116 protein-coding genes and 8 pseudogenes (2 of these 124 running past the window's edge) are annotated in these 113145 nt (G+C 56.9%); 66 read left to right on the top strand and 58 right to left on the bottom strand.

The window, feature by feature from the left end; translation table 11 throughout:
- The 4 genes and pseudogenes from ACQY4M_RS04280 to ACQY4M_RS04295 form a co-directional block, all read left to right on the top strand.
- Positions 1-982 carry the 3' portion of a site-specific DNA-methyltransferase gene (locus ACQY4M_RS04280; protein WP_428541263.1) on the top strand. The gene continues 266 nt to the left of window position 1, outside the view, so only the last 982 of its 1248 coding nucleotides appear in the window; its start codon lies beyond the left edge, outside the window; the stop codon is at positions 980-982.
- Positions 983-985: 3 nt separating this feature from the next.
- Positions 986-1567 (top strand): annotated as a pseudogene (locus ACQY4M_RS04285) (DNA cytosine methyltransferase); the annotation flags it as partial.
- Positions 1568-1718: 151 nt separating this feature from the next.
- Complete coding sequence (locus tag ACQY4M_RS04290; RefSeq protein WP_428542111.1) at positions 1719-2177, top strand: hypothetical protein; 459 nt, start codon at positions 1719-1721, stop codon at positions 2175-2177.
- Positions 2174-2434, top strand: a complete 261-nt coding sequence (locus tag ACQY4M_RS04295) for a DUF7220 family protein (protein WP_428541266.1) — start codon at positions 2174-2176, stop codon at positions 2432-2434. Before ACQY4M_RS04290 ends, ACQY4M_RS04295 begins: the two co-directional genes overlap by 4 nt.
- Before the next feature lie 10 nt (positions 2435-2444).
- Here ACQY4M_RS04295 and ACQY4M_RS04300 read toward each other — a convergent pair whose 3' ends face one another.
- The 6 genes and pseudogenes from ACQY4M_RS04300 to ACQY4M_RS04325 form a co-directional block, all read right to left on the bottom strand.
- Entirely contained in the window at positions 2445-2951 is a 507-nt protein-coding gene (locus ACQY4M_RS04300; protein ID WP_428541269.1) for a DUF3489 domain-containing protein, read from the bottom strand.
- Positions 2948-3178, bottom strand: a complete 231-nt coding sequence (locus tag ACQY4M_RS04305; RefSeq protein ID WP_428541272.1) for a hypothetical protein — start codon at positions 3176-3178, stop codon at positions 2948-2950. Before ACQY4M_RS04305 ends, ACQY4M_RS04300 begins: the two co-directional genes overlap by 4 nt.
- 444 nt (positions 3179-3622) lie before the next feature.
- Entirely contained in the window at positions 3623-4429 is an 807-nt protein-coding gene (locus tag ACQY4M_RS04310) for an IS110 family transposase (RefSeq protein ID WP_428541275.1), read from the bottom strand.
- Positions 4430-4493: 64 nt separating this feature from the next.
- The gene (locus ACQY4M_RS04315; RefSeq protein ID WP_428539221.1) at positions 4494-5537 is read right to left on the bottom strand and encodes an IS5 family transposase; all 1044 of its coding nucleotides are present in this window, start codon (positions 5535-5537) and stop codon (positions 4494-4496) included.
- 80 nt (positions 5538-5617) lie between these two features.
- Positions 5618-5869 (bottom strand): annotated as a pseudogene (locus tag ACQY4M_RS04320) (IS110 family transposase); the annotation flags it as partial.
- A gap of 78 nt (positions 5870-5947) precedes the next feature.
- Complete coding sequence (locus tag ACQY4M_RS04325; protein ID WP_428541278.1) at positions 5948-6097, bottom strand: hypothetical protein; 150 nt, start codon at positions 6095-6097, stop codon at positions 5948-5950.
- A 114-nt stretch (positions 6098-6211) separates the two neighbouring features.
- Here ACQY4M_RS04325 and ACQY4M_RS04330 point away from each other — a divergent pair, with 114 nt between their 5' ends.
- Genes ACQY4M_RS04330 through ACQY4M_RS04345 form a run of 4 tightly spaced genes read left to right on the top strand, consistent with a single transcriptional unit; the run spans position 6212 to position 9890 of the window.
- The gene (locus ACQY4M_RS04330) at positions 6212-6793 is read left to right on the top strand and encodes a terminase small subunit, Nu1 (protein ID WP_428541281.1); all 582 of its coding nucleotides are present in this window, start codon (positions 6212-6214) and stop codon (positions 6791-6793) included.
- On the top strand, positions 6741-8642 hold the full coding sequence (locus tag ACQY4M_RS04335) for a phage terminase large subunit family protein (protein WP_428542077.1): 1902 nt from the start codon (positions 6741-6743) through the stop codon (positions 8640-8642). The genes ACQY4M_RS04330 and ACQY4M_RS04335 overlap by 53 nt, the downstream gene beginning before the upstream one ends.
- Before the next feature lie 3 nt (positions 8643-8645).
- Entirely contained in the window at positions 8646-8861 is a 216-nt protein-coding gene (locus tag ACQY4M_RS04340) for a phage head-tail joining protein (RefSeq protein ID WP_428541284.1), read from the top strand.
- Between the two features lie 3 nt (positions 8862-8864).
- Positions 8865-9890: a phage portal protein gene (locus ACQY4M_RS04345; RefSeq protein ID WP_428541287.1), complete on the top strand. Its 1026-nt coding sequence runs from the start codon at positions 8865-8867 to the stop codon at positions 9888-9890.
- 118 nt (positions 9891-10008) lie between these two features.
- Here ACQY4M_RS04345 and istB read toward each other — a convergent pair whose 3' ends face one another.
- Positions 10009-10740 carry an IS21-like element helper ATPase IstB gene (istB, locus tag ACQY4M_RS04350; RefSeq protein WP_428539322.1) on the bottom strand — a complete coding sequence of 244 codons (732 nt, stop codon included), beginning with the start codon at positions 10738-10740 and terminating at the stop codon, positions 10009-10011.
- Positions 10737-12236 carry an IS21 family transposase gene (gene istA, locus ACQY4M_RS04355; protein WP_428539289.1) on the bottom strand — a complete coding sequence of 500 codons (1500 nt, stop codon included), beginning with the start codon at positions 12234-12236 and terminating at the stop codon, positions 10737-10739. Before istA ends, istB begins: the two co-directional genes overlap by 4 nt.
- 82 nt (positions 12237-12318) lie before the next feature.
- On the opposite strand from istA, the gene ACQY4M_RS04360 reads away from it, so the two are divergent.
- Positions 12319-13362, top strand: a complete 1044-nt coding sequence (locus ACQY4M_RS04360; RefSeq protein WP_428539221.1) for an IS5 family transposase — start codon at positions 12319-12321, stop codon at positions 13360-13362.
- Positions 13363-13554: 192 nt separating this feature from the next.
- Positions 13555-14172, top strand: a complete 618-nt coding sequence (locus ACQY4M_RS04365; protein WP_428541290.1) for an amino acid ABC transporter permease — start codon at positions 13555-13557, stop codon at positions 14170-14172.
- Between the two features lie 176 nt (positions 14173-14348).
- Here the strand turns inward: ACQY4M_RS04365 and ACQY4M_RS04370 are convergent, their stop codons facing one another.
- On the bottom strand, positions 14349-15575 hold the full coding sequence (locus ACQY4M_RS04370; protein WP_428539582.1) for an IS256 family transposase: 1227 nt from the start codon (positions 15573-15575) through the stop codon (positions 14349-14351).
- A gap of 112 nt (positions 15576-15687) precedes the next feature.
- Between ACQY4M_RS04370 and ACQY4M_RS04375 the strand changes: the two genes are divergently transcribed.
- From ACQY4M_RS04375 to phoB, 9 genes are all read left to right on the top strand, one after another.
- Positions 15688-16245, top strand: coding sequence for an amino acid ABC transporter permease (locus ACQY4M_RS04375; protein WP_428541293.1), 558 nt, complete (start codon positions 15688-15690; stop codon positions 16243-16245).
- A gap of 117 nt (positions 16246-16362) precedes the next feature.
- Complete coding sequence (locus tag ACQY4M_RS04380) at positions 16363-17406, top strand: IS5 family transposase (protein ID WP_428539227.1); 1044 nt, start codon at positions 16363-16365, stop codon at positions 17404-17406.
- Between the two features lie 374 nt (positions 17407-17780).
- Positions 17781-18827: an ATP-binding protein gene (locus tag ACQY4M_RS04385; protein WP_428541296.1), complete on the top strand. Its 1047-nt coding sequence runs from the start codon at positions 17781-17783 to the stop codon at positions 18825-18827.
- Positions 18828-18939: 112 nt separating this feature from the next.
- Positions 18940-19968 carry a substrate-binding domain-containing protein gene (locus ACQY4M_RS04390; RefSeq protein ID WP_428541299.1) on the top strand — a complete coding sequence of 343 codons (1029 nt, stop codon included), beginning with the start codon at positions 18940-18942 and terminating at the stop codon, positions 19966-19968.
- Positions 19969-20016: 48 nt separating this feature from the next.
- Entirely contained in the window at positions 20017-21474 is a 1458-nt protein-coding gene (gene pstC / locus ACQY4M_RS04395) for a phosphate ABC transporter permease subunit PstC (RefSeq protein WP_428541302.1), read from the top strand.
- On the top strand, positions 21471-22790 hold the full coding sequence (pstA, locus tag ACQY4M_RS04400) for a phosphate ABC transporter permease PstA (protein ID WP_428541305.1): 1320 nt from the start codon (positions 21471-21473) through the stop codon (positions 22788-22790). The genes pstC and pstA overlap by 4 nt, the downstream gene beginning before the upstream one ends.
- Before the next feature lie 11 nt (positions 22791-22801).
- Positions 22802-23563 carry a phosphate ABC transporter ATP-binding protein PstB gene (pstB, locus tag ACQY4M_RS04405; RefSeq protein WP_428541308.1) on the top strand — a complete coding sequence of 254 codons (762 nt, stop codon included), beginning with the start codon at positions 22802-22804 and terminating at the stop codon, positions 23561-23563.
- A 13-nt stretch (positions 23564-23576) separates the two neighbouring features.
- A complete protein-coding gene (gene phoU, locus ACQY4M_RS04410) occupies positions 23577-24290 on the top strand; it encodes a phosphate signaling complex protein PhoU (protein WP_428541311.1) in 714 nt (237 codons plus the stop codon).
- A gap of 3 nt (positions 24291-24293) precedes the next feature.
- Positions 24294-24983, top strand: a complete 690-nt coding sequence (phoB, locus tag ACQY4M_RS04415; protein WP_428541314.1) for a phosphate regulon transcriptional regulator PhoB — start codon at positions 24294-24296, stop codon at positions 24981-24983.
- On the opposite strand, the gene ACQY4M_RS04420 is transcribed toward phoB, so the two are convergent.
- The 3 genes from ACQY4M_RS04420 to ACQY4M_RS04430 form a co-directional block, all read right to left on the bottom strand.
- A complete protein-coding gene (locus ACQY4M_RS04420) occupies positions 24968-25615 on the bottom strand; it encodes a CDP-alcohol phosphatidyltransferase family protein (RefSeq protein WP_428541317.1) in 648 nt (215 codons plus the stop codon). The two genes, phoB and ACQY4M_RS04420, sit on opposite strands and share 16 nt — an antisense overlap.
- On the bottom strand, positions 25605-25781 hold the full coding sequence (locus ACQY4M_RS04425) for a hypothetical protein (RefSeq protein WP_428541320.1): 177 nt from the start codon (positions 25779-25781) through the stop codon (positions 25605-25607). The genes ACQY4M_RS04420 and ACQY4M_RS04425 overlap by 11 nt, the downstream gene beginning before the upstream one ends.
- 85 nt (positions 25782-25866) lie before the next feature.
- Positions 25867-26523, bottom strand: coding sequence for an IS1595 family transposase (locus ACQY4M_RS04430; RefSeq protein ID WP_428539609.1), 657 nt, complete (start codon positions 26521-26523; stop codon positions 25867-25869).
- 94 nt (positions 26524-26617) lie between these two features.
- On the opposite strand from ACQY4M_RS04430, the gene ACQY4M_RS04435 reads away from it, so the two are divergent.
- The 3 genes from ACQY4M_RS04435 (at position 26618) to ACQY4M_RS04445 (ending at position 28319) form a co-directional block, all read left to right on the top strand.
- Complete coding sequence (locus tag ACQY4M_RS04435) at positions 26618-27226, top strand: autoinducer binding domain-containing protein (RefSeq protein WP_428541323.1); 609 nt, start codon at positions 26618-26620, stop codon at positions 27224-27226.
- A 96-nt stretch (positions 27227-27322) separates the two neighbouring features.
- Positions 27323-27979, top strand: a complete 657-nt coding sequence (locus ACQY4M_RS04440) for an IS1595 family transposase (RefSeq protein ID WP_428539609.1) — start codon at positions 27323-27325, stop codon at positions 27977-27979.
- A gap of 94 nt (positions 27980-28073) precedes the next feature.
- Positions 28074-28319, top strand: a complete 246-nt coding sequence (locus ACQY4M_RS04445; protein ID WP_428541326.1) for an acyl-homoserine-lactone synthase — start codon at positions 28074-28076, stop codon at positions 28317-28319.
- Positions 28320-28378: 59 nt separating this feature from the next.
- On the opposite strand, the gene ACQY4M_RS04450 is transcribed toward ACQY4M_RS04445, so the two are convergent.
- A protein-coding gene (locus ACQY4M_RS04450) for an IS3 family transposase (RefSeq protein WP_428539245.1) occupies positions 28379-29511 on the bottom strand; the annotation gives its coding sequence in 2 pieces (ribosomal slippage) (positions 28379-29259 and positions 29259-29511; 1134 coding nt in all).
- A 71-nt stretch (positions 29512-29582) separates the two neighbouring features.
- Here ACQY4M_RS04450 and ACQY4M_RS04455 point away from each other — a divergent pair.
- Positions 29583-30002, top strand: coding sequence for a hypothetical protein (locus tag ACQY4M_RS04455; protein ID WP_428541329.1), 420 nt, complete (start codon positions 29583-29585; stop codon positions 30000-30002).
- 2 nt (positions 30003-30004) lie between these two features.
- Here the strand turns inward: ACQY4M_RS04455 and ACQY4M_RS04460 are convergent, their stop codons facing one another.
- The gene (locus ACQY4M_RS04460; protein WP_428541332.1) at positions 30005-30508 is read right to left on the bottom strand and encodes an RNA polymerase sigma factor; all 504 of its coding nucleotides are present in this window, start codon (positions 30506-30508) and stop codon (positions 30005-30007) included.
- 270 nt (positions 30509-30778) lie between these two features.
- Here ACQY4M_RS04460 and ACQY4M_RS04465 point away from each other — a divergent pair, with 270 nt between their 5' ends.
- Positions 30779-31024, top strand: coding sequence for a hypothetical protein (locus ACQY4M_RS04465; protein WP_428541335.1), 246 nt, complete (start codon positions 30779-30781; stop codon positions 31022-31024).
- A 181-nt stretch (positions 31025-31205) separates the two neighbouring features.
- On the opposite strand, the gene ilvN is transcribed toward ACQY4M_RS04465, so the two are convergent.
- Together ilvN and ACQY4M_RS04475 are read right to left on the bottom strand one after the other, a co-directional pair.
- Positions 31206-31766 (bottom strand): acetolactate synthase small subunit, encoded by a 561-nt coding sequence (gene ilvN / locus ACQY4M_RS04470; RefSeq protein WP_428541338.1) that lies wholly within the window; start codon positions 31764-31766, stop codon positions 31206-31208.
- A gap of 13 nt (positions 31767-31779) precedes the next feature.
- Positions 31780-33534: an acetolactate synthase 3 large subunit gene (locus ACQY4M_RS04475; RefSeq protein WP_428541341.1), complete on the bottom strand. Its 1755-nt coding sequence runs from the start codon at positions 33532-33534 to the stop codon at positions 31780-31782.
- Positions 33535-33970: 436 nt separating this feature from the next.
- Here ACQY4M_RS04475 and ACQY4M_RS04480 point away from each other — a divergent pair, with 436 nt between their 5' ends.
- Positions 33971-34183 carry a hypothetical protein gene (locus ACQY4M_RS04480; protein WP_428541344.1) on the top strand — a complete coding sequence of 71 codons (213 nt, stop codon included), beginning with the start codon at positions 33971-33973 and terminating at the stop codon, positions 34181-34183.
- Between the two features lie 3 nt (positions 34184-34186).
- Positions 34187-35155, top strand: a complete 969-nt coding sequence (locus tag ACQY4M_RS04485; protein WP_428541347.1) for a Hint domain-containing protein — start codon at positions 34187-34189, stop codon at positions 35153-35155.
- On the opposite strand, the gene ACQY4M_RS04490 is transcribed toward ACQY4M_RS04485, so the two are convergent.
- A complete protein-coding gene (locus ACQY4M_RS04490; RefSeq protein ID WP_428541350.1) occupies positions 35150-35791 on the bottom strand; it encodes a response regulator transcription factor in 642 nt (213 codons plus the stop codon). The two genes, ACQY4M_RS04485 and ACQY4M_RS04490, sit on opposite strands and share 6 nt — an antisense overlap.
- A gap of 4 nt (positions 35792-35795) precedes the next feature.
- A pseudogene (locus ACQY4M_RS04495) lies at positions 35796-36977 on the bottom strand (cache domain-containing protein); the annotation flags it as partial.
- Positions 36978-37064: 87 nt separating this feature from the next.
- Here ACQY4M_RS04495 and ACQY4M_RS04500 point away from each other — a divergent pair.
- From ACQY4M_RS04500 to ACQY4M_RS04520, 5 genes are all read left to right on the top strand, one after another.
- Entirely contained in the window at positions 37065-38108 is a 1044-nt protein-coding gene (locus tag ACQY4M_RS04500) for an IS5 family transposase (protein ID WP_428539227.1), read from the top strand.
- A gap of 65 nt (positions 38109-38173) precedes the next feature.
- On the top strand, positions 38174-38302 hold the full coding sequence (locus tag ACQY4M_RS04505) for a hypothetical protein (protein ID WP_428541353.1): 129 nt from the start codon (positions 38174-38176) through the stop codon (positions 38300-38302).
- A 439-nt stretch (positions 38303-38741) separates the two neighbouring features.
- Positions 38742-39824: a TRAP transporter substrate-binding protein gene (locus ACQY4M_RS04510; protein WP_428541356.1), complete on the top strand. Its 1083-nt coding sequence runs from the start codon at positions 38742-38744 to the stop codon at positions 39822-39824.
- A gap of 115 nt (positions 39825-39939) precedes the next feature.
- Positions 39940-40929, top strand: a complete 990-nt coding sequence (locus ACQY4M_RS04515) for a TRAP transporter small permease subunit (protein WP_428541359.1) — start codon at positions 39940-39942, stop codon at positions 40927-40929.
- Between the two features lie 18 nt (positions 40930-40947).
- Positions 40948-43302 (top strand): TRAP transporter large permease, encoded by a 2355-nt coding sequence (locus tag ACQY4M_RS04520; protein WP_428541362.1) that lies wholly within the window; start codon positions 40948-40950, stop codon positions 43300-43302.
- Positions 43303-43353: 51 nt separating this feature from the next.
- On the opposite strand, the gene ACQY4M_RS04525 is transcribed toward ACQY4M_RS04520, so the two are convergent.
- The 3 genes from ACQY4M_RS04525 to ACQY4M_RS04535 all read right to left on the bottom strand — a co-directional run bounded on the left by ACQY4M_RS04525 (position 43354) and on the right by ACQY4M_RS04535 (position 45293).
- Positions 43354-44187, bottom strand: coding sequence for an arginyltransferase (locus ACQY4M_RS04525; RefSeq protein ID WP_428541365.1), 834 nt, complete (start codon positions 44185-44187; stop codon positions 43354-43356).
- 121 nt (positions 44188-44308) lie between these two features.
- A complete protein-coding gene (locus tag ACQY4M_RS04530) occupies positions 44309-44704 on the bottom strand; it encodes a DUF2852 domain-containing protein (protein ID WP_428541368.1) in 396 nt (131 codons plus the stop codon).
- Between the two features lie 118 nt (positions 44705-44822).
- Positions 44823-45293 (bottom strand): YbaK/EbsC family protein, encoded by a 471-nt coding sequence (locus ACQY4M_RS04535; RefSeq protein ID WP_428541371.1) that lies wholly within the window; start codon positions 45291-45293, stop codon positions 44823-44825.
- Between the two features lie 96 nt (positions 45294-45389).
- Between ACQY4M_RS04535 and ACQY4M_RS04540 the strand changes: the two genes are divergently transcribed.
- The 5 genes and pseudogenes from ACQY4M_RS04540 to ACQY4M_RS04560 all read left to right on the top strand — a co-directional run bounded on the left by ACQY4M_RS04540 (position 45390) and on the right by ACQY4M_RS04560 (position 51088).
- Positions 45390-48179 (top strand): glutamine-synthetase adenylyltransferase, encoded by a 2790-nt coding sequence (locus tag ACQY4M_RS04540; RefSeq protein ID WP_428541374.1) that lies wholly within the window; start codon positions 45390-45392, stop codon positions 48177-48179.
- 23 nt (positions 48180-48202) lie between these two features.
- Complete coding sequence (locus ACQY4M_RS04545) at positions 48203-48472, top strand: hypothetical protein (RefSeq protein ID WP_428541377.1); 270 nt, start codon at positions 48203-48205, stop codon at positions 48470-48472.
- Between the two features lie 43 nt (positions 48473-48515).
- Positions 48516-49744 (top strand): annotated as a pseudogene (locus ACQY4M_RS04550) (RSP_2647 family RNA methyltransferase).
- Entirely contained in the window at positions 49744-50286 is a 543-nt protein-coding gene (locus ACQY4M_RS04555) for an RSP_2648 family PIN domain-containing protein (RefSeq protein ID WP_428541380.1), read from the top strand. Before ACQY4M_RS04550 ends, ACQY4M_RS04555 begins: the two are co-directional and overlap by 1 nt.
- A gap of 217 nt (positions 50287-50503) precedes the next feature.
- Positions 50504-51088 carry a rhodanese-like domain-containing protein gene (locus tag ACQY4M_RS04560; RefSeq protein ID WP_428541383.1) on the top strand — a complete coding sequence of 195 codons (585 nt, stop codon included), beginning with the start codon at positions 50504-50506 and terminating at the stop codon, positions 51086-51088.
- Positions 51089-51090: 2 nt separating this feature from the next.
- Here ACQY4M_RS04560 and ACQY4M_RS04565 read toward each other — a convergent pair whose 3' ends face one another.
- From ACQY4M_RS04565 to ACQY4M_RS04590, 6 genes are all read right to left on the bottom strand, one after another.
- Positions 51091-51780: a M48 family metallopeptidase gene (locus tag ACQY4M_RS04565; RefSeq protein ID WP_428541386.1), complete on the bottom strand. Its 690-nt coding sequence runs from the start codon at positions 51778-51780 to the stop codon at positions 51091-51093.
- Positions 51781-51862: 82 nt separating this feature from the next.
- Positions 51863-52450, bottom strand: a complete 588-nt coding sequence (locus ACQY4M_RS04570) for a DedA family protein (protein WP_428541389.1) — start codon at positions 52448-52450, stop codon at positions 51863-51865.
- Positions 52447-52791 (bottom strand): hypothetical protein, encoded by a 345-nt coding sequence (locus ACQY4M_RS04575; RefSeq protein WP_428541392.1) that lies wholly within the window; start codon positions 52789-52791, stop codon positions 52447-52449. Before ACQY4M_RS04575 ends, ACQY4M_RS04570 begins: the two co-directional genes overlap by 4 nt.
- Positions 52792-52816: 25 nt before the next feature.
- Positions 52817-53998: a vWA domain-containing protein gene (locus tag ACQY4M_RS04580; protein WP_428541395.1), complete on the bottom strand. Its 1182-nt coding sequence runs from the start codon at positions 53996-53998 to the stop codon at positions 52817-52819.
- Positions 53999-54004: 6 nt separating this feature from the next.
- Positions 54005-54172, bottom strand: a complete 168-nt coding sequence (locus ACQY4M_RS04585) for a hypothetical protein (RefSeq protein WP_428541398.1) — start codon at positions 54170-54172, stop codon at positions 54005-54007.
- 22 nt (positions 54173-54194) lie between these two features.
- Positions 54195-55451: a DUF2927 domain-containing protein gene (locus tag ACQY4M_RS04590; RefSeq protein WP_428541401.1), complete on the bottom strand. Its 1257-nt coding sequence runs from the start codon at positions 55449-55451 to the stop codon at positions 54195-54197.
- 209 nt (positions 55452-55660) lie between these two features.
- Here ACQY4M_RS04590 and ACQY4M_RS04595 point away from each other — a divergent pair, with 209 nt between their 5' ends.
- Complete coding sequence (locus tag ACQY4M_RS04595) at positions 55661-56887, top strand: IS256 family transposase (RefSeq protein WP_428539582.1); 1227 nt, start codon at positions 55661-55663, stop codon at positions 56885-56887.
- Positions 56888-56961: 74 nt separating this feature from the next.
- Here the strand turns inward: ACQY4M_RS04595 and ACQY4M_RS04600 are convergent, their stop codons facing one another.
- Entirely contained in the window at positions 56962-57417 is a 456-nt protein-coding gene (locus ACQY4M_RS04600) for an N-acetyltransferase family protein (RefSeq protein WP_428541404.1), read from the bottom strand.
- Between the two features lie 265 nt (positions 57418-57682).
- On the opposite strand from ACQY4M_RS04600, the gene ACQY4M_RS04605 reads away from it, so the two are divergent.
- A complete protein-coding gene (locus tag ACQY4M_RS04605; protein ID WP_428539227.1) occupies positions 57683-58726 on the top strand; it encodes an IS5 family transposase in 1044 nt (347 codons plus the stop codon).
- 167 nt (positions 58727-58893) lie between these two features.
- Entirely contained in the window at positions 58894-59220 is a 327-nt protein-coding gene (locus ACQY4M_RS04610; RefSeq protein ID WP_428541407.1) for a hypothetical protein, read from the top strand.
- Positions 59221-59285: 65 nt separating this feature from the next.
- On the opposite strand, the gene ACQY4M_RS04615 is transcribed toward ACQY4M_RS04610, so the two are convergent.
- Complete coding sequence (locus ACQY4M_RS04615; RefSeq protein WP_428541410.1) at positions 59286-60125, bottom strand: AAA family ATPase; 840 nt, start codon at positions 60123-60125, stop codon at positions 59286-59288.
- 183 nt (positions 60126-60308) lie between these two features.
- On the opposite strand from ACQY4M_RS04615, the gene dksA reads away from it, so the two are divergent.
- The 3 genes from dksA to ACQY4M_RS04630 all read left to right on the top strand — a co-directional run bounded on the left by dksA (position 60309) and on the right by ACQY4M_RS04630 (position 62372).
- Positions 60309-60731 carry an RNA polymerase-binding protein DksA gene (gene dksA / locus ACQY4M_RS04620; protein WP_428541413.1) on the top strand — a complete coding sequence of 141 codons (423 nt, stop codon included), beginning with the start codon at positions 60309-60311 and terminating at the stop codon, positions 60729-60731.
- 93 nt (positions 60732-60824) lie between these two features.
- Complete coding sequence (locus tag ACQY4M_RS04625; RefSeq protein ID WP_428541416.1) at positions 60825-62000, top strand: FAD-dependent monooxygenase; 1176 nt, start codon at positions 60825-60827, stop codon at positions 61998-62000.
- A gap of 66 nt (positions 62001-62066) precedes the next feature.
- Positions 62067-62372, top strand: coding sequence for a hypothetical protein (locus ACQY4M_RS04630; RefSeq protein WP_428541419.1), 306 nt, complete (start codon positions 62067-62069; stop codon positions 62370-62372).
- On the opposite strand, the gene ACQY4M_RS04635 is transcribed toward ACQY4M_RS04630, so the two are convergent.
- Both ACQY4M_RS04635 and xth read right to left on the bottom strand, forming a co-directional pair.
- Entirely contained in the window at positions 62369-62566 is a 198-nt protein-coding gene (locus ACQY4M_RS04635) for a heavy-metal-associated domain-containing protein (RefSeq protein ID WP_428541422.1), read from the bottom strand. The two genes, ACQY4M_RS04630 and ACQY4M_RS04635, sit on opposite strands and share 4 nt — an antisense overlap.
- 24 nt (positions 62567-62590) lie before the next feature.
- On the bottom strand, positions 62591-63370 hold the full coding sequence (gene xth / locus ACQY4M_RS04640) for an exodeoxyribonuclease III (RefSeq protein WP_428541425.1): 780 nt from the start codon (positions 63368-63370) through the stop codon (positions 62591-62593).
- A 299-nt stretch (positions 63371-63669) separates the two neighbouring features.
- On the opposite strand from xth, the gene ACQY4M_RS04645 reads away from it, so the two are divergent.
- A complete protein-coding gene (locus ACQY4M_RS04645; protein WP_428541428.1) occupies positions 63670-64248 on the top strand; it encodes a Hint domain-containing protein in 579 nt (192 codons plus the stop codon).
- Here the strand turns inward: ACQY4M_RS04645 and ACQY4M_RS04650 are convergent.
- The 3 genes from ACQY4M_RS04650 to aroQ form a co-directional block, all read right to left on the bottom strand.
- Complete coding sequence (locus ACQY4M_RS04650; RefSeq protein WP_428539230.1) at positions 64223-65473, bottom strand: IS256 family transposase; 1251 nt, start codon at positions 65471-65473, stop codon at positions 64223-64225. The two genes, ACQY4M_RS04645 and ACQY4M_RS04650, sit on opposite strands and share 26 nt — an antisense overlap.
- A gap of 219 nt (positions 65474-65692) precedes the next feature.
- Positions 65693-66442, bottom strand: a complete 750-nt coding sequence (locus tag ACQY4M_RS04655) for a helix-turn-helix transcriptional regulator (RefSeq protein ID WP_428541431.1) — start codon at positions 66440-66442, stop codon at positions 65693-65695.
- Complete coding sequence (aroQ, locus tag ACQY4M_RS04660) at positions 66439-66882, bottom strand: type II 3-dehydroquinate dehydratase (protein WP_428541434.1); 444 nt, start codon at positions 66880-66882, stop codon at positions 66439-66441. The genes ACQY4M_RS04655 and aroQ overlap by 4 nt, the downstream gene beginning before the upstream one ends.
- A 159-nt stretch (positions 66883-67041) precedes the next feature.
- Between aroQ and ACQY4M_RS04665 the strand changes: the two genes are divergently transcribed.
- From ACQY4M_RS04665 to ACQY4M_RS04695, 7 genes are all read left to right on the top strand, one after another.
- Entirely contained in the window at positions 67042-68085 is a 1044-nt protein-coding gene (locus ACQY4M_RS04665; protein ID WP_428539221.1) for an IS5 family transposase, read from the top strand.
- Positions 68086-68133: 48 nt separating this feature from the next.
- Positions 68134-69339, top strand: coding sequence for an NAD(P)/FAD-dependent oxidoreductase (locus tag ACQY4M_RS04670; RefSeq protein WP_428541437.1), 1206 nt, complete (start codon positions 68134-68136; stop codon positions 69337-69339).
- Positions 69340-69410: 71 nt separating this feature from the next.
- Entirely contained in the window at positions 69411-70661 is a 1251-nt protein-coding gene (locus tag ACQY4M_RS04675) for an IS256 family transposase (protein ID WP_428539230.1), read from the top strand.
- Positions 70662-71272: 611 nt separating this feature from the next.
- Entirely contained in the window at positions 71273-72316 is a 1044-nt protein-coding gene (locus tag ACQY4M_RS04680) for an IS5 family transposase (RefSeq protein WP_428539221.1), read from the top strand.
- 510 nt (positions 72317-72826) lie between these two features.
- Positions 72827-73357: a Crp/Fnr family transcriptional regulator gene (locus tag ACQY4M_RS04685; RefSeq protein ID WP_428541440.1), complete on the top strand. Its 531-nt coding sequence runs from the start codon at positions 72827-72829 to the stop codon at positions 73355-73357.
- 67 nt (positions 73358-73424) lie between these two features.
- Positions 73425-73886, top strand: coding sequence for a hypothetical protein (locus tag ACQY4M_RS04690; protein WP_428541443.1), 462 nt, complete (start codon positions 73425-73427; stop codon positions 73884-73886).
- 283 nt (positions 73887-74169) lie between these two features.
- Positions 74170-75099, top strand: coding sequence for a sulfurtransferase (locus tag ACQY4M_RS04695; RefSeq protein ID WP_428541446.1), 930 nt, complete (start codon positions 74170-74172; stop codon positions 75097-75099).
- On the opposite strand, the pseudogene arsB reads toward ACQY4M_RS04695, so the two are convergent.
- From arsB to ACQY4M_RS04730, 7 genes and pseudogenes are all read right to left on the bottom strand, one after another.
- A pseudogene (arsB, locus tag ACQY4M_RS04700) lies at positions 75089-76107 on the bottom strand (ACR3 family arsenite efflux transporter). The gene ACQY4M_RS04695 and the pseudogene arsB overlap by 11 nt on opposite strands.
- A complete protein-coding gene (locus ACQY4M_RS04705) occupies positions 76094-76957 on the bottom strand; it encodes a helix-turn-helix domain-containing protein (RefSeq protein ID WP_428541449.1) in 864 nt (287 codons plus the stop codon). The pseudogene arsB and the gene ACQY4M_RS04705 overlap by 14 nt, the downstream one beginning before the upstream one ends.
- A gap of 88 nt (positions 76958-77045) precedes the next feature.
- Positions 77046-79499 carry an arsenate reductase (azurin) large subunit gene (locus ACQY4M_RS04710; RefSeq protein WP_428541452.1) on the bottom strand — a complete coding sequence of 818 codons (2454 nt, stop codon included), beginning with the start codon at positions 79497-79499 and terminating at the stop codon, positions 77046-77048.
- Between the two features lie 15 nt (positions 79500-79514).
- Positions 79515-80033 (bottom strand): arsenate reductase (azurin) small subunit, encoded by a 519-nt coding sequence (locus ACQY4M_RS04715; protein WP_428541455.1) that lies wholly within the window; start codon positions 80031-80033, stop codon positions 79515-79517.
- A 142-nt stretch (positions 80034-80175) separates the two neighbouring features.
- Positions 80176-81417: a sigma-54-dependent transcriptional regulator gene (locus tag ACQY4M_RS04720; protein WP_428541458.1), complete on the bottom strand. Its 1242-nt coding sequence runs from the start codon at positions 81415-81417 to the stop codon at positions 80176-80178.
- Complete coding sequence (locus ACQY4M_RS04725) at positions 81411-82841, bottom strand: sensor histidine kinase (protein ID WP_428541461.1); 1431 nt, start codon at positions 82839-82841, stop codon at positions 81411-81413. Before ACQY4M_RS04725 ends, ACQY4M_RS04720 begins: the two co-directional genes overlap by 7 nt.
- Entirely contained in the window at positions 82841-83692 is an 852-nt protein-coding gene (locus ACQY4M_RS04730; protein ID WP_428541464.1) for a PhnD/SsuA/transferrin family substrate-binding protein, read from the bottom strand. Before ACQY4M_RS04730 ends, ACQY4M_RS04725 begins: the two co-directional genes overlap by 1 nt.
- Positions 83693-83922: 230 nt before the next feature.
- On the opposite strand from ACQY4M_RS04730, the gene ACQY4M_RS04735 reads away from it, so the two are divergent.
- Entirely contained in the window at positions 83923-85149 is a 1227-nt protein-coding gene (locus ACQY4M_RS04735; RefSeq protein ID WP_428539582.1) for an IS256 family transposase, read from the top strand.
- A gap of 83 nt (positions 85150-85232) precedes the next feature.
- Here ACQY4M_RS04735 and ACQY4M_RS04740 read toward each other — a convergent pair whose 3' ends face one another.
- The 3 genes from ACQY4M_RS04740 to ACQY4M_RS04750 form a co-directional block, all read right to left on the bottom strand.
- Positions 85233-85730 (bottom strand): DUF2147 domain-containing protein, encoded by a 498-nt coding sequence (locus ACQY4M_RS04740; protein ID WP_428541467.1) that lies wholly within the window; start codon positions 85728-85730, stop codon positions 85233-85235.
- A 65-nt stretch (positions 85731-85795) separates the two neighbouring features.
- Positions 85796-86839 carry an IS5 family transposase gene (locus ACQY4M_RS04745; protein WP_428539227.1) on the bottom strand — a complete coding sequence of 348 codons (1044 nt, stop codon included), beginning with the start codon at positions 86837-86839 and terminating at the stop codon, positions 85796-85798.
- 75 nt (positions 86840-86914) lie between these two features.
- Positions 86915-87601, bottom strand: a complete 687-nt coding sequence (locus ACQY4M_RS04750) for an amidase (protein ID WP_428542080.1) — start codon at positions 87599-87601, stop codon at positions 86915-86917.
- 39 nt (positions 87602-87640) lie between these two features.
- On the opposite strand from ACQY4M_RS04750, the gene ACQY4M_RS04755 reads away from it, so the two are divergent.
- Positions 87641-88773 (top strand): IS3 family transposase gene (locus ACQY4M_RS04755; protein ID WP_428539245.1). Its coding sequence is split into 2 segments (ribosomal slippage): positions 87641-87893 and positions 87893-88773, totalling 1134 coding nucleotides; the frame shifts between segments, so codons are not numbered across the junction.
- Between the two features lie 148 nt (positions 88774-88921).
- Here ACQY4M_RS04755 and ACQY4M_RS04760 read toward each other — a convergent pair.
- From ACQY4M_RS04760 to ACQY4M_RS04770, 3 genes are all read right to left on the bottom strand, one after another.
- Positions 88922-89272, bottom strand: a complete 351-nt coding sequence (locus ACQY4M_RS04760; protein ID WP_428541470.1) for a malonyl-CoA decarboxylase domain-containing protein — start codon at positions 89270-89272, stop codon at positions 88922-88924.
- A 46-nt stretch (positions 89273-89318) separates the two neighbouring features.
- Positions 89319-90451, bottom strand: a protein-coding gene (locus ACQY4M_RS04765) for an IS3 family transposase (RefSeq protein ID WP_428539245.1) whose coding sequence is annotated in 2 segments (ribosomal slippage) — positions 89319-90199 and positions 90199-90451 — 1134 coding nt in all. Because the reading frame shifts where the segments join, the coding sequence is not laid out codon by codon here.
- A 92-nt stretch (positions 90452-90543) separates the two neighbouring features.
- Complete coding sequence (locus ACQY4M_RS04770; RefSeq protein ID WP_428541473.1) at positions 90544-91659, bottom strand: DUF6456 domain-containing protein; 1116 nt, start codon at positions 91657-91659, stop codon at positions 90544-90546.
- A gap of 223 nt (positions 91660-91882) precedes the next feature.
- Here ACQY4M_RS04770 and ACQY4M_RS04775 point away from each other — a divergent pair, with 223 nt between their 5' ends.
- Entirely contained in the window at positions 91883-92176 is a 294-nt protein-coding gene (locus tag ACQY4M_RS04775; protein ID WP_428541476.1) for a DUF6477 family protein, read from the top strand.
- On the opposite strand, the gene ACQY4M_RS04780 is transcribed toward ACQY4M_RS04775, so the two are convergent.
- Positions 92173-93717, bottom strand: coding sequence for a trimethylamine methyltransferase family protein (locus ACQY4M_RS04780; protein ID WP_428541479.1), 1545 nt, complete (start codon positions 93715-93717; stop codon positions 92173-92175). The genes ACQY4M_RS04775 and ACQY4M_RS04780 overlap by 4 nt on opposite strands.
- Positions 93718-93858: 141 nt before the next feature.
- Here ACQY4M_RS04780 and guaA point away from each other — a divergent pair, with 141 nt between their 5' ends.
- The 7 genes from guaA to ACQY4M_RS04815 all read left to right on the top strand — a co-directional run bounded on the left by guaA (position 93859) and on the right by ACQY4M_RS04815 (position 100503).
- Complete coding sequence (gene guaA, locus ACQY4M_RS04785) at positions 93859-95427, top strand: glutamine-hydrolyzing GMP synthase (RefSeq protein WP_428541482.1); 1569 nt, start codon at positions 93859-93861, stop codon at positions 95425-95427.
- Between the two features lie 542 nt (positions 95428-95969).
- Positions 95970-96248, top strand: a complete 279-nt coding sequence (locus ACQY4M_RS04790) for a putative quinol monooxygenase (RefSeq protein WP_428541485.1) — start codon at positions 95970-95972, stop codon at positions 96246-96248.
- Positions 96248-97105 carry a DMT family transporter gene (locus ACQY4M_RS04795; protein ID WP_428541488.1) on the top strand — a complete coding sequence of 286 codons (858 nt, stop codon included), beginning with the start codon at positions 96248-96250 and terminating at the stop codon, positions 97103-97105. Before ACQY4M_RS04790 ends, ACQY4M_RS04795 begins: the two co-directional genes overlap by 1 nt.
- A 55-nt stretch (positions 97106-97160) precedes the next feature.
- Positions 97161-98027 (top strand): ATPase, encoded by an 867-nt coding sequence (locus ACQY4M_RS04800; RefSeq protein ID WP_428541491.1) that lies wholly within the window; start codon positions 97161-97163, stop codon positions 98025-98027.
- A 9-nt stretch (positions 98028-98036) separates the two neighbouring features.
- Positions 98037-98975 carry a homoserine O-acetyltransferase MetA gene (gene metA / locus ACQY4M_RS04805; protein WP_428541494.1) on the top strand — a complete coding sequence of 313 codons (939 nt, stop codon included), beginning with the start codon at positions 98037-98039 and terminating at the stop codon, positions 98973-98975.
- Positions 98976-99020: 45 nt separating this feature from the next.
- Positions 99021-99890 (top strand): polyphosphate kinase 2, encoded by an 870-nt coding sequence (ppk2, locus tag ACQY4M_RS04810; protein ID WP_428541497.1) that lies wholly within the window; start codon positions 99021-99023, stop codon positions 99888-99890.
- Position 99891: 1 nt separating this feature from the next.
- Positions 99892-100503 carry a TetR/AcrR family transcriptional regulator gene (locus tag ACQY4M_RS04815; protein WP_428541500.1) on the top strand — a complete coding sequence of 204 codons (612 nt, stop codon included), beginning with the start codon at positions 99892-99894 and terminating at the stop codon, positions 100501-100503.
- Positions 100504-100568: 65 nt separating this feature from the next.
- On the opposite strand, the gene rpsI is transcribed toward ACQY4M_RS04815, so the two are convergent.
- The 3 genes from rpsI to ACQY4M_RS04830 form a co-directional block, all read right to left on the bottom strand.
- Positions 100569-101075, bottom strand: coding sequence for a 30S ribosomal protein S9 (gene rpsI, locus ACQY4M_RS04820; protein ID WP_428541503.1), 507 nt, complete (start codon positions 101073-101075; stop codon positions 100569-100571).
- Positions 101072-101539, bottom strand: a complete 468-nt coding sequence (rplM, locus tag ACQY4M_RS04825) for a 50S ribosomal protein L13 (RefSeq protein WP_428541506.1) — start codon at positions 101537-101539, stop codon at positions 101072-101074. Before rplM ends, rpsI begins: the two co-directional genes overlap by 4 nt.
- A 159-nt stretch (positions 101540-101698) precedes the next feature.
- A complete protein-coding gene (locus ACQY4M_RS04830) occupies positions 101699-103096 on the bottom strand; it encodes a PLP-dependent aminotransferase family protein (protein ID WP_428541509.1) in 1398 nt (465 codons plus the stop codon).
- 96 nt (positions 103097-103192) lie between these two features.
- Here ACQY4M_RS04830 and ACQY4M_RS04835 point away from each other — a divergent pair, with 96 nt between their 5' ends.
- Positions 103193-103426 carry a DUF1127 domain-containing protein gene (locus ACQY4M_RS04835; RefSeq protein ID WP_428541512.1) on the top strand — a complete coding sequence of 78 codons (234 nt, stop codon included), beginning with the start codon at positions 103193-103195 and terminating at the stop codon, positions 103424-103426.
- A 38-nt stretch (positions 103427-103464) separates the two neighbouring features.
- Here ACQY4M_RS04835 and ACQY4M_RS04840 read toward each other — a convergent pair.
- From ACQY4M_RS04840 to ACQY4M_RS04855, 4 genes and pseudogenes are all read right to left on the bottom strand, one after another.
- Positions 103465-103635: pseudogene (locus tag ACQY4M_RS04840) on the bottom strand (hypothetical protein); the annotation flags it as partial.
- Between the two features lie 184 nt (positions 103636-103819).
- Positions 103820-103918 (bottom strand): annotated as a pseudogene (locus ACQY4M_RS04845) (ATP-binding protein); the annotation flags it as partial.
- Complete coding sequence (locus ACQY4M_RS04850; protein WP_428542114.1) at positions 103912-104055, bottom strand: hypothetical protein; 144 nt, start codon at positions 104053-104055, stop codon at positions 103912-103914. The pseudogene ACQY4M_RS04845 and the gene ACQY4M_RS04850, both read right to left, overlap by 7 nt.
- Before the next feature lie 396 nt (positions 104056-104451).
- A protein-coding gene (locus tag ACQY4M_RS04855; RefSeq protein WP_428539245.1) for an IS3 family transposase occupies positions 104452-105584 on the bottom strand; the annotation gives its coding sequence in 2 pieces (ribosomal slippage) (positions 104452-105332 and positions 105332-105584; 1134 coding nt in all).
- Positions 105585-105960: 376 nt separating this feature from the next.
- Between ACQY4M_RS04855 and ACQY4M_RS04860 the strand changes: the two genes are divergently transcribed.
- From ACQY4M_RS04860 to ACQY4M_RS04880, 5 genes and pseudogenes are all read left to right on the top strand, one after another.
- Positions 105961-106353 (top strand): transposase, encoded by a 393-nt coding sequence (locus tag ACQY4M_RS04860; protein ID WP_428541515.1) that lies wholly within the window; start codon positions 105961-105963, stop codon positions 106351-106353.
- Positions 106350-106703 carry an IS66 family insertion sequence element accessory protein TnpB gene (gene tnpB, locus ACQY4M_RS04865; protein ID WP_428541518.1) on the top strand — a complete coding sequence of 118 codons (354 nt, stop codon included), beginning with the start codon at positions 106350-106352 and terminating at the stop codon, positions 106701-106703. Before ACQY4M_RS04860 ends, tnpB begins: the two co-directional genes overlap by 4 nt.
- Before the next feature lie 54 nt (positions 106704-106757).
- Positions 106758-108037 (top strand): annotated as a pseudogene (gene tnpC / locus ACQY4M_RS04870) (IS66 family transposase); the annotation flags it as partial.
- 84 nt (positions 108038-108121) lie between these two features.
- Entirely contained in the window at positions 108122-109165 is a 1044-nt protein-coding gene (locus ACQY4M_RS04875) for an IS5 family transposase (RefSeq protein WP_428539221.1), read from the top strand.
- Between the two features lie 605 nt (positions 109166-109770).
- Positions 109771-110997, top strand: a complete 1227-nt coding sequence (locus ACQY4M_RS04880; RefSeq protein ID WP_428542083.1) for an IS256 family transposase — start codon at positions 109771-109773, stop codon at positions 110995-110997.
- Between the two features lie 37 nt (positions 110998-111034).
- Here ACQY4M_RS04880 and ACQY4M_RS04885 read toward each other — a convergent pair whose 3' ends face one another.
- The 3 genes from ACQY4M_RS04885 to ACQY4M_RS04895 form a co-directional block, all read right to left on the bottom strand.
- The gene (locus tag ACQY4M_RS04885) at positions 111035-111286 is read right to left on the bottom strand and encodes a hypothetical protein (RefSeq protein WP_428541521.1); all 252 of its coding nucleotides are present in this window, start codon (positions 111284-111286) and stop codon (positions 111035-111037) included.
- A 46-nt stretch (positions 111287-111332) separates the two neighbouring features.
- The gene (locus tag ACQY4M_RS04890) at positions 111333-111743 is read right to left on the bottom strand and encodes a DUF6326 family protein (protein WP_428541524.1); all 411 of its coding nucleotides are present in this window, start codon (positions 111741-111743) and stop codon (positions 111333-111335) included.
- Positions 111744-111841: 98 nt separating this feature from the next.
- Positions 111842-113145: the 3' portion of an ABCB family ABC transporter ATP-binding protein/permease gene (locus ACQY4M_RS04895; protein ID WP_428541527.1), read on the bottom strand. It continues 535 nt past the right edge of the window; 1304 of the gene's 1839 nt are visible here — the last part of the coding sequence; its start codon lies off the right edge, out of view — the gene reads right to left on this strand; it ends in the stop codon at positions 111842-111844.

Raw genomic sequence — 113145 nt, forward strand, 5'->3', positions numbered from 1 at the left:
CGCCTACCGGATCGCCGACAACAAGCTGACCGAGCTTGGCGAGTGGAACGAGGTGGTCCTGTCCGAGGAGCTGCAATTGCTCGCGTCGGAGGATTTTGACCTGTCGCTGATCGGGTTTGATGATGGCGAACTGGATGCGTTGCTGTCCGGCCTCGATGACGAAACCGACACAGAGGGCGAAGATGACATTCCCGAGCCGCCCGAGGATCCGGTCAGCCGACCGGGGGACCTTTGGGTGCTCGGCAATCACCGTCTGCTTTGCGGTGACGCGACGGTGGCCACCGATGTCGAGCGGGTGCTGGGAAATGTGACACCGCTGTTGATGGTCACCGATCCGCCTTACGGGGTGGAATACGACCCAAGCTGGCGAAACCAGACCGGAGCCTCGGCCACCAAACGCACCGGCAAGGTGCTGAATGATGATCGTGCCGACTGGCGCGAGGCCTGGGATTTGTTCCCGGGTGATGTCGCCTACGTCTGGCACGGCGCATTGCATGCGGCCACTGTGGCCGACAGCCTCGAAGCGGCAGGTTTCAATGTCCGCTCGCAAATCATCTGGGCCAAGGATCGGCTGGTGCTGAGCCGTGGCGATTATCACTGGCAGCATGAACCCTGCTGGTATGCCGTTAAGAAAACCGGCAAGGGCCACTGGGCGGGGGACCGCAAGCAGACCACGCTCTGGCAGATCGCCAACAAAGATCAGGATGCGGACACCGTGCACGGCACGCAGAAGCCGGTGGAATGCATGCGCCGCCCGATCCTGAATAATTCCAGCCCTGGTCAGGCGATTTACGAGCCGTTCATGGGATCCGGCACGACGCTGATTGCGGCCGAGACCACGGGGCGGGTCTGCCATGGGATCGAGTTGAACCCCGCTTACGTCGATGTGGCCGTCGAGCGCTGGCAGCAATTCACCGGCCAAACCGCAACACTGGACGGGACCGACCAAACCTTCGCCGAGCTGGCGGAAAACCCGCGCTGAGGCATGCATGAGCTGGCTTTACATCCCACCGGAGACACTTCCGGAGCCGCAGACCTGTTCTCAGGTCTGTCGCTCTGCACCGGAGCTGGCGGGATCGACCTTGGCCTCACCATCGCATGCCCCGGGTATCGCACTGTCTGTTACGTCGAGCGGGAAAGCTATGCTGCGGCCACCCTCGTGGCGCGGATGGAAGACGCGGCCCTGGATCAGGCACCTCTGTGGGACGACATTACCACCTTCGATGGCCGCCCTTGGCGTGGCACGGTGGATATCCTCACTGGAGGCTATCCATGTCAACCTTTCAGCGTCGCGGGGAAGCGCCAAGGCGCGGAGGATCCCCGCCATTTATGGCCACATTTCGCGCGGATCATCGCGGAATGCCACCCCGAATGGGTGTTTCTGGAAAACGTCGCCAATCATCTCAACCTCGGTTATCGCGAGGTCAGAGGCGAGCTGGAAGGCCTGGGCTACGACGTTACGGAAGGATTGTTTACAGCGGCAGAAGTCGGCGCGCCGCACAAGCGCCAGCGGCTGTTCATCCTCGCTCGGCGAAACCAACTGGCCGACACCACGCGCCAGCGCGAACGAAAACCGGCAGACCAGACCGACGCCGTCGCAACTGGCCGGCAAGCACGGGATGAATCTGGCGACCAAGGCGGCGATGTGGCCCACGCCCCAGACCGACAGTTTCCGCACGCGGAGTGGAGCGCGCAAGAACGAAAAGGGGCTGGACCGCATGGCGCGGGACTGGCCGACCCCGATGGCGAGCGATGGCTGCAAGCCCAGCGGCGGCAACCGCCGCTCCGCCGATCTGACCCATGTGGCGGGTATGTGGTCGCACCACCCGCAGTGGTCGCACCACCCGCTGTGGCCGACACCGCTGGCGCGGGACTGGAAGGGAACGAACAGCCCCGAGCATGTGAAACAGCAGCCCCCGGCGCGCAATCACATGGACCAGCTGGCGAATTTCGCCGTGTATTCCCGCCAGGCCCTGACGATCTCGGGGGATGGCGAGACTACCTCGGATCAGCGCCGCAGCTTGAACCCTCTGTTCGTCGAGGCGCTGATGGGCTGGCCCACAGGGTGGACCGGCTTCGCCTTTGCGGCAACGGCGTGGTCCCCCTGGTTGCAGCACATGCGTTCAGAATTCTTGCGGCTCGGTTCAGTAATGATGGCTGACGAGGCGGCGCAATGAAACAATCACGCACCATGTCGTTGGTGGAAGCCATCGCCAATGTCGTGGTGGGCTACGGGGTGGCCGTGATCACCCAGATGCTGGTGTTTCCGGTGTTTGGTTTGCACACGACGCTGACCCAGAACCTGAAACTTGGTTTGGTCTTCACCGTGGTGAGTATCGCCAGATCGTTCACGCTGCGGCGGGTTTTCGAAGCGCTTCGGGTTCGTATGGGAAAACGGAACACCGCCGCCCCGATGGAGCGGCGGCGACAATGAATGGCATGGGTCAGGATGCGATTTTGTAAGTTCGCCCGCGCCCCTCGACTTTCTCGGAGCTGATGGTCAGCCCAAGGCGTTTTTTCAGCGCACCCGATATGGCTCCGCGAACCGTATGCGGTTGCCATCCGGTGGCTGCGGTAATCTCGGCGATCGTTGCACCGTCGGGGGCTTCGAGCATTTCGATCAGCATGGCCTGTTTGGTGCTGGAGCGGGGTTTCGGCTTGGCCGGTGCCGGATCAGGTTGCGGAGTTTCCGTCTCGACTCCAATGGCCGCCAGCCCCGCATCGGTAATGACCAGCGTGGTGCCGTGGCCATCACCAGTCTTGCGCCATGTCGGTTCGCCCTTGCGAATGTCGGCCTCGACTTCGTCCAAGAGGCCGCGTTTGATCAGCGGTACGATCACCTTGTTGGCGGCCCCGCCCCGCAGCCGGTCCGGCAGCGGCAGGGCAATACGATCAGCCTGTTGCGACGCACGCGACAGGATGAGGGTCTGGGTTTCGGTCAGCTTGCTCATGCCTTGACCTCCCATGCGGTGAATTCATCCGCCATGCCGAAGCTTTCGGCGGTGCGGCGCAGAAATCCGGGCGATTGGCGCTCGCAGTCGGCAGCCAGTTTGGCTTCCTCCGCGAAAACCTCGCGGGGCAGATGGTTGAGGGTGCCGTATTGCAGGCGCATGGAGGCCTCGACTCCGGCGGGGTTCAGGTCGGGCGCAAGTTCATGAAGGAGTTTCTGGTAAAACATCGTTCGTCTCCGTGTTTTGGGCGGCAACCATCGCAGCCCTACTACCGCCTGAAGCCCCGCGCATGGCGGGGCGGGCAGGAAAGGCCGTGAGTTATTCGGCGTATTCGCCCTCCTGAAAGGCGCGGTCAAAATCTCGCGCAGGTTCTTTGACATGTCTGGCCAGATCGCCAACATGGCCCCATGTATGGATGGCCCCTGCTGGGCAAGTACAAAATTGGTACTGCAACTGGCGTTTCGCGGCCATGTATTCGGCGTCTGTTTGCAGATGTATTTCTGCGCGCCTTGATGAAGTCCGCATGTATCAGGTCCAATCAGTGGAACGCGATCGTATCGCTTGGGGCCACACGGGGTGTCCTGATACGTTTATTGCCTTTTGCCATCACCTCACTTTGCGCCTTGCCGTCTCGGAAGCCGGGCGGGCCCGGCTATTGTGTTTTGGTCAATTTATGCGGGCCGGTAGCTTTGGCCGGATTTCAACAACGCCCAGATCGTTCGGGCCATTTTGTTCGCAATGGCAATCGCCACCACCTTCACCGGCTTTCTCTTCAGCAATTGCCAGATCCAATCATCGCCTTCCCCACGCCGGCGTCGTGTGCGGATACGCGCCAGAGCGCCAAGATAAAGTAACCGTCGAATATACCGGTCACCCATTTTCGATATGCCACCCATCCGTTCCCGACCGCCGCTTGAATTCTGTTTGGGGGTAAGGCCGATCCATGCCGCATAGTCGCGTGCTGAGCGGAACTGCGACACATCCGGCGTTGTCGCGGTAATCGCGCTGGAAGTCAGCACCCCGACACCGGGGATCGTGGTCAGGCGACGTGCAGTTGGGTCTTGCCGTTGGGAAATCTCAATTTGGCGGGTGATTTCGGCAACCCGATCACGGGTCTCATGGAACTGCCGGGAAAGGAGATCGAATGCAACGCCAGCTTGTTCTGGAAGCTCTGCGGCTGCCTCAAGCAGACGGTCGACATTTTGTACGCCAACAGGCGCAACAATTCCGAATTCAGCCAGATGCGAGCGGATGGCATTGACGATCTGCGTGACCTGCCGGACCAGAATATCGCGGGTGCGGTGTTGCATCAAGATGGCTTGGTGTTCTTCGGTCTTGGCTGGCACAAAGCGCATGGTCGGCCGGGTTACAGCCTCGCATATTGCTTCCGCATCTGCGGCATCCGTCTTTTGACGCTTGATGTAGGGCTTGACATAAGAAAGACCTCTGCATGAGGCCATGGCTTTCGGTTGAAGCAAGATTTCGGCCGCCCACCTTGCGCCCCTGCGGGTCCGGCGGACAGACGGGTGGCGGGGTTTGGGGCTATGCGATTGCGGGGGTTTGCGGGTTGAGGGTGATCCTGTTTGCGGCCTTGAGCAGGTTTTGCGCGATGGCGGCCATGACCATCTGGGCATGCACCCTGGCGCGCCCGAAATATCTCGCCCGCTGCAGGCCGAAGAGGCGTTTCATCGTGCCGAAAGTCTGCTCGATGCGGAAGCGGCGTTTCGAAATCAGCCGGTTGAAGCGTTTCTCCGATTGCCGCAGGGGGCGGCCGCGCGCTGCCTTGCGCAGGATGCCGTCGCGGTATTTGCCGCGCAGCATCTGGCGGTTGGCCTTGCTCGCATAGGCCTTGTCGGCCAGCACCCGCTGCGCCTTTGCGCCCGCGATCATGGTGGCGAATTCGGGGCTTTCGGCGGCATTGGCGGGCGTGGTGTGCACCTTGTCGATAAAGCCCTCTTCGTCGCAGCGGGCAAAGCCCTTGTAGCCGAGCGTGCTCTTGCGGCCCTTCTTGACCCAGCGGGCATCAGGGTCGGCGCTGAAATGCAGCTGTGCCCCGTCGGGTGAGACCTCGGGCGGATCATCCGGCGTCCCTTCCCTTGCCCCGTCCTCTGCCCGGTCCTGCGGGGCGTCGATATGGGTGCGCGGGCGCGCCGCCGCCGCGATCAGGGTCGCATCAATGATCGCCGCCTCAGCCTCTTTCAGCTTCAGCCCATGCGCCTCGATCTGGCGGCAGACCTCGGCCAGCAGCTCATCGTAAACGCCACCCCGGACCAGCGCATTGCGGAACCGGCAGTGGGTCGTCTCATCCGGCACCGACGCGTGCAGATCGAGCCCGCAGAACAGCATGAAATCCAGCCGCACCTTCAAGGCCCGCTCCAGCTTCGGGTCGCTCAGCCCGTGCCACTGGCCAACCAGAAGACACTTGAACAGAACCAGCGGATCATAGCCCTGAGGCCCGATCCCCGAGCGCCCCAGACCGCGCCGCAGGATCGGCAAAAACGAGTTCCAATCCATCAGCGCGTCGATCTTCGACAGAACGTCATCCGCGCCGATCCGTGCCGCCGCTTCGTGCAGGAAAAGGTCCATCTATTCACCCCAGAGATTTCCCGGCTAGCTTACCAAAACGGCCAACCCGGGGGAATCCCGATGTTATGCAGAGGTCTTTAAGAAGGTGGCATCAGACGCACATTATGGCCCAGACGTGTCAGCTCACGCGCCCAGAAGTGGGCTCCGGCGCAGGCCTCAATGCCAATCAGACAGGAATTCAGCAGCCTAAAGAATGAAAGAACCTGGCTGCGGCGCAACTGGCGTCGGACAATCACTTGCCCTTGTATATCAATGCCGTGCACCTGAAAAACATTCTTGGCAATGTCGAGGCCGACGGTGACGATAGCCTCTGCTTGTAGTTTCTTGTTCATGATCCTCTCCTTGTGAAGCACTTCTACGGCCCTCACTTTGCCATAGTGAGTTGACGGAAGCAGGGGCCATCCACGCCATCAGTGAATCTCATCGGGGTTGGCGTTGAAATGCTCCTCGCTCAGCACCTGCAGGCGGGTGAGCATGGTGTCGATCTCGGCCTTGCGGGCCATGAAGGTGGCAAGGGCCTTGTCGTTGGTGCGGGCTGCTGTGGCTGGTGCTTTGGTCATTGGGGTTCCCTTCGGGTGCATCGTTCTGGTGTAATCATCTTCGCTCTGATCGGGGTGTATATCCAGTAAAAGAGAAGCAATATCATTGCGTTGATTGACCCGAGAGGATTGTAAATGGCGACCGCCACACAGCCCCTCGCGGTGATCGCAAAGCTGCTGGACCTGTCCGAGCGCCGGGTGCAGCAGCTGAGCCGCGAAGGCGTGATCCCGAAAGCGACGCGCGGACAATATGACCTGATCGGTTCGGTCCGGGGTTACGTGCGCTACCTGCGCGATCAGGCGGTGAGCGCACAGGCCGGGGCGCCGGATTACGCCGTGGAACGAGCCCGGTTCATCCGGGCCCGGGCCGATCTGGCGGAAATGGAAGCGAACCAACGGCGCGGTTCGCTGATCGCCGCTGACGACGCCGAGGCCGCATGGATTGCCATTCTGGCGTTGCTGCGCACCCGGTTGTTGTCCCTGCCGGATCGGCTGGCCCCGCTGGTTCATGAACAGGACAACCTGGCCGGAACACGGGATTTGCTGCGCGCAACCCTGCGCGAAGCCCTTGAGGATTTGGCCAACAACGATGTGCACCTGGACCCAGATGACAAAGCGGCCACCGACCCTGACGATCTCGGGCTCGCCGATCCTGCGCCGGACGGTGAGACAAGCGCTGGCGACCCTGCGGCCACCGCCGGAACTGACGATCAGTGACTGGGCGGATGCGAACCGGCGGCTGAGTTCGGAGGCCAGCGCCGAACCAGGACAGTGGCGCACCAGCCGGGCGGAATATCAGCGCGGGATCATGGATGCGATCTCGGATGCATCCGTGGAGACAGTTGTGGTCATGTCAAGTGCCCAGACGGGCAAGACCGAAACCCAACTCTGTGCCGTCGGCTACCACATCGATCAGGATCCGGCACCCATCATGGTGGTGATGCCGACCGAGCGCGATGCCGAGACCTGGTCGAAGGACCGGTTCTCGCCGATGGCGCGGGATACGCCTTGCCTTACCGGCAAGATCGCCGATCCGAAATCGCGGGATGGCAACAACAAGATCCTGCACAAGCGATTTCCGGGTGGGCACCTGACCATCGTGGGGGCGAACGCGCCATCGGGACTGGCGAGCCGCCCGATCCGGCTGCTGATGTGCGATGAGGTGGATCGCTATCCGTTCAGCGCCGGGGCCGAAGGCGACCCGGTCAATCTGGCCAAGAAGCGGACGGTCACCTTCTGGAACCGCAAGATCGTGCTGGTCTCGACGCCGACCAACAAGGGCGCGAGCCGGATCGAGGCCGCGTATGAGGAAAGCGACCAGCGCCAATACCATGTGCCGTGCCCGGAATGTGGGGCGGAACAGGTGCTGGTGTGGGGCCAGGTGAAATGGGACAAGAACGCAGACGGAACCCATCGTCCCGAAACCGCAAAGTATCATTGCATCCATTGTGATGCGGCGTGGCGTGACGAGACCCGTTGGGCAGCTGTCCGGAAAGGACATTGGCAGGCGAACGAGCCGTTCGCCGGGATCGCCGGATTCCATCTGAATGAGATTTACTCGCCTTGGGTTCGGCTCGAGGCGATGGTGAAGGCGTTTCTGTCGGCCCGCGCTGGGGGCGACGAGGCGATGAAGACCTTCGTCAACACGTCGCTTGGCGAGTCCTGGGTGGAGAGCGGCGAAGCCCCGGATTGGCAACGGCTGCTCGACCGCAAGGAAGTTTGGGCCGCAGGCACCGTGCCCGCAAACGCCCTGTTCCTGACGGCGGGCGCGGACGTTCAGAAAGACCGGATCGAGGTGGATGTCTGGGCCTGGGGGCGTGGGCTGGAAAGCTGGCTCATTGACCACATCGTGATCGAGGGTGGTCCGGGGTCGGAATCCTGCTGGCGGAAACTGACGGACCTTCTCGGCCGAACATGGCAACATGCTAATGGCAGCCAGATGACCATCGCGCGGCTGGCTGTCGATACCGGCTATGAAACCCCCGCCGTTTACGGCTGGGCGCGCAAGGTCGGCTTTGGCCAGGTAGCGCCGGTCAAGGGCGTGGAAGGGTTCAATCGGGCCAGTCCCGTCTCGGGGCCGACCTTTGTTGATGCGACGATTGCAGGCAAACGCCTGCGCCGTGGCGCGCGGCTCTGGACCGTGGCGGTCTCGACATTCAAATCTGAGACCTACCGGTTCTTGCGATTGGATCGCCCGACGCCCGAGGAACTTGCGGGCGGAGCATTGTTCCCGCAGGGAACATTGCACTTGCCGTCATGGATCGACAGTGAATGGCTGAAGCAACTGGTCGCCGAGCAACTGGTGACGGTGAGGAACAAGCGCGGCTTTGCACGGCTCGAATGGCAGAAGCTGCGTGAGCGCAACGAGGCGCTCGATTGCCGGGTCTATGCCCGCGCGGCGGCGTGGATCCTCGGGGCGGATCGCTGGTCGGAGAAACAATGGGATGAGCTGGAACGACAGGTGGCGGTGCCGGATGCGGAAGTCGGTACCGGAGCCGTGAAAGCCGCGCGCCAAAACCGTCCCGCAAGCCAGCGCCGTTCGGTGCGCTCGAGCTACATGAGGTGATCGATGGCAACGCTCGCAGAACTGCAAACCCGCCGCGAGGCGCTGACGGCCTCACGCGCCAGCGGCGTTGCCCGGGTCAGTTACGATGGCAAAACGGTGGAATACCGCAGCCTCGCCGAGATCGACCGCGCCATCGATGTACTGGATCGCGAGATCGCCACTCTCGAGGGCCGGTCGGTGATCCGGCAGGTCCGTGTCACCACGAATAAGGGCCTCTGACCCATGTGCCTGTTTGACATGCTTCGTCGCAGGGAAACCGGCGGCCCAGCCTCCGTGCGCGCCCGCCTCGAAGGGGCGATGTCGCGTCGCCGCCTGCGCGGCTGGCAGCCCCCCTTGGAAAACATCAACTCGCTGGTGGCTTCGGGTGGGCCACGCTTGCTGGCCCGCTCGCGCGAGTTGGTCGTCACCAATGGCTATGCCGCCAATGCCTGCGAGGCCTATGCCGCCAATCTGGTCGGCGACGGGATCAAGCCTTCGTCGCTGATCGAGGACGGGGCGTTGCGGGATCGGGTTCAACGCCTGTGGCTGGCCTGGACCGACCAGGCGGACGCCGACGGGCTGACGGATTTCTACGGGCTGCAGGCGATGATCGCCCGCGAAATGTTCGTGGCCGGCGAATGCTTCGTGCGTATCCGGCCCCGCCGCGCTGAGGACGGGTTGCTGGTACCGATGCAGTTGCAGCTTTTGCAATCGGAAATGCTGCCCTTCGAGAAAACCGAGACCGCCGCCAACGGCAACCGTATCCGCTGCGGCATCGAGTTCGATCTGATCGGGCGGCGCGTCGCCTATCATTTCCGCCGCCGCCATCCCGGTGACAGCACCGATCGGGGTCCGGTAATTCCGAACACCACCCGTGTGCCCGCCGAGGATGTTTTGCACATCTACCGCCCGATCGATGCGGGTCAAATCAGGGGCCTGCCGCATGTCGCCCCGGCGATGGTGCGGTTGTTTCTGCTCGATCAGTATGATGACGCCGAGCTCGACCGCAAGAAAACCGCCGCGATGTTCGCGGGCTTCATAACCAAGAACGCGCCGGAAGAGGCATTGATGGGCGAGATCGAGGATGAGGGAACCGGGATTGGCATTGCCAGCCTGGAACCCGGCACCCTGCAGGTTTTGTTGCCCGGCGAAGACATCAAGTTCTCCAGCCCTGCTGATGTCGGCGGCGGCTATGAGGCGTTCCAATATCGCACCCTGCTGGCGATCTCGGCGTCATTAGGGCTGCCCTATCATCTGGTGTGTCAATGAGCATTTAAAACTGACCCGGTTTCGGCATTTAAATTTGCCCCCCCCTTTGTGGCGCAAAGCCCCCAGTCGGGCCGCCTTCATGTAGCGAGTCCGTCTGGGGGCTTTGCTTGCGGAACGGCTAGTTTTTTCTACGGCGTTTACTCTGGGCGAACCGGTATGAGGTATTGCCGGTTTCGATGATGTTGCAGTGATGAGTGACGCGATCCAGAAGGGCGGTTGTCATCTTGGCATCCCCGAAGACCGAGACCCATTCACCGAACTCAAGGTTGGTTGTGATGATGATGCTGGTCTTCTCGTAGAGCTTGCTGATCAGATGGAAGAGCAACGCGCCACCGGATTTGGGAAACGGGATGTAGCCCAGCTCGTCGATGATGACGCAGTCCAAAGCCGAGAGCTGCCGGATGATCTTCCCTGCATTGCCGTCGGCCTGTTCCTTGATCAGGGCGTTGATCAGATCGACGGCGTTGAAGAAGCGCGCCTTCTTGCCGTTGTTGATCAGCGTCGTTCCCAGCGCGATGGCGATGTGGGTTTTGCCCGTGCCGGTTCCGCCCACCAGGATGAGGTTATGGGCCTCCTCTGTGAACTGGCCGGTGCAGAATGGTTCGATCTGGGCCTGGGTGAGGGCGGCGGCGCTGTAATCGAAGGTGGCGAAGTCCTTGTGATGGGGGAACTTCGCAACCCTCATTTGATACTGGATGGAGCGCACCCGGCGCTCTACAGTCTCGGCGTCGATCAGTTGCCTTATCGCTGTGGTCAGACTTGGCGGCTTGCGCGCGGACAGCAGATCATGGGCGCAAGCTGCCATTCCATGCAACCTGAGGGCTGTCAGTTGGTCGATCAAGGCATTCATACGGCAACCTCCTCAGCCGAGCACAGGGTCTCATAGCGTTTGCAATCGGCTTCGGGCCGCAAGGTCAGCTGCGGATAAGCGCAGGCATCGCTGAGCGGTGTGATGACCGGTTCCACCAACTGGTTGATCAGATTGATGATGGCGGGCAGCCGCAGGGTGTTTTGTGCCACCGCCAGATTGCAGGCCGTCTCGACCACCTCGATCCCGTGATCCTGTGCCAGCAGGAGCAGGTCGACGAACTCCCGATCCCCGCCTTTACCAGCCATGTAATGTTCCCTGATCCGATGCATGGCCTCGGGCAGTTCCCAGCCCACAAAGGGGGCGCCATTGCGCAGGGCACCAGGCTTGCGGTCCAGCAGGGGAACGTAATGCCAGGGCTCGAAATAGCTGATATTGCGGGTAAAATGACGCCTGTGCTCGGCAATCACATCCTGACCGGAGACCACCACGATCCGGCCGGCATAGGCGCGTAGCGACACATGATGCCCGGCAAAGCGGGAGGGCACGCTGTAGCGATTGCTGGCATATTGAACCAGGCAGGTGGAGCGGACACGGACGGTCTTTTCCACGTAGCCGTCGAAGGCCCGACCCAGGGGGCGCAGTTCGGCGCGCTCGTCTTCGAACACTTCGGTAATCGTGCGATCCTGCTGCTCGGGATGGGGACGCTCTGCCAGATCTTCGCAACGCAGACGCAGCCACGCGTTCAGCGCCTCGAGATCATCAAAGGCCGGTTCGGGAACGAACAACCGGCCCCGCAAGAACTGGACCTGGTTCTCGACCTGTCCCTTCTCCCAGCCCGCAGCGGGCGTGCAGGCCACCGGCTCCATCACATAGTGGTTCATCAAGGCCAGGAACCGGGGATGGAATATCCGCTCCTTCGAGCGCGAAACGTAGGTCACCATGGTCTTGGGGTTGTCGATGATCACCCTGCGCGGAACGCCTCCGTAAAAGGACAGCGCCTGCACGAAAGCATCCAGCACCATCTCCTGGGCTTCACCGGGATAGGCAATCACGAAAGGCTTGCGGCTGTGACACAGGCGGAAATGAGCGACCTTCACCTTCTGCTCGACACCACCCAGTACGACCCGTTCTTCGCTCCAGTCAAATTGCAGCGCGTCACCCGCCGCAAAATGCAGCGGGATAAACGCATCTCCCGAACAGGCCCCGGCGCGCTTCAACTCACGAACAAAACGCTGAACCGGCGAATAGGACCCGGTATAGCCCTCTGCCACAAGCTGCTCGTATAGCTTCTGGGCCGTCCGCCGCTCCCGGCGTGGTCGCCTCGAGTCCTGATCAAACAGTTCCTGCAGCCGAAGATCAAACCCATTGCACAGTTTGTGCCGAACTGGCGGCGCATGGCGCTGGTAGCTCGGCGGATTCTCGTCCTTCAAATACTTCTTGATCGTGTTCCGCGACAGTCCCGTCGCCCGCGCCACAGACCGGATGCTGCGCCCTTCAACCAGCACCCAGCGCCGGATCTTCGATACGCTTTCCATCAATAAGACCTCTGCATAACATCGGGATTCCCCCGGGTTGGCCGTTTTGGTAAGCTAGCCGGGAAATCTCTGGGGTGAATAGATGGACCTTTTCCTGCACGAAGCGGCGGCACGGATCGGCGCGGATGACGTTCTGTCGAAGATCGACGCGCTGATGGATTGGAACTCGTTTTTGCCGATCCTGCGGCGCGGTCTGGGGCGCTCGGGGATCGGGCCTCAGGGCTATGATCCGCTGGTTCTGTTCAAGTGTCTTCTGGTTGGCCAGTGGCACGGGCTGAGCGACCCGAAGCTGGAGCGGGCCTTGAAGGTACGGCTGGATTTCATGCTGTTCTGCGGGCTCGATCTGCACGCGTCGGTGCCGGATGAGACGACCCACTGCCGGTTCCGCAATGCGCTGGTCCGGGGTGGCGTTTACGATGAGCTGCTGGCCGAGGTCTGCCGCCAGATCGAGGCGCATGGGCTGAAGCTGAAAGAGGCTGAGGCGGCGATCATTGATGCGACCCTGATCGCGGCGGCGGCGCGCCCGCGCACCCATATCGACGCCCCGCAGGACCGGGCAGAGGACGGGGCAAGGGAAGGGACGCCGGATGATCCGCCCGAGGTCTCACCCGACGGGGCACAGCTGCATTTCAGCGCCGACCCTGATGCCCGCTGGGTCAAGAAGGGCCGCAAGAGCACGCTCGGCTACAAGGGCTTTGCCCGCTGCGACGAAGAGGGCTTTATCGACAAGGTGCACACCACGCCCGCCAATGCCGCCGAAAGCCCCGAATTCGCCACCATGATCGCGGGCGCAAAGGCGCAGCGGGTGCTGGCCGACAAGGCCTATGCGAGCAAGGCCAACCGCCAGATGCTGCGCGGCAAATACCGCGACGGCATCCTGCGCAAGGCAGCGCGCGGCCGCCCCCTGCGGCAATCGGAGAAACGCTTCAACCGGCTGATTTCGAAACGCCGCTTCCGCATCGAGCAGACTTTCGGCACGATGAAACGCCTCTTCGGCCTGCAGCGGGCGAGATATTTCGGGCGCGCCAGGGTGCATGCCCAGATGGTCATGGCCGCCATCGCGCAAAACCTGCTCAAGGCCGCAAACAGGATCACCCTCAACCCGCAAACCCCCGCAATCGCATAGCCCCAAACCCCGCCACCCGTCTGTCCGCCGGACCCGCAGGGGCGCAAGGTGGGCGGCCGAAATCTTGCTTCAACCGAAAGCCATGGCCTCATGCAGAGGTCTTTCAATATCACCTGCTCTTTCCTCCGCACAATTTTGCGCGGATGTTAACGAAACAGGTGGGTCAATTTTACTCGCTCATAACCCACCCAAGTGGGTCAGTTTTGCACGCCGATTCACACCCTTCAGGTCGCGGTTCTTTCGATGGCAATCGGGATTGTAATCGGCCTGTGTTTGGCGTTGATCCGGATACATCTTAAAGGTCCGCTCCATTGGTTTGCCTCGGCCTGGGTTGAATTGGCGCGTAATACGCCGGCCCTGTTCCAGTTGTTTTTCTTCGGCTTTGGTCTTGGCGCATTTGGCCTGCACCTGTCGCCTTATGTCATCGTCCTGACCGGGCTAAGTTTCAACTGCGCCGGTTATCTGGCGGAAAACTTTCGCGGCGGCTTTCGGGCGGTTCCCGATACGCAAATACGAGCATCGCGCAGCCTTGGGATGACGGCATGGCAGACCTATACCCGCATCATAATTCCGCAGGTGTTTCGCATTGTCTATCATCCGATCACCAATCAGTTGGTCTGGGCAGTTTTGATGTCCTCATTGGGTATGCTTGTCGGATTTCGAGAACTCAGCGGTGAAACGCAATTCTTTGCCAGTCGCACATTTCGGATATTCGAGTACTTCGCTGTGACTGCTGTGATTTACTATGTGATCGTCAAAATCGTCTTACTCGCCTCGCGGCTCTTGGCTGCCCGGCTCTTTCGGTACTGAGGAGAAATGTATGCAACCGACTATTAATTTTTTCAGCGGTTTTAACGTCAATGACCTTTGGTTTCTGGGCGAGGCTGCTTTGCGCACCATGTGGATTTCCGTTCTTTCCGGGTTGTGTCTCGAAAGTGGTGGAAATTGATTTCAGGCACCTCCGAGCGGGTTGAGTTATGCGCCGGTCAGGCGGCTTGGTCAAGGGTTGCGTCGGCGACGGGCTGAGCGAGCGTTTCCCAGCCATCGACCTTTCGCATGACGATCTGCCCCGAGGCCATCAGAGCCCAAAGCAGCATCGGCACGGTCTCGGCGCATGGCAGCACGGTCTGGGTCTTGATGCGGCGGCGGAATTCCTCGTTCAGGCGTTCGATCGCATTTGTCGTTCTGGCCGATTTCCACTGGCCTTGTGGCAGACGCGTGAAGGTGAAAAGCTTATCTCCTGCTTCTTCCAAGCTGTCAGCGACGGCCTTGCATTTCAGCCGCCATTTTCGCAGAAATGCCTTGCGGCGGGTGGCGATTTCCTCGGGTGTTTTGGCGTAGATCATGTCGCGGTAATCTTCTGTCAACTCATCATGCATACGCTTGGGTGCCTTGGCCAGAAGGTTGCGGTGCTTGTGCACCGTGCACCTCTGGATCGGCAGATCTTCACCCCAGAGGGCAATGAGAGCGACCTCAAGTCCCGGTGCCCCGTCCACGATGACAAATTCGGGCCGTTTCAACCCGCGCGCATCCAGATCGTTGATGAACTGACGCCAGGCGGAGGTGCTTTCGCCGCCCATGTTCATCAGTGATAACAAGACCTTCTGCCCATCCCGGCGCACGCCAATCGCGGCCAGAACCGAGATATTGGTGGCCTTCCTGTCAATCCGCGTTTTGATCACGGTGCCGTCCAGGATCAGCCGCACGATGTCTTCATCCGCAAGGCTGCGGGCGCACCACGCCTGCCAGTCCACCTTCACCTTGCGCCAGGCGCGGCTCACCACATCCTTGCTGACCGCCCCCTGAAACAGGCCGAACAGGGCGCGTTTTACCCGCCGTGTGTTGGTGCCCGAAAGGTAGACAGCAGCGATCAGCGCCTCGGCCTTCTTCGTCAGCCGCTGGTAGCGGGGCAATGCCTTCGAGCGCCATTCTCTGGCCTTGCCGGCCTCGCCTGTGATCCGCGCACGCGGCACGCGCACCGTTTCGGTTCCAAATGTTCCGACCAGTTGCCGCTCGCGATGCCCGTGGCGGTATCCGGCCTTTGCCCCGCCGCTGCGGCCATACCGGCAACGGCCCAGAAACTGCTCCAGCTCCTCTTCGAAAACCGCCTCGATCGTCGCGCGGATGTTCTGGCGCAGCCGGTCTTCAATCGGGTCATAGCCTGCTTCATTGGCCAGTAGCGCGGATGTCGATGTTGCTGTATTCTTTGTCATGGCGTGATCTCCTTGGCGGTTCCAGCCGCCGGTTGGGTGGCTTCGATGCACCCGGAGATTACGCCGTCCTCGAATTTCCACCAAACTCGCGACACTACCTCTTTCCGTTTCAATGGGAACTGTTCTGGGGATATTCTTTGGGTGGATGTTGTATGAGGGCAAGCTGGTAGCAACACTGACTGTCGCACCAATTCTTGATGTTTTCCGATCGGTGCCTTTGATTATCCAGTTGGTATTGTTCTATAATTTCGCACCAATAGTTGGGCTGAACCTGGGCCCATTCGGATCAGGTGTGGCGATCCTGACGATCTACACGGCGGCGCTTGTGGCCAGCGTGACACGCGGTGGGATTGAGGCGGTGGATACTCCAATGCGCCGCGCTGCACGCAGTCTGGGTATGTCCTACTGGCAGGACCTGCGCTATGTCGTCTTTCCGATTGGCGGGCGGGCTGTGTTTCCCGCGTGGGTCGGTGTGGCGCTTGGCGTTATGAAAGATAGCGCGCTGGTGTCGGTGCTTGGCTATGTCGAACTGCTCAAAGCCAGCCAGATCCTCATCACTCGAACTCAGGAACCCCTCCTGATTCTTGCAATCGCCGGTGCGTTATATTTTGCGCTGTCATATCCAATTTCGCGCTACTCCGCGTCTCTTGAAAAAAGGTGGGTTCAATGATTAAAATCCGTAACCTCCACAAATACTATGGGGAACCTCTAAAAATCCCCCAAAATCCGGCCTGACGGGGTAGAATCGTCATCAGGATGAAAATGATTCGACCGACGGGGTTTTGTCATGGGTCAGATGGGATTTTTTGATCTTTCCAGCCGATACGCGGGACTGGACAAATCTGGTGATCCGCTGGTGTTGCTCAACGACATGGTGCCGTTCGAGGATTACCGGGACGAGCTGAAGGCCATATGGCGCACGCCGCCCGAACAGCGCAAATCCAACGCTGGCCGCCCGCCTTGGGATGAGGTGCTGATATTCAAGACGATGGTTTTGCAGCAGCTCTACAACCTCTCTGACGATCAGATCGAGTATCAGATCCGCGACCGCCTGTCGTTCATGCGGTTTCTCGGCCTTGGCATTGAAGACAGCGTACCTGACGCCAAGACCATCTGGGCCTACCGTGAAAGGCTGGCCGGGGCCGGGAAGATGAAGGAGCTGTTTGACAAGTTCGATGCCTTTCTGCGCGAAAAGGGCTATCTGGCGATGGGCGGGCAGATTGTTGATGCGAGCATCGTTCCGGCGCCGCGCCAGCACAACAAAAGGGACGAGAACGAGAAAATCAAGGCGGGCGAAACGCCTGAAGAGTGGGAGGAAAAACCCCACAAGAAGCGCCAGAAGGACGTGGATGCGCGCTGGACGAAGAAGCACGGCAAGAGCTATTACGGCTACAAGAACCACATCAATGTCGACCGGCGGCACAAATTCATCCGCGCTTATGATGTCACCGATGCCGCCGTGCATGACAGCCAGGCGCTTGCCGGTCTGATTGATGCGAGCAACACCTCATCGGACCTGTGGGCCGACAGCGCCTATCGCTCGCAAAAGATCGAAAGCGAGCTGGAAGAGCGGGGGCTTCACAGCCATATCCATCACAAGGGCAGGCGCGGCAAGCCGCTTGGCGAGCGCCAGCAAAAGGCCAACCGGAGGCGCTCGAAAGTGCGGGTCCGGGTCGAGCATGTATTCGCTTTTCAGGAGCGCTCCATGGGCGGCAAGCTGATCCGCTCCATCGGCCTGAAGCGGGCGCGATTTCGCATCGGGATGATGAACCTGGTCTACAACATGAAGCGCTTCGTCCAGTTCGAATGCGGCCTGGCGGCGCCGGGATAAGGGTTCATGGGGTGAGGTGTGCCTGAAATACCCAAAACCGGCTTGAAACCGGTGAAAATGGGTTTATGATCCGAAGCAATCAGGCGGGACAGGCGAAAAACCGTCCACCCCGCCGCGAAGAAGGCGAAAACGGGAATTTACAGAGGTTCCCAACAGTTTATTGTTGATCTTGGCCATCCCGTGTCCATCCCATTCAGTTCGGCATTCCATGTATTGATGCCGATTGGTTAACAATGTACAAAAGTTGTGAACAATTGCTAGCCGCAAATACCGCTTTGGTTGTTTATTTTTGCTAGAACTGTTGCATTCGTACTGTGTCCCCGCAGCGCGTGGACATAAATAGAAAGAAATCCTCAGGGTTGGGCAATAATTATATGGTGAGTAAAAAGTCCAAACTATTCCTTTCCGTAATTCCGATGCCTTTGGTTGTTGTCGGTGGGCAAGGCAGGATTCAATTTGCCAATGGACCCGCAATCGAAGTGTTTGGCCCTGATATGGAGGGCAACCATTTTACAACGGTTTTGCGACAACCGGCTTTGCTGGAGGCAATAGAAGGTGTCCTTCAGGGGCAAAAAACCTGCAAGTCACGCTATCAAAACACAATTGGGGACAGTGTTACGCTTTATGATGTGACATGTTCACTGATTGCAGGACGGGGAAAAACGCCCGTTGTTCTGATCAGTTTCCAAGACGTTTCCCCGCTATTGGAGGCCGGCCAGATGCGGAGCGATTTTGTTGCCAATGTCAGCCATGAACTGCGCAGCCCGTTAACATCTCTGTTGGGATTTATCGAAACTTTGCGTGGTCCGGCAAAGGATGATGCAAAAGCGAACGTCAGGTTTTTGGAGCTTATGGAGCGCGAAACCAAAAGAATGACGCGTTTGGTCGGGGATTTGCTGTCTCTATCAAAGGTAGAATCCGAAGAGAAGGTGCGGCCGAATGAAAAGATAGACATTCTACCGGTTCTTGAGCTGTCACAGCAGATATTGCAACCCGTCGCGCTGGAAAACAATGTAAAGGTCGCAATAAACAGGCCGGATAACAGGGAGACGATGATCAAAGGTGATGCCGATCAATTACAGCAGGTGTTCACCAACCTTATTGAAAACGCGATAAAATACGGTGGAGACGGGGGTAAAGTTGTCGTTGATGTTACCTATACCAGTCGCGAACCCAGTCTGCGTGGACCAGCCGTGCATGTCTCAATTGCGGATCAGGGGGATGGAATTGCCCAAATCCATATTCCACGACTGACCGAGCGGTTTTATCGCATAGATAGCCATCGTTCGCGCGAAATGGGCGGAACGGGGCTGGGTCTGGCGATTGTAAAACATATCGTCAACCGGCATCGCGGGCGATTGAAAATTACCAGCATCAAAGGCCAAGGCAGCACATTTACGGTGATATTACCCGCCGCATAAGGCCATTGTCATATAGCTGTTACAGAAACTTCACATAACTATTGCGACAAGGCCATAAATTCGAATCGTGGTCGCTGTTGACCCGTTGCGAAATTTGACATGGAGTTTGTAAATGCCCTTTGCCATTCGCCTTGCCACTATTGCCCTTGCTGTCTTTGCCGCCACCACTGCCACTGCGCGTGATCAGGTGCAGGTTGCCGGTTCCAACACGGTTCTGCCCTATGCCGCGATTGTGGCCGAAGCCTTTGGTGAAAGTTTTGATTTTCCTACGCCGGTCGTTGAATCAGGTGGCTCTTCGGCTGGTCTGAAAAAGTTTTGCGAAGGGGTCGGTGAAAGAACGATCGACATCGCCAATGCCTCGCGGCGGATCAAGGACAAGGAAATCGCACGATGCCACGAAAACGGTGTGACGGAAATTATCGAAGTGCGCATCGGCTATGACGGTATTGTTTTTGCCAGCGCTATTGACGGTAACGATTTTGCATTTGCACCCGCCGATTTGTTCAATGCATTGTCCGACAAGGTTTTGGTTGATGGCAAAATGGTTGCCAATCCGAATACAAACTGGTCTCAGGTCAACGCGGATCTGCCGGACCAGCCGATCCAGACCTTCATCCCCGGCACCAAACACGGCACCCGCGAGGTGTTCGAGGACAAGGTTATTCTGGCCGGTTGCGAAGCCACGGGTGCCTATGATGTGCTGAAAGAGGCAGCAGATGGTGACAAAAAGGCCGCCGAAAAGGCCTGTATCGCCCTGCGCACCGACGGGCTGGCCGTGGATATTGACGGCGACTACACCGAGACATTGGCGCGGATTTCCAGCAACAAGGATGGTATCGGCGTGTTTGGTCTGGCATTCTATGAAAACTATACCGACAAGTTGCGGCTTGCCACCATTTCGGGGATTTTGCCATCGACCGAAACCATTGCATCTGGCGAATATCCTGTATCGCGGCCACTGTATTTCTATGTGAAAAAGGCCCATATCGGTGTGATCCCCAGTCTGAAAGAATACGCCGAATTCTTCGTGTCTGACGAAGCCGCCGGGCCGGAGGGGCCATTGGCGGATTACGGTCTGGTGTCCGATCCCAAGCTGTCCGAAACACAGCGCATAATCGCTGACGAGGTGACAATGAAATGAACCGTCATTGTGGACCATACCCTTGTATAAACAATCCGGTGCCTTGACATGAGCGCATTTGCAATCCTGCTTATCCTGTTTGCACTAGCTGCCATCGGCTATGTCCTTGGGCGAATCCGGGCGATGAAATCGGCGGGCGGCAGCATTCGTGCGCTTCATTCCCTGCCACATTATTACGGCTGGAATGTTGCCTTGTTTACAATAATTCCGGCGCTGGTGCTGTTGGTGCTATGGTTGGTGGTGCAACCGGCCTGGATTGACGTGAAGGTGGCAGAGACCCTGCCGCAGGGCACGATGGATGATGGCACCTACTCTTTGATGATGAGTGATGTTCGCCGTCTTGCTGACGGGCTGGACAGGGCTGTATCCAAAGGTGTGATTTCCAATGATGAAGCCAATGCCATAAGCGCCCAACGTGTTGATATCCGCACAATAATGGGGTCTGTCGGGGTGGCGCTGGGAAGCAATGTTCGGCCAAAAGTTCTGGCCGCAGCGCAGAAATTGCGTGCGTTGGGGCAGGTGGGTAATATGTGGCGCAGCGTGGCGGTGGTATTGCTGGCGGTACTGGGGTTGTTGTTCGGCCTGCGAATGATCACCTCCGATTTTCGCGCCCGCAATACGGTTGAACGCGCCGTTCTGGCTTTGCTGATCGGGGCGGCCTCCATCGCCATCCTGACCACCCTTGGCATCGTCCTTTCGATGCTGTTTGAAACGCGCCATTTCTTTGCCCAATACCCCGCGTTTGATTTCTTTTTCAGCACCAAATGGGCGCCGAATTTCAGGGGGGGCAGTGATCTGGGTATCCTGCCACTGCTGTGGGGCACGCTCTATATCAGTTTCATCGCCTTGCTGGTCGCTGTGCCGATCGGCCTGTTTGCCGCCATCTATATGTCGGAATATGCTGGCCCGCGTGCCCGCACCTTTATCAAACCGCTGATCGAGGTTCTGGCCGGTATCCCGACCATCGTTTACGGCCTGTTTGCCCTGCTGACCGTCGGCCCGCTGCTGCGGGACTATTTTGCGCAACCGATGGGGCTGGACGAAAGTGCGTCATCCGTAATGACCGCCGGTCTGGTGATGGGGGTGATGCTGATCCCGTTTGTGTCCTCGCTGTCGGATGACATCATCAACGCGGTGCCGCAAGCGATGCGGGACGGATCACTGGCGCTGGGGTCCACCCATTCGGAAACCATCCGCAAGGTGGTTCTGCCCGCCGCCCTGCCGGGCGTTGTCGGGGCGATCCTGCTGGCCGCATCGCGTGCGATTGGCGAAACCATGATCGTGGTGATGGGGGCAGGGGCCGCGGCCAAGATGGATTTGAACCCGTTTGAAGCCATGACAACCGTCACCGTAAAAATCGTTAGCCAGCTGACGGGCGATACCGACTTTGCCGCGCCCGAAACGCTGGTCGCCTTTGCACTGGGGCTGACATTGTTTGTGATCACTCTTGGACTGAATGTTGTCGCATTGATCGTCGTGCGTAAATATCGGGAGCAATACGAATGAGCCGCCCCAAAACATCGCTGTATACCACCAGCGCCCGCACCCAAAAGCGCAACGCAGCGGAACGCCGGTTTCGTGCCTATGGTATCTTTGCCGTGGGGCTGGCAATGGCTGCACTGGCGATGTTGCTGACCTCGATCATCTCCAGCGGGGCGGGGGCGTTCCAGCAGACTTATATTACGCTGGACGTTGAATTGCCCGAGGCCAAGCTGGACAAATCCGGCGTCCGAGATATAGCGGTAATGAAAAAAGTGTCCACCTTTGGCTATGCGCCGGTGATCACCCAAGCCCTGATAGCCAAGCTTGCGGCGATGGGCATCCAAACCCCGCTTAAAAAGAAACAGATCGGCGCACTGGTGTCCAAGGCCGCGCCCGCAAAACTGCGCAATTTCGTGCTGGCCAATCCCGAAGTAATTGGCACCACGCATCGGTTTGAATTTCTGGCCAGTGGCCGGATTGACGGCTATATGAAAGGCCGCGTCACCCATGAAAGCGCTGTGCGGGATGGCAAGATCAGCCCCGAGCAACTGGATCTGGTGGATGCGCTGATTGCGGATGGTGCCATCGTCAAACGGTTTAACTGGGCGTTCTTTACCTCGCCAGATGCCTCGGGCCAGCGGCCGGAGTCGGCGGGACTGGGCGTGGCGATCCTTGGCTCGCTTTATATGATGCTGGTGGTGCTGGTGCTGGCGCTGCCGATTGGTGTGGGGGCCTCGATCTACCTAGAGGAATTCGCACCGAAAAACCGCTGGACCGATATTATCGAGGTCAACATCTCGAACCTTGCTGCCGTTCCGTCAATTGTGTTCGGTATCCTAGGTCTGACCATCTTTATCAATTTCGCGGGCCTGCCGCAATCGGCCCCCATCGTGGGCGGGCTGGTGCTGACATTGATGACCCTGCCAACCATCGTCATTTCCACCCGCGCCGCGCTAAAGGCCGTGCCGCCCAGCATCCGCGAGGCCGCTTTGGGCATTGGAGCCAGCAAAATGCAGACCGTGTTCCACCACGTCCTGCCACTGGCAGCACCCGGCATCCTGACCGGCACCATCATCGGCATGGCGCGTGCATTGGGCGAAACCGCGCCGCTGTTGCTGATCGGCATGGTGGCGTTCGTTAAGGAATATCCGGCCGCCCCGCTGGACGGGCTGTTTGATCCGGCCTCGGCCCTGCCGGTGCAGGTCTATAACTGGACACAGCGGGCCGATCCGGGCTTTGTTGAACGGGCCAGCGGGGCGATCATCACCCTGCTGTTGTTCCTTGTGATTATGAATGTGGCCGCAGTTCTGCTGCGCCGCCGTTTTGAACGCCGTTGGTAGGAGTTTCACCAATGAATGACATCAAAGTATCCGCCCGCGATGTGCAGGTCTGGTATGCCGACAACCACGCGATAAAGGATGTTTCGGTCGAAATCGAAGACAAAACCGTGACCGCCTTTATCGGCCCCTCGGGCTGTGGCAAATCCACGTTTCTGCGTTGTATCAACCGGATGAACGACACGATTGATATTTGCCGGGTGACGGGTGACATTCTGCTGGATGGCGAGGATATTTATGATCCGCAAGTGGACCCCGTGCAACTGCGCGCCAAGGTGGGAATGGTGTTTCAAAAACCCAATCCTTTCCCTAAATCCATCTATGACAACGTGGCTTATGGCCCGCGCATTCACGGTCTGGCCGCCAGCAAATCCGAACTGGACGAGATCGTTGAGAAATCCCTGCGCCGCGCGGCCCTGTGGGGCGAGGTGAAGGACCGGCTGAGCGCCTCGGGCACCGGCCTGTCGGGCGGGCAGCAACAGCGGCTGTGCATTGCCCGCGCGGTGGCGACCGAACCCGAAGTGCTGCTGATGGACGAGCCTGCATCGGCGCTGGATCCCATCGCAACCGCCCAGATCGAGGAGCTGATTGACGAGCTGCGCGAGAAATTCGCGGTGGTGATTGTGACCCATTCCATGCAACAGGCCGCCCGCGTCAGCCAGAAAACCGCGTTTTTCCACCTCGGGAACCTTGTGGAATACGGCGAAACCAGCCAGATTTTCACCAATCCGGTCGATCCACGCACCGAAAGCTATATTACCGGCCGTATCGGCTAGGAAAGGACAGATTATGCCAGACCAACACATCATGCGCGCCTTTGACCGCGATCTTGAGGCGATACAGGCCAAAATCATGAAAATGGGCGGGCTGGTCGAAGCCGCGATCCACGAAAGCGCCAAGTCGCTGAACAAACGCGACGACGAGTTGGCAGCGCGGGTGCGCGAAGCCGACAAGCTGATTGACGCGCTGGAGGAAGAGGTAAATCACGACGCCGCACAGGTGCTGGCCCTGCGCCAGCCGATTGCCAGCGATCTGCGCACGGTCCTGTCGGTGATGAAGATCAGCGGGAATCTGGAACGGGTCGGGGATTACGCCAAGAACCTTGCCAAACGCACCGCCGTTCTGGTGCAGATGCCGGCGATTGAAGGCGCGTCCGGCGCAATCAAACGCATGGCGCGCGAGGTCGAGCGGATGTTAAAGGACGTGCTGGACGCCTATGTGCATCAGGACGTGGCACTGGCCGAAGACGTACGCGCGCGCGATCACGAGGTTGACCAGATGTATAATGCGCTGTTTCGCGAATTCCTGACCTTTATGATGGAAGATCCGCGCAATATCACCGCCTGCATGCACCTGCATTTCATCGCCAAAAATATCGAACGGATGGGCGATCATGTGACCTCGATTGCTGAACAGGTGATTTATCTGGTCACCGGCGAATTGCCCGGCGAGGAACGCGCCAAGCTGGATTATATCGCCGAGGCGCAAGAGGCGGAGGAATAGGGCATGGTTGTGGAGCTGCCGACAGTTCTGGTGGTCGAGGACGAGCCTGCACAGCGCGAAATTCTGGTTTACAACCTAAAGGCCGAAGGGTTCACCGTGCGCGAGGCCGCAGACGGAGACGAAGCCCTGTTGCAAGTGGCCGAGGCACCGCCGGATGTTATCCTGCTGGACTGGATGTTGCCCAATGTGTCGGGCATCGAAATTTGTCGCCGCCTGAAAACCCGTCCGGAAACCCGCAATATTCCGATCATCATGTTATCGGCCAGATCGGAAGAGTTCGATCTGGTGCGCGGGCTGGAAACTGGGGCGGATGATTATGTCAGCAAGCCCTATTCGGTGGTCGAACTGATGGCGCGGGTGCGCAACCAGTTGCGGCGCACACGCGCGGCGTCGATGGGGGGCGAGTTGCGCTACGAGGATATCGTGCTGGATGGCGAAACCCATCGGGTGACGCGCGCGGGGCAGGGGGTCAAACTGGGCCCGACCGAATTTCGCCTGTTGGCCGCGCTGATGGAAAAACCGGGCCGTGTGCTGTCGCGCTCGCAGCTGCTGGACCGGGTTTGGGGGCGTGATATCTACGTTGATACCCGCACGGTGGACGTGCATGTGGGCCGGTTGCGCAAGGCGCTGTGCCAGCACGGCGGCGATGATCCCCTGCGCACGGTGCGCGGGGCGGGTTATGCCTTGGGCTGATTCAGCTGCGTGACCATACGGGCAGATCGGCGCAATGCGGTTGCTGCTGCACCGATGGTGACGACCCACAGCGCAATCTGCATCACCAGCGCGCTATAGCCCCAGAGCGTTGCGATTGCGGCCAGAACGGCGGCCAAAGTCACCACCGCCATCCGCTGTGGCTTGGCCATTGGCCCGCAAAAATCAACTGCCAACCCCGTGGCATGGCCCAATTCGCGCACATAGGCCGTCAGCACCGCAAAGGCCGCCGCCGCCCAGCCCAGTGTTGGCATATCCAGCCCGTAACCGATACCCACAAGGATCAGGATATCCGACACCCGATCCGGCATTTCGTTCCAGAATGGCCCGTCCGGTGAACCTTTGCCCGCCTCGACCGCGACCATACCGTCCAGCAGGTTACAGATCAGCCGCAACTGGCAAAACAACCCGCCGCCCAGCAGGGCCGCAATCCGCAAACCTCCGCTGGTTTGACCGGCCAGATAAAACAGCACCCCAGCGGTCAATGCAGCCCCCATGCTGGCGATTGAAATCTGGTTCGGTGTGATGGATGTTTTCGCCAGCATCTGCGTCAGCTTGTTGGCCCAGCCGGTATCGCGGCTGGCCAAAGGGCGGCGGTCGTTTTCATTCACCACGGGGGGTACCTCGTTGCTTGTAAACAATAAAATTGTAGATCGCCGCATAGGTGGCGGCGACGCTAAATGGCAGGGCAATGGTTTTCAGAACCTCGGGCGTGCCGACAAGGGTGTGAACCGTCACCAGCATGATCAAACCGGCCGAAGCGGCGATCAGCGGCGGCAACCACAGGGCAAAAGTGCCGTGGAACCGTGTTTGTAGCGCCTCGATTGTGCGTTTCAGGAAATAGGTAAGGGGCTGACCCAGATAACTACTTCAAGTAACGCTTAACCCATTGTCTTAGCTGCAATAACTGAGCTGAAGGGTCACTGTTGTTGAAACGCCACTCGCATTCCTTCAAATATAGCCCAAATTGGGCCTTGGGGACACCGTTAAATCGGCGCATGTGGCGCTTGGCTTGGTTCCAGAAATTCTCGATGCCATTGATGTGGTTGTGACGGTCTGCAAAGAGCTTGGAATGGTTGATGCGAAAGTGGTGGAAGTCTGACACATCCAGCACATTATAACCGCGCCAACAATCGGAATAGACGATGGAATCCGGCACGACTTTGCGCTCTATGATCGGGATCAGAGTGGCGGATTTGGCGTCCGGGATGATCTTGGTGTAAACCTTCCCACCCCTTTTTAATATACCAAAAACGGGAATTTTACCTGCCGCACCACGCCCGCGTTTACCTTTGCGTTTGCCGCCAAAGTAGCTTTCGTCCACTTCTATTTCTCCGCCGAACATAGCTTGGCTTTCCGCCTCCAGCTCATAGGCGATTATCTCGCGCAGGCGTAGAAAATAAAACGCTGCGGTCTTGCGGTTTACACCACACAAACTGGCTGCTGTTCGTGCTGTCGATCCCGAAACAAAATGCTCCGTAAGACGGTCTTGCTTGTAGTGGCTCAGGCGACTCTTTCTCATGCTTCCCATCATAACCTCTTTTTAGGTTATCTGGGTCAGCCCCTATTTTTATACAGATTCGCGTTACGGTAGGTGGGATGAGGCACAACAACCTATGAAAGATTTTGATACCTCTTCGGTATTTTCTGATTTCGCGCTTGCAGGCTATTATTTAGCCTTGCGGGTCGGGTTCGCGTTTCCTGTATTCGAGCAAAACAAATTACCTACAGAGTGGGTGAAAATATATACATCCCAAGGCTTTATGCTGCATGACCCGGTGATGAAATGGGTCTATACAAATACAGGGGCCGTTCGTTGGAGCGAAATTGCACAAGATGATCCGATGGGTGTTCTGGGCTTGGCATCAACCTATTCATTAAGATATGGCGTCGCAATATCCTGTATAGATAATGATCAGACAGGTCAGCGCAGTTTTGGATCATTCGCGCGTGCTGACCGGGAATTCACGGATGAGGAAATTGCACGGCTGTCAGAAGAAATCATTCGTATGCATATTGCGACAAAACCACCCAGCAATTTGACCAACGCCGAAAAAGAAGTGTTGGCCATGGTCAAGAACGGAATGTTGCTAAAACAGATGGCGGCCGAGCTTGGAGTTTCGCAGGGCGCAATCAAGCAACGATTGAAAAATGCCAAACTCAAGCTGAATGCAAACAACAGCGCACAGGCGGCGACAAAGGCGATGGAGTTCGGTTTGATCTGATTCTGGGCCAAGATTGACCAGAAAATGTCAACAATTTGGAAAAAATTGGCCTAGGGGCTGACCCAGATAACCTAAAAAGAGGTTATGATGGGAAGCATGAGAAAGAGTCGCCTGAGCCACTACAAGCAAGACCGTCTTACGGAGCATTTTGTTTCGGGATCGACAGCACGAACAGCAGCCAGTTTGTGTGGTGTAAACCGCAAGACCGCAGCGTTTTATTTTCTACGCCTGCGCGAGATAATCGCCTATGAGCTGGAGGCGGAAAGCCAAGCTATGTTCGGCGGAGAAATAGAAGTGGACGAAAGCTACTTTGGCGGCAAACGCAAAGGTAAACGCGGGCGTGGTGCGGCAGGTAAAATTCCCGTTTTTGGTATATTAAAAAGGGGTGGGAAGGTTTACACCAAGATCATCCCGGACGCCAAATCCGCCACTCTGATCCCGATCATAGAGCGCAAAGTCGTGCCGGATTCCATCGTCTATTCCGATTGTTGGCGCGGTTATAATGTGCTGGATGTGTCAGACTTCCACCACTTTCGCATCAACCATTCCAAGCTCTTTGCAGACCGTCACAACCACATCAATGGCATCGAGAATTTCTGGAACCAAGCCAAGCGCCACATGCGCCGATTTAACGGTGTCCCCAAGGCCCAATTTGGGCTATATTTGAAGGAATGCGAGTGGCGTTTCAACAACAGTGACCCTTCAGCTCAGTTATTGCAGCTAAGACAATGGGTTAAGCGTTACTTGAAGTAGTTATCTGGGTCAGCCCCTTGGCCTATTTGAAGAAAAGCAGTTAACAAAAGCGTCAGATCAAGTTCTAATTCACTCTCCATAAAGGAGAATGAAAATGGAAAACATCACCTTCAACATGTCCGAGCTGCACAACCACGGTACAGCGTTTTTTGACTATTTGTCCCTGCGTAAACATTTCTTTGTTGATACGCTGAATTGGGACATTCCGCACAACGATTCATATGAGATGGATCAATATGATAATCCACTTGCCTATTACTCGTTGGTTTTGAAAGACGGCAAAGTGATTGGTGGGTCGCGCGTTATGCCAACGACATCTTCTTGGGGGGAATATACCTAAGAGGTGGTCCCACTTTTTTGACCAGTCAGCAGCCAGTTTAAGATGGATCAGGGTTTCATTTAGGCTGCCAAACTCATTGGTTTTGTTTTTCTGTCATAGGCTTCATCCGGGGTCAATATTCCGTGGGTGGAATGCGGGCGCTCGGTGTTGTAGTAAGCCAACCATTTCCCGATCCCGGCGCGGGTCTGCGAACCCGTTTCAAATGCGTTGAGGTAAATGCATTCGTATTTCAAGGATCGCCAAAGCCGCTCGATCATCCGGTTATCGACCCAGCGACCTTTGCCATCCATCGAGATTTTCACGTCGGCTTCTTTCAGCGCCTGCGTCCATTCAAACCCGGTGAACTGGCTGCCCTGGTCGCTGTTCATGATATCGGGCTTGCCGTATTTGGCCATAGCCTCTTTCAGGGCTTCAACGCAAAAATCTGCCTCCATGCTGTTTGACAATCTCCAGCTCAAAACCTTGCGGCTGTGCCAGTCCATGATCGCGACCAAATAGAGGAACCCGCGCTGCATCGGAATGTAGGTGATATCTACGCACCACACATGGTTTGGACGATCAATCGTCAGGTCTCGCAGCAGATACGGGTAGATCTTATGCTGCGGATGTTTCTTGCTCGTGTTGGGCGTCTGGTAGATCGGAACCAACCGCATCAGCCGCATCAAACGGCGGACCCTGTGGCGACCACACTTGTAACCTTGGCGCTGCATGTGCCGGGCCATTTGCCGTGATCCATACCACGGCGTCTGCAAGAATTGCTTGTCGATTATTGTCATGAACCGCAAATTTTCAGCACTTTCGCCTTTTGGCTGGTAATACAGGTTCGAGCGCGCCAGAGAAAGTAGCCCGCATTGTCGTCGCACACTCAGATCATGCTCACGGCTCACCATTTTTTGCCTCGCTTCCCGAGCAACTGTTGCGAGGCGTTGGCTAAAAAATCCCGTTCCACGACCAGCTGACCAATCTTGGAGTGCAGCTTCTCAATCTGGGCTTCATCAACCCGATCAGGATCACGGCCCCGTCTGGAAAATGCCGTGGCCATGTTTTCAATCGCTGCTCGTTTCCATGTGCCAATCTGGGTTGGATGCACACCATACTTCTTCGACAGCTCCGCCATCGTCATTTCCTCGCGGATTGCTTCAAGCGCAACGCGGGCTTTGAATTCGGGAGAATGGTTCTTTCGTTTCGTCATTTTGAATCGTCTTTCTCATAAGTCGATCCACCTTAACAACTGGTCCGAATTTCCGCGACCACCTCTCCTATATGCTCAAGGATGCCGTAAATGGCAAACTTGCCGATATCCCAGATGGGGTTCTCGACAAGGAAATCAAGACACCCAAAGTATGGGAATGCACACGTCTTGTTATCTCGGACGAAGTGACAAGCCATGTCGACCGCAGTGAGTGTTTGTCGCTCATTGTAGATGGTTTGGTTAAGTTGACAAAACAGGGGGGCGGAAGCGAGTTGATGTCTTTGTCGCCGATATCCCTAATGCGTGCCTTGCGCCAATTGGGATATAAAGCCAACAGAATTGGCGAGCCTTACTACAATCCTGGTGATGGTCGTAAATATGCAGTCCTGAGTATGCCTGCTATTCCTTCCACAAAAATGAAACCGGTTGTTCGGCCAACTGCCAAGGTCCTGCCGATCCACCAGGATATGGAACTGCGCCAAACGGCATAAGCCTAGGACGCCATGTCTTGCAACAGGGTTTCCACGGCTTTGGACTTGGGCAAATCCAGATCCGCGCGCAATTGCGCGCGGGCGCGGGAGATGCGGGACATGACAGTTCCTATAGGAAGGTCAAAGGTTTTGGCTATCTGGGCATAGCTGGTGCCCTGCATGACGGCCATGCGCAATAGATCGGCCTGATCCGCTGGCAGGCGGGTTATGGCGTCGTTTACATCACCACAGGCAAAGCGGCTCCAGACTTCGGCCGGTTTGCCCGGGGTGTTTTGTTCGGTCAGTTCCTGATGCTGCGGGGCCGGTTTGGTGCTGGTGTTGCGCAGGGTGGTCATCAGATAGGGGCGCAAATCATCGATTGTGGCCCCTTTTTTCATCCGCGCCCAGACGCGAAGCAGGGCTTCTTGGGCCATGTCTTCGGCCATGTCCGAGCTTGGGGCCAGAATACGGGCCAACCGGATCAGTGCGGGCATCAGATCAGTCAGTGTTTGTGCGTCACTTGTCATATCAGCCTCCAAAACTATGTCCGGCAATCTGGCTGTGGTCAGGGCATAGAGCAACCGGGGGATTGTTGCCGGTTCGGGCGAGGGGGGCTTTTTGGGCAGGTTCTTGCGGGAATGGTGCATCGGAGTCGGCAGGGGACCGCGTGTTTGGCGATGTTTGGCACAAAGCGGAAATGTAGCGGAATAATCCCCTGATTTCATCCTCTTGTTGGGTGAAGGCGCAACAACGCACCTTCGGACGCAACGGGCGAAATGCCCTAAGGAGAGTAAAAAATGAAAAAGATCGTAACCTATACCGCCACCGCCATCGCCCTGACACTTGCAGCCACAGCCGTGAGCGCCCAAAGCGAAATCGACGCGGATGGTGACGGGCTATTGTCGTATAACGAGCTTCTGGCGGCTTATCCGTCACTGACCGAGGAAAATTTCACCGCGATGGATACCAATTCGGATGGGGCCGTGGATGCCGATGAACTGAAGGTTGCCACGGATGCCGGCATGCTGCCAAGCAACGGGTAACCTTAATGTCTGGTGCCGGAAATCTCTATGACCCCAAATTTCCCTTTTCGGCATTAGGCAGCTATTTTCCGCAGCTATTTTCCCAAGTCTTCCCAAAGCTTGGGAAGTGTGAAAGAGGCCCCTGTACCCCAGTGCCTTCAACGGGGCCTCTTTTATTACAGCGCATCCAGTCTAACCGCCGTTACACCCCGCGCGACATTGCCGCCACGCCGGTGCGGGCGGTTTCTGTCAAACCCAGCGGGCGCATCAGATCGGCAAAGGCGTCGATTTTTTCGCTGGTCCCGGTCATTTCAAACACAAAGCTTTCCAGCGTGCTATCGACCACATTGGCGCGGAAAATATCGGCCAGACGCAGGGCTTCGACCCGTTTTTCGCCGGTGCCTGCCACTTTGAACAACGCCAGTTCGCGTTCCAGATAGGGGCCTTCGACCGTCAGGTCATGCACCGAATGGACCGGTACGATACGGCCCAGCTGTGCTTTGATCTGTTCAATCACCTGCGGGGTGCCGGTGGTGACAATGGTGATCCGCGAGGTGTGGTATTCCTCGTTGATCTCGGCCACGGTCAGGCTTTCGATGTTATACCCGCGCCCGGAAAACAACCCGATCACACGGGCCAGAACACCGGCCTCGTTGTCGACGGTGACGGCCAGTGTGTGGGCCTCGTTCACGTCGGCGTTGGGGTTTTTCAGGTCATAAGCGGAATGGGCCGATGAGCCTTTTTTGATATTTAGTGCAGACATTTCTAGACCTTTCTTAAACCAGAACCGCGCCGGTGTTGCCAATAACCCCCTGGGTTTCGGCATCTCCCATCAGCATTTCGTTGTGGGGGGACCCTGAGGGGATCATCGGGAAGCAGTTTTCATGTTTTTCCACCAAGCAGTCGAAAATAACCGGCCCGTCGTGTTTGATCATTTCCGTGATCGCATCGTCCAGATCGGCGGGGTCCTCGACACGTATACCCTTGGCGCCGAACGCCTCGGCCAGTTTGACGAAGTCGGGCAGGGCTTCTTGCCATGTGGCCGAGTAACGTTCGCCGTGCAACAATTCCTGCCACTGGCGCACCATGCCCAGCCGTTCATTGTTCAGGATAAACTGTTTTGCGGGCAAACGGTACTGCACCGCGGTGCCCATTTCCTGCATGTTCATCAGCCACGATCCTTCGCCGGCGATGTTGATCACCAGCGCGTCGGGATGTGCCAGTTGCACACCCAAAGACGAAGGATGGCCATAGCCCATCGTGCCCAGACCGCCGGATGTCATCAGCCGGTTTGGTTCGTCAAAGCCAAGGAACTGCGCCGCCCACATCTGGTGTTGGCCAACTTCGGTGGTGATATAGCGATCCATACCTTTGGTCAGCGCTTCCAGCCGTTCCAGTGCGTATTGCGGCTTGATCACCTTGCCTTCCTGTTTATAGGCCAGACAATCGACAGCGCGCCATTCGTCGATCTGTTTCCACCATTTGCCGATCGCCGGTTTATTCACCTTGCGGCCACGGGATTTCCAGATTTTCAGCAAATCTTCCAAAACATGGCCGATGTCACCGATGATCGGGACATCTGTATGCACGACCTTGTTGATCGAGGAGGGATCAATATCGATATGCGCCTTTTTTGAATGGGGGCTGAAATCCTCGACCCGACCGGTGATGCGGTCATCAAACCGCGCGCCGACACAGATCATCAAATCACATCCGTGCATCGCCAGATTTGCCTCGTACAGCCCGTGCATGCCCAACATGCCCAGCCAGTTTTTGCCGGAGGCAGGATAGGCGCCCAGACCCATCAAGGTGGACGTTACCGGAATACCGCTGGCATCGGCCAGTTCGCGCAGCAACTGGCTGGCGGCGGGGCCGGAATTGATCACACCACCGCCGGTATAAAGGATCGGGCGTTCAGCCTGCTCCATCAATTCGACCAAGGCTGTGATCGCCTCGATATCGCCCTTGATCTGCGGTTGATAGCGTGATGTATCCGCCTTTTTCGGTGGCAAATAGGTGCCATCGGCAAATTGCACGTCCTTGGGAACGTCGATCAGCACAGGGCCGGGACGGCCGGATGTGGCGATGTGGAACCCTTCGTGGATGATCTCGGCCAGCTTGTTTGTGTCCTTGACCAGCCAGTTATGCTTGGTGCAGGGGCGGGTGATGCCCACGGTGTCGGCCTCTTGAAAGGCGTCATTGCCGATCATGAAGGTGGGCACCTGACCGGTCAGAATGACCAGCGGGATACTGTCCAGCAGCGCATCGGTCATGCCGGTCACCGCGTTGGTCGCGCCGGGGCCGGAGGTGACCAGAACAACACCGGGTTTGCCGGTCGAGCGCGCGTAACCCTCGGCGGCGTGGACCGCGGCCTGTTCATGGCGCACCAGAATGTGGCGAATATCGTTTTGCTGAAAGATTTCGTCATAAATCGGTAGCACGGCCCCGCCCGGATATCCGAACACGACGTCCACGCCCTGATCCTTCAAGGCCTGGATTATCATTTTCGCGCCGCTCATTTGACGTGTCATCTTTTCTACTCCGCTTTCATTTTGCCTTTGACCATAAAAAAACCCCCGATCTACGGGGGCGCATGGGATACCGATATGGTAGTCTTTACAGACCCATGCGCAACTTTCCCACAATCACAGATAGGACGTTCATGTCCAAGGCTCCTTTGGTTGGTGGCGTGACTTTAGGAGTGCCGCAAAGGGGCGTCAACGGCAATCTAAAGGAAAAGTGTCGCATATCGGGGGTATTTTGGAACTTTCTTGCGAAAAGCCATCTGGATATTGCGTGGTTCCGTATTTTTACGGTGCGATGCATAAAAGACTTACAGCTTTGATAAATTGATAAGGCCTTCTGTAAGCTCTACCAATGGGGTGTTGTTTTCTGTATCGTGCAATTGTGGCGGGTATTTTGTGAATGTTTCTTGGGGGATTGATTCACCAACAAGGTTGAGCGCGGATGGGGCAGAAAAACAGGGAATTTGCAGCGCGGCTGGCCGAAAAACACGCGGTTCAGCTAACAGCACAAGAAAGGCACCACGCTGGTCGGGAGTTGGGGAAATCTGCAGTTGCTTACAAGCTGGATGCAGAAGGAACCCGTAAATTGTTCAAGGCGCTTTCCAGAGATGTAGGGGATTTGGCTGGCTGTAAAATTTCGGAAAAGGACACGTAACAAATGGCCCTCTATACAGTGACAGCATTTAAGTGGTCGGGGACGGGATATAATGCAACTTATAATACATCCTATTCAGCCACCCTTAGTGATAATGACCCAGCCTATCAGGGGGGTACGGATGCCGATGAAACAGTTAGTATAGACGGGGGCGCCTTCAATTCGACGGCTTCAAGCCCTTATGCGATCGATATCTCCTTTACCGATATCAACGGTGTGGCCCATGTCGAGACATTCTATTTCTTTAACACAGGCGGGTCGTGGTATTTCATTCCCGGTCCGGGATCGGCCTTTACGGTAGGGGCGACCCTGGGAAGTTATCAAAGCCACATTTTGGGATGGAACTATTCGGATGTGACCTGTTTTGTGCGGGGCACGCGGATACGAACGGCCAACGGGGAACTGCCGGTTGAAGATCTGCGGGCGGGCATGATGGTTGAAACGCTGGATGCGGGGCCGCAAAAGCTGCGGCTGGTTTTGCAGCGTGAAATATCGGCGACGGAACTGGCGGAAAATCCGAAATTGCGGCCGGTGTTGATGCCTGCGGGATCATTGGGAAACGGTTTACCCTTGCGGGATTTGCGGGTGTCGCGGCAGCACCGGATGCTGGTGTCTTCGCCGGTGGTGCAGCGGATGTTCGGCCAAAACGGGGTGCTGGTTTCCGCGATCAGGCTGGCGGCATTGCCGGGGATTTGCGTAGATATGAAAACGCCCCAAGTGGAATATTTCCATCTGCTGTTTGACGATCATCAGGTGGTCTTTGCCGAAGGCACCCCGAGCGAGAGCCTGTATACAGGTGAACTTGCCCTGAATGCCCTGCCACAAGAGGCGGTCGAGGAAATCTTTGAAATTCTGCCACAGGTGGCCCGGCTGGATTACCGCTGCGAGCCTGCCCGTATTATCCCGGAAGATCGCCGTCAGAAACGGCTGGTTGAACGTCATGTAAAAAATGGCCGTGCTCCGGTTTCATAACCCGCCCGTTCCCTGCAACACCCCATGTTCCAGCGCATAGCGGGTCAGACCGGCGGTAGTAGAAATGCCCAGTTTGCGTTTGATGTTCTTGCGGTGGGTTTCCACTGTGCGCACCGAAATATCCAGCGCGGCGGCGACCTGTTTGTTGGAATTGCCCTGCGCCAGTTTCAGCAGGATAGTTTGTTCGCGGCTGGTCAGGGTTTCACGGCCATCGTGGGTTTTGGGGGCAAGGGCGGTGCTGGCGCCGGTGCAAAGATATTGCTGCCCCGCCATCACCGTATCAATCGCGGTTTTGATTTCCTCGGTCGGAACATCCTTTAGAATATAGCCTTTGGCCCCGTGGCTAAGGGCGGTCTGGATGTATTCCGGCGTGTCGTGCATCGACAGGATCAGCACCCGCATATCGGGGCGTTTTTCCAGCAATATTTCGGTGGCGGACAGCCCGTTCATATCGGGCATGTTCAGATCCAGCAGGATCACATCGGGGGCCAGATCATCGACCTGATCAATAATCGCCTGCCCGTTGTTCAGGGTGCCGACCACGTTGATATCGTCATAGGTTTCAAGGATCGCTTCGATCCCTTCGGTGACCATCGGGTGATCATCGACTATTACAACACGGGTAGGGTGGCTCATCTGATTATCCTTGTGCGTCTTCGGGGGGCAGAAGGTGGGTCAAGGGCACTTTGGCCTCGATCACGGTGCCGTTTCTTGTGCTGGTCATCTGCAAGGTTCCGTCCAGTTGCTCGACCCGTTCTTGCATATTGCGCAGGCCAAGGCCACCATGGGAAGCGGCCGGAGCATTGTCGTCAATGCCATGCCCGTTGTCTGTGATGCGCAATGTCGCGCCTTTTTTGTGGCCGAATAATTTGATCGAAACCTCGGTAGCGCCGGCGAGGCGCTCGATGTTGGTCAGGGCCTCTTGAGCGATACGAAACAGGGCGATTTTGGATTCCGCATCCAGCCGGTTGCGAAACACTACGGTTTCCAGTTCCGTTTTGATCCCGGTGCGCTGGCTGAATTCCTGTGTCAGCGCCTGCAGAGCAGCCCCAAGCCCCAGGTCGTCCAGAACGCCGGGGCGCAGATCGTGCGATATGCGCCGCACCTCCTGAATGGCGCTGTTCAGACTGTCGATGCCTTTGCCCAGATTTTCATCGGCGCGCGCATCCCCCGCCTGCACCCGTTTGCGGGCCAGTTCCAGCGCATAGCGCACCCCGACAAGGATCTGGCTGATGCTGTCGTGCAATTCCCGCGCCACGCGACTGCGCTCTTCTTCCTGTGTGTCAAGAACCCGCTGTGTCAGCCCCTTTTGTTTGGCGTCGGCCAGACGGCGTTCACGCAGGTTCAGGAACATGCCCGAAAGGAACACCAGCAGCAACGCCCCAAGGGTGATTGCACCGATATAAAGGAAGGTGCTTTGCACACGCCCCTCGACTTCGGCCCTTTCGGAAGCAATTGTATCCAGCACGTCATCGATAAAAACCCCTGTGCCAATCACCCAGCGCCAGTCCTGCAATCCGACCACGTAAGACACCATACGTTCAGATTTGCCGGTTGACGGTTTGGGCCAGTCATAAGTCATATACCCGCCGCCCTGACGGGCGATTTTGATCATCTGGTCCACCACCATCTGACCGTCGGGTCCAGCCACGCCCAGCCAGTTTTTGCCAATCATTTCGGTGCGGCGCGGGCTGACCAGATTGTTGCCCTCGTAGTCATAAACAAAGAAATAACCGTCCTGACCATACAGCATGGCCGACAGCGTTTGCGTGGCCTGCAGTTTTGCCACTTCGTCATCGGGCAGGGCGCGGCCATATATGTTGGGAACCTCTAAAAATCCCCCAAAATCCGGCCTGACGGGGTAGAATCGTCATCAGGATGAAAATGATTCGACCGACGGGGTTTTGTCATGGGTCAGATGGGATTTTTTGATCTTTCCAGCCGATACGCGGGACTGGACAAATCTGGTGATCCGCTGGTGTTGCTCAACGACATGGTGCCGTTCGAGGATTACCGGGACGAGCTGAAGGCCATATGGCGCACGCCGCCCGAACAGCGCAAATCCAACGCTGGCCGCCCGCCTTGGGATGAGGTGCTGATATTCAAGACGATGGTTTTGCAGCAGCTCTACAACCTCTCTGACGATCAGATCGAGTATCAGATCCGCGACCGCCTGTCGTTCATGCGGTTTCTCGGCCTTGGCATTGAAGACAGCGTACCTGACGCCAAGACCATCTGGGCCTACCGTGAAAGGCTGGCCGGGGCCGGGAAGATGAAGGAGCTGTTTGACAAGTTCGATGCCTTTCTGCGCGAAAAGGGCTATCTGGCGATGGGCGGGCAGATTGTTGATGCGAGCATCGTTCCGGCGCCGCGCCAGCACAACAAAAGGGACGAGAACGAGAAAATCAAGGCGGGCGAAACGCCTGAAGAGTGGGAGGAAAAACCCCACAAGAAGCGCCAGAAGGACGTGGATGCGCGCTGGACGAAGAAGCACGGCAAGAGCTATTACGGCTACAAGAACCACATCAATGTCGACCGGCGGCACAAATTCATCCGCGCTTATGATGTCACCGATGCCGCCGTGCATGACAGCCAGGCGCTTGCCGGTCTGATTGATGCGAGCAACACCTCATCGGACCTGTGGGCCGACAGCGCCTATCGCTCGCAAAAGATCGAAAGCGAGCTGGAAGAGCGGGGGCTTCACAGCCATATCCATCACAAGGGCAGGCGCGGCAAGCCGCTTGGCGAGCGCCAGCAAAAGGCCAACCGGAGGCGCTCGAAAGTGCGGGTCCGGGTCGAGCATGTATTCGCTTTTCAGGAGCGCTCCATGGGCGGCAAGCTGATCCGCTCCATCGGCCTGAAGCGGGCGCGATTTCGCATCGGGATGATGAACCTGGTCTACAACATGAAGCGCTTCGTCCAGTTCGAATGCGGCCTGGCGGCGCCGGGATAAGGGTTCATGGGGTGAGGTGTGCCTGAAATACCCAAAACCGGCTTGAAACCGGTGAAAATGGGTTTATGATCCGAAGCAATCAGGCGGGACAGGCGAAAAACCGTCCACCCCGCCGCGAAGAAGGCGAAAACGGGAATTTACAGAGGTTCCCTGTTGATAAAGGCGGTGCGGGCCAGAGAAAGATAATTCTTTAATTCGGCCCGTTTGGCGGTGATCAATTCATCTTGTAACACCTGGATTTCCTGCTGCGCGGTCTGGCGGGACTGGGCTGTCACCAGCAGGGCAATCGCCCCCGCCGCCAGCAGCAACGGCAAGGTCGCCAGCAAAAATACCTTTTGCCCGTAACTAAGCCTGACCCTGTTTTCCATCCGCCCGCATGTGCCGCCTTTTGCTGATTCTTGCCCTTGGGGAACCCCGAATCACAGAATGAAGAATCACGACGAGGGCGTCAATTCATTGCGGCAAAGGGTAATCGAGGCGATTTACACCTTAAAAACCCGCAGAAATCCCCCGTCTACGCAATAGTTGGTATTCCATACTGCCGCCCCAGCCGTTAGGCTTTCGCCACCTGAAACGATCAGCCCGCATTTATGGCGGGTAATATCCGACAAACTCTATGGGAGGAGTAACTTTATGGATCGTCGCTCATTTTTGAGAACTTCTGCCCTTGGTGGTACAGCTGCCGCAGCCGCAACACTGGCTGCACCGGCTTATGCCCAAGGCAAACGTAAACTGACTATGGTCACCGCATGGGGCCGTGGCCTTGCCGGTGTGTTTGATGCTGCACAGCACACAGCCGACACCATCAACGCAATGTCCGATGGCAGCCTTGAAATCGAAATCAAAGCCGCTGGCGAACTGGTTGGCGCGTTCGAGGTTTTCGACGCCGTTACATCCGGTCAGGCCGACATGTATCACGCTGCCGATTACTATTTCATCAGTCAGCATCCGGCCTTTGCATTCTTTACCGCGATCCCGATGGGGATGACCGCAACCGAGATGAACAACTGGTATTACTTCGGCAACGGTCGCAAATACCATGACCAACTGGGTGAAATCTTTGGTCTGAAATCGTTCCTGGCCGGTAACACGGGCACACAGGCCGGTGGTTGGTTCCGTAAGGAAATCAATGGCCCCGAAGATTTCAACGGTTTGAAATTCCGCATGCCTGGTCTGGGCGGCAAAGCACTGGGTTATCTGGGTGCGTCGGTTCAGAACCTGCCGGGTTCCGAAGTGTATCAGGCACTGGCCTCGGGTGCTCTTGACGGCACCGAATGGATCGGTCCGTGGGCTGATGAAAAAGCCGGTTTCCAGGAAATCACCAAATTCTTCTACACAGCTGGTTTCCACGAGCCGGGCGCCGGTTTGTCGCTGGCGACAAACCTTGAGGTGTTCAACAGCCTTAGCCCTGCACACCAGAAGATGATCGAAGCCGCTGCTGGTTATACAAACTCCTGGTCCCTTAGCCAGTTCCTGATGAACAACGGTTCGGCGCTTGAGCGTCTGAAAGCCGGTGGCGTTAAGGTTCTGGAATTCCCGGATAGTGTTTGGGATGCCTTCGGTGAAGGCTCCAAAAAGGTCTACGAAGAGTTCCTGGGCGACGATCTGTTCAAGGAAGTATTCGACGATTACAACGCATCCATGCGGGCCTCGTCCGGCTGGTTGACCGTTTCGGCTGGTGCCTACCGTCGCCAGCGCGACCGGGTAATGAGCTAACTCCTTACTTTACTTAAAAAACTGCCTGCCCCTTTGTGTGAAAGCGCAAAGGGGCGGGTAATCCTTTGGTTGCCGTGTCCGGTGGCCTGTGTCGGATTTCTGGGGACCAATTCTTATGAACGATGATATCGCCTGCTCGGGCTTTTTCAGCGCATCCGCCGAAGATACCATATCCTGTCTGGACAAATTCGAAACCACGGGACCATTTCAGTGGTTCTTTGGCAATATATTCGAGTCCTTTTACAATTTCGGCTATGCGATCACGCATCCCTCCCTGTGGCTTAGCTGGGTCAACGGGTTTGACGGGGCAGAAGACAAACAGGCACTGATGCGGTTCATCTATTACGGCGGTTCGCAAGAATTATTCTTTGTGATCTTCACCGCCTTTTTGATGATGACAGCCTATGGCTTCTGGCGGAACAATTTCATGTGGGGCGTGGTGCGCGCACTGGAAGGGTTTGCAAACACCGTCGGACGCTTTATGGCTTGGGCCGGTTTGCTGATGGTGCTGCAACAGATCGTCATCGTCTTTATGCAGCGGATTTTCACCGCTGCCGATATCACATTGGCCTTTGGCGCGCCGCTGACCAAAGACGTCAGTTGGTGGGCCGAGAGCCTGAAATTTGAAAACGCACTGATCGTAGCGCTTTGTGCCACTTATACCTTTGTGCAAGGCGGGCATGTGCGTGTTGATCTGGTTTATTCCAAGGTCAAATACCGCACAAAACGCGCAATTGATATGTTCGGCTCGCTGTTTTTTATGATGCCGACATCAGTACTGGTCTGGATGTACGGCTGGTATTTCATGTGGCGCAACCTGATCAATCCGCCGGTTTCGGCCTCGGACACACTAGATCGGTTGATGCTGAAATCCCGTGCCGTACGCTGGAGCGTCGAGACCATCGGCTTTTCGCCAAACGGGTTCAACGGTTATTTCCTGTTCAAAATCCTGCTGATTTCCTATTCGGCAATGGTATTTTTGCAGGCGATCGCTTTCTTCTACCGCTCGTATCTGGAGCGTAAGGAAGGGCCTGAATCCGAAGGCAAATATCTGGACAAAGACAGCCTTGGCGAAGGCGAAGAAGCCTATGAAGGCACACATTAATATACTGGGGTAGAGACTATGTTATTCGGACTTGATGGCGTCGAGATTGGCCTGATCATCATCTTTCTGTCTCTGTTTGGCGGAATCCTTTCCGGTTTTCCGGTGGCGTTTGCCATTGGTGGCTCGGCTGTTATTTCCTTTTCGATCATCGCCGGGCTGGATAGCGCCGGTTATCTGGTTCATCAGGCGATCGATACGTCCAGCGATGCCTATAATGCGCTGATATCATCGGGGATACATGCCGACAAAATATCGGTGTTCAGAAACCCTGATCTGCCGCGCATCGCGCAGCCTGTGTTCGAACGTGGCTGGGAACACGCGATGAACACCATCCTCAGTTTCATTGTGAACCGGATGAACGAACGGGTTCTTGCGGGCGCGTCGATTGAAACGCTGCTGGCGGTGCTGATGTTCGTGCTGATGGGGATCACGCTGGAACGCTCGAAAATCGCAAATGACCTGCTGACGACAATGGCCCGTGTCTTTGGCCCGTTGCCCGGTGGTCTGGCCGTTTCGGTTGTGGTTGTGGGCGCGTTTCTGGCGGCTTCAACAGGGATTGTTGGTGCGACCGTGGTAACGATGGGTCTGCTATCATTGCCCACCATGTTACGGCATAACTATTCGCCGGAACTGGCGACAGGGGTGATTGCGGCCTCGGGTACATTGGGGCAGATCATTCCGCCCTCGATCGTGATTGTGCTATTGGGCACATTGGCGGGTGACCTTTATTCCGCGGCACAGGAACAGCGCGCGCAACTTGTGGGTTGTTCCGATGCCCTGACCTATCTGGGCGAAGCGGCGGTGGTTTCGGTCGGCACATTGTTTCAGGCAGCAATTCTGCCGGGGATCATGCTGGCATTCCTCTATGGTCTCTATGCCTTTGGCTATGCTCTGGTAAAACCACACAAGGCCCCGCCGGTGCCTGCAATGGAAACCACAGGCGAAAAGATTGGCCGTAAAGGTGCGCTGACATGGTTTCTGCTGGCACCCGCGGTGTTGATTGGTGGTATGTTCTTAATGGGCAGCTTTGGCGTGGTCGGATCACAAGCGATTTTGGTCGACAGCTATTCCGACGCAACTGAATCCACTTCCTTGCGCACAAATGTTTCCGATCAATGTAAAGCGGCGATCATTGAATTGCACGGGCAGGAAAAATGGGATGCGGCCGTGGCCCAGCAAGCAGCGATTGACGCGGCTGGCGGGGCACAGGCAAGCCACAAACTGACCGAGGAAGAACTGGTTGCGGCCACGGATGCCAAGGTTGCAGCGGCTGCGCCGATCGGGTCGGGCATTGCCATCTTCTTTACCTTCATGGCGCTGATCCTTGTGTTTGCCCGTGGCATCGCACCATCCGCCGATCCGCGCCCGATCCTGATCGGGCTGGCCGGTGTTGCGCTGGCGTTTATTGCAGATATTGCGCTGATCACGCCGCTAAGCACACCCGGGATGACCACGCTTTACCTGCTTATCCCCGCGTTACTGACGTTCTATGGCGTTTATCATGCGGCAATCCGGTTGGGTAAAAACGAACTGCTGGCGGTGGTGTTCCCGCCGCTTGTATTGATCATTGCTGTGCTTGGCTCGATCCTGGGCGGGATTACCAATCCGACACCGGCGGCCGCGCTTGGGGCGGGTGGGGCCATTCTGCTGGCGGCCTATCGCAAATTAAAAGATGAAGGCGGCACTGGAAAGATTATCATAATGGCGACATTCGCGATTATCGTGATGATCCTTGTCGGGGTTAACTTTGATTTGAGAATGAACCGCGGCACGGTGCCGTTCGAGGATATTCTGGCCTTTATTGTTGCCAAAGGCGCCTATCTGTTTGCAATGTTCGGAATCCTTTATGGCTGTGTTGTGCTGTATCGCGGTGCGGTGCTAACGCCGATTGTGCGCGAAACAGCCAAGGTGACCAGTATGGTGTTCACCATTCTGATCGGCTCGCAATTGCTGAACCTTGTGGTGATTTCATTTGGCGGAGAGGAATATATTCAGGACTTCCTGAAAAGTTTCGACAGCGAAATGAAAGTGTTCCTGATCGTGATGGTCGTATTGTTCTTCCTTGGCTTTGTGCTGGATTTCCTTGAAATCATCTACATCGTAATCCCGATTGTCGGGCCGGTGATTTACGGCGGCACGTTCGATCCGAAATGGGTAACGATCATGATCGCGGTGAACCTGCAAACATCGTTCCTGACCCCGCCGTTCGGCTTTGCGCTGTTCTATTTGCGCGGGGTGGCACCGCCCAGCGTGACAACTGGCCATATCTACCGCGGGATCATTCCGTTCGTGTTGATCCAGGTGGTCGGGCTGGCGTTGTTGTGGAGCTTCCCCAGCGTGGTTACCATCCTGCCAAACCTGTTCGCGAACTAGGCTCTGGAGAAACCATAGAATGAAAAGCCCGCTGAGAAGCGGGCTTTTTCGTTAGTCTTTCTGGGTTGGCAATATATCCGGCAACGTAATTTTCGCCACCTGCTCGGCTATCGGATCAATTGACAGCGGGTGCGTATCGGCATCGAAACTGTCCGGATCCTCCAGCGGTTCCCAATCTCCGTTGCGGTAAATCTCTAGCGCCTTGAACCCTGCTTTGTAAGCCATCTTGGGGCTGCCGGGCACCCAGTAGCCCAGATAGACATAGGGCAGGCCGGCACTGCGGGCGATATCGATATGATCAAGGATCAGATAGGTTCCAAGGCTGTTCTTGGTCAACTCGGGCTCGAAAAACGAATAAACCATGCTGACCCCGTCATCGAACACATCGGTTAGACAGACAGCGGCCAGATCGCGGGTGCCGTCATCCGAGGGGGCGGTATATTCGATCACCCGGCTTTTGATCGGGGTTTCCTCGATCATTGCGGCGAATTCGAAAATGTCCATATCTGCCATGCCGCCATCGGCATGGCGATGTTCCAGATAACGGCGAAACAGATTGTATTGATCTTCGGTCGCCCAGGGGGACATGGCGTTGCGCTGCAACTCGGCGTTCTTTTTCAGTACACGGCGCTGGCTGCGGCTGGGGGCGAAATCGGCCACCTTGATGCGGGCGGAGAAACAGGCAGAACAATCGGCGCAGGATGGGCGGTACAGCACATTTTGCGACCGCCGGAATCCCTGTTTGGACAGGGCATCATTCAGTTTTGTGGCAAACTCCCCTTGCAGGGCTGTGAACAATTTACGCTCCATCCGCCCGTCCAGATAGGGGCAGGGCTGGGGGGCAGTCACATAAAACTGCGGGGCTATGGGAAGGCTGTGGCGCATCTGGTTAATACGGGTCCGAAGTTTTTATTCAAATTCAAGATAACAACGGCGGGGCGTTGCGCCATCCCCTTTTGCAAAAAGCGGTTAAGGCGACCCCGAGAGGGGCCGCATTACCAGTATTTTAGGAGTCGACAGGCTCGTCTGCTTCTTTGGCCTTGCGGGCGCGCTCGCTCATAAAGTCGTCAAATTCCGACTTGTCTTTGGCGTCACGTAGCCGCTCAAGGAAGGCTTCGAAATTGACCTGTTCCTCTTCCAGGCGGCGCAGGGTATCGGCCTTGTAGGCATCAAACGCCGTGTTGCCCGATGATTGATAGGCGTGGTGGCGTTCCATGCGGCGGCGGGAATGACGGCAAGAACCTTTGAACATGCGTTTGCTCCAGATCATATAAAACAGAAGGGCGAGGCCAACAGGCCAGAAGAAGATAAATCCAAGGACCATAGCGATAATCCATGCGGGTTTGCCGCGCTCATCCAGCCATGTTTCGGCCTGCGATGGCCATGTTGCGACAGTGCTCATTTGGGTCTCCGTTTGTTTGGGTTTCGGGTTTGATGTGAATGTCTTTCACATTACCAAGATTGGCATTTACGGTGCGCCTTGCAAGGGTAAATGTAAATAGATTTTACATTATTTTTGATTAAGAAGTAAAATCAATAGGTTGCGCGCCGGAAATCAGCTGTAATTCGGCCGGATTTATCGAAAAGACATGGCGCGGGGTGCCGGCGGCGGCCCAGACGGTATCGAAGTCCAGCAGTTTCGGATCGAAAAATGCGCGGATTGGCGACAGATGCCCGACTGGGGATACCCCGCCGATGGCAAAACCGGTCTGGCTGCGGATCAGACCCGCATCGGCCTTGCCCAAAGGCTCGCCTGCGACCTTGCTGGCCGCATCAGAGCACACCTGATTGCTACCAGCGGTAATGAACAACACCGCTTCATTCGTGTTTTCCCCGCGAAAGATGATGGATTTGGCGATCTGGTCCAGCGCACAGCCCACTGCATCCGCAGCATCCTGTGCGGTGCGGGCGCCATTGCTCATTTCAACGGGGGTTGTGTTTACCCCTGCCGCTTCCAGCGCGCGGATCACACGTTTCAGGCTTTTGCTCATCTGCGTTTCCCATATTGCTGACCATAACTATTCCCTGCCGGAACAAATCCTGCAACCCCTGTTGACCCCCCGTGCCGCGCACCCCATCCTTGCCGCATGAATTTCGCATCCCGTATAACCCGCACCCCGATTCCCCATAATCCCGAACGCGGCGCCGAGGTGGCGGCCGTTTTTGCCGATGCCCCGAAACCGTTGCAAAACCTGATCGAAGGGGCGGCGGGGTGCAGCCCCTATCTGTCGGCGGTAATGGCGCAGCAGGCCGAATGGCTGTCGGGTGCGTTTGATGATCCGGCCACGGCTTTGCAGGCACAGTATGAGGCCCTGAAACAGGCCCCGCTGGACCAGTTGAAACCTCTGTTGCGCCAAGCCAAAGCGCGGATTGCGGCGCTAACGGCGCTGGCCGATTTGGGCGGGATTTGGCCGTTGGAGCAGGTCACCGGCACCCTGACAGAATTTGCCGATCTGGCGGTGGATGTGTCGCTAAAGGCGCTGGTGGCGGCGGAGATCAAACGCGGCAAGCTGCCCGGCATGGGGCCGGATGACGTGGCCAGGGCGGGCGGCATGGTGGTGCTTGCGATGGGCAAGATGGGGGCGAGGGAGTTGAACTATTCCTCGGACATCGACCTGATCTGCCTGTTTGACGAAACCCGCTATTCGGACGATGACTACCATGATGCCCGCGCCGCCTTCATCCGCGTGACCCGTAAAATGAGTGCGCTTTTGTCCGACATCACCGGCGAAGGCTATGTTTTTCGTACCGATCTGCGCCTGCGCCCGGACCCTTCCGTCACCCCCGTTTGCCTGTCGATGGACGCCGCGATGCGCTATTACGAAAGCCTTGGGCGCACGTGGGAACGCGCCGCCCACATCAAGGCGCGCCCCTGCGCTGGCGATCTGCAGGCAGGGCAGACGTATCTGAAAAACCTGTCACCGTTCATCTGGCGCAAACATCTGGATTTCGCCGCCATTCAGGACGCCCACGACATGCGCCTGCGTATCCGCGAGCACAAGGGACTGGGCGGGCCGATCACGCTGGAGGGCCACAACATGAAGCTGGGGCGCGGCGGTATCCGCGAGATCGAATTCTTTACCCAGACCCGCCAGATCATCGCCGGTGGGCGTGATCCTGATCTGCGCGGCCGCGAAACCGTGCCAGCCTTGCGGGCGCTGGCGGCCAAGGGCTGGGTTGAACCGGATGTGGCCGAATTGCTGATCAAACGCTACCGCAGCCACCGCGAGGTGGAACACCGCCTGCAAATGGTAAATGACGCGCAAACCCACGACCTGCCCAAAGCGCCGGACGAATTCGACCGGCTGGCGCAATTCATGGGGATCAGCGACACCGAAAAACTGCGCAGCCGCCTGATGTCCGATCTGACCGAGGTGCATGAGTTGACCGAGGGCTTCTTTGCCCCCACCGTCATGCGCGCTGACCCTAATCCCGATCTGTCCGAGGGTGCCCAAGAGATCATGGCCCGCTGGGGCAGTTATCCTGCATTGCGCAGCGCCCGTGCGGTGGAAATTTTTGAACGCCTGCGCCCCGATCTGCTGGCGCGGCTGCAAAAGGCCGCCAATCCGGCCGAGGCCTTGGCGCAGTTTGACGGGTTTCTGGCCGGTCTGCCTGCCGGTGTGCAACTGTTTTCCCTGTTTCAGGCCAACCCGCAACTGATCGACCTGATCATAGACATCTGCACCACCACCCCCGCGCTGGCCCGCCACCTGTCGCGCAATTCGCAGGTGCTGGATGCGGTGTTGGGCGGGTCGTTCTTTGAACCCTGGCCCGGTGCGGCGGTGCTGGAACAGGAGTTGGCGGCGAAACTGGCCGCGGTAGAGGATTACGAAAGCAAACTGGACACGGCGCGCCGCTGGAAGAAGGAATGGCATTTTCGCATCGGTGTGCATCACCTGCGCGGGCTGATTGATGCGCAGGAGGCAGGGCAGCAATATGCCGATCTGGCAGGGGCCAGCGTGGCGGCGCTGTGGCACCCCGTGGTGGACCATTTTGCCCAAAAGCACGGTGCGCCGCCGGGCCGGGGGGCGATGGTGCTGGGAATGGGGTCGCTTGGGGCGGGGCAGTTGAACGCAACATCCGACCTTGACCTGATCGTGATCTATGATGCGGACGGGGTCGAGGCCTCGGACGGGCGCCGCCCGCTACAGGCGCGGCCCTATTATGCGCGGCTGACACAGGCTTTGGTGACCGCACTGTCCGCGCCAATGGCCGAGGGGCGGCTTTACGAGGTCGACATGCGTTTGCGCCCGTCAGGACGGCAGGGGCCGGTGGCGACATCGCTGCAATCCTTCATGGCCTATCAGCAGGACGAGGCCTGGACATGGGAACATCTGGCCCTGACCCGCGCGCGATCTGTGGCAGGGAACGGGGCGCTGGGGGACGAGATCGAGGCGTTTCGCGCGACCCTTCTGGCCGACAAAGGCAAACTGCCCCGCGTCTTGCCCGATGTGGCCGACATGCGCGCCCGTCTGGCCGAGGCAAAACCCGCCCGTGATGAATGGGAGGCCAAGCTGGGCGCAGGCCGGATGCAGGACATCGAGTTGGTGGCGGAAACGGCGGCCCTGTTGGCGGGCGATACTGCCCGCGATATTGCGGGGCAACTGGAGGCAGGTGAGCGCATCGGCTGGCTGACCGGCGAGCAGCGGCAGATATTGCAACGGGCCTATGACATGCTGTGGCGGTTGCGCGGCACGTCCAAATTGCTGAGCGAACAGGCGCTGAATATGGGGGCCTTGGGCGAAGGCGCGCGGGCCTTTGTTTTGCGCGAACTGGGGGCGGACAGCGTGCAGGCGGCGGGCAACGCGCTTGATACTGTCGTTGCGGCGTCCCATATGGTCGTGGATGGATTGTTGCCTGTGAAGATGCAGGATTAATCAGGGCGCAACAGGAAACGCGAATGACGATGACTGAACTGGACTCGCGCGGTTTGATCCGCGAAAGCTATCGGATTGAGGGGATCAACGCCCCCGAATGTCGCTCGATCTTTCTGGATTGGGCGCTGGGGGCTGTGGCGGGGGACGATCTGAAGTTGCAGATTGCAAAGCTGTTGGCGCAGTACAGCGATGAATTTCCCGACCACCCGATGACGCAGGTCTTGCGCGAAGGTCTGGCCGAGGCCGCCCCGAACAAACGGCGCGGCGGTCGCAAGGCGCGGCTGGAGCGTTAAAATAGCCCTATCGCCGCGTTGAAATGTTTTATAACAGGGGGCCATGACACAAACAGCCCCCACACCCGCCCCCTCTCTCGCCGTTGTCCGCCTGAAACCCAAAGCCGAAGCCCGTGCCATCCGCCACGGCTTTCCCTGGGTGTTCATTGATGAAATCGTCACCGACCGGCGCACCAAGGCGCTAAAGGCCGGCACGCTGGCGCGGTTGGAAGACCATGATCGCCGCCCGCTAGGGCTGGTGGCGGTGAATATGGCGTCTAAAATTGCCTGCCGGATGCTGGATCGCAACCCCGATGCCGTGGTCAATGTGGACTGGTTCAAGGCGCGGGTTGAACGGGCGCTGACCCATCGTGCCCGTCTGTATGATGCGCCGTTCTATCGTTTGATCCATGCGGAATCCGACGGGTTGCCCGGTGTGGTGATCGACCGTTTCGGCGATGCCGCAGTGATCCAGCCCAATGCGGCCTGGGCCGAGGTGCATCTGGACATGCTGGCCGAGGCCGTGGCCGATGTCACCGGCGTTACCACTATCGTGAAAAATGCCACAGGCCGTTCGCGCGCGCTGGAGGGGCTGAACGAGGAAACCCTGCTGCTGCGCGGCGCGCTGGACGGGCCGATTGCGGTGCCGATGAATGGTGCGACCTATATGGCGGACCTGCTGGGCGGACAAAAAACCGGCCTGTTTTACGATCAACGCCCGAACCATGCTTTTGCGCAACGCCTGTGCAAAGACGCCCGCGTGCTGGATGTGTTTTCCCATGTTGGCGGCTTTTCCTTGGCGGCTTTTCCTTGGCGGCTTTGGCTGGCGGCGCGGCCCATGCGCTGGCGGTTGACAGCTCGGCCCCTGCGCTGGAACTGGCCACGGCCGGGGCCGAGGCCATGGGGCAGGCGGCGCGGTTTGACACGCGCAAGGGCGATGCCTTTGCGGTGATGGAGGATCTGGCCAAGGAAGGTGCATTGTTTGACGTGGTGATCTGTGATCCCCCCGCCTTTGCGCCGGCCAAACCGGCCCTGCATGCGGGTTTGCGCGCCTATGAACGGGTGGCGCGGCTTGCGGCGCCTCTGGTGGCCGAGGGCGGTTATCTGGGCCTGTGTTCCTGTTCACACGCGGCGGATTTGAATGCGTTTCGCAATTCCTCGGCGCGCGGCATTGGCCGTGGCGGGCGGCGCGGGATGCAGATTTATTCCGGCGGGGCGGGGGCGGATCATCCGTTGCTGCCGCAACTGGCGCAAAGCGGCTATCTGAAGGCGCTGTTTTTCCGGCTGGACTGATGCGGATCCTGATTGACGCCTGTGTGCTCTACCCAACCGTGATGCGCGAAGTGTTGCTGGGAGTGGCGCGGCGCGGGTTGTTCACGCCGCTGTGGTCGGCGCGGATACTGGAAGAATGGGCACGCGCGGCGGCGCGTATTGGCGATGGACAGGAAGATGTGGCGCGGGGCGAGATTGCCTTGTTGCGCGCCGGTTGGCCAAATGCCGAAATCAACTATTCGGCAGAACTGGAAGCCGGGTTGCACCTGCCTGACGCGAATGACACCCATGTTCTGGCGGCGGCAATCACGGGCAAGGCGGATGTTTTGCTAACGATGAACCTGAAAGATTTCCCCACCCGAAGCCTGACCGGCCACGGGGTGATCCGTCGCGATCCGGACGGGTTGCTGTGGGAAATGTTCATTGAAAATCCTGATGTTGTGGGGGGCGTGGCCGAAAATGTCCGCCAGACAGCCGAGCGTTTATCGGGGCAGGATTGGGATATGCGCAAGCTGATGAAAAAGGCGCGCCTGCCGCGCTTGGGCAAGGCGCTGGTGGCATAAATCTGCTGATTTTGAATAGGTAAGGAATATCTTACTATCCAAAAAGCGGGATAATCTGTTAACCTTTCGCCATTCAATGACGAAGACTCGGCAATTTTCGCCGAATACGACCAAGACCAAAACCGGAAAATAAACACTGCCTGTCGGAGGCAATATTACACCTGACTCTGCGCCTGAATTTTTGCGCGGGAAAACACATTTTTTACTGGAGAGTGAAATGTTTATTTCAAAACAAACCCTGTTTGCCGCTGTTGTGGCATTGTCTACCCTTCCGTTTCTGGCGCATGCTGGGGAAATTCCAACCAAAAAACAAACCGACCTAGGCCTCTATGTCACAGCAGTCGAGGCCGCTGATATGTTGCAGGACCCCAATGTGGTGCTGGTCGATGTGCGCAGCCGCGTCGAAGTGGCCTTTGTTGGCATCCCGAAGCGGGCCAATGTGAACATCCCCTATAAAATCATGCCGGGGTTTGCCGAATTCAATCCGGAGAAGGGCACATATTCCATGGTTCCAAACCCCGATTTTGCCAACGTATTTGATGAATATGCACAGGAAAACGGCATATCCCGAGATCGCAAGATTATCCTGATCTGCCGGTCCGGCAGCCGCAGCGCGCGGGCCGCGAATGTGCTGGCAAAACTGGGTTACACAAACGTTTATTCACTGGTGGACGGGTTTGAAGGTGACAAGGCGGCAGAAGGACCACAGCGCGGACAGCGGGTGGTGAATGGCTGGAAAAATGCCGGTCTGGAATGGAGCTATAAACTGTCGGAAACGCAGGTTTATCCGGAAGATCGCTAAGCCTATTTTGCGGGATTCCAGCGATTTTCCATCGCTTCGATTGCCTTGATCCGTTCGGTGGTTTTCGGATGGCTCAGCAGCCAGGCGGGCGCGCTGCCCCCATTGGATTTGGTCAGCGCGTCCAGTTTGCGAAACAGATTTTTCTGCGCCTCGGTGCCGATCCCCGATTTGGTCAGCAGGGCCGATGCATAGGCGTCGGCCTCGTATTCGTCTGACCGTGACAGGCGGGCGGCCAGCAGGGTGGTCAGAAAGTTGGCGATGTAGACGCCAAGGCCGGGAATGAAACGGGTGAACACCATAATCATTGCGGTACGCAAGGCGTTCTGGCCGGAAAAATCAATCATCCGGCGGCGGGAATGGCCAAGGGCGACGTGGCCCAGTTCATGTGCAATCACGCTGGCCATTTCCGGCCCTGTGACCTCGCCTGCGCGGTATTTGTCATAGAATCCGCGGGTAATGAAAATGCGCCCGTCCGGCGCTGCCAGCCCGTTCACGGGGTCGATTTCATAGATGTTGACGCGGATGCGGTGCAGATCCAGCGCATGCGCCATTTTGTCGGTCAGCTTTTTCAGATTGAGATCGGCCAGTTCGGTGGATTTCGCATCCAGCTCGCGCGAAGTGCGCCAGACCGAAAAGCGGTACATGACGAGTGCGTATAGGATGGCAATCAGGATCGGGGTCAGGCGGAGCATAGGGATTATATGGCGATGGCGGGTTGCCGTGGCAAGGGCGGATGCCTGCGACGCAGGTATTTGGGGCAAGAAGAATGGGGGATCAGGGTTTGCGGGGGTGTTTCATGGCGTGGTGCAGCCAAAAGCCAAGGCCGATGGTGACCACCAATGCGGCAAGGAAACCGCTGGCGTTTCCGAGGATGTCGGCGACCTCGGTTATGCGGTCGGCAAACAGGTAGCCAAGGCTGACGTAGAGCGTGACCCAGACGGCTTCACCCAAAGCGCCCCACAAGGTGAAACCGGCCCAGTTATATCCTGTTGCCCCGCCGCCAAAGTTGACATAGGGGCCAAGCGGCGAAAACAGCCATCGTGACAGGAACACGCCGAGGCCGCCATAGCGCATGGTCAGGGTGTTGGCCTTGTCCAGCAGAGCCTTGCGTTTGGGGGCGCGGGCCAGCCATGCGCCGGCTTTGCGGCCAATCTGGAACCCGGTCTGATCCCCCGTGACAGCCCCCAGATAGGCGGCGGAAACGGCACTGGTCAGGCCAAGGTCACCACTGGCGACAAAGCCGCCACCGGCCAGCATCATCAGGGACGAGGGCATGGGGATGGCAAGGCAGCTAAGGAAGGTGGTGACAAACAGCATGATTGCGCCATAGTCGGCGACAAGAGACAGCAGCAGATCGGTCATTCGGCGGCCTTGCGGGCTTTGATCCTGTCCAGTCGGGATTGTAGTTCCTGAAGGGTAATCCCCTGATCTTTCAACAGGTTTTTAAGGTGGATGCGGGAAACGCTGGATGGGTCAATACCCAGAACCTGTTCCAGTTCATCCGCCGTCAAATCATAGGAATAGGCCAGATAGCGCGGCGTCATCCAGCCCTCGAGCGGCTGGTTTTGGTGGGCGGGATTGCTGAAATAGATCGTGACAACCACCAGCCGGACGGCAAACATAAGGGTTGCCGCCGCCGCCAGAACAAAGGCCAGCAACAGCAGTTTGTGGTTTTGCCACAGATTTTTCAGACCGCTTGTCATGGGGTATCCTTGGCCGGTTTGCAGGTCAGGTCAATGCCTTCATGCCGCGAGTGATGCCTTCAAGCGTCATCGGCACCATCCGGTCCTCGAAAATCTCGCGGATCATCGCGATAGAATGGGTATATTGCCAATGCTCCTGCGGCAGCGGGTTGATCCACAGGTTGTCGGGCCATTGCTCGCGGGCGCGGCGTAGCCATGTTTCGCCGGTTTCTTCGTTCCAGTGTTCATTCGCCCCGCCGCGATAGGCAATTTCATAGGGCGACATCGAGGCATCGCCGACAAAGATGCATTTATAATCCGGCCCGTAGGTGCGCAGCACTTCCCACGTCGGAATCTGGTGGTTCCAGCGCCGGGCGTTGTCTTTCCACACGCCTTCATACAGGCAGTTGTGGAAGTAATAGTATTCCATATGCTTGAATTCGGCGCGGGCGGCGGAAAACAACTCCTCGACGATTTTGATATGCGGGTCCATTGATCCGCCGACATCCAGAAACAGCAGGATTTTCACCGCATTGCGCCGTTCGGGGCGGGTTTTCACGTCAAGATAGCCATGTTCGGCGGTGGCGCGGATGGTGCCATCCAGATCCAGTTCTTCATGCGCGCCGTCCCGCGCCCAGTTGCGCAGGCGTTTCAGGGCGACCTTGATATTGCGGGTGCCCAGTTCCACGCTGTCGTCAAGGTTCCTGAAATCACGCCGGTCCCAGACTTTGACGGCCCGCTGGTGGCGTGAGCGGTCCTGCCCGATGCGCACGCCTTCGGGGTTGTAGCCATAGGCGCCAAAGGGCGAGGTGCCGGCGGTGCCGATCCATTTGCTGCCACCCTGATGGCGTTTTTCCTGCTCTTTCAGGCGCTCTTTCAGGGTTTCCATCAGCTTGTCAAAGCCGCCAAGGGCTTGGATCTCGGCCATTTCTTCCGCGCTCAGGTGTTTTTCCGCCATTTTCTCCAGCCAGTCGGCGGGAATATCGACCGCGTTCAGCACATCGTCAAAGCTGATATGCTCCAGCCCCTCGAAACTGGCGGCAAAAGCGCGATCGAACTTGTCCAGATGGCGTTCGTCTTTGACCATGGCGGTGCGGGCAAGGTAGTAGAACCCTTCGACGTCATAGGTGACAAGGCCGCGTTTCATGCCTTCAAGAAAGGCCAGAAATTCGCGCATGCTGACCGGCACATCGGCGCCGCGCAGGTTTTCAAAGAAACGCAGGAACATGGGTGGCTATGCGCCCCGCGCGGTAAAGATGGTGTAGAACAGGGCGATCAGACCGAAAATCAGCATATAAACCGCTACATATTGCGCGATGTCCTTGACGTTGCCACCTTTGCGCATGGCGTGATAGGCACCAAGGCCGGCACCGAACAGGGCAGCGAAATATATAAGCAGCATGGTGTCCTCGTCTGGTTGCGGTTTACTTTGGCGTCAGGGCAGCGATGCCCGCAAGCCGGTCAAGCGCGGCCTTTTTGCTGCCAAAGGCATAGCGCGCCCACCCCAGACTGTCGAGCCGCACTTCGCGGGCTTCGGCGGTGTGGTTCAGCAAATCCAGTGCCTCGGCCTTGATCATCAGCACCATTGACAGGGTGACAGCATCCTGTGCCTGCAACAGGGCGGGCAGGCTGCTGTTGGCCTGATTGATTGCGATCTGGGCACCACCGTCACTTAGGGAAATGGCCGCCAGTTGCATGGTGATCTGTGCGGCCTGAAGGCACATTTCCGGTCGGCCACGGAAGATTGAAAGCGCCTCGTGAAAGGCACTGCGGGCAAGGCCGGCATCCTGGGCAAGGGTCAGGCGGCCCAGTTTGTGCAGGCTGAATTCGGTGCGCACATCTGCCCAGCCGTGGTTGCGGGCGATTGTGACGGCCCGCATGGCGGCGGCTCGGCGGGCAGAATGGCTTTTGGCGGGATTGATGGTCTGACGTATGGCGCTTTCCCAGCTTTTGGGCGTTACACTGACCGGCGCGCGACCCGAGGCGAATTGGCCAGCAGGGTTCATGCTGGCCAGTATACGGGGCAGGGCGGCGGCGGCCTGTTGTCGGGTTGTGCCGTTGTGCAGATCGGGTGCGTAATAGGCGCGTAGCACCAGCATATCGAAACCGGTCAGGATGGAATGGTAATTATCATCATTGAATATACTGTCGGGCAGGCGAAACAGGTCGTTCAGGGGGCCAAGGGCCTGGGCCAGCTCCTCGTGCAGGCAGTCGCGCATTTCCTGAGGGCTGACGTTGTCGGGGATGAATATGGCCATTTGCGTGCGTTTGCGCAGGGTCTTCCAGTTGGTGATACTGTCATGCCGGTACCTGCGGTAGTCATTCCAGTTGGAAACACCGGGCACAACAAAACAGGCGGCGGTGGGGCGAAGGCGTTTGAATTGCCCGCTGGGAACCATATTGATCGAGATATTAGCCGATTTTGCAGCTGTAGCCCGCCGGATGTCGATACCGGCCTCGTTACGCAGGCGTGATAGCAGGGCATTTAGGTCGTATGAAAGGGTAGACGGTGGGGTGCCATTGGTGCGCACGGTGATCGGCCCGTCAAAACGGGTCATAAAGGGCAGGATTTCGCCGCTTTCCATTTGAAATGACAGGTCCAGAAAATCCTGTGCGATTTCGCGATTGCTTCGGGTTGGCGGGCCGACATGGGCTGGCCCGAATTGCTTCATCGGCGGCATAGGCCCGGTATAGCTGTGGGTCCGTTGTATGGTTCGGTCATGTGGCGAGGGGGCAGGCGCGCAGGCCATCAGGGCAAGAAGCGGCAAAAGAAACAATAAACGCATTAAGGGGTAGTGTCGCGAGTTTGGTGGAAATTCGAGGACGGCGTAATCTCCGGGTGCATCGAAGCCACCCAACCGGCGGCTGGAACCGCCAAGGAGATCACGCCATGACAAAGAATACAGCAACATCGACATCCGCGCTACTGGCCAATGAAGCAGGCTATGACCCGATTGAAGACCGGCTGCGCCAGAACATCCGCGCGACGATCGAGGCGGTTTTCGAAGAGGAGCTGGAGCAGTTTCTGGGCCGTTGCCGGTATGGCCGCAGCGGCGGGGCAAAGGCCGGATACCGCCACGGGCATCGCGAGCGGCAACTGGTCGGAACATTTGGAACCGAAACGGTGCGCGTGCCGCGTGCGCGGATCACAGGCGAGGCCGGCAAGGCCAGAGAATGGCGCTCGAAGGCATTGCCCCGCTACCAGCGGCTGACGAAGAAGGCCGAGGCGCTGATCGCTGCTGTCTACCTTTCGGGCACCAACACACGGCGGGTAAAACGCGCCCTGTTCGGCCTGTTTCAGGGGGCGGTCAGCAAGGATGTGGTGAGCCGCGCCTGGCGCAAGGTGAAGGTGGACTGGCAGGCGTGGTGCGCCCGCAGCCTTGCGGATGAAGACATCGTGCGGCTGATCCTGGACGGCACCGTGATCAAAACGCGGATTGACAGGAAGGCCACCAATATCTCGGTTCTGGCCGCGATTGGCGTGCGCCGGGATGGGCAGAAGGTCTTGTTATCACTGATGAACATGGGCGGCGAAAGCACCTCCGCCTGGCGTCAGTTCATCAACGATCTGGATGCGCGCGGGTTGAAACGGCCCGAATTTGTCATCGTGGACGGGGCACCGGGACTTGAGGTCGCTCTCATTGCCCTCTGGGGTGAAGATCTGCCGATCCAGAGGTGCACGGTGCACAAGCACCGCAACCTTCTGGCCAAGGCACCCAAGCGTATGCATGATGAGTTGACAGAAGATTACCGCGACATGATCTACGCCAAAACACCCGAGGAAATCGCCACCCGCCGCAAGGCATTTCTGCGAAAATGGCGGCTGAAATGCAAGGCCGTCGCTGACAGCTTGGAAGAAGCAGGAGATAAGCTTTTCACCTTCACGCGTCTGCCACAAGGCCAGTGGAAATCGGCCAGAACGACAAATGCGATCGAACGCCTGAACGAGGAATTCCGCCGCCGCATCAAGACCCAGACCGTGCTGCCATGCGCCGAGACCGTGCCGATGCTGCTTTGGGCTCTGATGGCCTCGGGGCAGATCGTCATGCGAAAGGTCGATGGCTGGGAAACGCTCGCTCAGCCCGTCGCCGACGCAACCCTTGACCAAGCCGCCTGACCGGCGCATAACTCAACCCGCTCGGAGGTGCCTGAAATCAATTTCCACCACTTTCGAGACACAACCCATAAAGGTTAGGGCCTTTGGTACTTGATAAACGGGGTTAGAACCGCGATGAGGTCGTATAGTTTGCGGGCTTGGATGTTGAAATCCTGTGTCAGCCAGTAAACGGCGGGGGCACCGGCGGCATCGGCTGCGGTATAGACGCCTTCGATCAGGGCGCGGCCAATCCCCTTGCCGCGCACATCCGGGTCGGCATAGAGGTCTTGCAGATAACAGGTGTTTTCGATTTTCCAGCCATGGCGGTGGAACAGGTAATGGGTTAGGCCGACCAGTTTGCCGTTCAACTCGGCCACCAACCCGTTGAAATCCTGCGGATCATCACCCAGAAGACGTGCAAAACTGCTGACATAGACCTCTTCGGGGACCGAGGTTTCGTAATATTCCAGATAGTCATGCCAAAGACGGCGCCACTGTTGCTCATCGGCAGCTTTCAGCGGGCGGACGATTAGGGTATCTTTGATGGCCATTCGTTTGTTTTCCCTGGCTTTTATATTATGACCGCCAATAGTAGCCGGAGCGGGTGGGAAATGGCAATCGCCATGTTTGTTGCCATAGGGTGACACTGCTTGAACTTGGCGGGGCAGGCGCATACATTGGATGGTAGGTGATTTTCGTTGGACGCCGAACAATCGCGCTTTTACTATGGGGAACCTCTAAAAATCCCCCAAAATCCGGCCTGACGGGGTAGAATCGTCATCAGGATGAAAATGATTCGACCGACGGGGTTTTGTCATGGGTCAGATGGGATTTTTTGATCTTTCCAGCCGATACGCGGGACTGGACAAATCTGGTGATCCGCTGGTGTTGCTCAACGACATGGTGCCGTTCGAGGATTACCGGGACGAGCTGAAGGCCATATGGCGCACGCCGCCCGAACAGCGCAAATCCAACGCTGGCCGCCCGCCTTGGGATGAGGTGCTGATATTCAAGACGATGGTTTTGCAGCAGCTCTACAACCTCTCTGACGATCAGATCGAGTATCAGATCCGCGACCGCCTGTCGTTCATGCGGTTTCTCGGCCTTGGCATTGAAGACAGCGTACCTGACGCCAAGACCATCTGGGCCTACCGTGAAAGGCTGGCCGGGGCCGGGAAGATGAAGGAGCTGTTTGACAAGTTCGATGCCTTTCTGCGCGAAAAGGGCTATCTGGCGATGGGCGGGCAGATTGTTGATGCGAGCATCGTTCCGGCGCCGCGCCAGCACAACAAAAGGGACGAGAACGAGAAAATCAAGGCGGGCGAAACGCCTGAAGAGTGGGAGGAAAAACCCCACAAGAAGCGCCAGAAGGACGTGGATGCGCGCTGGACGAAGAAGCACGGCAAGAGCTATTACGGCTACAAGAACCACATCAATGTCGACCGGCGGCACAAATTCATCCGCGCTTATGATGTCACCGATGCCGCCGTGCATGACAGCCAGGCGCTTGCCGGTCTGATTGATGCGAGCAACACCTCATCGGACCTGTGGGCCGACAGCGCCTATCGCTCGCAAAAGATCGAAAGCGAGCTGGAAGAGCGGGGGCTTCACAGCCATATCCATCACAAGGGCAGGCGCGGCAAGCCGCTTGGCGAGCGCCAGCAAAAGGCCAACCGGAGGCGCTCGAAAGTGCGGGTCCGGGTCGAGCATGTATTCGCTTTTCAGGAGCGCTCCATGGGCGGCAAGCTGATCCGCTCCATCGGCCTGAAGCGGGCGCGATTTCGCATCGGGATGATGAACCTGGTCTACAACATGAAGCGCTTCGTCCAGTTCGAATGCGGCCTGGCGGCGCCGGGATAAGGGTTCATGGGGTGAGGTGTGCCTGAAATACCCAAAACCGGCTTGAAACCGGTGAAAATGGGTTTATGATCCGAAGCAATCAGGCGGGACAGGCGAAAAACCGTCCACCCCGCCGCGAAGAAGGCGAAAACGGGAATTTACAGAGGTTCCCTATGGAGTAAACGATTATGAGCATAATGAAAATTGTCAGTTTTGGCACAATCTTGGTTACATTGAGTGCTGCCAGTGTGTTTGCAGACGACTGTGTTTCGAACAATAAAGACTTGGATGAATTTGCAAATAATTGCCCTTACGAAGTTATCATTGCATATAGGACTGTTGGGGGCGGTTGTTTCGAGGTGGATAAGGCAATCTTTAAATTAGCCCCTGGGATGAAATCTATTCAGCCATTGCTTTCTACAAGTTGTGGAAATGGGACTACATTCAGCGTTGAGTGGAAATCTTGTAACTTAACGGAATACGAGAAAGGTAATTGTAAATTGGATTTTAACTGAGGAACTCAACAACAATTAAAGTTCTTCAGTATTATGCCCTACGATTTCCCGAAAAACGCGAGCGGCTAACGCTGCCCCCGCGCCATAAACGCCAGCCGTTCAAACAAATGCACATCCTGTTCGTTTTTTAGCAATGCGCCATGCAGCTTTGGCAGGGCATTTGCCCCGTCACGTTTCAGGTCTTCGGCAGACAGATCCTCGGCCAATAGCAGTTTCAGCCAGTCCAGAACCTCGCTGGTCGAGGGTTTTTTCTTTAACCCCGCCGTTTCACGCAATTCATAGAACTGGGTCAGGGCAGTCGTCAGCAGCGCGTCTTTCAGGCCCGGATGATGCACCTCGACGATCTTTTTCATCGTTTCCATGTCGGGAAACCGGATGTAGTGAAAGAAACAGCGGCGCAGGAAGGCGTCGGGCAGTTCCTTTTCGTTGTTCGAGGTGATGATCACGATCGGGCGCACACGCGCGCGGATGGTTTCATTGGTTTCGTAGACGTGGAACTCCATCTTGTCCAATTCCTGCAACAGGTCATTGGGGAATTCGATGTCGGCCTTGTCGATCTCGTCTATCAGCAGAACAACCTTGCTTTCGGCCTCGAACGCCTGCCACAGCTTGCCTTTGCGGATGTAGTTTTTCACATCGTGCACGCGTTCTTCGCCCAGCTGGCTGTCGCGCAGGCGGGAAACGGCGTCATATTCATACAGTCCCTGTTGCGCGCGGGTGGTGGATTTGATGTGCCACTCGATCATCGGCAGATCCAGCGATTGTGCCACCTGACGGGCCAGTTCGGTTTTGCCGGTGCCTGGTTCACCCTTGACCAGCAGCGGGCGCTCCAGTGTTACAGCGGCATTCACGGCGACGGTCAGATCGTCGGTGGCAACATAGGTATCGGTCGAGGTAAATTTCATCAGCTTTACTGCGCCTGTATGGGTTGCGGTTTGGCAATACCTAACCGTTTGATCACTTTGCTTCAAGCGGATGAGAATGGGGCGTGACAATGGTCGCAGATTGCACTAGATCAGCGGCAGGAGTGGGTTCCGGAGGTTAGGATGCGAGATTCGACAGCCAAAGGACTGCAAGAGGGAGAAGGTATGAAAGCCGAGATTTTCTTGCCAGATGATTATAGACCAGCCGAAGACGAGCCGTTTATGAACGACCGTCAGCTGGAGTATTTCCGCCGCAAACTGATTGCGTGGAAAGAAGACATAATGTCCGACGGCAAAGACACCATTGAACATCTTCAGGATGGCACACGCAATATCCCCGATGTTGCCGATCGCGCGTCCGAGGAAACAGACCGCGCACTGGAATTGCGCACACGGGATCGCCAGCGCAAACTGGTGGGCAAGATTGATCAGGCCCTGCGCCGGATTGAAGAAGGCGAATTCGGCTATTGTTCTGTTACAGGCGAGCCGATTTCCCTGAAACGTCTGGACGCGCGCCCGATCGCCACAATGTCGCTGGAAGCACAAGAACAGCACGAGCGGCGCGAAAAAGTGCACCGTGACGACTGATTGTTGGTATAGATCAACGAAACTGTTTTTGAATTGAAGCATACAGGCACCGGGGCGGCGACGCTCCGGTGTTTTTGATATGGGGACTGGGTAATGGCACTGGATGGACAAAAGATTTGCGTTCTTGGCGCGGGCATTGGCGGGCTGGCGGCAGCAACGGCACTGGCACAGCGCGGGGCCGAAGTAACCGTGATGGAGCAATCCGCCGAGATTGCCGAGGTTGGTGCCGGCCTGCAAATCGGTCCTAACGGCTTTGCGGTGATGCGGGCGCTGGGCGCGGGCGCGGCCTTGGCCGGCTGCTCGGTGCGGGCCAAGGGGGTTTCCCTGCTGGACGGCACAACGGAAAAGCCGGTGTTCGGGCTGGATTTTCAGCGGTTTGCGGATGGTCAGGAATATTATTTTGTGCATCGCGCCGATCTGGTTGATGTGTTGGCCGATGCCGCGCGCAAGGCTGGGGTGAAGATTCGTCTATTGCAACAGGTTGACGAGGTTAGTGTGCATGATGGTCATGCACTGGTCACAATGAAACAGGGCGGCGGATCGTCCCCTGATGTGCTGATCGGGGCGGATGGTCTGCACTCGAAGGTGCGCGTGGCGCTGAATGGCGAGCGTAAGCCGTTTTTCACCCGACAGGTGGCATGGCGCACGATTGTGCCCGCGCTGGGGAATGAACCAGCCGTGGCGCGTGTCTATATGGGCGCGGGCAAGCATCTGGTGGTCTACCCGCTGCGTGATGGTAAAATGCTGAATATCGTGGCGGTGCAGGAACGCGATGAATGGGCCGCAGAGGGGTGGAATTTTCGCGATGATCCGGCCAACCTGCGCGCCGTGTTCGCCGATTTCGGCCCCGAGGTGCAGGGGCTGCTGGATCGGGTTAAGGATGTTTACCTGTGGGGGCTGTTCCGCCATCCGGTGGCGGAAAACTGGCACAAGGGGCGGGTGGTCATTCTGGGTGATGCGGCCCATCCCACCTTGCCGTTCATGGCGCAAGGTGCTGTGATGGCGCTGGAAGATGCCTGGGTGCTGGCCGATGCGCTGGAGCAGGCGGATACGGTTGAAAAGGGGCTTGCCAGCTATCAAACCCGCCGCCGACCGCGGGCCGCGCGGGTGATTGACGCGGCCAGCAAGAATGCGCGCAACTATCACCTGTCGCCGGGGCCGCTGCGGTTTGCCGCGCATACGGCATTGCGTTTGGGCAGCACATTTGCGCCGTCACTGGCGATGAAGAAATTCGACTGGATTTACAAGCACGATGTGACCCGCGCCTAAGCGGGTCTTGTTATTGGTGAGGCTTTGCCTACACTCGTGTTCGTGGAAATGCGCGAAAGGTAAATCATGTCCGAATCCCAAGACGAATACACTCGTGTCGGCCAGCAGATAACCGGTGCCGAGCAAAGCCAGATGTTTGGCAAGCCCTGCTTCAAAACCGGCGGCAAGGCCTTTGTGGCCTATTTTCAGGACGCAATGGTGTTCAAACTGACCGGTGATGCCCACACCCGCGCCTTGGCGCTGGAGGGGGCGCAATTATTTGATCCGTCCGGCAAGGGCAGGGCGATGAAGGAGTGGGTGCAGGTGCCATTCGCACACAAAGACCTATGGCCGGAACTGGCCAGCGCGGCCCGCGATTACGTCGGTGACTAGGCCTGCGTCGCCTCGTACCCTTCTTCTTTTAACGCGGCCATAATGGCGGCCATGTCACCGTTGGTGTCAATTTCAACCGTGCGGGTTTCCAGATCAACCGCGACTTTGGCATCTGCATCAACACTTGCCACAGCCTTTTCTACAGCCGCTTTGCAATGGCCGCAGGTCATATCGGGGACGTTTAGTTTGGTCATGATTATCCTCTTTCTTTCAGATGGTTATGCGGCCAGATCAACCCAGACCGGCACATGGTCCGACGGTTTTTCACGGCCACGGATTTCGGCGTCTATCTGGCAATCCAGCAACAGATCCGCACATTGCGGCGTCATCAGGAAATGGTCAATCCGGATGCCGTCATTTTTATTCCATGCGCCTGCCTGGTAGTCCCAGAAACTGTAGTGATCGGGCCCTTGGTGGATGGCGCGAAATGCATCGGTCAGGCCCAGATTGACAACCCGCCGCCAAGCCGTGCGACTTTCCAGCCGAAACAACGCATCTTCGCGCCATTTGTCGGGGTGGGCGGCATCTTCGGCCTGCGGAATGATATTGTAATCTCCGGCCATCAACGCCGGTTCCTCAGCCGCCAGCAGGTCTTTGGCGCGGTGGTATAGCCGTTCCATCCACGCCAGTTTATAATCAAATTTTGGCCCCGGAACGGGGTTGCCGTTGGGCAGATACAACCCACAAACCCGGATCGGGTTTTCACCCATCACCGTGGCTTCGATCCAGCGGGCGTGATCGTCATCATCATCGCCGGGCAAGCCGCGCTGTATATCTTCAAGCGGCAGCTTCGATAAGATCGCTACGCCGTTGAACGACTTTTGCCCATGCACCTCGACGTTATAACCCATGTCCTCGAATATTTCGCGCGGGAACCCATCGTCGACGGTCTTGATTTCCTGTAAAAGGGCCACATCGGGCGCGCGTTCGCACAGCCAGTCGGGTAGGGCGTTGATCCGCGCCTTGATGCCGTTGATGTTGAATGTGGCTATTTTCATTTCGCACCTCGCTGATCGGACAAGGGTAGTCGGGAAGCAAGGCAAGCCTCAAGCATAAAATAGTTACTGAATTTTTTATGAAACATTCAAATTTTCATATTATTAACACATTTTGCTGGAAAAAGTCGGCTTGTGTGATGTGGATGCTTCCTTTCTTTGATGGCCGATTCAAAGAGAGGCATAAATAGTGAAAGACGTGGAATACGATGCCAATCTATACCGATCAGGCTTTGGGTAGTAATTTTGACCCGGGCAATCCTCCGGGTTTGCCTGCGACTGTAAATGTTATTACAATCACAATGAATGACGCTGATGGTGACGGGTTTTTGTCACCAAACGGGTCGGACCAAATTAACGGCAGCGATATTACCCGCGTCTGGGTTGGCGATACGGTAACGATTGACGGCGTCCAGATTACAGGTGTTACCTTCTACACCGCTGATGGGTCGCGCTATTTTACCCCGAATGACGGGACGGCTTTCCCGCATGCCCCAGTTACGGTTACTTCTGTAACCTATGTTACCAACAGTACGCAGGTTGCCGTTGGTGATCTGGGACCGCCCTGTTTTGTGGCCGGCACCCGTATTTCCACTCCCGGTGGTGTGGTCGCCGTCGAGGAATTGAACGTTGGCGATCTGGTTTTGACCAAAGATCATGGCGCGCAGCCGATCCGCTGGATTGGTCAGCGTACTGCAAACGGGCAGGGTAAATTCGCTCCGATCCTGATCAAGGCCGGGGCGCTGGGGAATGACCGTGATTTGCGCGTGTCTCCGCAGCACCGGATGCTATTGACCGGCTGGAAGGCCGAATTGTTCTTTGGCGAGCTATGCCCAAAAGTTGGTGACGCAGTAATCAGGCGGCATGTTTTTCCTGCTTGATCCCGTCCTTAAATTCAACCCCTTCGATGATTTCCGGCAATCGGAATGCGCCGTCGAGTTTACGCCATTTCTTCTTTGCCGACATCATCAGGCGGAAGGTCATTGCCAAGGCGGTCTTGCGCCCGAGGCAGCCTTTGGTCTTCTTCGTTCGGTGCCGCACGGTGGCAAATATGCTTTCGATGGGGTTGGATGTGCGGATGTGTTTCCAGTGCTCGGCAGGGAAGTCGTAGAAGGTCAGCAGCACGTCCCGGTCCTTGGTCAGCTTCCCCACGGCACGCTCGTATTTCACGCCATAGGCTTCGATGAAGAAATTGAACGCGGCCTCGGCGTCCCGTTTGTTCTCGGCCATCCAGATGTCCTGTAGATGGCCCTTGGCTTTGGCTTGCAGCGACTTCGGCATGGCATTCAGGACGTTGCCGGTTTTATGCACCCAGCAGCGCTGCTCCCGGGTCTCACCGAACACCTCCCGCAAGGCGTTCCAGAAGCCGAGCGCGCCATCACCAACGGCCAGATCAGGGGCTTTTCTGAGGCCACGACGTTGCAAGTCCAGCAGCAGTTCACGCCAGCTCTGGCTGCTTTCTCGATACCCGTCCACGAGGCCCAGAACATCCTTGTTACCCCACTCGTCCGCGCCGATGATCACCAGCATGCATTGCTTGTCAGCATCCGTGCGCGGCTTGAAATAAACCCCGTCGGCCCAGAAATACACATAGCGTTTGGCCGACAGGTCACGCCGGTTCCAACGCTCGTATTCTGCCCACCACTCCGCCTTCAGGCGCGAAATCGTGCTCGATGTCAAACCACCCGCATCAGGCCCCAGAAGGGCCGCCAGTGCTTCGCCGAAATCACCCGTGGAAATACCTTTGAGATAGAGCCAGGGCAACAACTCCTCGACCGACTTTGCCCGGCGCAGATACGGCGGCAGAAGCGTCGAGGTGAACCTGATCTTCTCCGCCCCCGTGCCACGATCACGCACCCGAGGCACATTCACCGGGACAGGGCCGATCCCCGTCATCACCTCGCGCTCCGGCAGGTATCCGTGGCGAACAAGGCGCTGGCGACCGGCCGAATCCCTCAAATGCGCGTGTTGCGCCATCAGATCACAAACCTCGGCCTCGACCGCCTGTGCCAACAGATCCCGCGCGCCTTTGCGCAAGATATCCGTCAGCGGATCAGGTGAAATTCCGGCTGGATCGGTAAACTCCAAAATAGTATCGTCTTCCATGTGGCATATCCTTTTCTCTCTGAGAATCGCGGCGCGTCAACACCGCCATGATATGCCACCCAATCACCCCATCACCAACTTTCGGGCATTACTCGGTTCGCTTAAGTTCCCAGGCATAAATGCCACCACTCACGGAACAACAATAGATTGCACGTTAACGCCGCGTAAAGATAGTAAGGGATTCCATACCTGTCCAAAAAGACAGTATTCTGGGGTGGTTTAGCTATCCAGAATAAAGATTTGATTCTGGAATGAGGCCTTCAATACTGCCTGGGCGGTTGTATCGACGTCCAAAGCTTCGCGTGCGAGTCGCAAATGCTTTTCTACAGTGGCCGTTGTCAGCCCCATTATGGTGGCAATATCCTGCATGGTTTTGCCTTCTCCAACCCATTCCAGCACTTCGCGTTGCCTTGCTGTAAGGGCGCGGCGGGAACTGGTGTAGGGCAGGCTGATAATTTTCAGATGCGCCATATTGTTCATCACCAGGATTTCGCGGCCGTGACGTTCCCATGTGGCATCTACTTCGGATTGAGTGATTCCGGGGCAGGCTGTCAGGCCGATCCCGCCACGATTGCGCACAGAATCGGTTTTGAACCCGATCGTGTATCCGGCAATCACACCCATCTCTTTATTGAATTCCATGGCTTTGCGTTCGCCAATGGTCAGCGTTTCTTCCGGAATGGTTTGTATCCAGCTCCAACTGCACGCCCCGACATTTTCAACAGACCAGCGCAGCATCGGCCCGTTTATGTAATGGCTTTCATTGATATAGCCATCAATATACTCGGAACTATGGCTGGACAGCACAATTGAATCTTTTGGGTCCCCCAAAGAGGACCCCGATTTAAACCTTGTATATACATACAACAGCCGGTCGAATCCGTATTCGGCCATCTTGTCACACAGCGCGACCCAGACGTCCTCGATTGTATCTGCTTCGCTGACTTGTTCCAGAAAATGCAGTGTCATCGGGATTTCTCCAGATGGTCCAGTATTGCGTCTATGGCCAATACATAGCCTTTGGCCCCAAAGCCGCAAATCTGCCCAACCGCAACCGGTGCGATGTAGGATTTATGGCGGAATTCCTCCCGGGCGTGAATGTTGGACAGATGCAGTTCGACAACCGGCACTCCAACCGACGAAATCGCATCCATCAGCGCAACCGAAGTATGCGTATATGCGCCCGCATTCAGGATGATCCCGTCATGGATATTTCGCGCGGCGTGAATGGCCTCGACCAGTTCGCCCTCGTGATTGCTTTGATAACAAGTGACATTGCAGCCTGCCTTTCGGCCTGTTTCAATGCATAATGACTCGATCTGGGCAAGTGTCGTATCGCCATAGACCTCAGGCTGTCGTGTGCCGAGCAGATTCAGGTTCGGCCCGTTCAAAATAAGTAAGGATGTCATCTGTTGCCCCAGATTGATTTCCACCATCCTAAGAAGCGAAGCCCCTTCAATCAAGTATTAGTATTTTGGCTTTTGCTTTTAAAGACCTCTGCATAACATCGGGATTCCCCCGGGTTGGCCGTTTTGGTAAGCTAGCCGGGAAATCTCTGGGGTGAATAGATGGACCTTTTCCTGCACGAAGCGGCGGCACGGATCGGCGCGGATGACGTTCTGTCGAAGATCGACGCGCTGATGGATTGGAACTCGTTTTTGCCGATCCTGCGGCGCGGTCTGGGGCGCTCGGGGATCGGGCCTCAGGGCTATGATCCGCTGGTTCTGTTCAAGTGTCTTCTGGTTGGCCAGTGGCACGGGCTGAGCGACCCGAAGCTGGAGCGGGCCTTGAAGGTGCGGCTGGATTTCATGCTGTTCTGCGGGCTCGATCTGCACGCGTCGGTGCCGGATGAGACGACCCACTGCCGGTTCCGCAATGCGCTGGTCCGGGGTGGCGTTTACGATGAGCTGCTGGCCGAGGTCTGCCGCCAGATCGAGGCGCATGGGCTGAAGCTGAAAGAGGCTGAGGCGGCGATCATTGATGCGACCCTGATCGCGGCGGCGGCGCGCCCGCGCACCCATATCGACGCCCCGCAGGACCGGGCAGAGGACGGGGCAAGGGAAGGGACGCCGGATGATCCGCCCGAGGTCTCACCCGACGGGGCACAGCTGCATTTCAGCGCCGACCCTGATGCCCGCTGGGTCAAGAAGGGCCGCAAGAGCACGCTCGGCTACAAGGGCTTTGCCCGCTGCGACGAAGAGGGCTTTATCGACAAGGTGCACACCACGCCCGCCAATGCCGCCGAAAGCCCCGAATTCGCCACCATGATCGCGGGCGCAAAGGCGCAGCGGGTGCTGGCCGACAAGGCCTATGCGAGCAAGGCCAACCGCCAGATGCTGCGCGGCAAATACCGCGACGGCATCCTGCGCAAGGCAGCGCGCGGCCGCCCCCTGCGGCAATCGGAGAAACGCTTCAACCGGCTGATTTCGAAACGCCGCTTCCGCATCGAGCAGACTTTCGGCACGATGAAACGCCTCTTCGGCCTGCAGCGGGCGAGATATTTCGGGCGCGCCAGGGTGCATGCCCAGATGGTCATGGCCGCCATCGCGCAAAACCTGCTCAAGGCCGCAAACAGGATCACCCTCAACCCGCAAACCCCCGCAATCGCATAGCCCCAAACCCCGCCACCCGTCTGTCCGCCGGACCCGCAGGGGCGCAAGGTGGGCGGCCGAAATCTTGCTTCAACCGAAAGCCATGGCCTCATGCAGAGGTCTTTTTTAGTAATTTCTGTTACTGGTTTGCCAGAACGAAACAGGTGCAAAATGAACGGCATTAAAACATGTGATGTTGTCATCATAGGCGGGGCGATTATGGGCAGTTCCGCAGCCTACTGGCTTTCGCGCATGAATCCGGATCTGGATATTCTGGTGATCGAACCTGATCCAAGCTATGCCAAAAGCTCTACTGCGCTTTCGGTGGCCTCTGTGCGACAACAATTCACCACCGCAGTCAACGTTGAAATATCGCGCTTCGGGATCGAATTTATCAAAAACGTGCAAAACTGGCTGGGGCAGGGCGGGGGTGTCGATTCGCTCGGGTTTCAGGAAAATGGGTATCTGTTTTTATCCGGCAGCGCGGAAAGCGAAACAGTGCTGCGGCAGGCCTGCGCTATGCAGCGTGAAAAAGGCGCGCAAACTGAATTGCTGACACCGGATGCGTTAAAAACACGCTTTGACTGGTTGAATGTGGACGACATTCATCTGGCCAGCTTTGGCGCAAAGGACGAGGGGTGGTTCGACAACATGAGTCTGCTGGGCGGGTTTCGCAAGGCGGCACAGCAACAAGGGGTAAAGTTCCTGCGTGATCGTGTCATATCGATAGAGGGAGCCAGCGGCCGGATATCCAGCGTTCAATTGGAAAGCACCGGTACGATATCTGCTGCATATATCATCAATGCAGCGGGAACATCTGCCAACGACATATTGGTTATGTTAGATGAGGAAATACCCGTAGAGCCCCGTAAACGCACAGTATTTATGATTGACGCGCCAAATGCAATCCACCCAGACGCTCCGTTGATGGTGTGCCACAGTGGCTTTTATCTGCGCCCTGAACACAATCACTGGATTTGCGCAATTGTGCCAAAAGATGATCACATAGCTGAAAAAGACGATTTCGAGCCTGATTTGCATTTGTTTGAAGACAGCCTGTGGCCCAAACTCTACGAGCGTGCGCCAGGGTTTGATGCGGTCAAGGTTCTGTCGGCATGGGCTGGGCATTACGCCTATAATACGCTGGATCAGAATGCGATCATTGGCCGGCATCCAAATTGGCACAACCTGTTCCTGATGAACGGGTTCAGCAGACACGGGCTGCAACAAGCACCAGCTGTCGGGCGCGGTAGAGTAATGCCCGAAAGTTGGTGATGGGGTGATTGGGTGGCATATCATGGCGGTGTTGACGCGCCGCGATTCTCAGAGAGAAAAGGATATGCCACATGGAAGACGATACTATTTTGGAGTTTACCGATCCAGCCGGAATTTCACCTGATCCGCTGACGGATATCTTGCGCAAAGGCGCGCGGGATCTGTTGGCACAGGCGGTCGAGGCCGAGGTTTGTGATCTGATGGCGCAACACGCGCATTTGAGGGATTCGGCCGGTCGCCAGCGCCTTGTTCGCCACGGATACCTGCCGGAGCGCGAGGTGATGACGGGGATCGGCCCTGTCCCGGTGAATGTGCCTCGGGTGCGTGATCGTGGCACGGGGGCGGAGAAGATCAGGTTCACCTCGACGCTTCTGCCGCCGTATCTGCGCCGGGCAAAGTCGGTCGAGGAGTTGTTGCCCTGGCTCTATCTCAAAGGTATTTCCACGGGTGATTTCGGCGAAGCACTGGCGGCCCTTCTGGGGCCTGATGCGGGTGGTTTGACATCGAGCACGATTTCGCGCCTGAAGGCGGAGTGGTGGGCAGAATACGAGCGTTGGAACCGGCGTGACCTGTCGGCCAAACGCTATGTGTATTTCTGGGCCGACGGGGTTTATTTCAAGCCGCGCACGGATGCTGACAAGCAATGCATGCTGGTGATCATCGGCGCGGACGAGTGGGGTAACAAGGATGTTCTGGGCCTCGTGGACGGGTATCGAGAAAGCAGCCAGAGCTGGCGTGAACTGCTGCTGGACTTGCAACGTCGTGGCCTCAGAAAAGCCCCTGATCTGGCCGTTGGTGATGGCGCGCTCGGCTTCTGGAACGCCTTGCGGGAGGTGTTCGGTGAGACCCGGGAGCAGCGCTGCTGGGTGCATAAAACCGGCAACGTCCTGAATGCCATGCCGAAGTCGCTGCAAGCCAAAGCCAAGGGCCATCTACAGGACATCTGGATGGCCGAGAACAAACGGGACGCCGAGGCCGCGTTCAATTTCTTCATCGAAGCCTATGGCGTGAAATACGAGCGTGCCGTGGGGAAGCTGACCAAGGACCGGGACGTGCTGCTGACCTTCTACGACTTCCCTGCCGAGCACTGGAAACACATCCGCACATCCAACCCCATCGAAAGCATATTTGCCACCGTGCGGCACCGAACGAAGAAGACCAAAGGCTGCCTCGGGCGCAAGACCGCCTTGGCAATGACCTTCCGCCTGATGATGTCGGCAAAGAAGAAATGGCGTAAACTCGACGGCGCATTCCGATTGCCGGAAATCATCGAAGGGGTTGAATTTAAGGACGGGATCAAGCAGGAAAAACATGCCGCCTGATTACTGCGTCACCAACTTTTGGGCATAGCTCGGCGCGGTATTGCCGAACTTGTTCTGCATGGGGCGTATCAAACAATAGATTTATCGGATCTGGGCGTAGGGCGTAGGGCGTATTTTGAATAATTTTCCATTTTCTGAAAAGGCCATCGTTTAAATGATTTGCTTATAAGTCTTTGGTAATATAGGTATATTGTAATACTCGACCTTCCATAATATTAACATAATACTGATTATGCGTATTATTGCTGTTGCCGCAAAGCGATGTAAATACCTTTAAAACTGAGACTCAATATTATTGAGACTCGTTTGGCCGGAATTTCGAGGAATGATCCCCCCCTATCAGATCGACAATGCAAATCTGGCGATGATGAGGAAATGACGCTCGAAGCGATCACAACCCTGTACTAAACGAGGCCTTACCTCATTTGCAGGCCACGACCAGATTACCTTCGTGCAGGGTTATGCTCGCCACGGGTACCGTCGGGTGTCAGAGCTTGGGTGCCTTCAGGGACGAATAATGCGCATCAATCTAAAAGACCTCTGCATAACATCGGGATTCCCCCGGGTTGGCCGTTTTGGTAAGCTAGCCGGGAAATCTCTGGGGTGAATAGATGGACCTTTTCCTGCACGAAGCGGCGGCACGGATCGGCGCGGATGACGTTCTGTCGAAGATCGACGCGCTGATGGATTGGAACTCGTTTTTGCCGATCCTGCGGCGCGGTCTGGGGCGCTCGGGGATCGGGCCTCAGGGCTATGATCCGCTGGTTCTGTTCAAGTGTCTTCTGGTTGGCCAGTGGCACGGGCTGAGCGACCCGAAGCTGGAGCGGGCCTTGAAGGTGCGGCTGGATTTCATGCTGTTCTGCGGGCTCGATCTGCACGCGTCGGTGCCGGATGAGACGACCCACTGCCGGTTCCGCAATGCGCTGGTCCGGGGTGGCGTTTACGATGAGCTGCTGGCCGAGGTCTGCCGCCAGATCGAGGCGCATGGGCTGAAGCTGAAAGAGGCTGAGGCGGCGATCATTGATGCGACCCTGATCGCGGCGGCGGCGCGCCCGCGCACCCATATCGACGCCCCGCAGGACCGGGCAGAGGACGGGGCAAGGGAAGGGACGCCGGATGATCCGCCCGAGGTCTCACCCGACGGGGCACAGCTGCATTTCAGCGCCGACCCTGATGCCCGCTGGGTCAAGAAGGGCCGCAAGAGCACGCTCGGCTACAAGGGCTTTGCCCGCTGCGACGAAGAGGGCTTTATCGACAAGGTGCACACCACGCCCGCCAATGCCGCCGAAAGCCCCGAATTCGCCACCATGATCGCGGGCGCAAAGGCGCAGCGGGTGCTGGCCGACAAGGCCTATGCGAGCAAGGCCAACCGCCAGATGCTGCGCGGCAAATACCGCGACGGCATCCTGCGCAAGGCAGCGCGCGGCCGCCCCCTGCGGCAATCGGAGAAACGCTTCAACCGGCTGATTTCGAAACGCCGCTTCCGCATCGAGCAGACTTTCGGCACGATGAAACGCCTCTTCGGCCTGCAGCGGGCGAGATATTTCGGGCGCGCCAGGGTGCATGCCCAGATGGTCATGGCCGCCATCGCGCAAAACCTGCTCAAGGCCGCAAACAGGATCACCCTCAACCCGCAAACCCCCGCAATCGCATAGCCCCAAACCCCGCCACCCGTCTGTCCGCCGGACCCGCAGGGGCGCAAGGTGGGCGGCCGAAATCTTGCTTCAACCGAAAGCCATGGCCTCATGCAGAGGTCTTTCTAAATACATCACATTTCAAAGAACCGATTGCATTCTTGCTGTTACTTGCCGTTTAGATGATCTGGAATCTCGCAATATAATCTTACACATGAACATAAAATGTGGAAAGATGTGACGAACCCACCAATGTCAAAAGGATTAAACTATGAGGGCACAACGCTTAACAATGACGTTTGCTGGGATATTCGAACTGGTCAGTCTGGGGCTGCACATATGAGCCAAGCCGCAAATCTTGGTGCCATTATCAGACATTGGGTACCCCTTTTTGTCGGGGCGAACTTGACAATTGCAGGCCTGACCGGCTTATACCTGATGACAAAAATATAAAGGTTGCTGGTGCTAAATAACACAGACATCCCGCCATATTTCACCCCTGCCCTTGCTTTAGCAGCACGGCGCGTTTCCTTGACCAAAGGAGAGGCACTGTTTCGCGAGGGGCAACGGGTGACGGGGATTTATTATGTTATCTCTGGCGAGGTAAAGGCATTACGCCATACGTCGGCTAGCGACGAGGCCGTGATGGTCCGCGCCAAAGCAGGCGAGCTTTTTGCCGAATCCGCCATAGCCGCGCCGCGTTATACTTGCGATGCTATGGCGGTTAAACCTTCGGAACTGTTGTTTTTAGCTAATGAGGATCTGGATCAGGCCCTGTCAGATTCAGAGTTTACCAAAGCGCTCTTTCTGGCCAATGCTGCCAATGCCCGACGTCAATGCAGCCGCTATGAACGGGTGCGCCTGCGTTCGGCCCGTGACCGGGTCCTGCATCTTCTGGCCTGCGAATCCGGTCCGGACGGGATATTCCACTGGCCAGCCCCCTTGACTGAACTGGCTGTGGAACTGGCGCTTGAGCCGGAAACCCTATACCGGGTGTTGCGCGAACTGGAAACAGCAAATGAAATCATCCGCGACAAACGCAGTTTTCGCCGTATATCCTAATCTCGATCATATTTTTGTTGCCCGTTTACTCTTAGGCTTTCCTGACAAAAAACAGGGAGTTATAACAATGAAAGTAACCAAATCCGTTTTACGGGCGACAGTAGTTGTCGCGATGGGCACAATTGCAGGTGTTGTTTGGGCACAAGACAGTACAGATGCCAATATGGATGATCGTGAACTGCTGACCACTGTTTCCGATCACTGGCGTATTCATCTGCTGCATGACATGCGCGAAGGGCTGTTTGTTCAGGTGCAGGAAATTTTGCAGGCAAACGCCGATGGCGATATGGCCACAGTCGAAGCGCTGGCCACCGAACGCGGCAAGGCACATTTTGCCAAGATGGACCCCGATATGATGGCCGAGTTGCCCATGGGTATGAAAGGCATGGGCAAAGCGATGCATCTGGCCTTTGACGACGTTGCCACAGCGGCACGCGAAACAGGTGATCCGGCCAAAGTGGCAGGCGCAGTCAGCGACCTGATGCTGGCCTGCACGGCCTGCCATGTAACCTATAAGCTAAATCCGTAACTTAGGGTCAGGTCCTATTAATCCTGCACCACTGGTTTGACTGATTTTTGTGCTGGCAAGGCACGGGTGTCGCAGGAATAGTGGTTGCTCACAGGGAAAACCTTCCTCCGGACGGTTTTCTTTTCCGGCTCACTTCAAGGCTTTGTATCGCCGGCAGCGCGAAGTTATATCTTCTGCCGGATCAAACCCGACAGCTTGCCTTTGGCCCTGCCCCCTCCCCGCCAAACCCGGCCTGTTTTCCCGCCTGCCCGGCTGAAAATACCATTTACGATAAGGAAACCCTATGCGAACTCTTCTGAAAACCCTGATTATCTTGTTTGCCTTTTCCACTTCTGCACTGGCGCAGGAAACCCCTGATTTTCTGGTCTCCTCTGAATGGCTGGAAGAACATATCGACGACGAAAATCTGACCGTGCTCGAAGTGCGCTATTACCCACATCGCTATATGACAATAGGTCATATTCCCGGTGCCGTGCAGGTGGCACGGTTCATGGATCTGGGGGATAATTTCGGTCAGGGCACCTTAATGAAATTTCCGACCCGCGAGACTTTTCAGGCCACCTTGCGCAGTTGGGGTGTGAATGATGATAGCATGTTGGTGTTGTATGACGACAGCGCAACGGCGCTGGCCTCGCGGCTTCATTTTTTGCTCAGGCTCTATGGGTTCAACATGGATCATGTAAAAATCCTGAATGGCGGCACGGTCGCCTGGCAGGCCTTCAACGATCTGGAGCAGGACGAGGTTTTCCCCGAGCCGGGCAATGTGACACTGACCGAACGCAACACCGACCTGTTTGTCGAGTGGACCGATGTCTATGACAATGTGGTGGCGCGCCGTGATCCGCAATTCGTGCTGATCGACGCACGCCCTTACAAGGGGTATACTGGTGAAATGCTGACCCATGCGGTGCGCGCAGGCCACATCCCCGGGGCCATCAGCATTGTCAGCCTTGAGGGCATTACCAAGGATGGCGAACAGCAATGGCTGCCGCTGCCCGAAATCGCCCAAATGTATGCCGACGTGCCAAAGGACAAAACCATCTATGTTTACTGCCATGACGGCTTCCGGATGAGTCTCGCTTATCTGCAAATGACCGCTTTGGGCTACACGGATGTGCGGCTTTATAACGGTGGTTGGGGCCATTGGGGAAACAAGTTTTCCCTGCCTGTGGTGCTGGGAAGCGAGCCTTTTGATGATGCGTTCAAGCTGTAAAACGTCCCCTTTTGGCGTTGGCAAAAGCTACCAGTGATAGCATCACAGGCACCTCGACCAACACGCCCACGACCGTTGCCAGCGCTGCGCCGGAATTCAGGCCAAACAAGCTGATCGCGACGGCGACGGCCAGTTCAAAAAAGTTCGAGGTGCCAATCAGGGCTGCGGGGGCGGCGATGTTGAAGGGCACTTTCCACGCATATCCCCAGCCAAAAGCGATGGCGAAAATGCCGTAGCTCTGGATCATCAGCGGCACGGCAATCAGGGCAATGACCAAGGGGGCGTTTAGAATGGTTTGGGCCTGAAAGCCGAACAACAGCACCACCATTGCCAACAAACCAACCACCGAAAACGGTTTTAGCCGCGCGGTGAATTGCTCGATTGCATGGTCTGCATGGGTCGCTTCCAGCCGGCGGCGGGTGATATAACCGGCCACAAGCGGCACCAGCACATAAAGAACAACCGACAGGATCAGAGTATTCCAGGGCACCACAATATCGCTTAGCCCCAGCAGGAAAGCGGTGATCGGGGCAAAGGCAAAGACCATGATCAGATCATTGATCGAGACTTGCACAAGCGTGTAGTTTGCATCCCCCTTAACCAGCTGGCTCCAGACAAATACCATTGCCGTGCAGGGCGCGACCCCCAGTAGGATCATACCAGCAATATATTCGCGGGCGGATTCGGGTGGCACAAGGCCCTTGAAAATCACCATGAAGAACAGCCAGCCAGGGCTGCCATGGTAAAGGGTTTGATCAGCCAGTTCACCACCAGCGTGATCACCAACCCCTTGGGCTGCTTGCCGACATCCTTGATACTGGCAAAATCAACGCCCACCATCATGGGGTAAATCATCACCCAGATGAACACCGCCACAACCAGATTGACGCTGGCATATTCCAGCGCGGCAATGCTGGCAAAAAGCCCGGGTAAATTTGCCCCAAGGAACACGCCCAGCACTATAGCCGCAGCAACCCAGACGGTGAGGTATCGTTCAAAAAGTCCCATGATCTATCCCTTGGCCCTGAACCGGCATATTGCCGATTTCATCAATGTTGTTTTGCAGTTCCGGGGTGCCCGGTGTGATGTCGGGTAAGGCGGCAAAGGCTTCAATACGGGCGCGCATCTGTTTGTAAGCGCGGGCAAAGGCACGTGACTTCTCGGCATCGTTTCCCGTGGCCGCTGCCGGATCAGGGATACCCCAATGACCGCTGGTCGGGCGGCCCGGCCAGATCGCACATTCTTCGTTGGCGGCGGAATCGCAGACCGTAAAGATAAAATCCATCTGTGGTGCGCCAACTTTCTGGAATTCATCCAGATTTTTCGAGCGCAGATTGGCAATGTCATGCCCATTGCGCTCTAGTGTTGCCAATGCCAGCGGATGTGGTGTGCCCGTCGGGCGGGTACCGGCAGAAAAGCTGTTGAACCGCGCTTTGTCCAGATCACGCATGATGGCCTCGGCCATGATCGAACGGGCGGAATTTCCTGTGCAGATGAAGATGACGTTCAGTTTCCTATCGCTCATGGGCTGATTTCCTTTGGAAGGGATTGGGGCAATGGTCGGACAAAGCTGCGGGCGACCCCGACAGCAATCAAGAAACAGGTAATCAATAATTTCACGCGCCGCTTTCTGCTGCACCTTGTAATGCAGCGATGTGCCGTGGCGGGATTTGGCAATCAGATCGACCCCGGCCAATGCCGACAGATAAACCGACAGGGTGCTGGCCTTCAGCCCTAACGCTTGTGCCAGCTCTCCTGCTGGCACGGCTTGCGGGTAGCGGCGCATCAACAGCCGGAAAAGCGCCATGCGCTGGGGATGGCCAAGGGTGGTCAGGCGTTCAAGAATTAATTTTTCCATATTTCATGAATATATGAATTATGGTTTCCTGCAAACATAAAAACGGGCGGCACAATGGCCGCCCGTCTGGTTGATATGATTAGGTCCCTTAGCTGGTGTATTCCTTGGACTTGAAGGAAACAGCCTTAGCCTGCGGCGTCGCGTCGGCCAGTTTGCGGATATTGCCCCATGTGTGCTTGTAATCCGGCAGGACCAGTTCATTCACACCCGGGTTCACCACATTGCCTTGCGATCCCGTGGGCGAACCGAACACCATCGCCACCTGCCCGCGCGCGGCGGTGTCGGTAGGATAGGCCATGCCCTGGGTCGTTCCGTTTTCGTTGTGAATCTCGATCAGATCACCGGCGTTCAGGCCCATTTCGGCCATATCGTCGGCGTTCATTTCGATAAACGGATAAGGGAATCGATCCTGAATAAAGTCGTTGTCTTTATCCAGGAACTGGTTTTGCCAGAAGATATTGGCGCGAACGTTGTTGATCCAGAACTTGTGGTTGGCCCGCTCCTGCTCTTTGCCCGGTGCCTGAAGGCCACGCCAGCTTGCTGCAATAAACAACGCCTTGCCGTCATCACGGCCATGGCGGGTGAATTTCCCATCCATATACAGCCGTTCGGTGCCGACAAGTTTTCCACCTTCATAGCCCTGAACCGGTTCCTGCACCCCGTTGTTCCCCATCGCGCGCAAACGCTCATAGGTCACATCCGGATTGCCCTGGTGATATCCGTCCATAAAGGCATCTTCCTCGGTTTCCCAGTCATAGCCCTTGAACTGATCGGCATAGGCGTCATCGCCCATTTCGCGCAGCACGCGTTCCATGTTCTGCGCCAGTTTGGCGGCGATCAGGCAGTCAGGCAGCGAGTTGCCGTAGCGATCCATGTATTTTTCAGACAGCCGCAGGCGGCGTTCCCCGTTCATCGAGGTGAGGTTCATCTCGTTGCTTTCACAAGCCGGCAAGATCACATGTGCGTTCTGGCCGATTTGGGAGTGGTGAATATCCACATCCACTACGAACAATCCGCCCGCGTTGACCGCGGCCACAATGGCATCGACCTGCTGGTCGCGCGTTCCCGCCGCGGACGCATCCATTGCGTCCTTGACCATTTCGGCCCTCTTGCGATGCACCCGTTTGTATTGCGAGGCGTTAAGTGTGGTCTTGTAATGGTCACAAGCCCAGACATGTTGAACCTTGCCACCACCCGAGATCAACAGTTGGTCAACATAGGTGCCGGGGCGCCCGACATGGGCATCAGAAGGGCGATAGTAGCCCTCTTGGTGACCACCCAAACGACAACACCCGCCGCCTTCGCGCCCGATATTACCTGTTGCCAGTGCGATGTTCACAATCGACCCAACAGTGCGGTAATTATCGTTGCCCCAGATGACCCCTTTTTCGTAGGCAATTACAGCTTTGCGCCGCGCACCGTCCTTGGGCTTGGCCAGCCATTCGGCAGCTTTGATGATGTCGGCTTCGTCCACCTTGCAGATTTCGGCAGCTTCGGATGTCGAGGTGCGGCAGGTTTCAAGGGCATACTCAAGGCTACCAAGCCCTGATGGGTGCGCCGCATCTTCGGCCACAGCCTCGCCATTCTGGAAGGTCGAGTTGGCGATAAAGTCGCTATCGGTCCAACCCTGATCAACGATATGGGTGAACAATGCGTTGAACAGTACCATATCGCTGCTCGGATCAATCGCCAGATGCAGCACATTTTCGGCACCTGCCACTTCTTCGGCGGCGTTTACCGTCACTGTGCGGCGCGGGTCAACCATGATGAATTTGGCACCGTTTTCCAGCCCCTTGCGCATGTGGTTCAGAAACAGATTGGTTTGCGTTTCCAATGGATTGGCCCCGACAATCATAATCGTGTCGGTGACCTCGTAATCGGCATATTGGTATTGCAATTCATCCACACCCATATCGCGGGTTGAATGCACCTCGGAGTTATAGGCCGGACGATTGTGAATGCGCGCATTCTTGACCTTCATGCTGTCAAAATACAGCTTGCCGGTGCCCCATGTGTTTTCATAACCGCCGGCAGAACCGCCGTGGTCGAACATCGACAACAGCAGGTCATCTTCCGACCCTTCGGTGACGATACGCGCGGTGACACGGGCCACCAGATCCAGCGCGTCATCCCAGCTTGTCGGCTGCCATGTGCCATTGCGCCAGACCATCGGGTCCGACAGCCGCTGTTGCTGGGTGCCAGTCACTTTCGACGGGCGGTTTTCGGCCATGCGACCACCACGGATCGAAACCAGACCCGAATTGACCACACATTCCTGATCCGGCACCACCGCAAGATGCACATCTTTGCCGTCTTGCTTGACCATGTTGTACATCGAAGGCGCAATCCAGGTGCCATCGGCGCCCTGCTGCTCGCCCAGATCAATGCCGAAAGCATTGTCTTTCAGAGTGCCCTGTTTGTTGCGATCCCAAGTATATGCCTTGTAGCCGCATCCGACGATACAATAGTGACAAGTGACATTGTGAACCTTCGCATCCTTTGGCGGAATCGGAAGGCGGTCGATTTGTCTTTTATAAGCCATGTGAGTTCTCCTCCCTTACAGCACGTTTGACGGACGACCAAAGATCAGGTCGCTTGCGCCTTCGGCAAAAATATCGCCATTGTCATCCACTCGCAGGGTAAATTGCGGCAGGTTTTGTGTGGCATGTCCCCAGACCTGCTGCCCGCCAGCCTCGACATCGAAACGCGAGAAATGGCCGGGGCAGTTCATCGTGCGGTCCTCGGAATTATAAGACATGTAATAACCCTTGTGCGGGCACAGAACCGAATAGGCGACGATATCACCATCGGGGCCAACGCCCCCATCTACGGTCTGCCCCAGCTTGATCAGAACACCGGGGCTGTCGGCGTCTGGATATTCGATGTCCATCGGTTCGTTCACCGCCAGATCAGCCACATTGGCCAGTTTGCCTGACGGATAATCCACCTGTGCATTGGCCGGTGCAGCCTGTGCCGGTGTCGTTGTAACAGTTGCTGCCGCAGCTCCTGCAGCAGCAAGTGCGCCACCCCTCAGAAACTGGCGACGACCAACATCAACCATCTTTTTACATCTCATGAAATTTTCTCCCTGTTTTCTTGATATGGATCAAGTTTAGCAACAGAGCACCCAAAAGCGGGCGGAATTATTAAAGGATAATCATGTCTATATTGTTGATATTTGTGTGATTATTCTGGATGTTCAGAATTCCGAACACCTACTAACGGGATTTCCCTTCGATCCCCAGTTTTTGCATCTTGTCCCACAAAGTGGTGCGCGACACCTTCAACATCTCCGCCGCCTTGCTTATTTTGCCTTCTGTCTGGGCCAGCGCATCAATGATGCGCGCCTTTTCGGCAGCATCGCGGGCCTCGGCCAAGGTCTGCCCCCTGCCCGACTGGATCAGGGTTTCGGGAAAGATATCCAGCGGTTGCAACAGATCACCGCTGGCGTTCTCGACCCCGCGTTGTAACCGCGCGCGTAATTCACGCCCGCCCCCCGGCCAGTCATGAGCGCGCACGGATTCAATGCACAGGCTGCTGATCCCGCTCAGGGGATGGTTTCGGGCCGCATTCATCTCGGGATATAATTGCTGCATCAGCCAGATTGCATCTTCGGTGCGGTGGCCCAATGGCGGGATCGGTATTTCCATCATGTTTAGACGATAAAAGAAATCAGCCCGCGCATCGTTGCTGGCGATGATCTCGGCCATTTCCTGCCCGCAAGAGGCAATAATGCGTCCGCCAAACCCGCCCTCCATCGCGTCCAGCAAAATAAGATGTGCCGCTTCAGGTAATCGGCTAAGCGCATTCAGGAAAAGTACGCCATCGCCCACCTGCTGCCACGCGCCACCACTGCCGAACAAAGCGTTTTTCGGATCGGCTTCCCGCGCCAGATTGACGGTGACAAAGGGCGCGGCGCGCTGGTCCGAGGCCCGATGAATCCGGCGTGCGACCAGTTCCTTGCCCGTGCCCGGCCCGCCGACGACCAACACGGGACGATCGGTTTTCGCCGCCTTCAGCGCCAGTTCATCCACCCGTTTGGCAGCTGGGGAAATCCCCAGTAAAGGTGGCATACCGCCCTTGGGGCGTTGCGACAGAAGCATCTCCAGCCGTTCCAGAAACACCGCAATTTCAAAAGGCTTCGTCACATAATCCGCCGCGCCCGCCTTGATCAGCCGCACCGCCTGATCAATGCCGCCATGCCCGGTGATGAACAAAAACGGCGGAGGCATAGATGTCTGGCAAAGGGTGTTATACAGTTCTTCTCCGGTGCCGTCGGGCAGGCGGATATCGCAGATCACCGCGTCAATGGGGCCGCGCGGGGTGCGGATCGCCCCCAGGGCCCTTTGCGCCTGTTTGTGCCAGACCACTTCGGCCCCTTCCAGTTGCATCCGCTGCAACAGCGAAGCGCCCATGATCTCGTCATCCTCGACCAGAACAATATGTGCGCCCCTCAACATGCTTGACCTCCTTGATCGAGGTTCAAGGGAAGTTCGATCGATATAATCGTTATGCCGTCCGTGCGGTTCAGCCTGACAAAACCCTGCAATTCTCTGGTCATATCATGCACCAGCCGTAGTCCGACGCCCCCTTCGGATAATGCGGGGCCAGTGCCCAACAGGCGCGCGCAGGCCGCTTTGGACAGGCCCTGTCCTGTGTCCGATACCTCGACACACAAAGACCGCCCCCCCGTATAGACATGCAGCCCGATCTTGCCGCCCTGCCCCGCGGCCTCGGTGGCGTTCAGCAACAGGTTCAGCACGATCTGGCGCACCGGCGCAGCCGCCAGCTGCGACAGGGCTTTCTGATCCGCTTCGATGCGCCAGTCCAGATCCTGCGAATTGCGTGAAATTTCGGGGCGGATCAGCAGGCGCAAATCATCGAAATCCTCGGCCACCAGAACAGCGCCCGAACGGTCCAGACGGTTCTGATCTAGCGTGGCCCGTGCCACATCGCGCAAATGACCAAGACCACGGGTCAGCAATTCGGCGGATTCACGCACCACCTCGGGGCGCTCGGCATAGGTTTTGATGGTGTCCGCCGCGTTTAGCAACCCGCCCAGCGGGTTGTTGATCTCGTGCGCCAATGATGCCGACAAACGGCCAAGGCTGACAAAACGTTCGCGGTTGGCAAGCCGTTTATCGGCCTCGGCCTTGGCCTCGATTGAACCGACCATTCCGTTATAACTGTGAAACAGCCGCGTCATTTCGGTATCACCCCGGGGCATATCGGTTTGCGGGATCGGCTCGGGCCGTTCGCCGGAATTGCGCATATGACTGACCAGCAACGTGATAGGCCGCAGCATCCGGCGCATCCCGAAGTAGCCAAGCAACGCCAGAAAACCGGTGGCCACCGCATTGCCGATCAACAGCAGACGCGCGGCTTTGCTGCGCTCGGCCAACAGGTCGGACACATCCAGTTCGATCAGGATCTGCCCGACCTTGCGGTCCTGATAGGTCAGGTCCGTCAGCAGGCGGATATCCGTTCCCTGATCAGGGATCGAAAGGGTATCCAGATTCTGCGCATCCCGCGCCAGCGCCCTGATCGGACTATCCAGCGGCGCGCGTCGGGGATCGGTTGCCGCCAGAATATTACCGTTCTCATCCGCCACCGCAGTAAACACCAGCCGCTGAACATGGGTTTCCCCGGCTGCCCGGTCCAGGGTATCGTAAACTTCCCACACGTTTTTGCGCAGCACCAGAGGACCAAGGGCAACCGAAAGCGCTTCGATCTGCAATTGTGCGAGTTCGCGGATGCGTTCGTTCTGCACGTTGCGCAGGGTGGTTAGAACCTGTTGCGAGGCAATAATGCCGACCAGAACCATCAGCGCAACTGTCAGCAACGGCACCCGCAGCGAAAGAGGAAGCGGACGGATCCCCCGCATCAGAGTGATTTTTCCAGTTCGCGCATCCGTTTTGCAATGCCGTCATATAGTGACGGTTGCGCCGCTGCCATCCTGTCAAGCTGTAGCAGATCAAGAGCCGCCATGCCCTGCGCCGTCTTACCCATGTCCAGCAACGCCAGCCGCATCGCTCGGATTGCCGGCTCTCCTGCCCGATCCGCGCGGGTGCAGAACGGCGGAAATCCCAGCCATTCGGATTTTGATATGACCTTCGTGCGCTTTGTCAGATCGGGTTCGGTTTTGGTCAGGGCCTCCCAGACATAGCCGTCCACACTGCCCGATTGGACCAACCCATCCCCCACCGCCCGCACCACATTGCGGTGCCCAAAGGTGAAAATCGTGCGCTTGAAAAAACTGTCGGGGCGTTCCTGCATCCGCGCCAGATCGGATGCGGTAACCAGATAGCCGGAATTTGAATCAGGGTCGGAAAATGCATGGGTGCCACCGCGCAGATCGGCTAATGTTGTTGCTGTATTGTCTGACCCAGCAATCAGATACGACTGATACAGTGGCCTACCATTCCAAACCGGAACCGCCATCAGCTCCAGGCTTTTGCGGTGTTGCAGATAGGGATAACCACACAACCAGGCCGCATCGACAGACCCCTCCAGCAACAGCCCCGTTACTTCCTCGTATGTGCGCCGTTGCTCCAGTTCGACCGGCAGTCCGAGCGCTTCTGCAAATGCCCCGCGCAGCCGGTCCACAACCTCGGCGTCGTTATCCAGAAATACCGGGGTTAGCCCCAGTCGAAAGACATCCATAGCTTGTACGCTTTTGGCCGAAAACCCGGTAATGGCAGCTGCGCCTACCAGCATCGATCGACGTGATATCATCCAAGGCTCCCATCATATCAAGTTCAAGAATTAATAAGAATGTTGCGTTTTGTGCCCTGTTTTAAGACACACAGATCAGTTTTCCCAATGTAGACCGTTATTCAACACTGTTGAATTTTGCTTTGCAACCCGGTAGTGTCGCGAGTTTGGTGGAAATTCGAGGACGGCGTAATCTCCGGGTGCATCGAAGCCACCCAACCGGCGGCTGGAACCGCCAAGGAGATCACGCCATGACAAAGAATACAGCAACATCGACATCCGCGCTACTGGCCAATGAAGCAGGCTATGACCCGATTGAAGACCGGCTGCGCCAGAACATCCGCGCGACGATCGAGGCGGTTTTCGAAGAGGAGCTGGAGCAGTTTCTGGGCCGTTGCCGGTATGGCCGCAGCGGCGGGGCAAAGGCCGGATACCGCCACGGGCATCGCGAGCGGCAACTGGTCGGAACATTTGGAACCGAAACGGTGCGCGTGCCGCGTGCGCGGATCACAGGCGAGGCCGGCAAGGCCAGAGAATGGCGCTCGAAGGCATTGCCCCGCTACCAGCGGCTGACGAAGAAGGCCGAGGCGCTGATCGCTGCTGTCTACCTTTCGGGCACCAACACACGGCGGGTAAAACGCGCCCTGTTCGGCCTGTTTCAGGGGGCGGTCAGCAAGGATGTGGTGAGCCGCGCCTGGCGCAAGGTGAAGGTGGACTGGCAGGCGTGGTGCGCCCGCAGCCTTGCGGATGAAGACATCGTGCGGCTGATCCTGGACGGCACCGTGATCAAAACGCGGATTGACAGGAAGGCCACCAATATCTCGGTTCTGGCCGCGATTGGCGTGCGCCGGGATGGGCAGAAGGTCTTGTTATCACTGATGAACATGGGCGGCGAAAGCACCTCCGCCTGGCGTCAGTTCATCAACGATCTGGATGCGCGCGGGTTGAAACGGCCCGAATTTGTCATCGTGGACGGGGCACCGGGACTTGAGGTCGCTCTCATTGCCCTCTGGGGTGAAGATCTGCCGATCCAGAGGTGCACGGTGCACAAGCACCGCAACCTTCTGGCCAAGGCACCCAAGCGTATGCATGATGAGTTGACAGAAGATTACCGCGACATGATCTACGCCAAAACACCCGAGGAAATCGCCACCCGCCGCAAGGCATTTCTGCGAAAATGGCGGCTGAAATGCAAGGCCGTCGCTGACAGCTTGGAAGAAGCAGGAGATAAGCTTTTCACCTTCACGCGTCTGCCACAAGGCCAGTGGAAATCGGCCAGAACGACAAATGCGATCGAACGCCTGAACGAGGAATTCCGCCGCCGCATCAAGACCCAGACCGTGCTGCCATGCGCCGAGACCGTGCCGATGCTGCTTTGGGCTCTGATGGCCTCGGGGCAGATCGTCATGCGAAAGGTCGATGGCTGGGAAACGCTCGCTCAGCCCGTCGCCGACGCAACCCTTGACCAAGCCGCCTGACCGGCGCATAACTCAACCCGCTCGGAGGTGCCTGAAATCAATTTCCACCACTTTCGAGACACAACCGTGAGGCACATTGTGAATTAGTTCACCCGCTTCCATGTTCCACCACTTTGGCAAACACCAAGGAAACAACCTTGAATAGACAGGCTGTTGCCAGACAATGTCATTTTCAAATTATAGGTCTTGCCGTTTGAGCGCCGCCATATCCGACCGCCACCATATTTTCCACCATCGGCAGGCTTCAATTCCCAGACAACCTTTTTACCCAATAGATCGGATTTGACTTCTTTTCCATCCGCAAAGGTATTAGCAATCGTCCCGCAAATATCCGCGCCACAAGGAGCCATCTTGATATACGCGTATTCATTGTTTTCGGTTACAGTTTTCCATAGACCGAAAATTGGATCAGCCATTGCCAATGATGGAATAACAACAGCCAAAGCCGCGATAACACTAATCTTTTTCATTGCAGGCCTCACTTTACTAAATAAAGGGAACCTCTGTAAATTCCCGTTTTCGCCTTCTTCGCGGCGGGGTGGACGGTTTTTCGCCTGTCCCGCCTGATTGCTTCGGATCATAAACCCATTTTCACCGGTTTCAAGCCGGTTTTGGGTATTTCAGGCACACCTCACCCCATGAACCCTTATCCCGGCGCCGCCAGGCCGCATTCGAACTGGACGAAGCGCTTCATGTTGTAGACCAGGTTCATCATCCCGATGCGAAATCGCGCCCGCTTCAGGCCGATGGAGCGGATCAGCTTGCCGCCCATGGAGCGCTCCTGAAAAGCGAATACATGCTCGACCCGGACCCGCACTTTCGAGCGCCTCCGGTTGGCCTTTTGCTGGCGCTCGCCAAGCGGCTTGCCGCGCCTGCCCTTGTGATGGATATGGCTGTGAAGCCCCCGCTCTTCCAGCTCGCTTTCGATCTTTTGCGAGCGATAGGCGCTGTCGGCCCACAGGTCCGATGAGGTGTTGCTCGCATCAATCAGACCGGCAAGCGCCTGGCTGTCATGCACGGCGGCATCGGTGACATCATAAGCGCGGATGAATTTGTGCCGCCGGTCGACATTGATGTGGTTCTTGTAGCCGTAATAGCTCTTGCCGTGCTTCTTCGTCCAGCGCGCATCCACGTCCTTCTGGCGCTTCTTGTGGGGTTTTTCCTCCCACTCTTCAGGCGTTTCGCCCGCCTTGATTTTCTCGTTCTCGTCCCTTTTGTTGTGCTGGCGCGGCGCCGGAACGATGCTCGCATCAACAATCTGCCCGCCCATCGCCAGATAGCCCTTTTCGCGCAGAAAGGCATCGAACTTGTCAAACAGCTCCTTCATCTTCCCGGCCCCGGCCAGCCTTTCACGGTAGGCCCAGATGGTCTTGGCGTCAGGTACGCTGTCTTCAATGCCAAGGCCGAGAAACCGCATGAACGACAGGCGGTCGCGGATCTGATACTCGATCTGATCGTCAGAGAGGTTGTAGAGCTGCTGCAAAACCATCGTCTTGAATATCAGCACCTCATCCCAAGGCGGGCGGCCAGCGTTGGATTTGCGCTGTTCGGGCGGCGTGCGCCATATGGCCTTCAGCTCGTCCCGGTAATCCTCGAACGGCACCATGTCGTTGAGCAACACCAGCGGATCACCAGATTTGTCCAGTCCCGCGTATCGGCTGGAAAGATCAAAAAATCCCATCTGACCCATGACAAAACCCCGTCGGTCGAATCATTTTCATCCTGATGACGATTCTACCCCGTCAGGCCGGATTTTGGGGGATTTTTAGAGGTTCCCTACATTCCGCGCCATTGGTCCGTTCGAAAGTAAGGTTTGATAAGGATTGGCAGAAGGCCCGCGAACCACAACACCAGGCGTTGGGCGAAAGCCGACAACGCCGCAAAAACTGGCCGGGCTACGCAATGATCCGGCATTATCGGACCCCTGTGCCAGCCACGCGGTACCAGAGGCCAGCGCCGCTGCCGCTCCACCTGACGATCCAGCCGCCGACATATCCAGATTACGGGGGTTGCGTGTTACACCATGCACATCGTTAAAGGTATTTCCGCCAGCCCCGAATTCCGGCGTGTTGGATTTGGCATAGACTATGGCGCCTTCATTTTCCAGTTGGTCGACCATATAGCAATTCTCGGGTGCCACATAATCCGCAAACGGCGCCGAACCAAATGACGTTCGAACCCCCTTGACGTCATCCAGATCCTTGATCGGAACAGGCAAGCCGCACAAAGTCCCGCGCTCTTCCACTGGTCGTTTCAGGATGCGGTCTGCTTCCTGCCGGGCGTGCTGAAAACACAGAATAGGCAAAGCATTTACCCATGTGTCAACTTTGCCAATCCGCGTTTCCAGCGCATCAAGAAGGTCATGCGGCGAAATCTGCCCGGTCTTCAGAGCCTTGACGATATCGGTTGCGCGCCATTGGGTTAAAGAGGTGGTCGCGGAAATTCGGACCAGTTGTTAAGGTGGATCGACTTATGAGAAAGACGATTCAAAATGACGAAACGAAAGAACCATTCTCCCGAATTCAAAGCCCGCGTTGCGCTTGAAGCAATCCGCGAGGAAATGACGATGGCGGAGCTGTCGAAGAAGTATGGTGTGCATCCAACCCAGATTGGCACATGGAAACGAGCAGCGATTGAAAACATGGCCACGGCATTTTCCAGACGGGGCCGTGATCCTGATCGGGTTGATGAAGCCCAGATTGAGAAGCTGCACTCCAAGATTGGTCAGCTGGTCGTGGAACGGGATTTTTTAGCCAACGCCTCGCAACAGTTGCTCGGGAAGCGAGGCAAAAAATGGTGAGCCGTGAGCATGATCTGAGTGTGCGACGACAATGCGGGCTACTTTCTCTGGCGCGCTCGAACCTGTATTACCAGCCAAAAGGCGAAAGTGCTGAAAATTTGCGGTTCATGACAATAATCGACAAGCAATTCTTGCAGACGCCGTGGTATGGATCACGGCAAATGGCCCGGCACATGCAGCGCCAAGGTTACAAGTGTGGTCGCCACAGGGTCCGCCGTTTGATGCGGCTGATGCGGTTGGTTCCGATCTACCAGACGCCCAACACGAGCAAGAAACATCCGCAGCATAAGATCTACCCGTATCTGCTGCGAGACCTGACGATTGATCGTCCAAACCATGTGTGGTGCGTAGATATCACCTACATTCCGATGCAGCGCGGGTTCCTCTATTTGGTCGCGATCATGGACTGGCACAGCCGCAAGGTTTTGAGCTGGAGATTGTCAAACAGCATGGAGGCAGATTTTTGCGTTGAAGCCCTGAAAGAGGCTATGGCCAAATACGGCAAGCCCGATATCATGAACAGCGACCAGGGCAGCCAGTTCACCGGGTTTGAATGGACGCAGGCGCTGAAAGAAGCCGACGTGAAAATCTCGATGGATGGCAAAGGTCGCTGGGTCGATAACCGGATGATCGAGCGGCTTTGGCGATCCTTGAAATACGAATGCATTTACCTCAACGCATTTGAAACGGGTTCGCAGACCCGCGCCGGGATCGGGAAATGGTTGGCTTACTACAACACCGAGCGCCCGCATTCCACCCACGGAATATTGACCCCGGATGAAGCCTATGACAGAAAAACAAAACCAATGAGTTTGGCAGCCTAAATGAAACCCTGATCCATCTTAAACTGGCTGCTGACTGGTCAAAAAAGTGGGACCACCTCTTAATTCAGTCATGAGGTTACTTTCAAATAAATGCTACGAACCCCATAAAGGCTGCACAAGATAACATCACCATAAAGAGTTGTCATTTTCATATTTCTCCTTCCGTGACCGCATTTTCCCTGCTGGCCGCATCAATAAGTTTAGGGAGCGCTGCTGCCAGCTTTCTTATGTCGCCAGATGTGGAAATTCGACCATGGTGTACAAAATCTTCATGGTTTTTTTCTATTGTATCAACATTATAGACATAATTTACGAGCATTCCGAAGGATTGGTCAAACCCGTTCTCTGACAGATCTCCATGCCAGTTAATTCGATGAAGCTCGGCACCATTGCGCAGGTGAAACCTTGCGACTGGATCAACCGGTTTGCCGTCTATTTTTGCATTGATTAAGTAATGGGCACAGAGGGCTATCAGGACTGGAAATAGAGGTGGTCCCACTTTTTTGACCAGTCAGCAGCCAGTTTAAGATGGATCAGGGTTTCATTTAGGCTGCCAAACTCATTGGTTTTGTTTTTCTGTCATAGGCTTCATCCGGGGTCAATATTCCGTGGGTGGAATGCGGGCGCTCGGTGTTGTAGTAAGCCAACCATTTCCCGATCCCGGCGCGGGTCTGCGAACCCGTTTCAAATGCGTTGAGGTAAATGCATTCGTATTTCAAGGATCGCCAAAGCCGCTCGATCATCCGGTTATCGACCCAGCGACCTTTGCCATCCATCGAGATTTTCACGTCGGCTTCTTTCAGCGCCTGCGTCCATTCAAACCCGGTGAACTGGCTGCCCTGGTCGCTGTTCATGATATCGGGCTTGCCGTATTTGGCCATAGCCTCTTTCAGGGCTTCAACGCAAAAATCTGCCTCCATGCTGTTTGACAATCTCCAGCTCAAAACCTTGCGGCTGTGCCAGTCCATGATCGCGACCAAATAGAGGAACCCGCGCTGCATCGGAATGTAGGTGATATCTACGCACCACACATGGTTTGGACGATCAATCGTCAGGTCTCGCAGCAGATACGGGTAGATCTTATGCTGCGGATGTTTCTTGCTCGTGTTGGGCGTCTGGTAGATCGGAACCAACCGCATCAGCCGCATCAAACGGCGGACCCTGTGGCGACCACACTTGTAACCTTGGCGCTGCATGTGCCGGGCCATTTGCCGTGATCCATACCACGGCGTCTGCAAGAATTGCTTGTCGATTATTGTCATGAACCGCAAATTTTCAGCACTTTCGCCTTTTGGCTGGTAATACAGGTTCGAGCGCGCCAGAGAAAGTAGCCCGCATTGTCGTCGCACACTCAGATCATGCTCACGGCTCACCATTTTTTGCCTCGCTTCCCGAGCAACTGTTGCGAGGCGTTGGCTAAAAAATCCCGTTCCACGACCAGCTGACCAATCTTGGAGTGCAGCTTCTCAATCTGGGCTTCATCAACCCGATCAGGATCACGGCCCCGTCTGGAAAATGCCGTGGCCATGTTTTCAATCGCTGCTCGTTTCCATGTGCCAATCTGGGTTGGATGCACACCATACTTCTTCGACAGCTCCGCCATCGTCATTTCCTCGCGGATTGCTTCAAGCGCAACGCGGGCTTTGAATTCGGGAGAATGGTTCTTTCGTTTCGTCATTTTGAATCGTCTTTCTCATAAGTCGATCCACCTTAACAACTGGTCCGAATTTCCGCGACCACCTCTAATTTATCCGGGGCTATCCTATTGTATCAGCCGATCATCGGCCCGTGGGGGCCGTATTTTTCATCGTAATGGTGTTTCAAACGTTGCAAGGCAATTCGCAAAACAATCTTGCCTGATCGCGCCGACCACCCCATGCGCCGCTCGGCCGCTTCCATCCCTTCCAGATAACAACAACACCGCAGCACCACATCCCCCAACCCCGGCCCCAGATCACGCAGCGCTTCGGATACCCGATCGCGCGCGCCGGTGGGGCCATCCCCCACCCCGCTGTCGTTGGAAAAACCGCCCCGTGTGCCGCCGGTCAGAAACCGCTCCCAGTTCTGCGCCACCCGTGGCCCCATCTGCGCCAGTTCGAAATCCTCGCGCAGGCGCTCGCCCGCTGCCACCAGATCATCGGTCAGAAACGGCTTGCCATTCTTGTCCTTGCGCCGCGCCAAAGCCGCCAGCGGGGATTCCGCCACATTATAACGCACTGCCCGTCGCTTGCCGTCCTCGCTCACTGTCTTTTCACCCCAGATGCGATGCTGGTCTCCAAATTGTGCGGGGGCTTCGGCAAATCCCGCGCGGGCGTTTTCCGCTTCGGCCAGCAGTCGTTTCAACGCGGTGCGTCCGGCCGTTGTGATCCCGTACCGGGCGATCCGACCGTTTTTCACACAGGTAATCCAGTCTTTCAGTGCCATCGCCTGTGCAACCTGTCGGTCCACCACAGCAGTGCGCGCTGTCTGTCCACCAGTCAGTTCACGCACGACCACCGCTTTTTCCATATCCGGTGCAATGGCCAGCACCGCCCCTGTTTCGCTTAGGCGTCGTAAAATGCGGCGCCCTTCGCGGTTCAGGGTGGCATCATCTGTTTTCAGGTTGGCGTGACGGATTGGTGCGCTCATATCGGGCGATTCCTTTTCATCTGGATTTACGATTGTCGGAAAGTGCTGGCGGCCAAGGTTGCTCAGGGCTTCGTCTACCAGCGGATCATCGCGGCGGTTTTCAAACTTGCGAATCTGCCGCAATACGGTCGAGGCATGGCAGCCTGCATTTCGGGCCACCGCACGGATGGATAACCCTTGTTTGGTATGTTGCAGATATCTTTGCGCCGCTTCTGGCACCCAGTTTGGCAAAGCTCTCGGTTCGCAGAGGTATGGCATAGATGCCCCCATCACTTTTCTCCTTTTTATTATCGATCAAGTTACCCAGCGACGATCAGCTTTGGGTTGAAGTGTTACGCGAAGGTTAACAAAAGCGACGATCCCTAGAATTGTTCCAAAAATATAAACTTTTCTGAAACCTCCGTTCGGGAGTCCGAGACAATGCGCAACACACGTTTTGATTGTGTCACTAATGGGGCAAAGCAATCAGGAGCCTATGTAAATGAACGACCTAATGAGCATGTTGAAATGCCTTCACCGTCCCCGCCTTTTGATTCGCGCCGCCCGTTTCGGGGTGACCGAATATAATCGCAAGCGCGATCTGCGCAGGCTGCTCAAGGTTTCAGTTCCGCCATCCCCGGGCCGTGCTATTGTCAGGTTGATGAACGAGGAAAGCCTGCAAGAAGAAAAACGCAAAACGGGTGATGCCGGTTACAGCATCACCCGTCATGTTTCGCTATTGATCGCCCTGATGGGCGAGGCCCGTTTGCTGGGCGCCGGATCTGGTTATTCCTAAAGGAATGAATCCGGCATCGAGTCTTTCTTGGCTTGGACGTAGGCCTGTAATTTCTGTGTAATTTCAGGGTCCAGCGCGGGTTGTTGATAATCTGCCAACAGTTTTGCAACCCGTGCTGTGGCCAGCGCCTCGGTATCGCGCGCGCCCTCTTCTTGCCAGGTTTCAAACGGTTTGTAATCCAGCAGATCGGTATGCCAGAACGCATCCTTGAAATTGCTTTGCGTATGCTCGCAACCCAGATAATGCCCCCCTGGTCCAACCTCGGCAATGGCCCCCATTGCCTGCGCATTTTCGTCCGTCGGCACACCGGCCGCCAGACGGTGCAGAATACCCAGTTGATCCGCATCCATCACGAATTTCTCGAAACTGGCAACCAGCCCGCCTTCCAGCCAGCCACAGGCATGCAGCATGAAGTTCACCCCGCCAAACAACGCGGCATTATGGGTGTGCGCAGTTTCATAAGCTGCCTGCGCATCCGGCAGTTTCGAGCCACATAACCCGCCACCAGATCTAAACGGAAGGTTAAGACGCCGTGCAAGTTGCCCTGCCCCGTTAAGGATTTGTGTAGCTTCCGGCGTGCCAAAGGTGGGCGCCCCCGAATTCATGTCGATCGAGGTCACGAAACAGCCGAAAATCACCGGCGCACCGGGGCGGATCAACTGGTTGTAGGCGATGCCGGCCAGACATTCGGCCAGAACCTGCGTCAGCGTGCCCATCACCGAAACCGGTGACATCGCCCCGCCGACAATGAATGGCGACAGGATGCAGGCCTGATTGTTGCGTGCATAGATTTCCATCGCGCCCATCATGATGGAATCAAAGGTCAGCGGTGAATTCACGTTGATCAGCGAGGTCATCACTGTGTTTTCCTGCACAAAATCCTTACCAAACAGGATTTCACACATTTCCACCGAATCCTGTGCCCGTGAGGGTTCGGTCACCGATCCCATAAACGGCTTGTCGGAATAGAGCATATGGGCCAGCAACATATCCAGATGCCGCTTGTTCACCGGCACGTCCGTTGGCTCGCACACCGTACCGCCGGAATGGTGCAGGTATTTAGACATATAGCCCAGTTTCACGAATTTGGTGAAATCCTCCATCGTCGCATAGCGCCGCCCGCCTTCAGCGTCGCGCACAAAGGGTGGGCCGTAAACCGGCGCCAGAACCAGTGAATCACCGCCAATTTCGACGTTGCGTTCCGGATTGCGGGCGTGTTGGGTGAATTTCGAGGGCGCAGTTTCACACAGCTTGCGGGCCAGCCCGCGCGGGATACGCACCCGTTCGCCATCAATCATTGCCCCCGCCTTGCGCCAGATCTCCAGCGCCTCGGGGTTGTCAACGAAATTCACCCCGACCTCTTCCAGAACGGTCTCAGCGTTATGCTCGATGATCTGCAACGCCTCTTCGCTCAGCATCTCCAGATTGGGGATCTTGCGCTCGATATATTTCGCCGCCTCGATCCGCACTGCTGTGCGTTCCGCCCGCCGCGCTGCACCACCGCCGCCCCGTGCCCGCCGTCTGGTTCTTTGTTCTGTCATCTCGCGATTCCCCGAAAAAATCTTCTAAGGATCATTCTTATTCGATCCATGCCAGCACTCATCCCCGAAATCCGGCCAATAAGGGGCGAAAGCGACATCGCCGTGCTTGATCATTGCGCGATTGCCGCCTATTGCCAAGTCATGACAGATATTACACATGACCGCCTTCTTATCATTGACTTCGGATCGCAAGTAACGCAGCTGATTGCGCGCCGTCTGCGCGAGCTGAACGTCTATTGCGAAATCCATCCGTTTAATAAGGTCACCGATGCCTTTCTGGCAAAATTCGCACCAAAGGCCGTGATCCTGTCGGGTGGCCCCAACAGCGTGATTGATGCAGGCTCGCCGCGTCCGCCCGAAAGCCTGTTTTCAATGGGCGTACCGGTGCTGGGCATCTGTTACGGCCAGCAGGTGATGATGCAGATGCTGGGCGGTCAGGTGGAAACCGGCCACGGCACCGCCGAATTCGGCCGCGCTTATGTGACGCCAACCACCGAGCACCTGCCGTTGCTGGATGGCTGGTTCACCGCCGATGATGACCGCGAACAGGTCTGGATGAGCCACGGCGACCATGTCTCGAAAATTGCCCCCGGCTTCAAGGTCTATGGCACCTCGCCCAACGCGCCCTATGCGATCACCGCTGATCCGTCGCGCCATTTCTATGCCGTGCAGTTCCACCCCGAGGTGCACCACACCCCGAACGGCGCCAAATTGTATGAAAATTTTGTCCGGCTGGCGGGCTTCACCGGCGACTGGACCATGGGCGCCTATCGCGAAGAAGCGATCCGCAAAATCCGCGAACAGGTGGGCGATGCCAAGGTGATTTGCGGGCTGTCCGGCGGCGTTGATTCCTCGGTTGCCGCAGTGCTGATCCACGAGGCGATTGGCGATCAACTGACCTGCGTTTTCGTTGACCACGGATTGTTGCGCCAGAACGAGGCCGAAGAAGTGGTCGAGATGTTCCGTGACAATTACAACATGCCGCTGATCCATGCGGATGAGCGCGAGTTGTTTCTGGGCGAGCTGGACGGCGTTTCCGACCCGGAAACAAAGCGCAAGATCATCGGTAAACTGTTCATCGACGTATTCCAGAAACACGCGGGCGAAGTGGGAGGGGCCAAGTTTCTGGCCCAAGGCACGCTGTATCCTGATGTGATTGAAAGCGTTTCCTTTTCCGGCGGCCCCTCGGTGACAATCAAAAGCCACCATAATGTCGGCGGCCTGCCCGAAAAGATGGGCCTGAAACTGGTCGAGCCGCTGCGCGAATTGTTCAAGGACGAGGTGCGCGCGCTGGGCGTTGAGCTGGGCCTGCCCAAATCCTTTATCGGCCGTCACCCCTTCCCAGGTCCCGGTCTGGCGATCCGCTGCCCCGGCGAAATCACCCGCGAGAAGCTGGAGATCCTGCGCAAGGCCGATGCGGTTTACATCGACCAGATCCGCAAACACGGGCTGTATGATGACATCTGGCAGGCTTTTGTCGCCATCCTGCCAGTGCGCACGGTAGGTGTGATGGGCGACGGACGGACCTACGATTTTGCCTGCGCGCTGCGGGCGGTGACATCGGTGGACGGGATGACCGCAGATTACTACCCGTTCAGCCACGACTTTCTTGGTGAAACCGCAACGCGGATCATCAACGAAGTCGAGGGCATCAACCGCGTGACCTATGATATTACGTCCAAACCGCCCGGAACCATCGAGTGGGAGTAAACGAAAAACACCCTGACCAATCCTAGGGTCAGGGTGCCATTACCGTTCACGGCCATCGGCGTCCCCGCCTGTACCGCGACTCGATGTTTCGCATATATTGGTTACCGATTGCTTAGGGTCAGGACCTATTAATCCTGTGCCACTGGTTTGACAGATTTTTGTGCTGACAAGGCACAATGACGCAGGAATAGTGGTTGTTCGCCGGGAAAACCTTCCCCCAGAAGGTTTTCTTTTCCGGCTCACTTCAAGGCATTGTAACGCAGCTCGGCGCGAAAATCCGTCAAATCCGAAGGACGCTGTTTTCCCTTCATCTCAGCGGCTCGCGCCGCTTGTGAACAGAACCACTGTTGACGGCGCGTCCCGAACCGCTGATATTTCGGGAAAACGGCGCCAGTGGCACAGGATTAATAGGTCCTGACCCTAATTACTGTTCCCCAAATATCCTCGCCGAAGGCATAGAATCTAAATGTCCCGACAGTGACTATTATGCGCTCCGCGCGGGGATATTTATAGAACGATAATGGGACAGGCAGGACAGAACCATGAAGATACAGCTTACAGGCTATATTGATGTGCCTGCAGATCGCCTGGCCGAAGTCAGCGCCGCCCTGCCTGAACACATCCGGCTGACCCGCGCCGAAACGGGCTGTATCGGCTTTGATGTTACCCCTTCATCCGATGTCGCCGGTCGGTTTGATGTGGCCGAAGTATTTGCTGACCGAAACAGCTTTGATGCGCATCAAAAGCGGGCCGGTGCGACCAACTGGGCCAAGCTAACAAAAGGCATTCCACGGCATTACCAGATTGTGGAAATCCCCTGATGTCCACCACCGCGCGCGCTGCCATATGGATGATCGGTGCAATCCTGTCATTTTCGTCACTGGCCGTGGCGGGACGGACCGTCAGCGCGGAACTGGATACCTTCGAGTTGCTGTTTTACCGCTCGGTCATCGGCATTGTCATTGTAACAGGCGTGGCGGCAATGGCCGGCACCCTGCCTCAGGTCAACCGGCACCGTATCGGCACGCATTTACTGCGCAATATCGCCCATTTTGCGGGTCAGTCCCTTTGGTATTTCGCCCTGACCGTGATCCCGCTGGCGCAGGTGTTCGCGCTGGAATTCACCTCGCCCCTGTGGGTGGTGTTGCTGTCACCCCTGCTGCTGGGCGAACGCCTTACTCCGTTTCGCCTGATGGTCACAGCACTTGGATTTGTCGGCATCCTGATCATCACCCGCCCCGGGGCCGAGACCCTGAACTGGGGCGTCGCCGCGGCCGCATTGGCCGCTGTATGTTTTGCCACCACCAGCATTTTCACCAAACGGCTGACCCGCGATGTGTCGCTAACCGGTATCCTGTTCTGGCTGGTGGTAATGCAATCGATGATGGGGCTGGCTGTGGCGGGTTATGACGGGGAAATTCACATGCCATCCGCGGCGATTTGGCCCTGGTTGCTGTGGATCGGGCTGGCTGGTTTGATCGCGCATTTCTGCCTGACCAAAGCCCTGTCCATTGCCCCCGCCAGCACCGTCGTGCCGCTGGATTTCGCCCGCCTGCCACTGATTGCCGTGGTCGGCGCTGTTTTCTATGGCGAGGCACTGGATATCTATGTCTTTGCCGGGGCCGCGCTGATTTTTGCCGCCAACTATCTGAACATCCGTTATTCCCAGAGCGGTTGACCCCTGCTGCCCTGCAATCTACCTAGGAACAAAGAATAATTCACGGATTGCGACCATGTTCTATAATTCCGCAGACGACTGGAACAACGCCGCCCACAAGCGTGTGGCGTTGTTTGGCATGTCCGGCCTTGGCAAAACCCATGTCGCCAATATCCTGCGCCGCGATGGGCACTGGTTTCATTACAACGTGGATTACCGCATCGGCACCCGCTACATGGGCGAATTCATCGTTGATAATTTCAAACGCGAGGCGATGAAAAATCCGTTTCTGGCGGAACTGCTGCGCACTGACAGTATCGATATTTCCTCGAATATCTCGTTCGATAATCTGGCCCCGCTTTCGACCTATCTGGGCAAGCCGGGCAACCCCGATCTGGGTGGGCTGGCGTTCGAGGACTATATGCACCGTCAAAGTCAGCATCGTATTGCCGAGATCAATGCACTGAGTGACACCGGACACTTTATAAACCGTGCGCAAACCCTTTATAAATATGATAATTTCATATGTGATACCGGCGGGTCGATCTGCGAGATTGTGGAGCCCGATAATGAAAATGATCCAGTGTTGCGGCACCTGTCGGACAATCTGTTATTGGTCTGGATCAAGGGAACTGAAGCCCACGCAGATCAGTTGATCGCGCGCTTTAACGCCGCGCCCAAGCCGATGTATTACCCGCCCGAAATCATGCGCGATATGTGGGCCAGCTATCTGGCTGAAAAGGGCCAGAGCGAGGATGAGGTAAACCCCGATGATTTCATCCGCTGGGGATACGCCGAGGCGCTGCACCACCGCCAGCCGCGCTATGCGGCTATGGCTGAAAACTGGGGGGTGACAGTCGCCGCCGAAGATGTGGCGCAGGTCAGAACCCCTGCCGATTTTGACAATATGATCGCCGATGCAATCACCAACAAGACCCGCTAGGACACTGATATGCCTATAAGAATTCCATCCACCCTGCCCGCCTTTGACATCCTGTCGAATGAAGGCGTGATGGTGATGTCCCAGCGCCACGCCGACAAACAGGACATCCGCCCGCTGAGCATCGCACTGCTGAATCTGATGCCGCAGAAAATCCAGACGGAAACCCAGTTCGCCCGCCTGATCGGCGCCACACCACTACAGTTGGAATTGACCTTGATCCGCATGTCGGAACACAAAAGCAAAACCACCTCGGAATCGCATATGGGTGCGTTTTACGAGCCGTTTCAGGCGGTGAAGGATCGCAAATTCGACGGGTTGATCATCACAGGCGCACCGATCGAGCATCTGCCGTTTTCAGATGTGACCTACTGGGACGAATTGCAGGAAATATTCGACTGGACCCAGACCAATGTGCATTCCACATTCGGGGTTTGCTGGGGCGGGATGGCGATGATCAACCATTTCCACGGGGTTGATAAGCATATGTTGGGCGCCAAGGCCTTCGGCTGTTTCCGCCATCAGAACAAGCAATCCACATCGCCCTATTTGCGTGGTTTTTCAGACGATTGCGTGATCCCGGTCAGCCGCTGGACAGAAATGCGTCAGGATGAAATAGATGGCCGTGACGGGTTGGTGACATTGCTTTCCAGTGACGAGGTTGGCCCCTGCTTGGTGCAGGATGACGCCCATCGGGCGCTCTATATTTTCAACCATTTCGAATATGACACCGAAACCCTGAAGGGGGAATATGACCGCGATGTTGCCAAAGGCAAACCGATCAATGTGCCGGTGAATTACTATCCTGATGATGATCCAACCAAACCGCCGCTAAACAGATGGCGCAGCCACGGGCATTTGCTCTATACCAACTGGATCAGCGAAATCTATCTGACCACGCCGTTTGACCAGAACCTGATCGGTCAGGCCATGACTGATTTGCGGGGCTAGTTTGCGCAGCCTTCACACCCCATATACGCCTAAGGAGGCAGACAAATGACATTGCCCTTTGATGGAGCCATATCGAAATTCTTTGAAGAAACCGCGCCGGAAGAAGTGCGGCAGGCCATCCTGAATGGTGGGGAAAAAGACATTCTGTCGGCCAGCTACCCTTATCAAAAACGTATGGGGCGCAAGGAATACGAAGACACCATGGCCGCGCTACAGATCGAACTGGTGAAATTCCAGTCTTGGGTCAAGGCATCCGACGCCCGCGTTGCGGTGGTGTTCGAAGGGCGGGATGCTGCCGGAAAAGGTGGCGCAATCAAGCGGATACGAGAAAACCTTAATCCACGGGTGGCGCGGGTGGTGGCACTGTCCAAACCGTCGGACCGCGAGGCAACCCAGTGGTATTTCCAGCGCTATATCCAGCACCTGCCCGCCGGTGGCGAAATCACCCTTTTTGACCGCTCCTGGTATAACCGCGGTGTGGTGGAACAGGTATTCGGCTTTTGCACCCCCGAGCAGCGCCACAGTTTTTTCTGGCAACTGCCGGAGTATGAGGAAATGCTGGTGGATGAAGGTATCCATTTCACCAAGATCTGGCTGAATGTCGGGCGCGCCGAACAGTTGCGCCGTTTTCTGGCACGTGAAAAAGACCCGCTGAAGCAATGGAAACTAAGCTGGATTGATGTTGAAGGTCTGAACCGCTGGGATGCCTATTCCGAGGCCATCGCCGAAACCTTTGAACGCAGCCATACCGAAACCGCACCCTGGACCGTGATCCGCTCGGACGACAAACGCCGTGCGCGCATACAGGTGATCCGGTCGGTTCTGAGCGACATTGACTATGACGGCAAGGATGAAACCGTCGCCTGCCCACCGGATGATAAAATCTGCGGCGGGCCGGAAATGTGGGTCGAATAATATGCGCAAACGCGGCTATCACCACGGCAACCTGCGCGCCGCCCTGATTGATGCGGCGCTAAAGCTGATCGAGGAAAAGGGGCCGACCGGTTTCACCCTGTCCGAAGCCGCAAAGCAGGCAGGCGTCACCCCTGCCGCTGTTTATCGCCATTTCAAGGGCCGTGAAGACCTGATCGCCAGTGCGGCCTTGCAGGGCTATGTGATGTTCGGGGAATTGATGGAATATGCCGCTGAGGGCAAAACCGGTCTGGATGCATTTGAAACCTCGGGACGGGCCTATCTGGCCTTTGCCCGCAAATATCCGGGCCATTACATCGCGATGTTCGAAAGCGGTATCTCGGTGAACCAGTCGCCGGAACTGGCCCATGCATCGGGTCAGGCGCTGGGGCAGTTGGAAAAGGCCGCCCGTCTGCTGACCGAACACATGCCCGCCGATAAACGCCCGCCCGCATCGATGGTGGCGGCGCACATCTGGGCCATGAGCCACGGGGTGGTCGAGCTGTTTGCGCGTGGGTCCCCTGGCACCAAAAGCCCCTTCCCGCCAGAAGATCTGCTGGAAAGCGGAATCGGGATATATTTGCGGGGGCTTGGCCTGATCCCGCCCGATAAATAAGCCCGTAGAACGCAAAAAAGGCAGGGCGCAAACCCTGCCTTTTCGCAATTTCGTAACCAGTAGGCTTAGCGCTTGGAGAACTGGAAGCTACGACGCGCCTTGCGCTTACCGTATTTCTTACGTTCCACAACGCGGCTGTCGCGTGTCAGGAATCCGGCAGCTTTCAATGCGCCGCGCAGGCTGGGTTCATAGATCTGCAACGCTTTGGAAATACCGTGCTTGACCGCACCGGCCTGACCCGACAGACCACCGCCTTTGACGGTTGCAGTAACGTCGAATTCACCTTCGACACCGGCCACTGTGAAGGGCTGGCGCAGAATCATTTGCAGCACGGGGCGGGCAAAATACTTGTCCATGTCGCGACCGTTGACAGTCACCTTGCCGGAACCGGGCTTGATCCAGACGCGGGCAACCGCATCTTTACGTTTGCCCGTGGCATACGAGCGGCCCAATTCGTCACGAACGGGATCGCGCTGAATGGCGGCTTCAACAGCCTCGGCGGCGCCGGTTTCAGCGGGGGTGCCTGTGACGACTTCGTTCAGATCGTCCAGAGATTTGATTTCTTCGGTCATGACTGGCTCCGCGTGTTTTTGGAGTTCATAGCTTTCACGTCCAGAACCTCGGGGTTCTGTGCTTCGTGCGGATGCTCGGCACCGGCGTAGATACGCAGGTTTGTCATCTGAACGCGGCTCAGGCGGTTGTCCGGCAGCATGCGCTTAACGGCTTTTTCCACCACACGTTCGGGGAACTTACCCTCAAGGATCTGTTCGGCCGTGCGCTGTTTGATGCCGCCCGGATGGCCGGTGTGCCAGTAATAAATCTTGTCCGACCGCTTTTTGCCGGTCAGCTGGATTTTGTCGGCGTTGATCACGATCACATTGTCGCCCATATCCATGTGCGGTGTGAAGGTTGGCTTGTGCTTGCCACGCAAGCGCATGGCGATGATCGAGGCAAGACGGCCCAGCACGACGCCTTCGGCGTCGATGATGATCCATTTCTTCTCGATATCTGCCGGTGTAGCAGAGAAGGTTTTCATGGTTTCTACCCTATTTGAAACGGTGCAATTGGCCCGATGGGCCGCCTGCAGGAATTGATTGCGTCTATCTATAGGGTTTTGAGGCACAGTCAAGCGCGGTAAGGTTTGTTTTATACTGTGTAAACAATGGGTTATAAAATAGGTATTATTTTACCCCACTTAAACCTCGATCAAATCCGGCGGATTGCTCAGCAACCGCTCCAGCGCATACATCGCGCGCTCAAACGCCTCCAGCGGGATTTGCCCGTTCACCGTGATGCGCACCGCATGGGGCGCGCGGCCGTCCAGCAATGCGAAATCGTCGGCCGAGCGCAGGCGAATGCCCTGTTTTTCCGCCGCCCGACAGAAATTCGACGCCCGCCAGCCCCGCGGCAGTTTCAGCCACAGGAACGGCACATCGTTGCGCCATTTCAGATCATAGCGCCCCAGCACATTAACCGCGATCCGCACATAGCTGTTGACGCGCTCGACAATAGCGGTGCGGATTTGTGGCAGGTCCGGTGACTGCAGCACCATTTCGGTCAGATCGGTGATGGTGATGGCCAGCCCGAAGTGGTTGAACTGCGCCGTTCTGCGCAATGTCTGCGCCTTGCCCTGCGGTGCCAGCGCGAACCCGACCCGCAACGAGGGCGTTAGCGATTTGGACAGGGACGACACATACCACCCCAATTCGGGCAGCAACTGGCGATAGGTCGGCAGACCGCTGCCCTGCATGTGGTAGCAATCGTCCTCAAGCACCGCGCAGCCGTATCGCCGCGCCACTTCGGCCAGTTCCTTGCGGCGGGTCAGGCCGGTGTGGCCGGTGGTCGGGTTGTGAACCTCGGGCGAGGTGCAGAAGACTTGCGGGCCGTATTTCCGGCAGGCGGCTTCCAATTCGTCCGGCCGCACCCCTTCGCTATCGCATTTCAGCCCGACAACACCGGCCCGCAACAGGCGGGCAGCGTGGCGGAAACCGGCATAGGACAGATCCTCGGCGAAAATCATCGGCTTGAGGTCTTTCAACACGATTTGCAGGATCATCATGATGGCGTTTTGCCCGCCGTGGCTCAGCACGATATCCTCGGGCTCGAACCGGCCCAGTTGCACCCCCTGCAACCAATCGGCAATTGCAATCCGCGCGTTCGCTTCGGTCGCCTGACTGGGATACTGGATCAGGTTATCATTGGGCATCTGCGCCATGCGGGCATAACAATTGCGGATCAAGGCCTCCTGCCCCACGTCCGGCAACAGCGGGGACAGCAGTTCAATCCGGTCCGGCACTTTGGTCGGACGTGCGCCAATCTCGATCGGCTTGTGCTGTGGCATCGCCTTGGGCTCGGCCACAAAGGTGCCCCGCCCAACAGCGGCTTCCAGCAACCCTTCGTCGGTCAGTTTTGTATAGGCCCGCGCCACGGTGCCCGGGGTGACCTTTAACTGCCAGCCCAACTCGCGCACAGGCGGAAGACGCTCACCCACCTGCAATTGTTCCGATACAATCGCCTGACGGATCGCGTCGGTCAAAGTCAGATATTTCGGGCCATTACCGGTAGATAGATCAGGAAACCAAATTGTATTCATTACAATCTTTCATTGGACGTCAGTAGATTCGCATTGTATCCATTCCCTATAGCGGAAACCTCCGTTTGTATCAATACAATTATTCAGGAGCGCGCCATGACTTATATTTCATCCCACCCAGCACAGCGCCCCACGCTGTTGCAGTCCCGCCTACCCCAATCGCCGCTGGCGCTGGTGGTGATTACGGCGGCCAATACGCTTCTGACATGGGATTTGCGGCGCCGCACACGGCGACAGTTGCAGAATTTGACAGATACCGAGTTGCAAGACATCGGGCTGACACGCGACGAAGCTTATACGGAGGCGCGTCGTTTGTTCTGGCAGGGCTAGCATCCCCGCTTTGCCGGAACCTCTTCCTGGGGTCGGATTTATCCGGCCCCTTTTTTATCTACCGGCCTGCGCCATAGCGCAGCTATAACTCCTAAACACAACCCGGTTGATGATTGGGCAAACAAGGTAGAGGCCCCTATTATTACCTGCCGAAACACATCTGCCGCCCATGAGTTACAGGTGTAAAACAGATGATATTTTCCAGAGCCGGAATAAAACCGTCAACGGCGGATTAAAAACCGGTCAAAGGGTGGCGCGAAAGTAGGGCACTACAGTTATGCCCGTTTGGGGCTGTTTTTTCAGCTGGTTTTGAAGGTGTTAGGTTACCCCGTCTTGGTGCGTGTAGCCCTCAAATAGCAAGCATGTGCCACGGCGCATTGGCCGTTAGATTAATTATTGTGCGCGGCTTTGGTTGAGACGATAGCATTCGCCATTCATTTCAAGAAGGTTGACGTGGTGGATCATATGGTCGAGCAAGGCGCCGGTTAGCCGTCCGTGAACCCGCATTCGCCCTGTTGCTGGTCAAATCGCTTGGCCATATGATGCTGCTTGCGCGGGCGCCCTTTATCCTCCGCCAGCCAGGTATCAATCTGATCCGTAAATGCATCCAGTTTGGGTTGCTTGATCAAGGCCTTCGACGATATTCGGGAGGTTCCGAATACGTCAACAACCTGGCCTCACTATGCCGTCTGATCCCGAAATCCCGTGCAATTGCTCTGCCGCTCAACGTTTCCTGAAAATGGTCGTGGCGTACCTTCAAATATATCTCCACAGTATAAGTCTCCAAGCCCTTCCGAGAGTAACGAAAGGGCATAAGTGACCGGCTTTTTGCCGCCGGCGACTGCATAATACCGCCGCTCCTGTGGCCTAGTATTGCGCCGCCGTTTTGCAGGTTTAATGGGTAATTGCTGATGCGTTATAATTGTCAATGCCTTCAACAGATCTAACGCACAGAAATCTCTGTTAGAGGTGGTCCCACTTTTTTGACCAGTCAGCAGCCAGTTTAAGATGGATCAGGGTTTCATTTAGGCTGCCAAACTCATTGGTTTTGTTTTTCTGTCATAGGCTTCATCCGGGGTCAATATTCCGTGGGTGGAATGCGGGCGCTCGGTGTTGTAGTAAGCCAACCATTTCCCGATCCCGGCGCGGGTCTGCGAACCCGTTTCAAATGCGTTGAGGTAAATGCATTCGTATTTCAAGGATCGCCAAAGCCGCTCGATCATCCGGTTATCGACCCAGCGACCTTTGCCATCCATCGAGATTTTCACGTCGGCTTCTTTCAGCGCCTGCGTCCATTCAAACCCGGTGAACTGGCTGCCCTGGTCGCTGTTCATGATATCGGGCTTGCCGTATTTGGCCATAGCCTCTTTCAGGGCTTCAACGCAAAAATCTGCCTCCATGCTGTTTGACAATCTCCAGCTCAAAACCTTGCGGCTGTGCCAGTCCATGATCGCGACCAAATAGAGGAACCCGCGCTGCATCGGAATGTAGGTGATATCTACGCACCACACATGGTTTGGACGATCAATCGTCAGGTCTCGCAGCAGATACGGGTAGATCTTATGCTGCGGATGTTTCTTGCTCGTGTTGGGCGTCTGGTAGATCGGAACCAACCGCATCAGCCGCATCAAACGGCGGACCCTGTGGCGACCACACTTGTAACCTTGGCGCTGCATGTGCCGGGCCATTTGCCGTGATCCATACCACGGCGTCTGCAAGAATTGCTTGTCGATTATTGTCATGAACCGCAAATTTTCAGCACTTTCGCCTTTTGGCTGGTAATACAGGTTCGAGCGCGCCAGAGAAAGTAGCCCGCATTGTCGTCGCACACTCAGATCATGCTCACGGCTCACCATTTTTTGCCTCGCTTCCCGAGCAACTGTTGCGAGGCGTTGGCTAAAAAATCCCGTTCCACGACCAGCTGACCAATCTTGGAGTGCAGCTTCTCAATCTGGGCTTCATCAACCCGATCAGGATCACGGCCCCGTCTGGAAAATGCCGTGGCCATGTTTTCAATCGCTGCTCGTTTCCATGTGCCAATCTGGGTTGGATGCACACCATACTTCTTCGACAGCTCCGCCATCGTCATTTCCTCGCGGATTGCTTCAAGCGCAACGCGGGCTTTGAATTCGGGAGAATGGTTCTTTCGTTTCGTCATTTTGAATCGTCTTTCTCATAAGTCGATCCACCTTAACAACTGGTCCGAATTTCCGCGACCACCTCTGTTAGCACCTCCAGAACATCAGAACCCCCTACCCGCCTTTCGATGGTTGCGCTTGCGGCGCTATGTCTTGATGATGATTTCGTCAGGGAGCTGGTAATGTCTGGGCAGTTGAGCATTGAACAAACAATTGATGTTTATGCCTGCGCGGCCTCACAACAGCCAAAATTCTGCAAAATGTATGGGCTTGGGGCATCGATGATTTCTGGCAATGCATCCAGTAGCATTGTAAGCGGTGTCCCGTGCCCACCTTACGCTTGAGGTAGCGATCTGCGATTCAGTTCTTTCCTGTAGTTTGGAAAGGAGTTTCTCCATGGAGCACTCAGCGGAGTTTATCAGTGAGATTGAATTGATCGCCGGGCCACGAGGCCAGCGTCGGTGGCCGGATGACTTGAAGGCGCGGATAGTTGCGGAAACGTTGGTTGAGGGCGCGACTGTGAACGCGGTTGCGCGGCGGTATGATTTGCGTCCCAATCATTTATCCGAATGGCGACGGCAGGCACGAGAAGGTAAGCTGGTTTTACCAATGGTGCCCGAGGATGTAGAATTTGCGCCATTTGTTTTACAGGAAGAAAGTCGTGTTGATGCGCCGGTTGGCGGCGGCACGCTGGATGTGATCCGAGGCGAGGTGACGGTGCGGTTGGATGCGATGACACCAGCGGGCCGGATTACCGAGATTGTTTGCGCCCTGAATGCCACCGCATGATATTCCCTTCCAACCGGGTGCGGATATTCGTGGCGGCCGCGCCTGTGGACTTTCGCAAGGGCCATAACGGGTTGGCCGCGCTGGTGCAGAACCATCTGCACAAGGATCCATTTACGGGAACTGTATATGTGTTCCGCTCGAAGCGGGCGGATCGGCTGAAGCTGCTCTATTGGGACGGCTCGGGTTTAGTGATGGCGTATAAGCGGCTGGAGGATCACGTGTTCAAATGGCCTACCATTTCCAACGGTATGATGCGGCTGAACCACGCGCAGTTCGAGGCGCTATTTGCGGGCCTGGATTGGCGCAAGGTTCATGCACTAGAGGCTCGTCCACCAGCTGCGGCAGAGTGAATCACGCGGGCATTTGAACGAGTATTTGCGGGCCGGTTTTGCTATAAATCGGTCATGACAAATGCCGATGATCTTCCCGATGATATTAACGCCTTGAAGGCTCTGCTACTCGCGTCCGAAGGGCGTAATCAGCGCAAGCAGGAACGAATTGATCGTCTGGAAAAGCTGTTAGCCGACTTCAAACGGGCCTTGTTCGGGGTCAGGTCCGAGAAGGTCGATCCCGGGCAGTATGAACTGGCACTGGAAGATATCGAAACGGCGATGGCGGCCATTCATGCCGAAGATGAAGCGGTTGATCCGCCCAAGCCAAAGCAAGCACGGCGCAAAACCAACCGTGGCCATTTGCCCAAACATTTGCCGCGTGTTGAAGAAATAATCGAGCCTGAAGATACAGCCTGCAGCTGCGGGGCGGAACGTCATATCATTCCCTGCCCGGCAGGTGATTGCAAGCAATCACCGATAGGGGCGAGGACACCTCCGAGCGGCTCGATATTATCCCCGCTCAGTTCCGTGTGATTGTCACCCGCCGCCCGAAATATGCTTGCCGTTCTTGTGAGGCGGGCATTGTGCAGGCCCCCGCCAAACCCCGTCTGATCGAGGGTGGTATGCCGACCGAAGCAACAGTGGCCAGCGTGATTGTTTCCAAATACGCTGACCACCTGCCGCTGTATCGGCAGGCTCAAATCTATGCGCGACAGGGCGTCGAGCTGGATCGCTCAACGCTGGCATCCTGGGTCGGTAAGGCTGCATACGAACTGCGACCCGTCTATGATTGCCTGCTGGCCAATCTCAAACAATCGTCCAAGTTGTTCATGGATGAGACCCGCGCACCAGTGCTGGACCCGGGACAAAAGAAGGTCAAAACCGGCTACTTCTGGGCGCTGGCCCGTGATGATCGCCCTTGGTGCGGCGACGCCCCTTCCGGGGTGGCCTTCACCAATGCGCCGGGGCGTGGCGGAAAATATGCCGATGGTATTTTGCAGGACTTTAGCGGTATCCTGCAAGTGGACGGCTATGCCGGTTACAACCGCTTGCTCAAGTGTACCCGTCAGGATGTGCAACTGGCCTATTGCTGGGCCCATGCACGGCGAAAACTTTATGACGTGGCCAAGGCCAGTGCCGCTCCGATTGCACAGGAGGGTTTGAAGCAGATTGCCGCCCTCTACCGGATCGAGGCCGAGATCAAAGGCCAGTCCGCCGGTGCGCGCCTTGCGGCACGCATCGAACGCATGAAGCCAAAGTTGGAATTATTTGAAAAATGGCTGACCCACAGCCGCGCGAAGGTATCGGCCAAATCCCCGACCGGCGAGGCCCTGAAATACATCGCCAAATACTGGTCTAAGACCTCTGCATAACATCGGGATTCCCCCGGGTTGGCCGTTTTGGTAAGCTAGCCGAGAAATCTCTGGGGTGAATAGATGGACCTTTTCCTGCACGAAGCGGCGGCACGGATCGGCGCGGATGACGTTCTGTCGAAGATCGACGCGCTGATGGATTGGAACTCGTTTTTGCCGATCCTGCGGCGCGGTCTGGGGCGCTCGGGGATCGGGCCTCAGGGCTATGATCCGCTGGTTCTGTTCAAGTGTCTTCTGGTTGGCCAGTGGCACGGGCTGAGCGACCCGAAGCTGGAGCGGGCCTTGAAGGTGCGGCTGGATTTCATGCTGTTCTGCGGGCTCGATCTGCACGCGTCGGTGCCGGATGAGACGACCCACTGCCGGTTCCGCAATGCGCTGGTCCGGGGTGGCGTTTACGATGAGCTGCTGGCCGAGGTCTGCCGCCAGATCGAGGCGCATGGGCTGAAGCTGAAAGAGGCTGAGGCGGCGATCATTGATGCGACCCTGATCGCGGCGGCGGCGCGCCCGCGCACCCATATCGACGCCCCGCAGGACCGGGCAGAGGACGGGGCAAGGGAAGGGACGCCGGATGATCCGCCCGAGGTCTCACCCGACGGGGCACAGCTGCATTTCAGCGCCGACCCTGATGCCCGCTGGGTCAAGAAGGGCCGCAAGAGCACGCTCGGCTACAAGGGCTTTGCCCGCTGCGACGAAGAGGGCTTTATCGACAAGGTGCACACCACGCCCGCCAATGCCGCCGAAAGCCCCGAATTCGCCACCATGATCGCGGGCGCAAAGGCGCAGCGGGTGCTGGCCGACAAGGCCTATGCGAGCAAGGCCAACCGCCAGATGCTGCGCGGCAAATACCGCGACGGCATCCTGCGCAAGGCAGCGCGCGGCCGCCCCCTGCGGCAATCGGAGAAACGCTTCAACCGGCTGATTTCGAAACGCCGCTTCCGCATCGAGCAGACTTTCGGCACGATGAAACGCCTCTTCGGCCTGCAGCGGGCGAGATATTTCGGGCGCGCCAGGGTGCATGCCCAGATGGTCATGGCCGCCATCGCGCAAAACCTGCTCAAGGCCGCAAACAGGATCACCCTCAACCCGCAAACCCCCGCAATCGCATAGCCCCAAACCCCGCCACCCGTCTGTCCGCCGGACCCGCAGGGGCGCAAGGTGGGCGGCCGAAATCTTGCTTCAACCGAAAGCCATGGCCTCATGCAGAGGTCTTCCAGAGCATAAAAACTTAAAAGAATGGTTCGGCGATACATTCGATCCCAACCAACCTGAAACCGACGAACTCAAAATGGAGCTTCTAAAATTGGCAAAACGTTGGAAAACTCGGAAATAGTGCGCGCGGATCAAGCGCAACGTGGGAACAGAGCACCGCTTACGTAGCATTGTAAATTATGAAACCGGTATTAAGGTGGAAAACATCCTGCTTATTACCCATGGCATGGCACCGTGGCAGAGGTAAAACAGGTCCGCAAGATGTAGTCTTATATGCGGATGGCGCGCTTCACTTAAGCTAAAAAGGGAATGTGATGAATACAGACAAAGCTGTTGAGGACAACATCAATCCCGTAGAAAAACCGCGCGGGTTCAAAACCATCATATTAATCCTGTCGATTGCCGGTAGTGTCGCGAGTTTGGTGGAAATTCGAGGACGGCGTAATCTCCGGGTGCATCGAAGCCACCCAACCGGCGGCTGGAACCGCCAAGGAGATCACGCCATGACAAAGAATACAGCAACATCGACATCCGCGCTACTGGCCAATGAAGCAGGCTATGACCCGATTGAAGACCGGCTGCGCCAGAACATCCGCGCGACGATCGAGGCGGTTTTCGAAGAGGAGCTGGAGCAGTTTCTGGGCCGTTGCCGGTATGGCCGCAGCGGCGGGGCAAAGGCCGGATACCGCCACGGGCATCGCGAGCGGCAACTGGTCGGAACATTTGGAACCGAAACGGTGCGCGTGCCGCGTGCGCGGATCACAGGCGAGGCCGGCAAGGCCAGAGAATGGCGCTCGAAGGCATTGCCCCGCTACCAGCGGCTGACGAAGAAGGCCGAGGCGCTGATCGCTGCTGTCTACCTTTCGGGCACCAACACACGGCGGGTAAAACGCGCCCTGTTCGGCCTGTTTCAGGGGGCGGTCAGCAAGGATGTGGTGAGCCGCGCCTGGCGCAAGGTGAAGGTGGACTGGCAGGCGTGGTGCGCCCGCAGCCTTGCGGATGAAGACATCGTGCGGCTGATCCTGGACGGCACCGTGATCAAAACGCGGATTGACAGGAAGGCCACCAATATCTCGGTTCTGGCCGCGATTGGCGTGCGCCGGGATGGGCAGAAGGTCTTGTTATCACTGATGAACATGGGCGGCGAAAGCACCTCCGCCTGGCGTCAGTTCATCAACGATCTGGATGCGCGCGGGTTGAAACGGCCCGAATTTGTCATCGTGGACGGGGCACCGGGACTTGAGGTCGCTCTCATTGCCCTCTGGGGTGAAGATCTGCCGATCCAGAGGTGCACGGTGCACAAGCACCGCAACCTTCTGGCCAAGGCACCCAAGCGTATGCATGATGAGTTGACAGAAGATTACCGCGACATGATCTACGCCAAAACACCCGAGGAAATCGCCACCCGCCGCAAGGCATTTCTGCGAAAATGGCGGCTGAAATGCAAGGCCGTCGCTGACAGCTTGGAAGAAGCAGGAGATAAGCTTTTCACCTTCACGCGTCTGCCACAAGGCCAGTGGAAATCGGCCAGAACGACAAATGCGATCGAACGCCTGAACGAGGAATTCCGCCGCCGCATCAAGACCCAGACCGTGCTGCCAGGCGCCGAGACCGTGCCGATGCTGCTTTGGGCTCTGATGGCCTCGGGGCAGATCGTCATGCGAAAGGTCGATGGCTGGGAAACGCTCGCTCAGCCCGTCGCCGACGCAACCCTTGACCAAGCCGCCTGACCGGCGCATAACTCAACCCGCTCGGAGGTGCCTGAAATCAATTTCCACCACTTTCGAGACACAACCATTCAGGAATACCCACTTCCAGATGCGCGCCTGTTATTCCAAATGCACAATACATATTCTGAGCTGGGAAATACGGCTCAATGAATTTCAGATGCAGAACGTTGCTGTGAACCATGCTCGATTCCAAAATCCCATCGTGGAAGTAGTTGACTGAAGCCAACGCGGACTGGGCTAATTCTGAGCCCAAAACCAATGGTTTTGGAGAAAACATATCGGGAAACATGTGCGTTAAACATCCTTACGTCAAAGACGGCGGGGTGAACCCCGCCCTACGGCATCTTCCAAGCGTAGCGGATTATCACCAGCAGCAACAGAACCTCGGTCAGGCTGCCGAGCCAGTAATATATCCACACCTCGCCAATGCAACTGCCCAGAATGGTGAGCGCATAAACGGCTGCCACGATGATGTTGGACAAACGGTTGGCGCGGGGTGGCAGGATCAGGGACAGGGAAATCATCAGGCTGGGGATGATCACATAAATCGTGGTCAGCAACAGAAAACTCTGGTCCACCGTGAACACGGCAACCTTTCCGGCCAGCGCGCCTTGCAAAATATCGGCGCGGAAAAAGGCGAAGATATCGACATAGGCAAAGATGAACAATAGCGAGGTCCAGAGTGCGGCAATCTTTAGCCGCGTATCTATGGGTGGGGCCGCGGTGGCGCGTGCATTATCCGTCATTTCGTCCTCCGACGTCAGATCGTGAATATAAACCTGCGGTATGCGCCTCCCGTACCTCAGGACAGGATCGGCCGACCCTGCCCCCCAGTCTGGCAGGATTATTCCGCAACAGCCAAGCCCTTTTCCTCGTCCGCCTGCTGGCGGTTCCACATCTTGTAATAGCGCCCGTGATGCGACAGCAATTCGTCGTGGCTGCCCTGCTCGACGATCACGCCATCCTCAAGCACCACAATCATATCCGCATCCACAATGGTGGACAGGCGGTGGGCGATGGTGATCACCGTACGCCCTTGCCCCATCTCGCGCAAACTGTCCTGGATGTCGCGCTCGGTCTGGGTATCCAGCGCCGATGTGGCCTCGTCCAGCAGCAGGATCGGCGGGTTTTTCAACAGGGTGCGGGCGATGCCGACGCGCTGTTTTTCCCCGCCCGACAGTTTCAGCCCGCGTTCACCTACGGTGGTGTCGTAACCATCCGGCAGGCTGAGGATAAAGTCGTGGATTTTCGCAGCCTTCGCGGCGTCCTCGATCTCGGCACGCGTAGCTTCGGGGCGCCCGTATGCGATGTTGTAAAGGATAGTGTCGTTGAACAGCACCGTATCCTGCGGCACCACACCGATTTGCGCGTGCAGGCTGACTTGGGTCACATCGCGCACGTCCTGATCGTCAATCCGCAAGGCGCCTTTGTTGACGTCATAAAAGCGGAACAACAACCGCCCGATGGTCGATTTGCCGCTGCCCGACGGCCCGACGATGGCCACGGTTTCCCCGCCATGAACCGTCAGGCTGACGCCCTTCAGAATGGGCCGCGCGGCCTCGTAGCCAAAATAGACGTCGTCCAGCTCGACTTTGCCTTCCGTCACCACCAGCGGCTTGGCGTCGGGTTTGTCCTTCACCTCGGCGGGTTGTTCCAGCAGGGTGAACATTTCGCCCATATCCACAAGGGATTGGCGGATCTCGCGATAGACCGTGCCAAGGAAATTCAGCGGCATGGTGATCTGGATCATATAGGCGTTGACCATGACAAAATCGCCCACCGTCAGATCGCCACGCTGCACACCCATTGCAGCCATCACCATCACGGCCACCAGACCGGCGGTGATAAACACCGACTGGCCGAAATTCAGAAAGGCCAGCGAATAGGATGTTTTCAGCGCCGCCGCCTCGTATCCGGCCATGGAAACGTCATAGCGTGCGGCCTCGCGCGCCTCGGCGCCAAAGTATTTCACGGTTTCGAAATTCAGCAGGGAATCGATGGCCTTTTGATTGGCGTCGGTGTCCTGATCGTTCATCTGTTTGCGGATTTTCACCCGCCATTCGGTGACCTTGAAAGTAAACCAGACATAGGCCCAGATCGTGACAACAACCACGGCCAGATACCAGACATCAAACACAAAATACAGAA

The organism is Profundibacter sp., assembly GCF_965277155.1.
Classification (GTDB): domain Bacteria; phylum Pseudomonadota; class Alphaproteobacteria; order Rhodobacterales; family Rhodobacteraceae; genus Profundibacter.

Bases quoted from the DNA above. Each gene is read 5' to 3' on its own strand.
- ACQY4M_RS04290 (WP_428542111.1), top strand. From the start codon at position 1,719: ATGGCGCGGGACTGGCCGACCCCGATGGCGAGCGATGGCTGCAAGCCC.
- ACQY4M_RS04295 (WP_428541266.1), top strand. From the start codon at position 2,174: ATGAAACAATCACGCACCATGTCGTTGGTGGAAGCCATCGCCAATGTC.
- ACQY4M_RS04300 (WP_428541269.1), bottom strand. From the start codon at position 2,951: ATGAGCAAGCTGACCGAAACCCAGACCCTCATCCTGTCGCGTGCGTCG.
- ACQY4M_RS04305 (WP_428541272.1), bottom strand. From the start codon at position 3,178: ATGTTTTACCAGAAACTCCTTCATGAACTTGCGCCCGACCTGAACCCC.
- ACQY4M_RS04315 (WP_428539221.1), bottom strand. From the start codon at position 5,537: ATGGACCTTTTCCTGCACGAAGCGGCGGCACGGATCGGCGCGGATGAC.
- ACQY4M_RS04325 (WP_428541278.1), bottom strand. From the start codon at position 6,097: ATGACCAAAGCACCAGCCACAGCAGCCCGCACCAACGACAAGGCCCTT.
- ACQY4M_RS04330 (WP_428541281.1), top strand. From the start codon at position 6,212: ATGGCGACCGCCACACAGCCCCTCGCGGTGATCGCAAAGCTGCTGGAC.
- ACQY4M_RS04340 (WP_428541284.1), top strand. From the start codon at position 8,646: ATGGCAACGCTCGCAGAACTGCAAACCCGCCGCGAGGCGCTGACGGCC.
- ACQY4M_RS04345 (WP_428541287.1), top strand. From the start codon at position 8,865: ATGTGCCTGTTTGACATGCTTCGTCGCAGGGAAACCGGCGGCCCAGCC.
- istB (WP_428539322.1), bottom strand. From the start codon at position 10,740: ATGAATGCCTTGATCGACCAACTGACAGCCCTCAGGTTGCATGGAATG.
- istA (WP_428539289.1), bottom strand. From the start codon at position 12,236: ATGGAAAGCGTATCGAAGATCCGGCGCTGGGTGCTGGTTGAAGGGCGC.
- ACQY4M_RS04360 (WP_428539221.1), top strand. From the start codon at position 12,319: ATGGACCTTTTCCTGCACGAAGCGGCGGCACGGATCGGCGCGGATGAC.
- ACQY4M_RS04370 (WP_428539582.1), bottom strand. From the start codon at position 15,575: ATGACAAAGAATACAGCAACATCGACATCCGCGCTACTGGCCAATGAA.
- ACQY4M_RS04375 (WP_428541293.1), top strand. From the start codon at position 15,688: ATGGGAACTGTTCTGGGGATATTCTTTGGGTGGATGTTGTATGAGGGC.
- ACQY4M_RS04380 (WP_428539227.1), top strand. From the start codon at position 16,363: ATGGGTCAGATGGGATTTTTTGATCTTTCCAGCCGATACGCGGGACTG.
- ACQY4M_RS04385 (WP_428541296.1), top strand. From the start codon at position 17,781: ATGGTGAGTAAAAAGTCCAAACTATTCCTTTCCGTAATTCCGATGCCT.
- ACQY4M_RS04390 (WP_428541299.1), top strand. From the start codon at position 18,940: ATGCCCTTTGCCATTCGCCTTGCCACTATTGCCCTTGCTGTCTTTGCC.
- pstC (WP_428541302.1), top strand. From the start codon at position 20,017: ATGAGCGCATTTGCAATCCTGCTTATCCTGTTTGCACTAGCTGCCATC.
- pstA (WP_428541305.1), top strand. From the start codon at position 21,471: ATGAGCCGCCCCAAAACATCGCTGTATACCACCAGCGCCCGCACCCAA.
- pstB (WP_428541308.1), top strand. From the start codon at position 22,802: ATGAATGACATCAAAGTATCCGCCCGCGATGTGCAGGTCTGGTATGCC.
- phoU (WP_428541311.1), top strand. From the start codon at position 23,577: ATGCCAGACCAACACATCATGCGCGCCTTTGACCGCGATCTTGAGGCG.
- phoB (WP_428541314.1), top strand. From the start codon at position 24,294: ATGGTTGTGGAGCTGCCGACAGTTCTGGTGGTCGAGGACGAGCCTGCA.
- ACQY4M_RS04430 (WP_428539609.1), bottom strand. From the start codon at position 26,523: ATGAGAAAGAGTCGCCTGAGCCACTACAAGCAAGACCGTCTTACGGAG.
- ACQY4M_RS04435 (WP_428541323.1), top strand. From the start codon at position 26,618: ATGAAAGATTTTGATACCTCTTCGGTATTTTCTGATTTCGCGCTTGCA.
- ACQY4M_RS04440 (WP_428539609.1), top strand. From the start codon at position 27,323: ATGAGAAAGAGTCGCCTGAGCCACTACAAGCAAGACCGTCTTACGGAG.
- ACQY4M_RS04445 (WP_428541326.1), top strand. From the start codon at position 28,074: ATGGAAAACATCACCTTCAACATGTCCGAGCTGCACAACCACGGTACA.
- ACQY4M_RS04455 (WP_428541329.1), top strand. From the start codon at position 29,583: ATGCTCAAGGATGCCGTAAATGGCAAACTTGCCGATATCCCAGATGGG.
- ACQY4M_RS04460 (WP_428541332.1), bottom strand. From the start codon at position 30,508: ATGACAAGTGACGCACAAACACTGACTGATCTGATGCCCGCACTGATC.
- ACQY4M_RS04465 (WP_428541335.1), top strand. From the start codon at position 30,779: ATGAAAAAGATCGTAACCTATACCGCCACCGCCATCGCCCTGACACTT.
- ilvN (WP_428541338.1), bottom strand. From the start codon at position 31,766: ATGTCTGCACTAAATATCAAAAAAGGCTCATCGGCCCATTCCGCTTAT.
- ACQY4M_RS04475 (WP_428541341.1), bottom strand. From the start codon at position 33,534: ATGACACGTCAAATGAGCGGCGCGAAAATGATAATCCAGGCCTTGAAG.
- ACQY4M_RS04480 (WP_428541344.1), top strand. From the start codon at position 33,971: ATGGGGCAGAAAAACAGGGAATTTGCAGCGCGGCTGGCCGAAAAACAC.
- ACQY4M_RS04485 (WP_428541347.1), top strand. From the start codon at position 34,187: ATGGCCCTCTATACAGTGACAGCATTTAAGTGGTCGGGGACGGGATAT.
- ACQY4M_RS04490 (WP_428541350.1), bottom strand. From the start codon at position 35,791: ATGAGCCACCCTACCCGTGTTGTAATAGTCGATGATCACCCGATGGTC.
- ACQY4M_RS04500 (WP_428539227.1), top strand. From the start codon at position 37,065: ATGGGTCAGATGGGATTTTTTGATCTTTCCAGCCGATACGCGGGACTG.
- ACQY4M_RS04505 (WP_428541353.1), top strand. From the start codon at position 38,174: ATGATCCGAAGCAATCAGGCGGGACAGGCGAAAAACCGTCCACCCCGC.
- ACQY4M_RS04510 (WP_428541356.1), top strand. From the start codon at position 38,742: ATGGATCGTCGCTCATTTTTGAGAACTTCTGCCCTTGGTGGTACAGCT.
- ACQY4M_RS04515 (WP_428541359.1), top strand. From the start codon at position 39,940: ATGAACGATGATATCGCCTGCTCGGGCTTTTTCAGCGCATCCGCCGAA.
- ACQY4M_RS04520 (WP_428541362.1), top strand. From the start codon at position 40,948: ATGTTATTCGGACTTGATGGCGTCGAGATTGGCCTGATCATCATCTTT.
- ACQY4M_RS04525 (WP_428541365.1), bottom strand. From the start codon at position 44,187: ATGCGCCACAGCCTTCCCATAGCCCCGCAGTTTTATGTGACTGCCCCC.
- ACQY4M_RS04530 (WP_428541368.1), bottom strand. From the start codon at position 44,704: ATGAGCACTGTCGCAACATGGCCATCGCAGGCCGAAACATGGCTGGAT.
- ACQY4M_RS04535 (WP_428541371.1), bottom strand. From the start codon at position 45,293: ATGAGCAAAAGCCTGAAACGTGTGATCCGCGCGCTGGAAGCGGCAGGG.
- ACQY4M_RS04540 (WP_428541374.1), top strand. From the start codon at position 45,390: ATGAATTTCGCATCCCGTATAACCCGCACCCCGATTCCCCATAATCCC.
- ACQY4M_RS04545 (WP_428541377.1), top strand. From the start codon at position 48,203: ATGACGATGACTGAACTGGACTCGCGCGGTTTGATCCGCGAAAGCTAT.
- ACQY4M_RS04555 (WP_428541380.1), top strand. From the start codon at position 49,744: ATGCGGATCCTGATTGACGCCTGTGTGCTCTACCCAACCGTGATGCGC.
- ACQY4M_RS04560 (WP_428541383.1), top strand. From the start codon at position 50,504: ATGTTTATTTCAAAACAAACCCTGTTTGCCGCTGTTGTGGCATTGTCT.
- ACQY4M_RS04565 (WP_428541386.1), bottom strand. From the start codon at position 51,780: ATGCTCCGCCTGACCCCGATCCTGATTGCCATCCTATACGCACTCGTC.
- ACQY4M_RS04570 (WP_428541389.1), bottom strand. From the start codon at position 52,450: ATGACCGATCTGCTGCTGTCTCTTGTCGCCGACTATGGCGCAATCATG.
- ACQY4M_RS04575 (WP_428541392.1), bottom strand. From the start codon at position 52,791: ATGACAAGCGGTCTGAAAAATCTGTGGCAAAACCACAAACTGCTGTTG.
- ACQY4M_RS04580 (WP_428541395.1), bottom strand. From the start codon at position 53,998: ATGTTCCTGCGTTTCTTTGAAAACCTGCGCGGCGCCGATGTGCCGGTC.
- ACQY4M_RS04585 (WP_428541398.1), bottom strand. From the start codon at position 54,172: ATGCTGCTTATATATTTCGCTGCCCTGTTCGGTGCCGGCCTTGGTGCC.
- ACQY4M_RS04590 (WP_428541401.1), bottom strand. From the start codon at position 55,451: ATGCCGCCGATGAAGCAATTCGGGCCAGCCCATGTCGGCCCGCCAACC.
- ACQY4M_RS04595 (WP_428539582.1), top strand. From the start codon at position 55,661: ATGACAAAGAATACAGCAACATCGACATCCGCGCTACTGGCCAATGAA.
- ACQY4M_RS04600 (WP_428541404.1), bottom strand. From the start codon at position 57,417: ATGGCCATCAAAGATACCCTAATCGTCCGCCCGCTGAAAGCTGCCGAT.
- ACQY4M_RS04605 (WP_428539227.1), top strand. From the start codon at position 57,683: ATGGGTCAGATGGGATTTTTTGATCTTTCCAGCCGATACGCGGGACTG.
- ACQY4M_RS04610 (WP_428541407.1), top strand. From the start codon at position 58,894: ATGAGCATAATGAAAATTGTCAGTTTTGGCACAATCTTGGTTACATTG.
- ACQY4M_RS04615 (WP_428541410.1), bottom strand. From the start codon at position 60,125: ATGAAATTTACCTCGACCGATACCTATGTTGCCACCGACGATCTGACC.
- dksA (WP_428541413.1), top strand. From the start codon at position 60,309: ATGAAAGCCGAGATTTTCTTGCCAGATGATTATAGACCAGCCGAAGAC.
- ACQY4M_RS04625 (WP_428541416.1), top strand. From the start codon at position 60,825: ATGGCACTGGATGGACAAAAGATTTGCGTTCTTGGCGCGGGCATTGGC.
- ACQY4M_RS04630 (WP_428541419.1), top strand. From the start codon at position 62,067: ATGTCCGAATCCCAAGACGAATACACTCGTGTCGGCCAGCAGATAACC.
- ACQY4M_RS04635 (WP_428541422.1), bottom strand. From the start codon at position 62,566: ATGACCAAACTAAACGTCCCCGATATGACCTGCGGCCATTGCAAAGCG.
- xth (WP_428541425.1), bottom strand. From the start codon at position 63,370: ATGAAAATAGCCACATTCAACATCAACGGCATCAAGGCGCGGATCAAC.
- ACQY4M_RS04645 (WP_428541428.1), top strand. From the start codon at position 63,670: ATGAATGACGCTGATGGTGACGGGTTTTTGTCACCAAACGGGTCGGAC.
- ACQY4M_RS04650 (WP_428539230.1), bottom strand. From the start codon at position 65,473: ATGGAAGACGATACTATTTTGGAGTTTACCGATCCAGCCGGAATTTCA.
- ACQY4M_RS04655 (WP_428541431.1), bottom strand. From the start codon at position 66,442: ATGACACTGCATTTTCTGGAACAAGTCAGCGAAGCAGATACAATCGAG.
- aroQ (WP_428541434.1), bottom strand. From the start codon at position 66,882: ATGACATCCTTACTTATTTTGAACGGGCCGAACCTGAATCTGCTCGGC.
- ACQY4M_RS04665 (WP_428539221.1), top strand. From the start codon at position 67,042: ATGGACCTTTTCCTGCACGAAGCGGCGGCACGGATCGGCGCGGATGAC.
- ACQY4M_RS04675 (WP_428539230.1), top strand. From the start codon at position 69,411: ATGGAAGACGATACTATTTTGGAGTTTACCGATCCAGCCGGAATTTCA.
- ACQY4M_RS04680 (WP_428539221.1), top strand. From the start codon at position 71,273: ATGGACCTTTTCCTGCACGAAGCGGCGGCACGGATCGGCGCGGATGAC.
- ACQY4M_RS04690 (WP_428541443.1), top strand. From the start codon at position 73,425: ATGAAAGTAACCAAATCCGTTTTACGGGCGACAGTAGTTGTCGCGATG.
- ACQY4M_RS04695 (WP_428541446.1), top strand. From the start codon at position 74,170: ATGCGAACTCTTCTGAAAACCCTGATTATCTTGTTTGCCTTTTCCACT.
- ACQY4M_RS04705 (WP_428541449.1), bottom strand. From the start codon at position 76,957: ATGGAAAAATTAATTCTTGAACGCCTGACCACCCTTGGCCATCCCCAG.
- ACQY4M_RS04710 (WP_428541452.1), bottom strand. From the start codon at position 79,499: ATGGCTTATAAAAGACAAATCGACCGCCTTCCGATTCCGCCAAAGGAT.
- ACQY4M_RS04715 (WP_428541455.1), bottom strand. From the start codon at position 80,033: ATGAGATGTAAAAAGATGGTTGATGTTGGTCGTCGCCAGTTTCTGAGG.
- ACQY4M_RS04720 (WP_428541458.1), bottom strand. From the start codon at position 81,417: ATGTTGAGGGGCGCACATATTGTTCTGGTCGAGGATGACGAGATCATG.
- ACQY4M_RS04725 (WP_428541461.1), bottom strand. From the start codon at position 82,841: ATGCGGGGGATCCGTCCGCTTCCTCTTTCGCTGCGGGTGCCGTTGCTG.
- ACQY4M_RS04730 (WP_428541464.1), bottom strand. From the start codon at position 83,692: ATGATATCACGTCGATCGATGCTGGTAGGCGCAGCTGCCATTACCGGG.
- ACQY4M_RS04735 (WP_428539582.1), top strand. From the start codon at position 83,923: ATGACAAAGAATACAGCAACATCGACATCCGCGCTACTGGCCAATGAA.
- ACQY4M_RS04740 (WP_428541467.1), bottom strand. From the start codon at position 85,730: ATGATCCGAAGCAATCAGGCGGGACAGGCGAAAAACCGTCCACCCCGC.
- ACQY4M_RS04745 (WP_428539227.1), bottom strand. From the start codon at position 86,839: ATGGGTCAGATGGGATTTTTTGATCTTTCCAGCCGATACGCGGGACTG.
- ACQY4M_RS04770 (WP_428541473.1), bottom strand. From the start codon at position 91,659: ATGCCATACCTCTGCGAACCGAGAGCTTTGCCAAACTGGGTGCCAGAA.
- ACQY4M_RS04775 (WP_428541476.1), top strand. From the start codon at position 91,883: ATGAACGACCTAATGAGCATGTTGAAATGCCTTCACCGTCCCCGCCTT.
- ACQY4M_RS04780 (WP_428541479.1), bottom strand. From the start codon at position 93,717: ATGACAGAACAAAGAACCAGACGGCGGGCACGGGGCGGCGGTGGTGCA.
- guaA (WP_428541482.1), top strand. From the start codon at position 93,859: ATGACAGATATTACACATGACCGCCTTCTTATCATTGACTTCGGATCG.
- ACQY4M_RS04790 (WP_428541485.1), top strand. From the start codon at position 95,970: ATGAAGATACAGCTTACAGGCTATATTGATGTGCCTGCAGATCGCCTG.
- ACQY4M_RS04795 (WP_428541488.1), top strand. From the start codon at position 96,248: ATGTCCACCACCGCGCGCGCTGCCATATGGATGATCGGTGCAATCCTG.
- ACQY4M_RS04800 (WP_428541491.1), top strand. From the start codon at position 97,161: ATGTTCTATAATTCCGCAGACGACTGGAACAACGCCGCCCACAAGCGT.
- metA (WP_428541494.1), top strand. From the start codon at position 98,037: ATGCCTATAAGAATTCCATCCACCCTGCCCGCCTTTGACATCCTGTCG.
- ppk2 (WP_428541497.1), top strand. From the start codon at position 99,021: ATGACATTGCCCTTTGATGGAGCCATATCGAAATTCTTTGAAGAAACC.
- ACQY4M_RS04815 (WP_428541500.1), top strand. From the start codon at position 99,892: ATGCGCAAACGCGGCTATCACCACGGCAACCTGCGCGCCGCCCTGATT.
- rpsI (WP_428541503.1), bottom strand. From the start codon at position 101,075: ATGACCGAAGAAATCAAATCTCTGGACGATCTGAACGAAGTCGTCACA.
- rplM (WP_428541506.1), bottom strand. From the start codon at position 101,539: ATGAAAACCTTCTCTGCTACACCGGCAGATATCGAGAAGAAATGGATC.
- ACQY4M_RS04830 (WP_428541509.1), bottom strand. From the start codon at position 103,096: ATGAATACAATTTGGTTTCCTGATCTATCTACCGGTAATGGCCCGAAA.
- ACQY4M_RS04835 (WP_428541512.1), top strand. From the start codon at position 103,193: ATGACTTATATTTCATCCCACCCAGCACAGCGCCCCACGCTGTTGCAG.
- ACQY4M_RS04860 (WP_428541515.1), top strand. From the start codon at position 105,961: ATGGAGCACTCAGCGGAGTTTATCAGTGAGATTGAATTGATCGCCGGG.
- tnpB (WP_428541518.1), top strand. From the start codon at position 106,350: ATGATATTCCCTTCCAACCGGGTGCGGATATTCGTGGCGGCCGCGCCT.
- ACQY4M_RS04875 (WP_428539221.1), top strand. From the start codon at position 108,122: ATGGACCTTTTCCTGCACGAAGCGGCGGCACGGATCGGCGCGGATGAC.
- ACQY4M_RS04880 (WP_428542083.1), top strand. From the start codon at position 109,771: ATGACAAAGAATACAGCAACATCGACATCCGCGCTACTGGCCAATGAA.
- ACQY4M_RS04885 (WP_428541521.1), bottom strand. From the start codon at position 111,286: ATGTTTCCCGATATGTTTTCTCCAAAACCATTGGTTTTGGGCTCAGAA.
- ACQY4M_RS04890 (WP_428541524.1), bottom strand. From the start codon at position 111,743: ATGACGGATAATGCACGCGCCACCGCGGCCCCACCCATAGATACGCGG.